At 46.8% G+C, this 115,343-nt stretch carries 115 protein-coding genes and 3 pseudogenes (2 of these 118 running past the window's edge); 85 read left to right on the top strand and 33 right to left on the bottom strand.

What is annotated here, in order from left to right:
• The 5 genes from rho to R5H20_RS21430 form a co-directional block, all read left to right on the top strand.
• A protein-coding gene (rho, locus tag R5H20_RS21450; RefSeq protein WP_006639436.1) for a transcription termination factor Rho crosses the window boundary here: on the top strand, positions 1–38 show its final stretch. 1,246 nt of this gene lie to the left of the window's left edge; only the last 38 of its 1,284 coding nucleotides appear in the window; its start codon lies off the left edge, out of view; its stop codon occupies positions 36–38.
• A 125-nt stretch (positions 39–163) separates the two neighbouring features.
• Positions 164–364, top strand: coding sequence for a 50S ribosomal protein L31 (gene rpmE / locus R5H20_RS21445; RefSeq protein WP_006639435.1), 201 nt, complete (start codon positions 164–166; stop codon positions 362–364).
• 81 nt (positions 365–445) lie between these two features.
• On the top strand, positions 446–1,030 hold the full coding sequence (locus R5H20_RS21440) for a thymidine kinase (RefSeq protein WP_006639434.1): 585 nt from the start codon (positions 446–448) through the stop codon (positions 1,028–1,030).
• Between the two features lie 355 nt (positions 1,031–1,385).
• Positions 1,386–3,089, top strand: a complete 1,704-nt coding sequence (malS, locus tag R5H20_RS21435) for an oxaloacetate-decarboxylating malate dehydrogenase (RefSeq protein WP_006639433.1) — start codon at positions 1,386–1,388, stop codon at positions 3,087–3,089.
• Between the two features lie 215 nt (positions 3,090–3,304).
• On the top strand, positions 3,305–4,264 hold the full coding sequence (locus tag R5H20_RS21430) for an AEC family transporter (protein WP_006639432.1): 960 nt from the start codon (positions 3,305–3,307) through the stop codon (positions 4,262–4,264).
• A gap of 48 nt (positions 4,265–4,312) precedes the next feature.
• Here R5H20_RS21430 and racA read toward each other — a convergent pair whose 3' ends face one another.
• Positions 4,313–4,864: a chromosome-anchoring protein RacA gene (gene racA / locus R5H20_RS21425; RefSeq protein ID WP_006639431.1), complete on the bottom strand. Its 552-nt coding sequence runs from the start codon at positions 4,862–4,864 to the stop codon at positions 4,313–4,315.
• A gap of 141 nt (positions 4,865–5,005) precedes the next feature.
• A complete protein-coding gene (locus tag R5H20_RS21420) occupies positions 5,006–5,389 on the bottom strand; it encodes an SMU1112c/YaeR family gloxylase I-like metalloprotein (RefSeq protein ID WP_006639430.1) in 384 nt (127 codons plus the stop codon).
• 134 nt (positions 5,390–5,523) lie between these two features.
• Between R5H20_RS21420 and prfA the strand changes: the two genes are divergently transcribed.
• Both prfA and prmC read left to right on the top strand, forming a co-directional pair.
• Complete coding sequence (gene prfA, locus R5H20_RS21415) at positions 5,524–6,594, top strand: peptide chain release factor 1 (protein ID WP_006639429.1); 1,071 nt, start codon at positions 5,524–5,526, stop codon at positions 6,592–6,594.
• Between the two features lie 2 nt (positions 6,595–6,596).
• Positions 6,597–7,463 carry a peptide chain release factor N(5)-glutamine methyltransferase gene (gene prmC, locus R5H20_RS21410; protein WP_006639428.1) on the top strand — a complete coding sequence of 289 codons (867 nt, stop codon included), beginning with the start codon at positions 6,597–6,599 and terminating at the stop codon, positions 7,461–7,463.
• Positions 7,464–7,605: 142 nt separating this feature from the next.
• On the opposite strand, the gene R5H20_RS21405 is transcribed toward prmC, so the two are convergent.
• Positions 7,606–8,595 (bottom strand): LacI family DNA-binding transcriptional regulator, encoded by a 990-nt coding sequence (locus R5H20_RS21405; RefSeq protein ID WP_006639427.1) that lies wholly within the window; start codon positions 8,593–8,595, stop codon positions 7,606–7,608.
• A gap of 106 nt (positions 8,596–8,701) precedes the next feature.
• Between R5H20_RS21405 and R5H20_RS21400 the strand changes: the two genes are divergently transcribed.
• From R5H20_RS21400 to R5H20_RS21265, 28 genes and pseudogenes are all read left to right on the top strand, one after another.
• Entirely contained in the window at positions 8,702–10,015 is a 1,314-nt protein-coding gene (locus R5H20_RS21400) for a DegT/DnrJ/EryC1/StrS family aminotransferase (protein ID WP_006639426.1), read from the top strand.
• Positions 10,002–10,850 carry an HAD-IIB family hydrolase gene (locus R5H20_RS21395; RefSeq protein WP_006639425.1) on the top strand — a complete coding sequence of 283 codons (849 nt, stop codon included), beginning with the start codon at positions 10,002–10,004 and terminating at the stop codon, positions 10,848–10,850. Before R5H20_RS21400 ends, R5H20_RS21395 begins: the two co-directional genes overlap by 14 nt.
• Positions 10,851–10,863: 13 nt before the next feature.
• Positions 10,864–11,910: pseudogene (locus R5H20_RS21390) on the top strand (Gfo/Idh/MocA family protein).
• Between the two features lie 74 nt (positions 11,911–11,984).
• On the top strand, positions 11,985–13,169 hold the full coding sequence (locus tag R5H20_RS21385) for an MFS transporter (protein ID WP_006639424.1): 1,185 nt from the start codon (positions 11,985–11,987) through the stop codon (positions 13,167–13,169).
• A gap of 121 nt (positions 13,170–13,290) precedes the next feature.
• The gene (gene spoIIR, locus R5H20_RS21380; RefSeq protein ID WP_006639423.1) at positions 13,291–13,950 is read left to right on the top strand and encodes a stage II sporulation protein R; all 660 of its coding nucleotides are present in this window, start codon (positions 13,291–13,293) and stop codon (positions 13,948–13,950) included.
• A 350-nt stretch (positions 13,951–14,300) separates the two neighbouring features.
• Positions 14,301–14,744: a GNAT family N-acetyltransferase gene (locus R5H20_RS21375; protein WP_006639422.1), complete on the top strand. Its 444-nt coding sequence runs from the start codon at positions 14,301–14,303 to the stop codon at positions 14,742–14,744.
• Between the two features lie 158 nt (positions 14,745–14,902).
• Positions 14,903–15,946 carry an L-threonylcarbamoyladenylate synthase gene (locus R5H20_RS21370; RefSeq protein WP_006639421.1) on the top strand — a complete coding sequence of 348 codons (1,044 nt, stop codon included), beginning with the start codon at positions 14,903–14,905 and terminating at the stop codon, positions 15,944–15,946.
• Positions 15,947–16,018: 72 nt separating this feature from the next.
• Complete coding sequence (locus tag R5H20_RS21365) at positions 16,019–16,579, top strand: manganese efflux pump MntP (RefSeq protein ID WP_006639420.1); 561 nt, start codon at positions 16,019–16,021, stop codon at positions 16,577–16,579.
• 147 nt (positions 16,580–16,726) lie between these two features.
• A complete protein-coding gene (locus R5H20_RS21360) occupies positions 16,727–17,179 on the top strand; it encodes a low molecular weight protein arginine phosphatase (RefSeq protein ID WP_029419638.1) in 453 nt (150 codons plus the stop codon).
• Between the two features lie 142 nt (positions 17,180–17,321).
• Entirely contained in the window at positions 17,322–17,771 is a 450-nt protein-coding gene (rpiB, locus tag R5H20_RS21355; RefSeq protein WP_006639418.1) for a ribose 5-phosphate isomerase B, read from the top strand.
• Between the two features lie 15 nt (positions 17,772–17,786).
• Positions 17,787–18,329 (top strand): TIGR01440 family protein, encoded by a 543-nt coding sequence (locus R5H20_RS21350; RefSeq protein WP_006639417.1) that lies wholly within the window; start codon positions 17,787–17,789, stop codon positions 18,327–18,329.
• Positions 18,330–18,556: 227 nt separating this feature from the next.
• The gene (glyA, locus tag R5H20_RS21345) at positions 18,557–19,804 is read left to right on the top strand and encodes a serine hydroxymethyltransferase (protein WP_006639416.1); all 1,248 of its coding nucleotides are present in this window, start codon (positions 18,557–18,559) and stop codon (positions 19,802–19,804) included.
• A gap of 155 nt (positions 19,805–19,959) precedes the next feature.
• Positions 19,960–20,589, top strand: a complete 630-nt coding sequence (upp, locus tag R5H20_RS21340) for a uracil phosphoribosyltransferase (protein ID WP_006639415.1) — start codon at positions 19,960–19,962, stop codon at positions 20,587–20,589.
• Positions 20,590–20,988: 399 nt separating this feature from the next.
• Positions 20,989–21,372 (top strand): ATP synthase subunit I, encoded by a 384-nt coding sequence (locus R5H20_RS21335; RefSeq protein WP_006639414.1) that lies wholly within the window; start codon positions 20,989–20,991, stop codon positions 21,370–21,372.
• Between the two features lie 70 nt (positions 21,373–21,442).
• Positions 21,443–22,114, top strand: a complete 672-nt coding sequence (atpB, locus tag R5H20_RS21330; RefSeq protein WP_411859083.1) for a F0F1 ATP synthase subunit A — start codon at positions 21,443–21,445, stop codon at positions 22,112–22,114.
• A 50-nt stretch (positions 22,115–22,164) separates the two neighbouring features.
• On the top strand, positions 22,165–22,377 hold the full coding sequence (atpE, locus tag R5H20_RS21325) for a F0F1 ATP synthase subunit C (protein ID WP_006639412.1): 213 nt from the start codon (positions 22,165–22,167) through the stop codon (positions 22,375–22,377).
• Positions 22,378–22,561: 184 nt separating this feature from the next.
• The gene (gene atpF, locus R5H20_RS21320; protein ID WP_176463737.1) at positions 22,562–23,059 is read left to right on the top strand and encodes a F0F1 ATP synthase subunit B; all 498 of its coding nucleotides are present in this window, start codon (positions 22,562–22,564) and stop codon (positions 23,057–23,059) included.
• A complete protein-coding gene (locus tag R5H20_RS21315) occupies positions 23,056–23,610 on the top strand; it encodes a F0F1 ATP synthase subunit delta (protein WP_006639410.1) in 555 nt (184 codons plus the stop codon). Before atpF ends, R5H20_RS21315 begins: the two co-directional genes overlap by 4 nt.
• A 7-nt stretch (positions 23,611–23,617) precedes the next feature.
• On the top strand, positions 23,618–25,126 hold the full coding sequence (gene atpA / locus R5H20_RS21310) for a F0F1 ATP synthase subunit alpha (RefSeq protein ID WP_006639409.1): 1,509 nt from the start codon (positions 23,618–23,620) through the stop codon (positions 25,124–25,126).
• Positions 25,127–25,214: 88 nt separating this feature from the next.
• The gene (atpG, locus tag R5H20_RS21305; RefSeq protein WP_006639408.1) at positions 25,215–26,069 is read left to right on the top strand and encodes an ATP synthase F1 subunit gamma; all 855 of its coding nucleotides are present in this window, start codon (positions 25,215–25,217) and stop codon (positions 26,067–26,069) included.
• Between the two features lie 25 nt (positions 26,070–26,094).
• Entirely contained in the window at positions 26,095–27,516 is a 1,422-nt protein-coding gene (gene atpD, locus R5H20_RS21300) for a F0F1 ATP synthase subunit beta (RefSeq protein WP_006639407.1), read from the top strand.
• Between the two features lie 23 nt (positions 27,517–27,539).
• Positions 27,540–27,935: a F0F1 ATP synthase subunit epsilon gene (locus tag R5H20_RS21295; protein WP_006639406.1), complete on the top strand. Its 396-nt coding sequence runs from the start codon at positions 27,540–27,542 to the stop codon at positions 27,933–27,935.
• 398 nt (positions 27,936–28,333) lie between these two features.
• A complete protein-coding gene (locus R5H20_RS21290; RefSeq protein WP_006639405.1) occupies positions 28,334–28,567 on the top strand; it encodes a DUF1146 family protein in 234 nt (77 codons plus the stop codon).
• A 146-nt stretch (positions 28,568–28,713) separates the two neighbouring features.
• A complete protein-coding gene (locus R5H20_RS21285; RefSeq protein WP_006639404.1) occupies positions 28,714–29,454 on the top strand; it encodes a YwmB family TATA-box binding protein in 741 nt (246 codons plus the stop codon).
• Between the two features lie 32 nt (positions 29,455–29,486).
• Positions 29,487–30,794 carry a UDP-N-acetylglucosamine 1-carboxyvinyltransferase gene (murA, locus tag R5H20_RS21280; protein ID WP_006639403.1) on the top strand — a complete coding sequence of 436 codons (1,308 nt, stop codon included), beginning with the start codon at positions 29,487–29,489 and terminating at the stop codon, positions 30,792–30,794.
• 207 nt (positions 30,795–31,001) lie between these two features.
• A complete protein-coding gene (spoIID, locus tag R5H20_RS21275) occupies positions 31,002–32,018 on the top strand; it encodes a stage II sporulation protein D (RefSeq protein ID WP_029419635.1) in 1,017 nt (338 codons plus the stop codon).
• Between the two features lie 290 nt (positions 32,019–32,308).
• Complete coding sequence (locus R5H20_RS21270) at positions 32,309–33,001, top strand: VWA domain-containing protein (RefSeq protein WP_006639401.1); 693 nt, start codon at positions 32,309–32,311, stop codon at positions 32,999–33,001.
• A 354-nt stretch (positions 33,002–33,355) separates the two neighbouring features.
• A complete protein-coding gene (locus tag R5H20_RS21265) occupies positions 33,356–34,033 on the top strand; it encodes a VWA domain-containing protein (protein WP_006639400.1) in 678 nt (225 codons plus the stop codon).
• A gap of 56 nt (positions 34,034–34,089) precedes the next feature.
• Here R5H20_RS21265 and R5H20_RS21260 read toward each other — a convergent pair whose 3' ends face one another.
• Entirely contained in the window at positions 34,090–36,441 is a 2,352-nt protein-coding gene (locus R5H20_RS21260) for an FdhF/YdeP family oxidoreductase (protein ID WP_006639399.1), read from the bottom strand.
• Between the two features lie 44 nt (positions 36,442–36,485).
• Positions 36,486–37,748, bottom strand: coding sequence for an L-lactate MFS transporter (locus R5H20_RS21255; RefSeq protein ID WP_006639398.1), 1,263 nt, complete (start codon positions 37,746–37,748; stop codon positions 36,486–36,488).
• 201 nt (positions 37,749–37,949) lie between these two features.
• Here R5H20_RS21255 and fdhD point away from each other — a divergent pair, with 201 nt between their 5' ends.
• From fdhD to R5H20_RS21235, 4 genes are all read left to right on the top strand, one after another.
• Complete coding sequence (gene fdhD / locus R5H20_RS21250) at positions 37,950–38,741, top strand: formate dehydrogenase accessory sulfurtransferase FdhD (RefSeq protein ID WP_006639397.1); 792 nt, start codon at positions 37,950–37,952, stop codon at positions 38,739–38,741.
• Between the two features lie 14 nt (positions 38,742–38,755).
• Positions 38,756–39,781, top strand: coding sequence for a GTP 3',8-cyclase MoaA (gene moaA, locus R5H20_RS21245; RefSeq protein WP_006639396.1), 1,026 nt, complete (start codon positions 38,756–38,758; stop codon positions 39,779–39,781).
• Between the two features lie 54 nt (positions 39,782–39,835).
• The gene (locus R5H20_RS21240) at positions 39,836–40,036 is read left to right on the top strand and encodes a hypothetical protein (RefSeq protein ID WP_006639395.1); all 201 of its coding nucleotides are present in this window, start codon (positions 39,836–39,838) and stop codon (positions 40,034–40,036) included.
• Positions 40,037–40,379: 343 nt separating this feature from the next.
• Complete coding sequence (locus tag R5H20_RS21235; RefSeq protein WP_006639394.1) at positions 40,380–40,859, top strand: hypothetical protein; 480 nt, start codon at positions 40,380–40,382, stop codon at positions 40,857–40,859.
• 51 nt (positions 40,860–40,910) lie between these two features.
• Here R5H20_RS21235 and R5H20_RS21230 read toward each other — a convergent pair whose 3' ends face one another.
• Positions 40,911–41,291, bottom strand: a complete 381-nt coding sequence (locus R5H20_RS21230) for a GRAM domain-containing protein (RefSeq protein ID WP_006639393.1) — start codon at positions 41,289–41,291, stop codon at positions 40,911–40,913.
• Positions 41,292–41,461: 170 nt separating this feature from the next.
• Between R5H20_RS21230 and R5H20_RS21225 the strand changes: the two genes are divergently transcribed.
• Positions 41,462–41,869: an Rrf2 family transcriptional regulator gene (locus R5H20_RS21225; RefSeq protein ID WP_006639392.1), complete on the top strand. Its 408-nt coding sequence runs from the start codon at positions 41,462–41,464 to the stop codon at positions 41,867–41,869.
• A gap of 69 nt (positions 41,870–41,938) precedes the next feature.
• On the top strand, positions 41,939–42,580 hold the full coding sequence (locus R5H20_RS21220; RefSeq protein ID WP_006639391.1) for an NAD(P)-dependent oxidoreductase: 642 nt from the start codon (positions 41,939–41,941) through the stop codon (positions 42,578–42,580).
• A gap of 53 nt (positions 42,581–42,633) precedes the next feature.
• Here the strand turns inward: R5H20_RS21220 and R5H20_RS21215 are convergent, their stop codons facing one another.
• A complete protein-coding gene (locus R5H20_RS21215) occupies positions 42,634–43,020 on the bottom strand; it encodes a DUF5362 family protein (protein WP_006639390.1) in 387 nt (128 codons plus the stop codon).
• A 290-nt stretch (positions 43,021–43,310) separates the two neighbouring features.
• Here R5H20_RS21215 and R5H20_RS21210 point away from each other — a divergent pair, with 290 nt between their 5' ends.
• From R5H20_RS21210 to R5H20_RS21155, 12 genes are all read left to right on the top strand, one after another.
• Complete coding sequence (locus tag R5H20_RS21210; RefSeq protein WP_006639389.1) at positions 43,311–44,906, top strand: bacillibactin transport transcriptional regulator Btr; 1,596 nt, start codon at positions 43,311–43,313, stop codon at positions 44,904–44,906.
• A 90-nt stretch (positions 44,907–44,996) separates the two neighbouring features.
• Positions 44,997–45,953, top strand: a complete 957-nt coding sequence (locus tag R5H20_RS21205; protein ID WP_006639388.1) for an iron-hydroxamate ABC transporter substrate-binding protein — start codon at positions 44,997–44,999, stop codon at positions 45,951–45,953.
• 19 nt (positions 45,954–45,972) lie between these two features.
• Positions 45,973–46,977 carry a FecCD family ABC transporter permease gene (locus R5H20_RS21200; protein ID WP_006639387.1) on the top strand — a complete coding sequence of 335 codons (1,005 nt, stop codon included), beginning with the start codon at positions 45,973–45,975 and terminating at the stop codon, positions 46,975–46,977.
• Positions 46,970–47,992: a FecCD family ABC transporter permease gene (locus R5H20_RS21195; protein ID WP_006639386.1), complete on the top strand. Its 1,023-nt coding sequence runs from the start codon at positions 46,970–46,972 to the stop codon at positions 47,990–47,992. The genes R5H20_RS21200 and R5H20_RS21195 overlap by 8 nt, the downstream gene beginning before the upstream one ends.
• Positions 47,993–48,031: 39 nt before the next feature.
• Positions 48,032–48,883: an alpha/beta hydrolase gene (locus tag R5H20_RS21190; RefSeq protein WP_006639385.1), complete on the top strand. Its 852-nt coding sequence runs from the start codon at positions 48,032–48,034 to the stop codon at positions 48,881–48,883.
• 214 nt (positions 48,884–49,097) lie between these two features.
• Complete coding sequence (locus R5H20_RS21185) at positions 49,098–49,868, top strand: 2,3-dihydro-2,3-dihydroxybenzoate dehydrogenase (protein WP_006639384.1); 771 nt, start codon at positions 49,098–49,100, stop codon at positions 49,866–49,868.
• 23 nt (positions 49,869–49,891) lie between these two features.
• Positions 49,892–51,097, top strand: coding sequence for an isochorismate synthase DhbC (gene dhbC, locus R5H20_RS21180; protein ID WP_006639383.1), 1,206 nt, complete (start codon positions 49,892–49,894; stop codon positions 51,095–51,097).
• A gap of 27 nt (positions 51,098–51,124) precedes the next feature.
• Complete coding sequence (locus R5H20_RS21175) at positions 51,125–52,756, top strand: (2,3-dihydroxybenzoyl)adenylate synthase (RefSeq protein ID WP_006639382.1); 1,632 nt, start codon at positions 51,125–51,127, stop codon at positions 52,754–52,756.
• 32 nt (positions 52,757–52,788) lie between these two features.
• Positions 52,789–53,724, top strand: coding sequence for an isochorismatase family protein (locus tag R5H20_RS21170; protein ID WP_006639381.1), 936 nt, complete (start codon positions 52,789–52,791; stop codon positions 53,722–53,724).
• A gap of 14 nt (positions 53,725–53,738) precedes the next feature.
• Positions 53,739–60,902, top strand: coding sequence for an amino acid adenylation domain-containing protein (locus R5H20_RS21165; protein WP_006639380.1), 7,164 nt, complete (start codon positions 53,739–53,741; stop codon positions 60,900–60,902).
• A 30-nt stretch (positions 60,903–60,932) separates the two neighbouring features.
• Entirely contained in the window at positions 60,933–61,157 is a 225-nt protein-coding gene (locus tag R5H20_RS21160; protein ID WP_006639379.1) for an MbtH family protein, read from the top strand.
• Positions 61,154–62,596, top strand: coding sequence for an MDR family MFS transporter (locus tag R5H20_RS21155; protein ID WP_081605404.1), 1,443 nt, complete (start codon positions 61,154–61,156; stop codon positions 62,594–62,596). The genes R5H20_RS21160 and R5H20_RS21155 overlap by 4 nt, the downstream gene beginning before the upstream one ends.
• A gap of 66 nt (positions 62,597–62,662) precedes the next feature.
• On the opposite strand, the gene cls is transcribed toward R5H20_RS21155, so the two are convergent.
• The gene (cls, locus tag R5H20_RS21150; protein WP_029419622.1) at positions 62,663–64,111 is read right to left on the bottom strand and encodes a cardiolipin synthase; all 1,449 of its coding nucleotides are present in this window, start codon (positions 64,109–64,111) and stop codon (positions 62,663–62,665) included.
• A gap of 250 nt (positions 64,112–64,361) precedes the next feature.
• On the opposite strand from cls, the gene R5H20_RS21145 reads away from it, so the two are divergent.
• Positions 64,362–64,805, top strand: coding sequence for a YwnF family protein (locus R5H20_RS21145; protein ID WP_006639376.1), 444 nt, complete (start codon positions 64,362–64,364; stop codon positions 64,803–64,805).
• A gap of 35 nt (positions 64,806–64,840) precedes the next feature.
• Here R5H20_RS21145 and R5H20_RS21140 read toward each other — a convergent pair whose 3' ends face one another.
• On the bottom strand, positions 64,841–65,347 hold the full coding sequence (locus tag R5H20_RS21140) for a GNAT family N-acetyltransferase (protein ID WP_029419621.1): 507 nt from the start codon (positions 65,345–65,347) through the stop codon (positions 64,841–64,843).
• Positions 65,348–65,549: 202 nt separating this feature from the next.
• Between R5H20_RS21140 and R5H20_RS21135 the strand changes: the two genes are divergently transcribed.
• From R5H20_RS21135 to R5H20_RS21125, 3 genes are all read left to right on the top strand, one after another.
• Complete coding sequence (locus R5H20_RS21135; RefSeq protein ID WP_006639374.1) at positions 65,550–66,422, top strand: stage II sporulation protein SpoIIQ; 873 nt, start codon at positions 65,550–65,552, stop codon at positions 66,420–66,422.
• 132 nt (positions 66,423–66,554) lie between these two features.
• On the top strand, positions 66,555–67,163 hold the full coding sequence (locus R5H20_RS21130) for a sigma-70 family RNA polymerase sigma factor (protein ID WP_006639373.1): 609 nt from the start codon (positions 66,555–66,557) through the stop codon (positions 67,161–67,163).
• A gap of 13 nt (positions 67,164–67,176) precedes the next feature.
• Positions 67,177–67,749 (top strand): ATP-dependent Clp protease proteolytic subunit, encoded by a 573-nt coding sequence (locus tag R5H20_RS21125; protein ID WP_006639372.1) that lies wholly within the window; start codon positions 67,177–67,179, stop codon positions 67,747–67,749.
• A 457-nt stretch (positions 67,750–68,206) separates the two neighbouring features.
• On the opposite strand, the pseudogene R5H20_RS21120 reads toward R5H20_RS21125, so the two are convergent.
• The 4 genes and pseudogenes from R5H20_RS21120 to R5H20_RS21105 all read right to left on the bottom strand — a co-directional run bounded on the left by R5H20_RS21120 (position 68,207) and on the right by R5H20_RS21105 (position 71,995).
• Positions 68,207–68,601 (bottom strand): annotated as a pseudogene (locus tag R5H20_RS21120) (hypothetical protein).
• A gap of 358 nt (positions 68,602–68,959) precedes the next feature.
• Complete coding sequence (locus R5H20_RS21115) at positions 68,960–69,310, bottom strand: P-II family nitrogen regulator (RefSeq protein ID WP_006639371.1); 351 nt, start codon at positions 69,308–69,310, stop codon at positions 68,960–68,962.
• An 18-nt stretch (positions 69,311–69,328) separates the two neighbouring features.
• On the bottom strand, positions 69,329–70,540 hold the full coding sequence (locus tag R5H20_RS21110; RefSeq protein WP_006639370.1) for an ammonium transporter: 1,212 nt from the start codon (positions 70,538–70,540) through the stop codon (positions 69,329–69,331).
• Between the two features lie 156 nt (positions 70,541–70,696).
• Complete coding sequence (locus tag R5H20_RS21105; protein WP_006639369.1) at positions 70,697–71,995, bottom strand: hemolysin family protein; 1,299 nt, start codon at positions 71,993–71,995, stop codon at positions 70,697–70,699.
• A gap of 168 nt (positions 71,996–72,163) precedes the next feature.
• Here R5H20_RS21105 and R5H20_RS21100 point away from each other — a divergent pair, with 168 nt between their 5' ends.
• Both R5H20_RS21100 and R5H20_RS21095 read left to right on the top strand, forming a co-directional pair.
• Positions 72,164–73,120 (top strand): magnesium transporter CorA family protein, encoded by a 957-nt coding sequence (locus R5H20_RS21100; protein WP_155011472.1) that lies wholly within the window; start codon positions 72,164–72,166, stop codon positions 73,118–73,120.
• 62 nt (positions 73,121–73,182) lie between these two features.
• On the top strand, positions 73,183–73,593 hold the full coding sequence (locus R5H20_RS21095; RefSeq protein ID WP_006639367.1) for a CBS domain-containing protein: 411 nt from the start codon (positions 73,183–73,185) through the stop codon (positions 73,591–73,593).
• Between the two features lie 120 nt (positions 73,594–73,713).
• Here the strand turns inward: R5H20_RS21095 and R5H20_RS21090 are convergent, their stop codons facing one another.
• The 3 genes from R5H20_RS21090 to R5H20_RS21080 all read right to left on the bottom strand — a co-directional run bounded on the left by R5H20_RS21090 (position 73,714) and on the right by R5H20_RS21080 (position 76,177).
• Positions 73,714–74,661, bottom strand: a complete 948-nt coding sequence (locus tag R5H20_RS21090; protein ID WP_006639366.1) for an SDR family NAD(P)-dependent oxidoreductase — start codon at positions 74,659–74,661, stop codon at positions 73,714–73,716.
• Positions 74,662–74,740: 79 nt separating this feature from the next.
• A complete protein-coding gene (locus tag R5H20_RS21085; RefSeq protein ID WP_006639365.1) occupies positions 74,741–75,256 on the bottom strand; it encodes a TetR/AcrR family transcriptional regulator in 516 nt (171 codons plus the stop codon).
• A 195-nt stretch (positions 75,257–75,451) separates the two neighbouring features.
• The gene (locus R5H20_RS21080) at positions 75,452–76,177 is read right to left on the bottom strand and encodes a YqjF family protein (protein WP_006639364.1); all 726 of its coding nucleotides are present in this window, start codon (positions 76,175–76,177) and stop codon (positions 75,452–75,454) included.
• A 160-nt stretch (positions 76,178–76,337) separates the two neighbouring features.
• On the opposite strand from R5H20_RS21080, the gene R5H20_RS21075 reads away from it, so the two are divergent.
• Both R5H20_RS21075 and R5H20_RS21070 read left to right on the top strand, forming a co-directional pair.
• Positions 76,338–77,165, top strand: a complete 828-nt coding sequence (locus R5H20_RS21075) for a manganese catalase (RefSeq protein ID WP_006639363.1) — start codon at positions 76,338–76,340, stop codon at positions 77,163–77,165.
• A 162-nt stretch (positions 77,166–77,327) separates the two neighbouring features.
• Positions 77,328–78,257 (top strand): manganese-dependent inorganic pyrophosphatase, encoded by a 930-nt coding sequence (locus R5H20_RS21070; protein ID WP_006639362.1) that lies wholly within the window; start codon positions 77,328–77,330, stop codon positions 78,255–78,257.
• 53 nt (positions 78,258–78,310) lie between these two features.
• Here the strand turns inward: R5H20_RS21070 and R5H20_RS21065 are convergent, their stop codons facing one another.
• The 3 genes from R5H20_RS21065 to R5H20_RS21055 all read right to left on the bottom strand — a co-directional run bounded on the left by R5H20_RS21065 (position 78,311) and on the right by R5H20_RS21055 (position 80,645).
• The gene (locus R5H20_RS21065) at positions 78,311–78,883 is read right to left on the bottom strand and encodes an undecaprenyl-diphosphatase (RefSeq protein ID WP_006639361.1); all 573 of its coding nucleotides are present in this window, start codon (positions 78,881–78,883) and stop codon (positions 78,311–78,313) included.
• 136 nt (positions 78,884–79,019) lie between these two features.
• The gene (locus R5H20_RS21060; RefSeq protein WP_006639360.1) at positions 79,020–80,213 is read right to left on the bottom strand and encodes an MFS transporter; all 1,194 of its coding nucleotides are present in this window, start codon (positions 80,211–80,213) and stop codon (positions 79,020–79,022) included.
• A 3-nt stretch (positions 80,214–80,216) separates the two neighbouring features.
• Positions 80,217–80,645, bottom strand: coding sequence for a MarR family winged helix-turn-helix transcriptional regulator (locus R5H20_RS21055; protein ID WP_006639359.1), 429 nt, complete (start codon positions 80,643–80,645; stop codon positions 80,217–80,219).
• Positions 80,646–80,982: 337 nt separating this feature from the next.
• Here R5H20_RS21055 and spoIIID point away from each other — a divergent pair, with 337 nt between their 5' ends.
• The 6 genes from spoIIID to mscL all read left to right on the top strand — a co-directional run bounded on the left by spoIIID (position 80,983) and on the right by mscL (position 85,517).
• A complete protein-coding gene (gene spoIIID / locus R5H20_RS21050; RefSeq protein WP_006639358.1) occupies positions 80,983–81,258 on the top strand; it encodes a sporulation transcriptional regulator SpoIIID in 276 nt (91 codons plus the stop codon).
• A gap of 197 nt (positions 81,259–81,455) precedes the next feature.
• Positions 81,456–82,457 carry a cell shape-determining protein Mbl gene (gene mbl / locus R5H20_RS21045; RefSeq protein ID WP_006639357.1) on the top strand — a complete coding sequence of 334 codons (1,002 nt, stop codon included), beginning with the start codon at positions 81,456–81,458 and terminating at the stop codon, positions 82,455–82,457.
• 203 nt (positions 82,458–82,660) lie between these two features.
• A complete protein-coding gene (locus tag R5H20_RS21040; protein ID WP_006639356.1) occupies positions 82,661–83,500 on the top strand; it encodes a flagellar hook-basal body protein in 840 nt (279 codons plus the stop codon).
• A gap of 61 nt (positions 83,501–83,561) precedes the next feature.
• Positions 83,562–84,386, top strand: coding sequence for a flagellar hook-basal body protein (locus R5H20_RS21035; protein ID WP_006639355.1), 825 nt, complete (start codon positions 83,562–83,564; stop codon positions 84,384–84,386).
• Between the two features lie 233 nt (positions 84,387–84,619).
• A complete protein-coding gene (gene fabZ, locus R5H20_RS21030) occupies positions 84,620–85,054 on the top strand; it encodes a 3-hydroxyacyl-ACP dehydratase FabZ (protein WP_006639354.1) in 435 nt (144 codons plus the stop codon).
• Positions 85,055–85,127: 73 nt separating this feature from the next.
• Positions 85,128–85,517, top strand: coding sequence for a large conductance mechanosensitive channel protein MscL (gene mscL, locus R5H20_RS21025; RefSeq protein ID WP_006639353.1), 390 nt, complete (start codon positions 85,128–85,130; stop codon positions 85,515–85,517).
• Between the two features lie 41 nt (positions 85,518–85,558).
• Here the strand turns inward: mscL and R5H20_RS21020 are convergent, their stop codons facing one another.
• On the bottom strand, positions 85,559–85,972 hold the full coding sequence (locus R5H20_RS21020) for a YwpF-like family protein (RefSeq protein WP_006639352.1): 414 nt from the start codon (positions 85,970–85,972) through the stop codon (positions 85,559–85,561).
• A 271-nt stretch (positions 85,973–86,243) separates the two neighbouring features.
• Here R5H20_RS21020 and ssb point away from each other — a divergent pair, with 271 nt between their 5' ends.
• From ssb to R5H20_RS20970, 10 genes are all read left to right on the top strand, one after another.
• Positions 86,244–86,585 carry a single-stranded DNA-binding protein gene (ssb, locus tag R5H20_RS21015; protein WP_006639351.1) on the top strand — a complete coding sequence of 114 codons (342 nt, stop codon included), beginning with the start codon at positions 86,244–86,246 and terminating at the stop codon, positions 86,583–86,585.
• A 221-nt stretch (positions 86,586–86,806) separates the two neighbouring features.
• Positions 86,807–87,769 carry a sugar-binding transcriptional regulator gene (locus R5H20_RS21010; RefSeq protein ID WP_029419610.1) on the top strand — a complete coding sequence of 321 codons (963 nt, stop codon included), beginning with the start codon at positions 86,807–86,809 and terminating at the stop codon, positions 87,767–87,769.
• On the top strand, positions 87,766–88,209 hold the full coding sequence (locus R5H20_RS21005; protein WP_006639349.1) for a transcriptional regulator GutM: 444 nt from the start codon (positions 87,766–87,768) through the stop codon (positions 88,207–88,209). The genes R5H20_RS21010 and R5H20_RS21005 overlap by 4 nt, the downstream gene beginning before the upstream one ends.
• The gene (locus tag R5H20_RS21000; protein ID WP_006639348.1) at positions 88,206–88,754 is read left to right on the top strand and encodes a PTS glucitol/sorbitol transporter subunit IIC; all 549 of its coding nucleotides are present in this window, start codon (positions 88,206–88,208) and stop codon (positions 88,752–88,754) included. The genes R5H20_RS21005 and R5H20_RS21000 overlap by 4 nt, the downstream gene beginning before the upstream one ends.
• A 16-nt stretch (positions 88,755–88,770) precedes the next feature.
• The gene (locus tag R5H20_RS20995) at positions 88,771–89,778 is read left to right on the top strand and encodes a PTS glucitol/sorbitol transporter subunit IIB (RefSeq protein WP_006639347.1); all 1,008 of its coding nucleotides are present in this window, start codon (positions 88,771–88,773) and stop codon (positions 89,776–89,778) included.
• Between the two features lie 23 nt (positions 89,779–89,801).
• A complete protein-coding gene (locus R5H20_RS20990; protein ID WP_006639346.1) occupies positions 89,802–90,167 on the top strand; it encodes a PTS glucitol/sorbitol transporter subunit IIA in 366 nt (121 codons plus the stop codon).
• Between the two features lie 17 nt (positions 90,168–90,184).
• Positions 90,185–90,970 carry a sorbitol-6-phosphate dehydrogenase gene (gene srlD / locus R5H20_RS20985; RefSeq protein WP_006639345.1) on the top strand — a complete coding sequence of 262 codons (786 nt, stop codon included), beginning with the start codon at positions 90,185–90,187 and terminating at the stop codon, positions 90,968–90,970.
• Between the two features lie 18 nt (positions 90,971–90,988).
• Entirely contained in the window at positions 90,989–91,606 is a 618-nt protein-coding gene (locus tag R5H20_RS20980; protein WP_006639344.1) for a transaldolase family protein, read from the top strand.
• Positions 91,607–91,806: 200 nt separating this feature from the next.
• Positions 91,807–92,577 carry a transcriptional regulator GlcR gene (locus tag R5H20_RS20975; RefSeq protein WP_006639343.1) on the top strand — a complete coding sequence of 257 codons (771 nt, stop codon included), beginning with the start codon at positions 91,807–91,809 and terminating at the stop codon, positions 92,575–92,577.
• 15 nt (positions 92,578–92,592) lie between these two features.
• Positions 92,593–93,477, top strand: coding sequence for a Cof-type HAD-IIB family hydrolase (locus R5H20_RS20970; protein ID WP_006639342.1), 885 nt, complete (start codon positions 92,593–92,595; stop codon positions 93,475–93,477).
• 196 nt (positions 93,478–93,673) lie between these two features.
• Here the strand turns inward: R5H20_RS20970 and ureC are convergent, their stop codons facing one another.
• From ureC to R5H20_RS20945, 5 genes are all read right to left on the bottom strand, one after another.
• Positions 93,674–95,383: an urease subunit alpha gene (gene ureC / locus R5H20_RS20965; protein WP_006639341.1), complete on the bottom strand. Its 1,710-nt coding sequence runs from the start codon at positions 95,381–95,383 to the stop codon at positions 93,674–93,676.
• Positions 95,380–95,754 (bottom strand): urease subunit beta, encoded by a 375-nt coding sequence (gene ureB, locus R5H20_RS20960; RefSeq protein WP_006639340.1) that lies wholly within the window; start codon positions 95,752–95,754, stop codon positions 95,380–95,382. Before ureB ends, ureC begins: the two co-directional genes overlap by 4 nt.
• Complete coding sequence (gene ureA, locus R5H20_RS20955) at positions 95,751–96,068, bottom strand: urease subunit gamma (RefSeq protein WP_006639339.1); 318 nt, start codon at positions 96,066–96,068, stop codon at positions 95,751–95,753. Before ureA ends, ureB begins: the two co-directional genes overlap by 4 nt.
• Positions 96,069–96,370: 302 nt before the next feature.
• Positions 96,371–99,136: a DEAD/DEAH box helicase gene (locus tag R5H20_RS20950; RefSeq protein WP_006639338.1), complete on the bottom strand. Its 2,766-nt coding sequence runs from the start codon at positions 99,134–99,136 to the stop codon at positions 96,371–96,373.
• Entirely contained in the window at positions 99,123–100,721 is a 1,599-nt protein-coding gene (locus tag R5H20_RS20945) for an SWIM zinc finger family protein (RefSeq protein WP_006639337.1), read from the bottom strand. The genes R5H20_RS20950 and R5H20_RS20945 overlap by 14 nt, the downstream gene beginning before the upstream one ends.
• A gap of 218 nt (positions 100,722–100,939) precedes the next feature.
• Between R5H20_RS20945 and R5H20_RS20940 the strand changes: the two genes are divergently transcribed.
• The 4 genes from R5H20_RS20940 (at position 100,940) to R5H20_RS20925 (ending at position 104,178) form a co-directional block, all read left to right on the top strand.
• The gene (locus tag R5H20_RS20940; RefSeq protein WP_006639336.1) at positions 100,940–101,083 is read left to right on the top strand and encodes a YwzD family small protein; all 144 of its coding nucleotides are present in this window, start codon (positions 100,940–100,942) and stop codon (positions 101,081–101,083) included.
• A gap of 222 nt (positions 101,084–101,305) precedes the next feature.
• The gene (locus tag R5H20_RS20935) at positions 101,306–102,031 is read left to right on the top strand and encodes a YveK family protein (RefSeq protein WP_006639335.1); all 726 of its coding nucleotides are present in this window, start codon (positions 101,306–101,308) and stop codon (positions 102,029–102,031) included.
• 24 nt (positions 102,032–102,055) lie between these two features.
• The gene (locus R5H20_RS20930) at positions 102,056–102,808 is read left to right on the top strand and encodes a tyrosine-protein phosphatase (RefSeq protein WP_006639334.1); all 753 of its coding nucleotides are present in this window, start codon (positions 102,056–102,058) and stop codon (positions 102,806–102,808) included.
• 53 nt (positions 102,809–102,861) lie between these two features.
• Positions 102,862–104,178: a UDP-glucose dehydrogenase family protein gene (locus R5H20_RS20925; protein WP_006639333.1), complete on the top strand. Its 1,317-nt coding sequence runs from the start codon at positions 102,862–102,864 to the stop codon at positions 104,176–104,178.
• Between the two features lie 7 nt (positions 104,179–104,185).
• Here R5H20_RS20925 and R5H20_RS20920 read toward each other — a convergent pair whose 3' ends face one another.
• The 3 genes from R5H20_RS20920 to R5H20_RS20910 are packed head-to-tail and all read right to left on the bottom strand — an operon-like array spanning position 104,186 to position 105,791.
• Positions 104,186–104,722, bottom strand: coding sequence for a chromate efflux transporter ChrA (locus R5H20_RS20920; RefSeq protein WP_006639332.1), 537 nt, complete (start codon positions 104,720–104,722; stop codon positions 104,186–104,188).
• Positions 104,719–105,300: a chromate efflux transporter ChrB gene (locus tag R5H20_RS20915; protein WP_006639331.1), complete on the bottom strand. Its 582-nt coding sequence runs from the start codon at positions 105,298–105,300 to the stop codon at positions 104,719–104,721. Before R5H20_RS20915 ends, R5H20_RS20920 begins: the two co-directional genes overlap by 4 nt.
• 14 nt (positions 105,301–105,314) lie before the next feature.
• The gene (locus tag R5H20_RS20910) at positions 105,315–105,791 is read right to left on the bottom strand and encodes a chromate efflux transcriptional regulator ChrS (protein ID WP_006639330.1); all 477 of its coding nucleotides are present in this window, start codon (positions 105,789–105,791) and stop codon (positions 105,315–105,317) included.
• 330 nt (positions 105,792–106,121) lie between these two features.
• On the opposite strand from R5H20_RS20910, the gene R5H20_RS20905 reads away from it, so the two are divergent.
• On the top strand, positions 106,122–106,721 hold the full coding sequence (locus R5H20_RS20905) for a nitroreductase family protein (RefSeq protein ID WP_006639329.1): 600 nt from the start codon (positions 106,122–106,124) through the stop codon (positions 106,719–106,721).
• A 56-nt stretch (positions 106,722–106,777) separates the two neighbouring features.
• On the opposite strand, the gene alsR is transcribed toward R5H20_RS20905, so the two are convergent.
• Positions 106,778–107,662: an acetoin biosynthesis transcriptional regulator AlsR gene (gene alsR, locus R5H20_RS20900; protein WP_006639328.1), complete on the bottom strand. Its 885-nt coding sequence runs from the start codon at positions 107,660–107,662 to the stop codon at positions 106,778–106,780.
• 161 nt (positions 107,663–107,823) lie between these two features.
• Here alsR and alsS point away from each other — a divergent pair, with 161 nt between their 5' ends.
• Together alsS and budA are read left to right on the top strand one after the other, a co-directional pair.
• Positions 107,824–109,542, top strand: a complete 1,719-nt coding sequence (gene alsS / locus R5H20_RS20895) for an acetolactate synthase AlsS (protein WP_006639327.1) — start codon at positions 107,824–107,826, stop codon at positions 109,540–109,542.
• Between the two features lie 52 nt (positions 109,543–109,594).
• Positions 109,595–110,356 (top strand): acetolactate decarboxylase, encoded by a 762-nt coding sequence (budA, locus tag R5H20_RS20890; protein ID WP_006639326.1) that lies wholly within the window; start codon positions 109,595–109,597, stop codon positions 110,354–110,356.
• 39 nt (positions 110,357–110,395) lie between these two features.
• Here the strand turns inward: budA and R5H20_RS20885 are convergent, their stop codons facing one another.
• On the bottom strand, positions 110,396–111,163 hold the full coding sequence (locus R5H20_RS20885; protein ID WP_006639325.1) for a class I SAM-dependent methyltransferase: 768 nt from the start codon (positions 111,161–111,163) through the stop codon (positions 110,396–110,398).
• A gap of 113 nt (positions 111,164–111,276) precedes the next feature.
• Between R5H20_RS20885 and R5H20_RS20880 the strand changes: the two genes are divergently transcribed.
• Positions 111,277–112,191: a LysR family transcriptional regulator gene (locus R5H20_RS20880; RefSeq protein WP_006639324.1), complete on the top strand. Its 915-nt coding sequence runs from the start codon at positions 111,277–111,279 to the stop codon at positions 112,189–112,191.
• A gap of 86 nt (positions 112,192–112,277) precedes the next feature.
• Here the strand turns inward: R5H20_RS20880 and rbsB are convergent, their stop codons facing one another.
• The 3 genes and pseudogenes from rbsB to R5H20_RS20865 form a co-directional block, all read right to left on the bottom strand.
• Entirely contained in the window at positions 112,278–113,201 is a 924-nt protein-coding gene (gene rbsB / locus R5H20_RS20875; protein WP_006639323.1) for a ribose ABC transporter substrate-binding protein RbsB, read from the bottom strand.
• Between the two features lie 16 nt (positions 113,202–113,217).
• Positions 113,218–114,185: pseudogene (gene rbsC, locus R5H20_RS20870) on the bottom strand (ribose ABC transporter permease RbsC).
• 1 nt (position 114,186) lies between these two features.
• A protein-coding gene (locus R5H20_RS20865) for a sugar ABC transporter ATP-binding protein (protein WP_006639322.1) crosses the window boundary here: on the bottom strand, positions 114,187–115,343 show its 3' portion. The gene runs 325 nt beyond the window's last position; 1,157 of the gene's 1,482 nt are visible here — the last part of the coding sequence; the start codon falls outside the window, past its right edge — the gene reads right to left on this strand; the stop codon is at positions 114,187–114,189.

Below are 115,343 nucleotides of genomic sequence, written 5' to 3'. Positions count from 1 at the left end.
AATGGAAGCAATCTAATATGTCGGCGGCCAGACGCTAGTAGAAACTTTAGTTTGCAAAACGTCCAGATCGCTGTTATAATTCTATCATGTGCGTTCCGGAGATTTTGTCCGGAATAATAACTCTGTTTCCGAATGGGATTCAGGGCGGAAGGAGATGACAGAAATGAAAGCAGGAATTCATCCTAATTTCAAAAGAGCAACTGTGAAATGCGCTTGTGGAAACGAATTTGAAACAGGTTCAGTAAAAGAAGAGGTACGCGTTGAGATTTGTTCTGAATGCCATCCGTTCTACACTGGCCGTCAGAAATTCGCTTCTGCCGATGGTCGTGTTGATCGCTTTAACAAAAAATACGGTCTTAAGTAATAATAGATATTATCAACAGGCAGGAATGTTTTCTTGCCTGTTTTTTACGTGCCATAAATCGCTGGAGAGGGGTTAAAGACAATGTACATCATGAAGCAAAGCGGCTGGCTTGAACTCATATGCGGAAGCATGTTTTCAGGTAAATCGGAAGAGCTGATCCGCCGGGTCAAAAGAGCGACATTTGCAAAGCAGGAAGTGAAAGTGTTTAAGCCTGCGATCGATAATCGCTACAGCGACGATTCCATTGTGTCTCATAATGGGACAGCCATTGTATGCCACTCGATTACGTCTCCAAAAGAAATATTTGAACACATCAGTGAAAAAACGGATGTGATCGGCGTTGATGAAGTGCAATTTTTTGATGAAACGATTATCGATACTTTAACCGCTCTGGCAGATCAAGGTTACCGCGTCATTGCCGCCGGACTTGATCAAGACTTTCGCGGAGAGCCCTTCGGTGTAGTACCGGATTTGATGGCATTGGCGGAAACGGTGACCAAACTGCAAGCGGTATGTTCTGTCTGCGGTTCCCCCGCAAGCAGGACCCAGCGGCTGATCAATGGAAAACCGGCCTCATACCATGATCCGGTCATTTTGGTGGGCGCATCTGAAGCGTACGAACCGCGCTGCCGCCACCACCATGAAGTGCCGGGAAAGCCGGAATAAAGGTAAAGGAACATTGATTGTCCGTCATATGTTTGATAAAAAAATATCGTGGAAAAACACTTGGTAATAACAAGTGTTTTTTTTATTGAATTCTTTTTGTGTGAATAATTGTAATTAAAAAACTTATTTAAGGATACGAAAAAATTATCTAATTTTCATCGCTTGAATTATGACAAAAGCAGGCATAAAATGACTTACTGTAGTCAGAAAAAATGTAAATAGGTTTTAGGTATTGTTCAGATTATTGTCAAAAACGCGCGTTCAAAATTGACAAATCCAAATGTGTGACAAATGCCTCACTAGCTCATTGTAATTATTTCACCTTATTAACATTTTAAGAAAGAAGGTAATTAGTGTGAATAACATGAAAAAAACGAAGGAAGGATATTTAGAGACTTCTTTAAGAGGAAAAGACGTATTATCGATTCCTGCGTTAAATAAAGGGGTGGCCTTTACTCTTGAAGAGAGAAGAGATCTCGGTCTTGAAGGTCTGCTGCCGCCAACAGTACTTAGTCTTGATCAACAGGCAGAACGTGCATATGAACAGTTTTCAGCACAGCCTGACCGCCTTCGCCAAAACGTATACTTAAACGATCTTCAAAACCGGAATGAAGTGCTTTTTTATAAATTATTACAAAATCACCTTCGTGAAATGCTGCCGGTTGTTTATACACCGACTGTCGGGGAAGCGATTCAGGAATACAGCCATGAATATCGCAGACCGCATGGCGTCTACTTATCTATCGATGATATTGCCGGAATTGACACAGCGTTTAAAAATCTTAAAGCTTCAGCTGATGACATTGATTTAATCGTTGCCACTGACTCTGAAAGCATTCTCGGAATCGGCGACTGGGGTGTCGGAGGCATCAATATTGCGATTGGTAAGCTTGCTGTTTACACGGCCGCGGCGGGAATTGATCCGAACCGCGTGATTCCGGTTGTGCTTGATGTCGGAACGAATAATGAAAAGCTTCTCAACGATCCATTGTACATCGGAAACCGTCATCCACGTGTACAAGGCGAACGTTATGATGAATTCATCGACGCTTATGTGAATACAGCATTGAAATATTTCCCTAATGCGCTTCTGCACTGGGAGGATTTCGGAAATAAAAACGCCCGCAATATTATGGGTAAATATAATGATAAAATTGCGACATTTAATGATGATATCCAAGGAACAGGAGCGATTACGCTGGCGGCCATTTTAGCGGCTGTTAAAAGAACTGGAACATCATTAAAAGAGCACCGCGTTGTCATCTTCGGACCGGGATCTGCCGGCATCGGAATTGCTGATCAAATCCGTGACACGATGGTTCTTGAAGGACTGTCTGCCGAAGAAGCCAATCAGGCGTTCTGGACAGTCGATTACAGAGGACTGTTAATCGAGGGTATGGATGATATCCGCGACTTCCAAGAGCCGTACTTGCGCACGACAGACGAAGTGAAAGATTGGAAACGCAATGATAAAGGCGAAATTTCGTTCGAAGAAGTTGTTCGCCAAGTGAAGCCAACCATTTTAATTGGTACATCTGGTGTGGCGGGAGCCTTCACAGAGGAAATTGTAAAAGAAATGGCGGCACACACAGAGCGTCCGGTTATTTTGCCGATGTCAAACCCTACACCGCTTGCTGAAGCTGTTCCGGAAGATCTGTTCAAATGGACTGACGGAAAAGCATTGATCGCAACAGGCAGCCCGTTTGAACCAGTCACTTACAACGGTGTGTCGCATGAAATTGGACAATCAAACAATGCTTTTGTTTTCCCTGGACTGGGGCTTGGAACGATCGTTGCAAAAGCGAAAGTGATCACCAATGGAATGTTTGCGGCATCCGCAAATGCAGTTGCAAAAATGGTTGATAATGAGAAACCTGGTGCGGGACTGCTTCCGAAAATTGATGATCTTCAAGATGTGTCCATTCAAGTTGCAATAGATGTGGTAAAAGCAGCTATGAAAGACGGAGTGGCCCGGGTTCAGCCGGACGATATTGAACAAGCAGTGCGCGATGCAATGTGGCGTCCTGAGTATAAAACGATTGTCGCAAAACGTGACTAATATTTTCCGCTAAGGAAAGGATAAAAATATGTTTCGCGGCTGAAAGCTTGGACGTCCTGTCCAAGCGCCGCGATCAAGATCTGTAACTTCAGGATCGGCGGATATTCTGCTGTCACGATATCCTGTAAAAGAGGGATCGGCGGTCCGAATGCTGTCCGGCCGCCGTTAATTACCAAGTCCTGATCCAATGGGACAACATAGAGGAGGAAACAGCTTTGAGCTTTTTAAATATTTTAATCCTCCTTGCGCCAATATTTTTTGTTATTGCGCTGGGATGGTTTGCCGGTCATTTTGGAAGTTATGATGCGAAATCAGCAAAAGGGGTAAGTACGCTCGTTACGAAATATGCGCTTCCCGCTCACTTTGTTTCAAGCATCTTGTCTACGCCGAAAGATAAATTTTATAGCCAAATTCCGTTGATGATTTCACTGATTGTCGGAATCGTCGGTTTTTACGTCATTATATTACTTATTTTGAGATTTTTATTTAAATACGATTTAACGGATGCGTCAATGTTTTCGTTAAACTCTGCCCAGCCGACATTTGCTTTTATGGGAATTCCGGTTTTGGGAAGCTTGTTCGGGATGCAGGAAGTCGCGATTCCGATCGCGATTACAGGAATCGTCGTCAATGCGATGCTCGATCCTTTGGCAATTATTGTAGGTACTGTAGGACGTTCATCTAAAAAACAAGATGAAAACAACAATGAGAGCATTTGGAAAGTGACAGGAAAATCCATTTTGCACGGTTTGTCTGAGCCGTTGGCTTTTGCACCGCTCGCAAGTATCATTCTTGTGCTATTAGGTCTGCAAATTCCTGAATTGCCGCAGAAAATGCTCGATATGCTCGGAGACACAACATCTGGTATCGCTCTGTTCGCAGTCGGTGTAACAGTCGGTATCCGCAATATCAAATTCAGTGTGCCTGCGTTGAGCATCGCCTTGTTAAAGGTTGCTGCACAGCCTGCGTTAATGTTTGTGATCGCCATGATTTTCGGCTTATCTTCTGCCGACATGACAAAAGCAGTGCTTCTTGTCGCATTCCCTGGTTCTGCCGTGGCTGCGATGATCGCTACAAACTTTGAAAGCCAGGAAGCTGAAACAGCGTCTGCATTTGTGATCAGTGCGGTGCTGTCCATTATTTCGCTGCCGATCTTAATCGCAATTACCGCATAAGAAAAAAGCTTGCAAGTCTGGTTTGGGACTTGCAAGCTTTTTTTGCGCTTAAAAGGAAAAGATCGATTTGAATCTTCTTTTCGGTTTTTCTTCTCTTCGGGGAGGCAGTTCTTTTTCGATGCTGCTGCTTTCCAATTCGCGAATTTTTTGTTCGAGTGTTTTGATTTGCTGCCTCTCTTCTTCGAGTTCGCGTCGTTGCTGAAGAAGCTGATAAGAGACGACATCATCCGCTTTTTGCTCAAGCTTCCTTTCCAGTTCTGCGATTTTTTTCTGAAGCAATTCCCGTTCAAACTGTTCATGCTGCAAAAAGCGCTGCAGCTTTTCTTCAAAGATGTCGCTGAGGTGTTCAGGCTCTTTCGGCTGAACGCTGTCATTCTTGTTGATCAAGAAGGATGTTGTTGGCCGCTTGACGATGACATCCTGCATCGGCGTTCCGTTTTTCAGCTGTTCTTTTACATCCTCTAAAACGGCAATATCATCATTCGAAAAGAAATAATGGCCAAGCTCATTCCGTGAGGCTGGCAAATTCAGCTGTTTGACCCAGCGCTGAATCGTTTTTGTTGAAACACCGAGTTTATTTGCCGCATCCGTAGTATTCATGGTCATTCCTCCTTTTTAACCTGTGGCTTTTTCATCTAACAGGGGTATTCGACCTGAATGGGAAGCTTCCTTCCCGTTAGACAAAAGAAGAAGGGATTCGGCAAAGAAATCGGTTTTTCTCAAGGATTGCCGCGGAATGTGCTAGGCTTCATACAATTCCAGAGGCAGGCCGTCGGGATCGGAGAAAAACGTGAACCGTTTTCCGGTACCGGGATCTGTGCGGATCGGTTCAGCCGAAATGCCTTTTTGGCCCAGCTCGCTGACGGTTTGGTCAAGATCGTCCACTGCAAAAGCCAAATGGCGGAGCCCGGCTGCTTCAGGGCGTGTTACACGTTCGGGCGGGTTTGGAAATGAGAACAGTTCAATGATATACCGGCCGTTCAACGCGAGATCGAGTTTGTACGAATCCCGGTCTTCTCTATAGGTCTCAGCGATGATCTCAAGGCCAAGCTTGTCGACATAAAATGCTTTGGAAGTTTCATAATCCGAGCATATGATGGCGGTATGGTGTATCGATTTCAGCATGTGATAAGCTCCTTTTTTCTTAAAGTATAACAAAGCGGAGGGGGAGGAGCCTATCTTTTGCCAGGTTGTTTTGACTGGGAAGAGTCCCTATACTATAATTAGAATGTTACGCACAGCAAACAGAGGTGAAGAGCGTGTTAGACCGTTTAAAATCGATAGAAGATCGTTATGAAAAATTAAATGAACTGTTAAGCGATCCGGAGGTCGTAAACGATCCGAAGAAGCTTAGAGAATATTCAAAAGAGCAATCCGATCTGCAGGAAACAGTTGAGGTATATAGACGTTATCGCAGCGCATCAGAACAGCTGAATGATGCGAAAGCGATGCTTGAGGAAAAGCTTGATCCGGAAATGCGCGATATGGTAAAAGAGGAGATCTCAGAGCTTCAGGAAGAAATCGAAACTTTGACAGACCAGCTGAAGGTCTTGCTTATTCCGAAAGACCCGAACGATGACAAAAACGTCATCATGGAAATCCGCGGTGCGGCCGGCGGTGAGGAAGCGGCATTATTTGCCGGAAACCTTTACCGGATGTACACCCGTTATGCTGAGCTGCAAGGCTGGAAAACCGAAGTCATGGAAGCCAATACGACCGGAACAGGCGGCTATAAAGAGATTATCTTTATGATCAATGGTAACGGAGCATACTCAAGACTGAAATACGAGAACGGCGCTCACCGGGTGCAGCGTGTACCTGAAACAGAATCAGGAGGCCGCATCCATACGTCAACGGCAACGGTTGCCTGTCTGCCGGAAGCGGAGGAAGTCGAAGTTGAAATCCACGAGAAAGATATTCGCGTCGATACCTTCGCCTCAAGCGGCCCGGGAGGACAAAGCGTAAACACGACGATGTCCGCCGTCCGCCTCACACACTTGCCGACGGGTGTTGTCGTTTCGTGCCAGGACGAGAAATCGCAGATTAAAAACAAGGAAAAAGCGATGAAGGTTTTGCGCGCGCGGATATATGACAAGTTTCAGCAGGAAGCCCAGGCCGAATATGATCAGAACCGGAAATCGGCAGTCGGTACGGGAGACCGTTCAGAGCGCATCCGTACGTATAACTTTCCGCAAAACCGCGTCACAGACCACAGGATCGGCCTTACGATCCAAAAGCTCGACCAAATTCTTGAAGGCAAGCTTGATGAAGTGATTGACGCCCTGATTGTAGAGGATCAGGCAAGCAAGCTTCAGCAGGCGGAGAGCTAAACATGAAAACAATTTTCGAAGCCCTCAGGTGGGCTTCTTCTTATTTGACGGAAGCGGGAAGAGACCGAAATGCCGCGGAAATTTTGTTGACAGATCAGCTGAACATCGACCGCAGCAAATTGTTGGCAAGCTTCCATGATGTCATATCAGAGTCTGATTTTTTGGGGTTCAAAAAATCTGTCGAGCTTCATCATCAAGGAGTGCCTGTTCAACATATCACCGGAAAAGAGTTCTTTTACGGACGGGAATTTTCGGTAAATGAACACGTTCTGATTCCGCGTCCTGAAACAGAGGAAGTCGTTGAAGCGGTCCTTTCCGAAGCGGAAAGGGTTTTTCCCGGAACGGATCGTCTGAAAGCCGTCGATGTCGGTACAGGGAGCGGGGCGATTGCGGTGACCCTTGCGCTTGAGAGCCCGCGTTTTGCCGTCACAGCGACGGATATTTCGGAACAAGCTTTAAGGACGGCAAGACACAATGCTGACCGGCTTGGAGCGAAAGTGGATTTCATCGGCGGCGATTTGCTTGAGCCGCTTATCACGCAACAGAAGAAAGCTGATGTCATTGTTTCGAATCCGCCTTATATATCTGAGGAAGACATGAAGACGCTGTCAGATGTCGTCCGCCTTCATGAACCCGCCGGGGCTTTGACGGACGGTGCTGACGGATTGCAGTTTTATAAGCGTTTCATGAAAGAAATTCCTTTTGTCATCTCAGATCAGGCACTGGTGGTGTTTGAAATCGGCTGGACTCAGGGGAATGCCGTCAAAGACATGTTTCACCGGTTTTTTCCTGATGCGGATGTGCGGGTAAAGAAGGATCTTAATGGAAAAGACCGCATCGTCTGCGCGGTAATTGAACAACATAGTTAAAAAAACCGCCGGAATTCCCGGCGGTCTTTTTTGTTTGAAAATAGGAAACCCGGCCTTGACCGTTCAGGCGGCTTGTTTTACTATTTTTTTACAAAATTTTTATCTGAATAAAATAAAAAATAGTTCAAGATTAATATATAGCCTAAACAGATTGTCTTATTTTTAATGTAGGGGACAGTGTGGCGACATCCCTCTGTAAGCCGCTTTTCCCATTCAGAAGGTTTACCATTGCACATACGGCTTTTTGAGCCAGCTCTTCAACAGGTATATCGATTGTCGTGATTTCCGGATCGGTCACCTCACAGATCGATTGATTGTCATATCCAAGCACTGCAAGCTGCTCTGGCACTTCATATTGATAATATCGGGCCCTTTTAATAATTCCTGCGGCCACTTGGTCGTTTCCCGTAAAAATGGCGGTCGGCTTTTCGGACATGCTGTGGATCTGGTCCATAATGCGGAAGCCGTCATGAATGGTAAATGCGTGGCTGAACATCCACTTCTCCTGGAAATGTAAACCTGCATCAGACAATGCTTTCATAAACCCTTCTTTTCTCATAATCTGGGCCTTGCTGTGTATCGTATCACAGCAAAAGGCCATTAAATGATGCCCTTTTTGAATAAAAAGCTCCGTTCCTTTATAGCCGGCTTCGAATTCGTCATAGCAAATCACCGGCACGTCCGCTTCGGCGTGGAATTCATTCGCCAAGACCACGGGACCGTATTTGAGGTATTTTTTAATGTTTTCCCATTCATTTTCAAGGCTGCATAACATGACGCCGTCGACTTCTTTCCTCTTGAGGAGCTCCAGCACTTTCAGTTCATTCTGCTTTTGATAAAACGTCTGAAACACAATGACTTTGTATTGGTGTTTCAGCGCTTCAGCGGACATATGCTTCATGAGCTGCGCGAAGAATGGGTGATCCGCGTGAGGGACAGACACCGCGAGAAACATCGTTTTGTTGGATCTGAGCTTTCGTGCAGACGTGTTCGGGATGTAGTCCAATTTTTCGATGACTTCCAAAACCCGCTTCCTTTTTTCTTCAGATACATAGGGATGATCGTTCAGTACTCTTGAAACAGTTGTTTTTGACACATTACTTAATTTTGCAATTTCGTCAATCGTAGGCATAAAGTCACTTCCTGAAAAAAAGAGTTGTTATGGTATCGATTCCATCATTTAAGATATGTCATGAAATATGACAATTTCCCAAAATAATAAAAATGGGGTGAAATTGATGAAAACCGCAAGCGAAAACATGACTTGCACAAGCAAACAGCTATTTGCCCTTCTGAATGATTTGAAGGAAGGGAAGCTCGCTGGTGAATGCCGTATAGACGACACACTGGCCAATCAAAAATTAAAAGAGACATTGCAGCAGGACCAATTCGACATGACCGCCAATTTGCTGAACAGAATGGATTCCCCGCCCTCCAGAGTTGATTTTATGCCGCTTCATCGCCTGATCACAGAAGAAGAAGTAGAAGACGTGATTCATGCGGTGAAAGACGTGCTGCCGACCGGGCAATTTACAAGCGGTTCTTATGTTGGCGTATTTGAAGCTGAAATAGCCGCTCTTTTGAGAAAAAAGCATGTCATGGCTTCCTCCAGCGGAACCGATGCCATGATTGTCGCACTGAAGGCTGCGGGTGTTGGACAAGGTGATGAAGTCATTATGCCCGCAAACAGTTTTGCTGCAACGGAAAATGCCGTGCTTGCAGCTGGAGGCACTCCGGTTTTCTGCGATATTGACCCTGTTACATTTTGCATGGACCCTTCTGAAATTGAAGCATGTGTCACTTTGAAAACGAAATGCATTTTGCCTGTACACCTTTATGGAAAGCTGCCAGACATGGAAGCCATCGCAAAAATCGCTGATAAATACGGCATACCGATTATTGAAGACGCCTGCCAGTCGATCGGCGTTTCCGATCTGGGAAAAAACAGCCTTTGCTCCATATTAAGCTTCAATCCGTATAAAAATCTCGGCACATGCGGAAAAGCCGGCGCAATTGTGACGGACGATCCATCATTTGCATCCGCATGCATGGAATATATGTATCACGGCTTTGAACTGAATCAAAAAAATAAAAAGGCGGCTGATTACGGCTTTAACGCTAAGATTGATAATCTGCAAGCCGCTATTGGACTGGCAAGGATGAAATATCTTTCATTAAATAATCTGAAACGCTTATATTTAGCAGATCGTTATATTGCGCATTTGCAGCAGTATGAAGACAGAGGTCTGATCAAACTGCCTCAAATGACCGATGATCATGTATGGCATTTGTTTACAATAAAAATAATAAACGGAAATCGAGACCAAGTCAAAGATATGATGCTTAAATTTCATAATGTCCAAACAGATATTTACTACCCGATTTTATCCCATCATCAACACACACCACTTGTAAAAGCCAATTATCAGCACACATCGCTGCCGGTCACTGAATCAGTGCATAAACAAATGCTTCAGCTTCCTCTCTATCCGGGACTCACCGTAGAAGAACAAGACAAAGTAATGGAGGCCTTAATTGATGTCGTATCATGAAACACTTTCTTTTCACACCTTACAGCAAGTAAACAAGCCGAAGTACGCCGTATTTTGCGATTTTGATGAGACATATTTCGCCCACAGCATCACCGATGAATCGAGAAAAGCGCTCATGGACCTTGAAACATTTATTCATTCGCACCATCTTGATCACAAGATTTTGCTCGGCTGGGTGACCGGGAGCAGCCTGTCATCCGTTCTTGCAAAAATGAAGCGGGGAGGCTTTCGATATCTTCCGCATTTTGTTGCCAGTGATCTTGGCACTGACATCACCTATTTCTCCGAAGAAGGCCAAGTCTCTGATAAAGATTGGGAAGCCCGATTGCAAGAATCAAATTTCTCGCGTGAGCTTGTCGAAGAAATCAAGCAGACTCTCTCTAAAAAATATGAGATTGCGCTTGTGCCTCAGACTCAGCATGGTTTTTCCCGCTATAAAATCAACTATTACTATACATCGTCGGATGAGAGCACGGACAAGAGAGCGCTTGAAGCCATCAGGCGGCTGGCAGCAGAGCATGAAATAGGAGTAAATATCAATCGCTGCAATCCTTTGGCAGGCGATCCGGAAAACAGCTATGATGTGGACTTTATCCCTTTGCGGACGGGCAAACCGTACATTGTGGATTTTATATTGGATAAATTCACGATAGAGAGGGAGAATTCATTTGCTTTCGGCGACAGCGGAAACGATGTGGATATGCTTAAAAAAACCGGACATGGTTATCTGGTTGGAAATGCGACAGCAGAAGCCAAGTCGCTCCATTCCCGGATTACAGAAGGCAGCTATACGGCTGGAATTTTAGAAGTGCTAAAAGCCCATATCAAACGATAAGGAGTGTCCTTAGATGAAAATCGGAATTATTGGAGCCGGAGGAATTGCAAAAGCTCATGCGAAAGCTCTCTCAACAGTCAAAGGTGCCGAGCTTTCCGGGTTTTATGATATCAACTCGCTTGCCTCGCGTAAATGTGCGTTTGAATACGGAGGAACTGCATTTAATAGTATGCAGGAGCTGCTGAATCAGTCGACGGCAGTCATCGTTTCATCGCCGAACTTTTGCCATAAAGAACATGTGCTTGAAGCGATGGCCGCAGGTAAGTATGTATTGTGTGAAAAACCGATGGCTGTCTCAATGGAAGAAGCGGAGGAGATGAAAAACAGGGCGTCTCAATCTGCTTATATTCCGATCATGGGCTTCAATTACCGCCATCTCACATTTGTTCAGCGCCTAAAAGATATGATATCCGGCAATGAACTTGGAGATATTTTGTCGATCAATGTCCATTTTAAGAAAAACAGCGCCTTGAGAAGAAAAAAATATACTTGGCGCGATCATTCGAAAAGCAACAAAACGAGCGGGGCATTAGGAGATTTGGGTGTGCATTTAATCGATCTCATTCTCTATTTGTTCGACAGCCCGTTTAAACTGGACAGTTTAAAAGTCAAAATGATGACGGTCGTCAAAGAAAAAGAACAAAAACAGGTATATGTTGATGACCATTCTGAAGTATAGGGCCAGCTTGAAAATCATGTGTTTGTAAATATGATTACGTCAAAATGCACAAAAACGGATGAGTGCGGCTTTAGCATCGAGGTCAATGGCCAAAACGGCGTATTTTACTATCATTCACGGCAGAAAAATCAGTTTTTGCTGAGGACCGGATTGTCGGAGCAGATGATAACAATGCCGGATACGTGGCTGACAGACCCTGAAAATGAATTTTACGGATGGGCCGATTCCTTCAGAGTTCAGCTGATCCAATGGATGAACGGGATTCGGGATCGCAATTTCGCATCTCTTGCCACTTTTGAAGATGGATACAAGACGCAGTTCTATTTAAATGAATTTTTCAATAAAGGTCAGCAGCTGTCCCTTTCAAAACAAGCAAACTAGCATTGTGAAAAACCCTTGCCGGCCGTGCCGAAAGCCGCAAGGGTTTTATGGTCTGCAACGAAGGAGTGAGTCTAATGAAAAAAATATTTCTATTCGGCTGTTCGTTTTATTTTCTTGTAGGGGTTATCCATATCCTGCTGGGGAGCCTGTCGCCGTATATCATTCAAGAATATCATCGGGATCTTCATGATTTATCCTTCCTGATCTTTTTTCAATTCACCGGTTTTTTAATCGGTGTTCTGCTTGCGCCGATATTTGTCAGACGCACCTCTCATACGGCTGTATTGACGTTTGGCCTTCTTCTTATTCTCGTTACGCTTTTAGGCGTTTTCCTTTTTGATATGTTCATCTTTTTTGTCATCATGGGGTTTTTGCTCGGCTTTGGCGCGGGTACTTTAGAAACGACGATGGGAGCGTATGTGATTGCGCAAGATAAAAATGCGAAAGGGATGAATATTTTAGAGGTTTTTTTCGGGTTGGGCGCTCTGCTGTTTCCTTTTCTTATTTATATCCTTACGGAACGATATGCCTGGCATTTCCCCTTGTATGCTTTATTTATCTTCGTTTTTGTGCTTGCGTGTATGTGGGCGGTTTATTTGCGCAGAAAAACCCCCGACACTGCTTCCGGTCAAATGGCTTATCAGGAAAAACCGACAGTGTCAGCCATATTTGAAACCGGAAGGAAGGAAAAAAACATTTTCCTCTTTCTCATCTTCGCTTTTGTATATGCGGGTATCGAGACCAATTTCGCAAACTTTCTGCCGGCGCTGATGCTGGAAAAAGGAGCAGAGGAAATCAGCGTGATCAGCGTCTCGTTTTTTTGGACGGGAATGGTGTGCGGACGCTTATTGACAAGTATTTTTGGCGGACGCTTAACTTCTGTTGCCTTTCTGATCTTCAGTGCCGGAGCCTTGGCTGCTTTGCTTTTGATTCTGGCGTGGTTTCCGGTTCACCAAACACAGCTGCTCCTCGTATTTTTCATCGGGCTTTCGGCAGCCGGAATTTTTCCGTGCGCCGTCACTCTGGCCTCGTTGGCCGGAAAGCCTTTTACAGAGGAAATCACCAGTCTCTTCATTTCATCCGCGAGTCTTGGAGGAGCGCTTCTTTCATTTTTGATCGGCTGGGCGATTGATGCAAGCGCAGCCGCTGTCTTCCCGTTTCTGCTCTTCGGCGGATTAGGGGGCTTGCTGCTGGTGATCAGCGCGGTGATTTTTTTATCCGGCCTGCAAAAAAACAAGCAGAGCCATTTGGATATGTAGATCTTTTAGGGAGAGATTACAAGCTTAGTAGGATTTTTTTTCAGCATCCGTTTAAACCGTTCCATCTTTGACCATAATGTTGCTAGAAAAGGTTGAAGAACGGAGAGGAACGGTGGGGAAAATGAAGAAATCAAACATTGCCTGCATGTATATTTTTCTTTTATTAATAGGAGCGCTTGCAAATCTCACGACGGAAGAGACGGCCCAATCATCAGGCGGGAAGCCTGCCGTGATTCCTGATGAAGCGATTCGGCTGCGGATTTTGGCAAACAGCGACAGCGGGAGCGACCAAAGCATCAAACGCAAAATCAGGGATGAGGTCAATAAACAAATTACGAAATGGGTGGAAAACCTGACCTCGGTTGAGGAAGCGAGGCAAATCATCAGGTCGAAGCTGCCCGAAATCAAAGAGGTTGCCAAGGATGCCATGAAACGCGAAAATGTCCGGCAATCCGTGTCCGTCCGTTTTGATCGAGTTTCATTTCCAACAAAGCTATACGGCAATATGGTGTATCCGGCCGGAGAATATGAGGCTGTTTTAATTACATTAGGCAAGGGAGAGGGAGCCAACTGGTGGTGCGTCCTGTTTCCGCCGCTTTGCTTTCTTGATTTTTCCAATGGGGAAGCCGTAAAGTCGCCTGAAGACGAACAAACCGCTGCCGGGGAAAACCGCCAGGAAGAAAAAACAGCCGCAGCGGATGAAGCGGGATCTGGCAAAGATAAAGAAGACAAAGAAGTGAAATTTTTTCTTGTCGAATGGATTACCGGGCTTTTTTCTTAAAGGGACCGCCTTGCTTTCGTGCAGGGCGGTTTTTTACTGTTTGAATCTATTATTTTTGATGATGGTTATTCACGCTTCTGAATATGATATAATTTTCCAAAACGGTGCAGGGGAAATACTGCTTTTCGGACATACACCTTTTGCTCCTTTCTGATGCGCCAATTACATTGCGCGGCAGAAGAGAAACTGTCTTATCACCAGTACAGAGTTTATTTGCATACTCATTCAAAGCGTTAGTTCCTGCTAATCAAAATTGAAAAATGAATAGCCGGCTTTCTTCCAAATCAAAAGGTATATTTTACTGTCGCCCTCATAGATTGGATAGAGAAGTTAAAAAACGGGGTGAAAAGATGTTCTACCAATTGAGGTTAGCGGAAACAAAAGATAAGGATGCGATTGAAGCCTTTTTAAAAGAGGCGGGGACAAGCCATAAAGGAATTGAAGTGAATCACGGCCAATTTATTATGATGGAAGATTCTCAGAAAAAAATCGTCGCCTGCCTCGGGATGGAGGAGTTCGAAAAGAAAAAAGGGCTTTTGCGGTCGCTTGTCGTTTCTGATAAGCTGAGCCAGGGCCATATTGTCTCTCTGTTTCAAAGCATGCAAGTATTGTGTGAAAAGAGGGAGATTCATACATTGTATGTAATCGCAAACAAGCGGACATCCATGGACTTTCTAGAAGTGCTTGGCTTCAAACAATTGGAAAATGTGCCCAATGAACTATATGAATCCGAACATGTCTCAGAATCACTGAAAACAAAAGGAGCCGTTTTGATGGTGAAAACATCTGCATAATCTCTGATTTATACACAGAGATATCCACGGTTTCATAAGCGTTATCCACAAAATGTGGACAACGCTTGTTTTCTTTTCCCTCATCTTTTATACTTTCAACAGGATTTACATGAATAATTAAGGTTTTTTAGTGTTTTGTTAAGGGAGATCTGATATGAATGAATACAACATTATGGACTGTGGATTCAACAGGTGATTTGTCCACAAACTATCCACAAATTACACAAGCGGCACAGCTGCTTCAGCATAATGAAACGGTCGCCTTTCCGACGGAAACCGTTTACGGCCTAGGTGCAAACGCAAAAAGTACGGATGCCGTTGCTAAAATATATGAAGCAAAAGGGCGGCCCAGCGACAATCCCCTGATTGTCCACATCGCCGACACCGAACAGCTGAAGGAATTTGCAAAGATTGATTCAGCTCAGGCCGAAACGCTGATGGAACAGTTTTGGCCGGGTCCGCTGACGCTTGTTCTGCCCTGCAAGGAAGGTGTGTTATCCACAAGGGTGACCGCCGGGCTTGACACGGTGGCTGTCAGAATGCCTGATCATCCAGTCGCACTCGAACTGATTAAAAGAGCCGGCGTTCCTGTAGCGGCTCCGAGCGCAAACATATCCGGCAAACCGAGCCCGACAAAAGCCGAGCATGTCGTTCATGATTTAAACGGACGGATTGCCGGGATCGTCGACGGCGGTCCTACAGGTGTAGGCGTGGAATCGACGGTTGTTTCCTGCACTGGCGGCATTCCGGTTATATTAAGGCCGGGCGGCGTTACAAAAGAGCAGCTCGAACAAGCGGTTGGCCCCGTTATGATTGACCAGGGGATTACAGATGAGAAGAAAGCGCCAATATCCCCTGGAATGAAATATACCCATTACGCGCCGGAAGCCCCGCTTGCCATTGTAAAGGGAAGCAGTGAAGACATCCAGCGGCTGATTGAGCAGTATCAAAAAGATGGCATGAAGGTCGGCGTTCTCACCACAGAAGAACGGGCAGGCGCATATCAGGCGGATGCCGTCCGCATTTGCGGCACAAGAGACCGCCTGGAAACCGTTGCTGCCGGGTTGTATGACGCTCTCCGCAGCTTTGATGGCGAAGATCTCGGCTTTATTTTTGCCGAATCTTTCCCTGAGGAAGGCGTGGGCCGCGCGATTATGAACAGGCTGCTGAAAGCGGCCGGACACCGCGTCATCGAAGCGTAGCCGGGGGGATTGTTCTATCTTCCTTTGGACGTGCATAAGCTAGAAAAGCTGGCGTGTCCAAGGGGGAATCTCATGAGTGTTGACGTGTTGATAGGTGAAATCCTGACGCTGAGTATCATGGCATTCGCACTCGGCATGGATGCTTTTTCAGTTGGTCTTGGAATGGGAATGGCCAAGCTGAGAAACAGCCAAATGCTTCAAATCGGGGTCATTATCGGATTGTTCCATGTCATCATGCCGCTATTCGGAATGATGGCGGGACAGTTTCTCTCCGGTGCGCTTGGCGCGCTTGCAGGCTATATTGGGGGAGCGCTTCTCTTGGTGCTCGGCATTCAAATGATTGCCGCATCTTTCAATAAAGACGGGGAGCAGATCATCTCTCCTGACGGCTTCGGCCTCTTCATATTTGCCGTCGGCGTCAGCCTTGACAGCTTTTCCGTCGGGCTCAGCCTCGGCCTCTACGGAACGAGACCGTTTTTGACGATTTGTTTATTTGGTCTGTTCAGCATGGTGTTGACATGGGCGGGTCTTTTTCTCGGAAGAAAAGTCCAGGCATGGCTTGGCGCATACAGCGAAGCGCTCGGCGGTGCGATTCTGCTCAGTTTCGGATTAAAGCTTTTACTGCCCATTTAAGCAGAAAATGCGAAAAAAAACCTTCGCTGTTCCATAACATAATGAAAAGCTAAAAAGAGGGGGGAAGCCCCCTCTTTTTGATTTTTGAAGCGGAATTGATTCATTTTCGGCCAAATCCATTATAATAAGAGAAAGGAGTGAACGCAGTTGAACATACTATTTGTCTGTACTGGAAATACGTGCCGAAGCCCGATGGCTGAAGCGCTTTTTAAGTCTGCGGCTTCCAGGAAGAAGCTGGACGTCTCCGTAAAATCCGCCGGATTGTTTGCTCCAGAAAACGGAAAGGCTTCATTATATGCGGTCGAGGCGCTGTTTGAAAAAAACATTGCGCTTAATCATTCATCAGCTCCGCTTTCCAAGGAAAAGATCGAGTGGGCCGACCTTGTTCTGACGATGACAGAACAGCACAAGTTTTTAGCGAGACAGGAGTATCCGGACGACCAGGAAAAAATCTATACGTTAAAAGAGTATGTCATGGGTGGAAACGGAGACATCGCCGATCCGTTCGGCGGCTCTCTCAGCGCTTATCAAAAAACAAGGGATGAGCTTGAGCATTTATTGAAAGAGCTGGCCGAAAAGCTGTCTGAGACAATGCAGTGAAAGTTCAAAGCCGGGTGCGTTTGCAAAACAAACAGCAGAGGGTAAAATAAGACATATGTCAGAGACGTGCAAAACAATAAGCGCCCGGCGGCTAGCCTTGTTTCACATTTTGGCGACACATAAAATGAGGAGGAATTATCCCATGAAAGTAATCATTGCTTCAGATCACGGCGGAATCAATATCAGAAAAGAAATTGTATCATTGATGGAAGAGTTGAACATCGAATACGAAGATTTGGGCTGTGAATGCGGTTCAGGGTCTGTGGATTACCCGGATTATGCTTTCCCGGTCGCTCAAAAAGTGGCAGACGGAGAAGCGGACAGAGGGATTTTAATTTGCGGCACAGGGATCGGAATGAGCATTTCCGCGAATAAAGTAAAAGGCATCCGCTGTGCCCTTGTTCATGATGTATTCAGCGCCAAAATGACAAGAGAGCATAATGACACGAATGTTCTGGCGATGGGTGAACGCGTGATCGGACCGGGGCTGGCCAGGGAAATCGCAAAGGTTTGGCTTACGACTGAATTCACCGCGGGGCGTCATGCCGTCCGGATCGGAAAAATTGCCGAATATGAAGACAAGCATATATAAAGGGTGTCATCAGCCATGAAAAATCTCGAACAAACGTGGACTTCTATATTGGAGGAATTTCATACAGAAGCGGGTTTGCGGGCCGGCCAGGTCATTGTCATCGGATGTAGCACAAGCGAAGTCGCCGGGGAGCATATTGGGACTTCCGGAAGCGAAGATATCGCCGCTGCGATATACAGCGGTCTTGAGACGCTTCAGCAAAAGACGGGCGCCGCTCTCGCGTTCCAATGCTGCGAACATTTAAACAGGGCTTTGGTTGTTGAGAAAGAAACCGCCGAGGCTTGGCGTCTGCCGATTGTCTTCGCCGTTCCTGTTCCAAAGGCCGGGGGTTCGATGGCGGCGTACGCGTACAAAAAAATGAAGGAACCGGTGCTTGTTGAACAAATAGCGGCCGATGCGGGGATCGATATCGGCGACACATTTATCGGGATGCATTTAAAGCCTGTGGCCGTTCCGGTCCGCGTCTCTGAAAACAAACTTGGAGAGGCGCATGTAACGCTTGCGCGGACAAGGCCGAAACTGATCGGCGGGGTTCGAGCCGTTTATGAAACGGAATAGCGAAAAGCCGGATGGGGGAATGGTAACATCCGGCTTTTTTCTTTTTTAAAATAATATTGTGATGAATGAATTATCGAACTATAATATTATTATAATCTTTTAATATTCGGATTTTGGGATGATAAAAAACGATTTTTAAAAATAATCTTTTACATTTGCATGAAAAACCGTGTACAATGAGATGGTATGATTAACGAAATGGAAACAGATAGGAGAGGATCTCGCTGATGAAACATTTACCTGCGCAAGATGAACAAGTATTTAGCGCCATTCAAGATGAGCGGAAACGTCAACAGTCGAAGATTGAGCTGATTGCTTCCGAAAACTTTGTAAGTGAAGCGGTTATGGAAGCTCAAGGCTCCGTCTTAACAAATAAATATGCAGAAGGTTATCCCGGCAAGCGTTACTACGGCGGATGCGAACATGTAGATGTCGCGGAAGACATTGCAAGGGACCGCGCGAAGAAAATTTTCGGCGCAGAGCATGTGAACGTTCAGCCTCATTCAGGCGCACAAGCAAACATGGCCGTATACTTCACCATTTTGGAGCATGGCGACACGGTTCTGGGAATGAACCTTGCCCACGGCGGACATTTAACACATGGAAGCCCTGTTAACTTCAGCGGTGTCCAATACAACTTCGTAGAATACGGCGTTGATAAAGAAACGCAATATATTGACTACGAAGATGTCCGCGAAAAAGCGCTCAAACATAAGCCTAAGCTTATTGTTGCCGGAGCGAGTGCATATCCCCGCACAATCGATTTCAAAAAATTCCGTGAAATCGCCGATGAAATCGGGGCTTATGTGATGGTCGACATGGCGCATATCGCCGGACTCGTGGCTGCAGGTCTTCACCCGAATCCTGTTCCTTATGCTGACTTTGTGACGACGACGACTCACAAAACACTGCGCGGTCCGCGCGGCGGTATGATCCTTTGCCGCGAAGAGTTTGCAAAGCAAATTGATAAAGCGATTTTCCCCGGCATTCAAGGCGGACCATTAATGCATGTGATCGCGGCAAAAGCTGTTTCCTTCGGCGAAGCCTTGCAAGACGATTTCAAAACATATGCACAAAACGTCATCAACAACGCCAAGCGCTTGGCAGAGACATTGACGAAAGAAGGCATTCAGCTGGTGTCCGGCGGAACAGACAACCATCTTGTGCTGGTTGACCTGCGTTCTCTCGGAATTACGGGCAAACTCGCTGAAAATGTGCTTGATGAAGTCGGTATCACCGTAAATAAAAACGCGATTCCATATGATCCGGAAAAGCCTTTTGTGACAAGCGGAATCCGCGTCGGTACAGCGGCGGTTACAAGCCGGGGCTTTGACTTGGAAGCGATCGAAGAAGTGGGAGCGATTATCGCGCTTGCACTGAAAAACCATGAGGACAAAGAAAAGCTTGAAGAAGCAAAAAAACGCGTAATCGCATTGACAGACAAATTTCCTTTATATACAGGATTGGATTATTAAATGAATCATGCCGCCCCTTTATAGTGGGCGGCTTTTTGTCATAAATTTGTAGTTCGATTTTTGTTGAAACCTGCTGTTTTTTTATGTAGAATCAATAGAAGTGTGAAAAAATGACCGTTTTTTCGGAACACAACATAAAGGAGCTGAAAACGGATATGGGAAAGGTATATGTGTTTGATCATCCCCTTATACAGCATAAGCTTACATACATTCGCGATGTAAAGACCGGAACGAAAGAGTTCAGGGAGCTTGTCGATGAGGTTGCAACGCTGATGGCCTTTGAAATTACGCGCGATCTCCCTCTTAAGGAAGTCGATGTTGAAACACCTGTTCAAAAGGCCAAATCAAGTGTGATCGCCGGCAAAAAACTTGGTGTCGTTCCGATTCTCAGAGCGGGGCTTGGAATGGTAGACGGCATTTTGAAGCTGATCCCGGCGGCAAAAGTCGGCCATGTGGGGCTTTACCGCGACCCTGAAACCCTGAAGCCTGTCGAGTATTATGTCAAGCTGCCGTCTGATGTGGAAGAGCGCGAATTCATCGTTGTCGACCCGATGCTTGCAACCGGCGGCTCAGCGGTCGAAGCGCTGAACAGTCTGAAAAAGCGCGGCGCGAAAAACATTCGATTCATGTGCCTGATCGCCGCACCTGAAGGCGTGGATGAGGTTCAGAAGCATCATCCCGACGTCGATATTTACATCGCCGCACTGGATGAAAAATTAAATGAAAAAGGCTATATCGTTCCAGGTTTGGGTGATGCCGGAGACCGGATGTTCGGAACAAAATAATGAAAGAAAATCCTTAAAAAGGGTTTTCTTTTTTTGTGGTTTATTCCATAATTAAACATGTGTGTGTTGTAAATAAGGCGAAATTGTGAACATTTTGTGAGAAGCTTCCTGATTATGAATAGTTTTTTAACTTTAAACAGATTGACACCTCAGAGGGGCTATTGTATGCTAAAATAGGCTATTATGATAAGGTTTTCATAGCGGTTATCATAATGACCAGTCCTCTGTTAAAATCCTTTGAAAACCCCATATTGGCAGGCGACAGACTGAACACCACCTGGAATTTTCAGGGTGTGTGAAGTCTTGAACAGAACCCTTTGTTCTGTAAAATGGTCAACCGCCTAGTTTACCGTAATCGTAAGATAGATTTTAAAAAATATTTCATCAGGAGCGTATTTGATGACCGATGCGAGTCTTTCATTCCGTAGGCAACAAAAATATATTTTATATATTTTGGCAGTCTGCGTGTTAGGCTATGGGTTTTTGCCCTATCAGGCGATTTTTTTAGGCCTGATTACAGGCACTGTTTTCAGTTATTTAAATCTCTGGCTGCTGACAAAAAGAATGCAGGCCTTTGATAAAGCAGTGGCTAAAGGGAAAACGATCCGTTCTCTCGGGACTGCCTCCAGAATGTGCAATGCCATCTTAGCGGCGGCCCTTGCTTTTAAATATCCTGAGTATATTCATTTGGCAGGCGTCATTGTGGGGTTGATGACGATATATCCTGTCATTATGATAGATTCCTTTATCCAGCTAAAACGTTCATCAATGGAAGAGAGGTGAAAACCCTTTGAATCACGAAACAAGAATTGTTAATTTTTTAGGCCTTAACTTTGATTTAGCAAGCATTCTAATGATCACTGTGACATGTATCATCGTCTTTTTGATCGCTGTGCTGACCACAAGAACTCTTGCGATCCGCCCGACAAAAGCACAGAATTTCATGGAGTGGATTGTCGATTTTGTTCGCAATATTATCGGCAGCACAATGGATCTTAAAATCGGCAGAGACTTTCTCGCACTTGGCGTTACGCTCTTGATGTACATATTTGTTGCAAATATGCTCGGCCTGCCGTTTTCTATCACAGTCGGCCACGAATTATGGTGGAAATCGCCGACAGCCGATCCGGCGGTTACATTAACCCTTGCCGTGATGGTTATGGCACTGACTCATTATTATGGTGTGAAAAGAAAAGGGTTAAAGGATTACGCCTTGGATTTCGTCAGACCGATTCCATATCTGGTGCCGCTGAAAATTATAGAAGAATTCGCGAACACATTAACATTGGGATTGCGTCTCTACGGTAATATTTTTGCCGGCGAAATTCTGCTCGGCCTGCTTGCCGGCATGGCAACCAATTTCTATTCCCAAAACATTTTCTTGGGATTTGTGGGAACCATAGGCGCGGTTGTGCCGATGATCGCATGGCAGGCATTCAGTTTATTCGTAGGTACAATCCAGGCCTTCATTTTCACGATGTTAACAATGGTTTACATGTCTCACAAAGTTAGTCATGAACATTAATAAAAAAAGACATATCCGAAAAGGATAACATTTAAAGGAGGAACTTTTTCATGAGTTTAATAGCAGCTGCAATCGCAATTGGATTAGGTGCACTTGGTGCAGGTATTGGTAACGGATTGATCGTATCCCGTACGGTGGAAGGCATCGCCCGCCAGCCTGAAGCTGGTAAAGAATTAAGAACGCTTATGTTCATCGGGGTTGCATTGGTTGAGGCCCTTCCGATTATCGCGGTCGTTATTGCATTCCTAGCATTCTTCCGCTAAAACCCTATATAACACTAGTAAATGGCGAAGATCACTGCAAGAGGCCTTCGCCATTGCTTTATGGTTGCTTGAACTGTCCGACCCGCAGGAGCCCGCTTTGATGAAGAGGGGATGTTCTGACGGTTTCGAGAGATAATCTGCAAGAAGGGAGTTGCCGAATTCGATGTCTTTTATACCACATGTTATGGGAGCAGGAGTTGGGCTTAACGCCGGAACGATGTTGTTCCAGCTTGTTGCCATGTTGATTTTATTAGCGCTCTTGAAGAAATACGCTTTAGGACCGCTATTAAATATAATGAAAGAACGTGAAGATCACATCACAGGCGAAATCACGTCTGCCGAGAAAAAGCATGAAGAAGCGAGAAAGCTGATTGAAGAGCAGCAGGTGCTTTTGAAGGAAGCACGCGAAGAATCCCACTCGCTCATTGAAAATGCGAAAAAACTGGGAGAGCAGCAAAAAGAAGAAATCATCAAGGCTGCACGCCAGGAAGCAGAGCGCATGAAAGAATCTGCGAGAAGCGAAATTATAAAGGAAAGAGACCAGGCTGTCAGCGCATTGCGTGAACAAGTGGCTTCACTTTCTGTCATGATTGCTTCGAAAGTGATTGAAAAAGAGCTGGACGAACAAGCCCAGGAAAAATTAATCCAAGATTACCTTAAAGAAGTAGGAGAAAGCCGATGAGTCAATCAGCCGTCTCCAAACGCTATGCAGCCGCTCTTTTCGAAATCGCGCTTGAGTCCAAGCTGGTCAACGAAATAGAAGAAGAGCTGACCGTAATCAAACAGCTGTTTGCCGAGCATAAAAAACTGAATGCCGTGCTCAGTCATCCAAAAGTGCCGTCGGAAAAGAAAAAGCAGATCATCAAGGATTCGTTCGGATCTGCCTCAACCGCAGTCTTGCACACGCTGTATCTTTTGATTGACCGCAGCCGCATATCGATTGTGCCAGAGCTTGCTGACGAATATGTCAAAATGGCGAACAGGCACCGTCAGACAGAAGATGCGATTGTATATTCTGTGAAACCGCTCAGTGAAACAGAGATTTTTTCTTTTTCCAAAGTGTTTGCAAAAAAAGCCGGTGCTGCTTCATTACGCGTGAGAAACGAAGTGGATCCGGGTCTGATAGGCGGAGTGAAAATCCGCATTGGAAACCGCATCTATGACGGCAGTGTAAGCGGAAAGCTTGCCCGCATAGAGCGTCAATTAGCAGGTGAAAATCGAAAGAAGGGGTGAAACCTAAGTGAGCATCAAAGCTGAAGAAATTAGCACTCTTATCAAACAGCAAATTGAAAACTATCAGTCTGAAATAGAAGTTCACGACGTAGGTACGGTTATTCAGGTTGGTGACGGTATCGCGCGCGTACACGGCCTTGATAACTGTATGGCTGGTGAGCTTGTCGAATTTTCAAACGGTGTTCTGGGCCTTGCCCAAAACCTTGAAGAATCAAACGTAGGTATCGTTATTTTAGGACCTTACAAAGAAATCCGCGAAGGCGATGAAGTGAAAAGAACGGGCCGGATTATGGAAGTTCCGGTCGGTGAAGAGCTGCTTGGACGCGTTGTCAATCCGCTCGGCCAGCCGGTAGACGGACTCGGTCCGATTTTAACAAGCAAAACCCGTCCGATCGAAAGTCCTGCGCCAGGGGTTATGGATCGTAAATCCGTCCATGAGCCGCTTCAAACAGGAATTAAGCCAATCGATGCCCTCATTCCGATCGGCCGCGGTCAGCGTGAGCTGATTATCGGAGACCGTCAAACGGGAAAAACATCGATTGCAATCGATACGATTTTGAATCAAAAAGATCAGGACATGATTTGTATCTATGTAGCGATCGGTCAGAAAGAATCGACAGTCCGCGGCGTTGTTGAAACGCTTCGTAAATACGGTGCTCTAGATTACACGATCGTTGTGACGGCTTCGGCTTCACAGCCTGCTCCTTTACTGTATCTTGCGCCATACGCAGGGGTTACAATGGGAGAAGAATTCATGTATAACGGCAAGCACGTTTTGGTTGTGTATGATGACCTTTCAAAACAGGCTACCGCATACCGTGAACTGTCCTTGCTTCTTCGCCGTCCTCCGGGCCGTGAAGCATTCCCTGGAGATGTATTCTATCTTCACTCCCGTTTGCTTGAGCGCGCCGCAAAACTGAGCGATGCGAAAGGCGGAGGTTCTTTAACGGCGCTGCCATTCGTTGAAACGCAAGCCGGTGATATTTCCGCGTACATTCCGACAAACGTAATCTCGATTACAGATGGACAAATCTTCCTGCAGTCTGATTTGTTCTTCTCAGGTGTACGCCCGGCAGTCAACCCGGGACTTTCAGTATCCCGTGTAGGGGGATCTGCGCAGATCAAAGCGATGAAGAAAGTTTCCGGTACGCTTCGGCTTGACTTGGCATCATATCGTGAGCTTGAAGCATTCGCACAGTTTGGATCGGATTTGGATCAGGCGACACAGGCGAAGCTGAACCGCGGGGCCCGTACAGTTGAAGTGCTTAAACAGGATCTTCACAAACCGCTCCGGGTTGAAAAACAGGTGGCGATTCTTTATGCCCTGACAAGAGGCTTCCTTGATGATATTCCTGTTGAGGACATCAGACGCTTTGAAGAAGAGCTATTTATGTACCTTGACCAAAATCATAAAGACCTGCTCGATTCCATCGCGCAGACAGGAAACCTTCCTGCAGACGAGGACATGAAGGCTGCAATCGAAGGCTTTAAACGCACGTTCGCGCCAAGCAACTAAACAATAAAAAGTGAGAAAAAGGCTATCTTTTTCTCTCTTTTTCACGTCAATGCGAAGGAATTTGAAAACAAAAAGGTGGTGAAACCTTTTGGCCTCATTACGGGATATTAAATCCAGAATTGCTTCAAATAAAAAAATGAGTCAAATTACGAAAGCCCAGGAAATGGTTTCTGCTTCAAAGCTGAACAGGGCTGAAAACAAAGCGAAATCATTTGTTCCTTATATGGAAAAAATGCAGGAAGTCGTTGCCGATATAGCGATCGGATACACAGGCGGACACCCGATGATGTCAAGCCGCCCAGTGAAGCGGACCGGATACCTTGTCATCACAGCTGACCGCGGCTTGGCGGGGGCGTTTAACGCAAACGTGCTCCGCAAGGCGTATCAAAGGATTCAGGAACGCCATCAATCCAAAGATGAGTATGCGGTCATCGCGGTCGGAAGAATGGGGCGCGATTTCTTTAAAAAGCGCGGAATTCCTGTCATTTCTGAAATGACGGGGATCAGGGACGAAGTGACGTTTTCAGAAATCAAAGATTTGGCGAACAGCACGGTGCAAATGTATATTGACGAAACCTTTGATGAACTGTATCTGTTCTACAACCATTTTGTCAGCGCGATTTCCCAGGAGGTAACGGAGAAAAAGCTGCTGCCTTTGACAGATATTGCGCCTAACAAGAAAAAGACGTCATTTGAGTTTGAACCGGATGAAGAAGAGATTCTGGAAGTGCTCCTTCCCCAGTATGCGGAAAGTTTGATTTTTGGCGCGCTTCTTGACAGCAAAGCGAGCGAACATGCTGCGAGAATGACGGCGATGAGAAATGCGACAGACAATGCAAAAGAGATTATCGCCGACCTTGAACTGTCATACAACCGTGCCCGTCAGGCATCGATCACGCAGGAAATTACGGAAATTGTCGGCGGTGCAGCTGCCTTAGAATAGAAAAAGTTTGTCAGGAGGGATAGAGATGAAAAAAGGACGCGTTAGCCAGGTATTGGGACCGGTCGTTGATGTTCGTTTTGAAGACGGTCACTTACCTGAAATTTATAATGCGATTAAAATTTCACACAAAGCGCAAAACGAAAACGAAGTAGACGTTGAACTGACGCTTGAAGTAGCGCTGCATCTTGGCGATGATACAGTTCGTGCGATTGCGATGGCATCTACGGACGGCGTAACGCGCGGAATGGAAGCCGTCGATCTGGGAGAGCCGATCGCCGTTCCTGTAGGAAGCGCGACGCTTGGACGCGTATTCAACGTACTTGGAGAGAAGATCGATCTGGATGAGCCGCTCGCGGCTGATACTCCGAAAGACCCGATCCACAGAGAGGCTCCAAAGTTTGACCAGCTGTCAACAGAGGTCGAAATTTTAGAGACGGGAATCAAAGTCGTTGACTTGCTTGCTCCATATATTAAAGGCGGAAAGATCGGTCTGTTTGGGGGAGCTGGAGTTGGTAAAACCGTTTTGATTCAGGAGCTTATCAACAACATCGCCCAAGAGCACGGCGGTATTTCCGTTTTTGCGGGCGTTGGAGAGCGTACGCGTGAAGGTAACGACCTTTACTATGAAATGAAAGATTCCGGTGTTATCGGTAAAACGGCAATGGTTTTCGGCCAGATGAACGAGCCGCCTGGCGCGCGGATGCGTGTTGCACTGACAGGACTCACTATGGCTGAGCATTTCCGTGATAAAGAAGGCCAGGACGTATTGTTCTTTATCGATAATATCTTCCGGTTCACACAAGCCGGATCTGAGGTATCAGCCCTCCTTGGCCGCATGCCTTCAGCGGTTGGTTATCAGCCGACGCTTGCGACCGAAATGGGTCAGCTTCAGGAACGGATCACATCAACGAATGTCGGATCTGTTACGTCGATTCAGGCGATCTACGTCCCTGCGGATGACTACACTGACCCGGCGCCGGCTACGACGTTTGCTCACTTGGATGCGACGACGAACCTTGAGCGTAAGCTGTCGGAAATGGGGATTTATCCTGCGGTTGACCCGCTGGCTTCGACTTCCCGGGCGCTTGCTCCTGAAATTGTCGGAGAGGAACATTATAATGTCGCCCGTCAAGTTCAGCAGATTCTGCAGCGCTATAAAGAGCTTCAGGATATCATTGCGATGCTCGGAATGGATGAGCTTTCTGACGAGGATAAGCTTGTCGTTAGCCGTGCGCGCCGCGTACAATTCTTCTTATCGCAGAACTTCCACGTAGCTGAACAGTTTACAGGACAAAAGGGTTCTTACGTGCCTGTTAAAGAAACGGTAAGAGGCTTTAAAGAAATCCTTGAAGGCAAGTATGACCACCTGCCTGAGGATGCTTTCCGTCTTGTCGGCCGCATTGAAGAAGTAGTCGAAAAAGCGAAAGAAATGGGTGTAGAAGTCTAAACTGGTCCTAGGAGGGTAAAAGCATGAAGACCTTAAAAGTCAATATCGTTACTCCCGACGGCCCAGTATACGATGCGGATATAGAAATGGTAAGCGTTCGAGCAGAGAGCGGTGAGCTGGGGATTTTGCCCGGTCATATTCCGACGGTTGCTCCGCTAAAAATTGCTGCAGTCCGTCTGAAAAAAGACGGTCAAACTGAGCTGGTTGCCGTCAGCGGGGGAATAGTGGAAGTGCGCCCTGACCATGTCACCATTCTGGCACAGACGGCTGAAACATCTGAAGAAATTGATAAAGAACGCGCTTTGGCCGCAAAACGGCGAGCAGAGGAGCGTTTGCAAAAACAATCTCCAGATATTGACATCGTTCGGGCAGAACTTGCTTTAAAACGCGCGATTAACCGACTGGAAATTGCGAAATAAAGAAAATGATCCTTCCCATTTTCGATGGGAAGGATTTTTTATATTTGCGATTCCACAAGCAAGTGAAATGTTAAAAAAAGTTCACAAATTGTTCACCTTTTTTATTTGAATCTATCTATAATCAAAATAGTAAGCTATTTTCTCTTCCATTTCTGGAGAGCAATTCTGCTTTTCGCCTTATCTTAACAATCTCAGAAACATTCCGCAGCAACTCTTCAAGAACAGGGTGCCACCCCGTTTATGGAAAAAAGTTCTTAGCGTATTTGTATTAACACCAAACATTGAAACTGCTAAAATTATTTAAAAAGATCAACGTTTATCCTTATTCTGCATCAGAAGAGAAACCAGGTGTGCCGGCAGGGTCAGGCCGGATATAACGTAAGGAGGCGTCATCGAAAATGGAAGAGATCGGACAACAGGCTGCTGTCAGTATTTTGGTTCATCTTTTTTTTATTGCACTGACGTGGTGGGCTCTTCTGGCGGTCAACATTGACCCGCTTATCAGAAAAGGAAAAATCCTTCAGGCGAGACTATTGATGATTTTCATCACGATCGCCATCGGCTCCACGGTCAGCAACTTTTTCCTGGATTATCTTTATTACTCCAAACAGCTTCAAAATTTGTTTTCCTGATTAAGTTCATCCTTTTTCGGGAATTGAAAAATGTGGGATGAAACCGCGGTCAGGCTTTCCGCAAACTTGCGGTACTGACCTTGTTTTTCCACGTATGCTTTTCCTGCGATCCGTCAAAAATGGAAAGTAGGAGAGGATGGTGCGTGATGAAGAAAAAACAAACGGTTAATGCCCTCATTTTTATTGTGATGTTATTTTTGGCAATTCATGTATTTAAAACGCTTGATGCTGCAGGCAACACACCGATGCAACAGCTGGCCGAAGGTTTGACCCGCCATGATGTCGAGCTTGAAGAGTGGACGCTGCATACAAAGAAACAGTTTTCGCTTTCTGAAAGTGAATTTTTTGAAAAAATGAAACATTTAAAGAGCCAATATCGACAGTATGAGTGGGCTTTCTCACGGAAAGATGGTACAGTAAAAGCAACAGGAATCTATGCTGACCAAAAAAATCAAATCAGCAAAAAAATCCATTTGGTAGCTACCCTCACAAAACAGAGACCAGTATCGTATTTATTATATGAGCAAAAAGGCGCGGGACCACGGGAAAACTGGAATCATACATATAAGCAGTTTGAACGGGATGCATTCGACATAATGCGAGAAAAGACCGCAGTTTTTACTTGTCTAAAGGGCCATCTAAATGGTAAGATGGATGTTGTTTTGCAAAAAAAAGCGAACGACCTAGTGAAGGAATTTCACGCTAGGTCCGTTGAGAATGTAATGGAACCAAATTTCGTTTCTGTTTCTGCCTTTACTAACGAGTGGAAAGAATCCATTAAAACAGAAAAACATCAAATGAATTTGCAAGTCTCGCTTAGAAACGCGGGAATGGGCGAAAAACTTACCGTTACGGTTGGAACACCAATCGTCACGACTGAATATTAATATAGAGAAATTGGGACGCGGAGGGGAATACCTTGGAAAAAATCATCGTCCGCGGCGGTCGAAAGTTAAACGGCACAGTCAAAGTTGAAGGAGCAAAAAATGCCGTTTTACCTGTTATCGCTGCATCTTTATTAGCCAGTGAAGAAAAAAGCGTAATATGTGATGTGCCTACGCTCTCCGATGTATATACGATTAACGAAGTGTTACGTCATTTAGGCGCAAATGTCCATTTTGAGAATAATACAGTAACGGTTGATGCATCTCGCACTTTGTCAACTGAGGCTCCGTTTGAATATGTTCGAAAAATGCGTGCATCTGTATTGGTGATAGGCCCGCTTCTTGCTCGCACAGGCCACTCGAGAGTGGCATTGCCTGGAGGATGCGCGATCGGATCAAGACCGATTGACCAGCATTTAAAAGGCTTTGAAGCAATGGGCGCTAAGATTAAAGTCGGAAACGGCTTTATCGAAGCAACTGTAGAAGGCCGCCTTCAAGGGGCGAAAATTTATCTTGATTTCCCTAGTGTCGGAGCGACTGAAAACCTGATCATGGCTGCCGCTTTAGCCGAGGGTACGACGACTCTTGAAAACGTCGCGAAAGAGCCTGAAATCGTTGATTTGGCTAACTACATTAATGCAATGGGCGGAAAAATCCGAGGCGCCGGTACAGGCACCATTAAAATTGAAGGTGTTAAAACGCTCCATGGCGCTAAGCATACCATCATCCCTGACCGGATCGAAGCGGGAACTTTCATGGTGGCCGCAGCGATCACTCAAGGGAATGTTCTTGTGCAGGGGGCTGTTCCTGAGCATTTAACATCTTTAATTGCGAAAATGGAAGAAATGGGCGTTCAAATTATAGAAGAAGCTGACGGTCTTCGCATTATCGGTCCTGCTGAATTAAAGCCGATCGATTTGAAAACAATGCCTCATCCAGGTTTCCCGACTGATATGCAGTCACAGATGATGGCTCTTTTAATGCGCGCAAACGGCACCAGCATGATTACGGAAACCGTGTTCGAAAACCGCTTTATGCATGCCGAAGAATTCCGCCGGATGAACGGGGATATTAAAATTGAAGGACGTTCTGTCATCATTAACGGCCCTGTACAGCTTCAAGGCGCAGAAGTAGCCGCAACTGACCTGCGTGCAGGTGCTGCTCTTGTTCTGGCTGGTCTTGTTGCTGACGGCCATACACGTGTTACAGAATTAAAGCACTTAGACCGCGGGTATGTTAACTTCCATCAAAAACTCGCGGGTCTTGGCGCCGATATTGAGCGCGTAAATGATGAAGAGGTTCATCTTGAAAATAAAGAAGTTGTGACAGATTTAAATGCTTAAACCCACATGAATCAGTATGCCGGCCAGGCATACTGATTTTTTATTTTCAATATTGTTCAAGCATTCTATATCAGTATGTCTCGTATATCTATCATTATGCACCGGCATTACGATTTCAATACGTGCCGAAAGCCAAAAAGTACAGGCATATTAGCTTGTCCCCGCCCATAAAATGAGAGAGACAAAACAGAAATGGGGGCCGCTAATTTGAAACAGCTATTTATTGTACTAGCAGGAATATGCATGCTGATTTTACTCGTACCAACACTGCTTGTTCTTCCTTTTCACGGGGATACCGGGATGCCAAAAACAAACAAACACACTGAACAAAAGGAGGAAAAAGAGCCGGTGACATTAAAAAAGTCTCCCGTTTCGATTCCGGTCTACAGAACGGCTGACCGAAAAGTAGAAGACATTCCCCTTGAAGAGTATGTCATCGGGGTTGTCGCCTCTGAAATGCCGGCTGATTTTGAAATGGAAGCTTTAAAGGCACAAGCCCTTGCAGCACGCACTTACATCGTGAGACAAATGGTATCTGATCAGGCCGTACAGTCGCCCAAAGGGTCGCTTGTCGATGATACGCAAATGTTCCAGGTGTATAAAAGCAATTCAGAGCTTCGCCGAATTTGGAAGGATGATTATGATTGGAAAATAAAGAAGGTGACACAGGCTGTAGCCGGTACTCAGGGAAAAATTTTAACCTATGATCATAAGCCGATTGATGCTTCGTTCTTTTCTACGAGCAACGGCTATACGGAAAATGCAGGAGCTTACTGGACGAGTGATATTCCATATCTTAAAAGCGTAAAAAGCGCATGGGACAAAAAGTCGCCCAAATTTTTAAATCACAAAACATTTACAGTTGCTGAATTTGAGAAAAAGCTCGGTGTAACGCTTGATGACTCAAACAATATCGGGAAGATAACCGGGCGAACACCCGGAAAGCGCGTGGCAGCGGCTGTCATCAACGGAAAGAAGCTTGATGGAAGGGATATTCGCGAAAAACTCGGGCTGAAATCGGCGGATTTTGATTGGAAGCGCAAAGGCAATCAAATCATCATAACGACGAGGGGTTACGGCCACGGCGTGGGAATGAGTCAATATGGGGCCCATTATATGGCGCAAGACGGAAAAAAGGCAGAGGACATCGTCAAATATTATTACAAAGGAACGGCCATTTCCAAAGCCGATCAATTTTTAAATAAATATATGGCGAAAAAATAAACATGATACGGTATGTCAAATGTGTCATTGCCAGGATCCTCATCCACCCAAAAGTATTATACAAAAATTACAAAAATAATGTGTCAGAGGACTTGCCTTATAGCGTCCAAAGACCGTTAATTGACTGAACACCGGCAGCGGACCGGGTGTTAATGACCAATTAAAGCGCTTGATTTATGCGAAAGTAAATAACGGTGAAAAGGAGGCATGTCCTATTTATTTCTCCCTGGTGTTCTTCTACGATAATGATGTATCGAACGACTCTTAAAAATGAAAGGAGAACAGGGAGAATGAAGAAGACACTCACAGCGGGTATTCTGGCGGCCTTAGTTTTAAGTTTGGGATCGCCTGCATTTGCGGCGGAAAAAAAGCAGGAGGCAACTGTACCGGCAGATGCGCCTAACGTTGCGATTATGCTTGACGCGAGCGGAAGCATGGCCAGAAAAATCGACGGGGTATCAAAATACGAACTTGCCAAAAAAGAAGCTTTCAACTTTGGCTCAGAGCTTGAGAATACAAACGTACTCATGCGTGTTTTCGGTTCAGAGGGTAACAATAAAAATTCCGGAAAGATTCAATCTTGTAATGCCATTAGAGGCGTCTACGGATTCCAAACATATGATGAACAAAGCTTCAGAAATTCATTGAATGGAATCAAACCGACAGGCTGGACACCGATTGCAAACGCTCTTCAAGATGCAAAAAACGCATTTGATCAGCTTGACAACAATGGGAAAAATGTTGTTTATCTGCTTACAGATGGAGAGGAAACGTGCGGCGGAAATCCTGTCAAAGTAGCGACAGAATTGCGCAAATCCGACCGTGAAACAGTCGTCAATGTCATTGGCTTTGATTTCGGCGAAGGATATCATGGTCAGCTGACAAGCATCGCAAAAGCTGGCGGCGGTGAGTACTTCCAAGCTAAAACCCAAAAAGACATTAAACGAATCTTTACTCAAGAAGCAGCCAAGCTTACAAAGTAACAATGAAAGAGGCCGAGGAAAGTCCCCGGCCTTTTTGTTTGCCGGAAGATATGTTTCAGTTTACAAATATTAAGTTCTTGTGTCAGAGCATTCAGTCGCACTGTATCCTTTGGCGGGGTTATTGTCCGTGCCTTCACCATTATTGGGAAGATTATGACCTTTTAGCATACTTTTTTGATAGGACTTAAGTGAAAATGCCGCTTATGAAGAGCAATGCTCATGAAAAATAGGCGATTTTAAAAAGGAGATACGGCCTATTTATTTCCGGCAGGCCTTCTTTTACGATGTTTGTGGACTTGTTCTATAACGAACAATCCGATCATCATAACAAACACGGAAAGGAATGTGAGAAGGATGAAAAAGGGTTTTGCATTATTGTCCACGTTCACGATGCTTTTGTCTTTGGCGCCGGCAGCTTTTGCGGCTGAAGACGCCGGCAAAGAAGATGTCAATGTTGCGGTTGTGCTGGATGCAAGCGGAAGCATGGCGCAAAAAATCGATGGGGAAAAGAAATTCGACATTGCCAAAGAGTCAGTTAACGATTTTGCTGACCTGCTTTCAAGTAATGCAAATGTCATGCTGAATGTGTTCGGACATAAAGGAAACAATAAATTATCAGGAAAAGCGGAATCATGCGGTACAACGGAAACGGTTTATGATCTGCAGCCGTTCTCTACAGGCGCATTTCAAGCTTCTTTGAGCGGAATCAAGCCTACAGGCTGGTCTCCGATTGCCAAATCACTTTACGATGTGAAAGATCAACTGTCTGATAAGGACGGCAAAAATTACGTCTATATCGTGACTGACGGTGAGGAAACGTGCGGGGGAGACCCTGTTCAGGCAGCGAAAGACCTTCGCCAATCCAACATTAAAACGATCATCAATATCGTTGGTTTAGACGTGAAAACGACTAAAGAAAAAGCCAAACTTCAAAAAGTGGCGAAAGCCGGAGGCGGCCAACTGATTGAGGCTGATACACCATCAGAATTTAAAGAAGTATGGAAAGAAGAAGGCGTAAAACTGTCTAAGTAAATCCATGCGGAAGAGGGGCGGCATTTGAAGCCGTCCCGTTTTCATGCGTCCATTGTTTACTCCGTTGTCATCTCGAGTTCTTCAATCCGTTTTTCAACGTAGCGCTGATCTTTTCTGGAGTGAAACGTCTCCGCCTTTTCGATGATGGCCTCTGTGTTGTATTCGGGAATTTTTGCATGGCTTTCATACACGCCTTGAGGGATCAGCACATTTCCCTCAGGCCAATAGACCGCGGCATTTCCCCGTTTCACATCTGCATATTTGGCGCGCCCCTGAAACGTTCCAAACCGGTTGAACAAAACGATCGCTTCTCCATTTTTAATATAAAGCTCTTCAGCATCTTTCCGGTTGATCATGATATCATAGCGTTCCGCGTTATTAAACGGATCCTTATCGCTGTAAATCATGGAGTTGAACTGTTTTCCGCGCCTTGTCGTTACAAGGAAGCGCCCTTCCGTCCGTCTGTTTTCGGGAAGATCGGCAGGAATCAGGTTTCCGCGGCCGTCTGCCGTCGGAAAAACGCCGCCTTCGCAAAGCCAGGCCCCTCCCCATTGAAAGACATCTCCACGGTTTTTTAGATGCTGAATGCCGTCATAGTTCCGGTTGGCTTCGGCGATTTCTTTGCGGATCTCCGCCGCGCTTGAAAAATGGATTCGTTCTTTGTCTTCCGGCCGGACGCGTTTGGCGAGATCGACATATATATCCCACTCCGGGCGGGCTTCTCCGATCCGCGGCCCTTTAATTTCAGGACTGAAGTAGACCATCCGCTCTGTGCTCGTCGAAGTGCCGCCGCCGGGCTGTTCATACCTCGTCATCGCCGGCAGGACAATGACTTCTTCTTTTGCATCGAGAAGTGTTGATGTGTTGAACATAATATCCTGGTGAACCCTGAGTTCGACTTCGGACAGCGCCTTCTCGATAAAAGCAGGATTCGGCATCGTTTCGAGAAAGTTGCCGCCGCTTGTGTAAAATGCTTTGACTTTTTTCGGATGGCCATCGGGAAGGAGCATGTTTTCAATGGTCTGGCCGATTGTATCCCCCTGCCATCTCGGAATCTCAAAGCCCCAAATCTTCTCGATCCGCGCCGCATGTTCCTCATCAAAATCACCGCCGGGCAATGCGAAGGGGTCCGCTCCCATTTCTCCTGAGCCCTGAACGCCACTGTGGCCCCTGATCGGCATGACACCGCAATGTTTTCTTCCGATAAAGCCCTGAAGGAGGGCGAGATTGGCAACCTGTGAAATATTGTCGGTCGCAAAACGGTGCTGTGTAAGCCCCATGCTCCAGACAAAAACGCCGGTTTTCGCGTTTGCCAGCAATAAAGCGAATTCTTTCATGCTCTCTTTTGATAAACCGGAGGACGCCTCAAGCGCCTCCCATGTCTGTTTTGAAATATGCCGCTTCAGCTCAGTGAAGCCGTTTGTGTTTGCTTCAATAAAGGATCGGTCCAGCGCCGAACCGGGCGTCTGCTCCTCCATGTCAAACCAGTGCTTTATCACCCCGTTCATAAATGCGATGTCCCCGCCGATATTGACCTGATACACATCATCAACGATCTTTGTGCCGAATAGGGCGCTATCTGGTATTGAGGGAATCCAGTAGTTTTCCATGGCGGGCTCTCGATAAGGATTGATCATGATGATTTTTGTTCCCGCTTTTTTTGCGGCATACATATATTTGGTGGATACAGGCTGATTATTGGCGGCGACAGACCCCCAGAACACGAGGACGTCCGTGCCGATCCAATCTTGGTAACTGCAGCTGGAAGCGCCGATTCCAAGAGACCTTTTTAAAGCTGTTTTGCTTGGCGAATGGCAGATCCGGGATGCATTGTCGATGTTGTTTGTGCCGAGAAACCGGGCCGCCTTAGCGGCAGTATAATACACTTCATTCGTAATACCGCGGGCGGTCAAATAAAAGGCGAGCTGTCTTTTATCGATCGATTTGATTTTTTTCGCAATCCGATTAAGCGCTTCATCCCACGATATTCTCGTAAATGAGGCTTCTCCTTTTCTTCGTGATAATGGATAAGGGATGCGGCCCAATGTTCGAAGTTCGCTGCTGTCAAGGCGCCTTAGTTTTTGAATGTCGGCAAACAGCCATTGATCTTCAATCGCCGGCATTGTGTTTAATCGCAGAACATTCAGCCGGGTCGTGCATAAATGAGGGCCTGTCAGCGTCTGATCGCGCAAGCCTGAGACGCCGAGGGCACAGCCGTCGCAAACGCCTTGGGTTAAAATTCTGTAGGCGTACGGAAGGCTGTCTTTATTATCCCAGGCGGCCTTCAGCGTATCTCTGATATGCTTTGGTTTTACCTTGCCGAGGCCCATCGGCGCCAGGGAGGCCCAGAGCTTCGGCGCCGGTTTTTTGTCTAATTTAATCGGTCCTCCATGCTTTGTTTTTCCCATTTTCTCCACTCCTTTTCAGCAGAAAAAATATTGCCTTCCGGTTTTCATCCTTTTATTGAATGGGACAAGAGAATGTCCGCTTTTTTTCTCAATTGCTTCATATCGGCCCTCTTGAAACCCGATAGGAGCAGGCCGATTCCGAACAGTCCGGCGAAAACCGTCAGACTCTGACCGTAGCCTCCTGTCACATCACGAATCCATGAAGAAAACATCGGTCCGGCGAGTCCGGCCGCTGCCCAGGCGGTTAATATGTAGCCGTGGATCGCACCGAGCTCCCTTGTTCCGAACAAATCGCCGATATAGGCCGGGATTGTGGCAAATCCTCCTCCATAACATGTATAGATCAGCGCCATAAAAATAGAAAACATAATGTGATCTCTCATAAACGGCAAAAGCGGAAAAGCGATGAGCTGTACGGCAAAAAAGATGGTATACGTATTCGGGCGCCCGATATAATCTGATACCGAAGCCCAGCCGATGCGTCCGAAGCCGTTAAATGCGCCTAAAACGCCGACAAGAACGGCTGCGCCGGCGGCTGACATCCCTGCGCTTTCCTGCGCAAGCGGGGAAGCAATCGAGATGATCGCGATTCCGCATGTGACATTGATAAAGAGCATCAGCCACAGGTAGTAAAATCGTTTTGTTTTCACCGCCTCATTTGCCGTCAGCTGGGATAAATCAGAGTTCTGCATTCTTCGGGTTTTTTCAGGAGAAAGTCTTTTTGGCTGCCAGCCTTTTTCGGGCGGAGACAAATAAAGGGAAGAGCACATCATGATCAAAAAATAGCAGATGCCGAGGATAAAGAAGGTATTGGCGATGCCGGCGGCGTTGATGAGCAACTGCATAACCGGACCGCTGATCAAGGCTGCAAAACCAAATCCCATAATGGCAAGCCCCGTGGCCAGGCCGCGGCGGTCGGGAAACCATTTGACGAGCGAGGAAACAGGCGTGATATAGCCGACACCAAGACCGATGCCGCCAAAAACACCGTAAAACAAATAAAGCAATGGAAGCGAGCCGAGCTGGACCGCAGCTCCCGAAAACGTCACACCGACTCCAAAAAAACAAGCGGCAAGCATTCCGGCTTTTCTCGGTCCATGTTTTTCTACGAAATGCCCCAAAAAAGCGGCTGACAATCCAAGACATAAAATCGCGATGCTGAACGTCAGGCTGATTTGGCTCAGGCTCCAGCCGAATTTGTCGGCAAGCGGATTTGTAAAGACGCTCCATGCGTATACCGAACCGATTGACAAATGAATGCCGACGGCACATAAAGCAATAAGCCATCTGTTTTTCGCTTTTTTCATGTTTCATCCTCCTAAGGAAGTGAAAGACCGCTGCAAGAGGGGGACGGAGGGAATTGGTGCGGATAATAATGATAGCGCTTTCAAAAATAGTATCATATTTTCCGGCTATCAACAAGATTGAATTCCCAAATTTAGCCGTCTGCAGGTTGTGAAATATGATGATATACGAGTATAGTAATAGGAGAAAGGGGCGGGGTACCAATGAACAAAAACATCACAACAAGCCGCAATATTTTCCGTTATGATAATGGAGAGCTGACACAGCAAGTGGATCAAATGGCGACAGAATACCCCCTGACTGTGATGGTAAATGGCGAGGAATTTGTCACACTTGTTTGTTCGCCGGACAGCCTGGAAGAACTTGTGATTGGATTTCTTGCTTCTGAAGGGGTTATCCGATTTAAAAAAGAGATTAAAAGGTTTACAATAGATGAAAGTCTTGGTTTCGCATATATTGATCTTGTCAGCCCAAACAAGCTGCGGCTTCAAGATTACACGAAACGCGTCATCGGTTCCTGCTGCGGCAAAGGCCGGCATTTTTATTTCCGGCAGGATGTCAAAACGGCAAAAACGGCGCTTCATACCGTGAAGATTAAGCCGGAGAACTGTTTGGCGCTCATGCAGGATATGCAGAAAAACAGCAAGCTTTTTCAGCATACGGGCGGCGTCCACAATGCCGCTCTATGCAGCGCCGAAAAAGTGCTGGTGACGCGGTCTGATATCGGGAGGCACAACGCGCTGGATAAATTGTACGGATATTGTTTATTACATCAGATTCCGGTTCATGACAAATTGATCGTATTCAGCGGCAGAATTTCTTCTGAAGTCCTGCTGAAGGCTGCGAAAATCGGCGTATCCGCGGTCATTTCCAAATCGGCTCCGACCGAGCTCGCCATTCAAATGGCGGAGGAACTGAATATCATGACGATCGGGTTTGCAAGAAACCGGTCATTCAACGTATACACCCACCACGAGCGAATACAGCTATCTTAAGGAGGCCAACGCGCATGACCGCACAGAACGAACATATATTGGATCAAAAAGGCCGGCCGCTTCGGGATTTGCGAATCTCGGTCACCGACCGCTGCAATTTAAGGTGCACATATTGCATGCCTGCCGAAATTTTTGGACCGGATTATCCATTTTTGCCAAAGGGAGAGCTTCTTTCTTTTGAAGAGCTTGAACGTTTGGCGAGTCTTTTTGTCACGGTGTTCGGTGTTGAAAAAATCCGTCTCACGGGCGGAGAGCCGCTGATGAGAAAAGATATGCCCGAATTGGTCGGCAAACTGGCCCGGATTCCGGGGCTCCGCGACATCGCAATGACGACAAACGGCGTGCTCTTGCCGGTTTACGCGGAAAAATTGAAAAAAGCCGGCTTAAAACGAGTTACCGTCAGTCTGGATTCGCTTGATGACGACCGCTTTAAAGCGATAAACGGAAGAGGGATCTCCGTCCATAAGGTGCTTGGCGGAATCGAAGCGGCCCAGCAGGCCGGACTCGGCATCAAAATCAATATGGTCGTCCAAAAAGGGGTTAATGAAAAAGACATTTTGCCAATGGCCCGTTATTTTAAAGAAAGAGGCCATATTTTGCGGTTTATCGAGTTTATGGATGTCGGCAACACAAATGAATGGAAGCGGAATGCCGTTGTCACTAAGGCTGACATCATCAGCCATCTCAACAAGCACATGCCGATTGAACCGATCGATCCGAATTATAAGGGGGAAGTGGCAAAAAGGTACCGCTACCGTGATGGTTCGGGAGAGGTCGGCTTTATTTCTTCCGTATCCGATGCTTTTTGCGGAACCTGCAACAGAGCGAGGCTGTCTGCAAAAGGAGAGCTCTTCACATGTCTTTTCGCTTCAAGCGGATTTGATCTCAGATCGCTGGTCAGAAGCTGCCAGTCTGATGAAGAACTCGTTCAGGCGATCAGCACGGTGTGGAGAAACCGGTCTGACCAGTATTCGCTTGACAGGGCGCTGTCAAAAGCGGCGCCGAGGAAAAAGGTTGAAATGTCTTATATCGGCGGATAGATCATGTTCCGATATGAAAGAGGCCCAAACAATAGGTTGGGGAAACCATTCTCGGTGGGAAAGACAAAGCAGGCCTCCACATTTTGTCAAAAAAAAGGCGGCTATTACATTCGGATGCTTGTCAGGAATCCGGGCAAACCGGCCTATCACGATCATAGGATTGACATGATAACAGGAGACGTCATTGATATTCGCATTCTCCTGGGCGCCGGTTTACAGCACCATAACGAAACGTATTCTGGCAGTCATGAATAAATTTGCAATCAGCAGTTACATCGGAGTTACGGGAGCTAAAAGGCGACAAAAAGAAATCGGTCAATAAAATGGGGCAAAGCTGTTTGAAGTCCTATTCCCTTTCTGGCAATATGGACACTCGTATGCTTGCCGGTGCCGGGGATTTGAATGCCGATATTGCCACATTGACGATAAGAAATATATCAGGAATATCTCAAGTTGATTTGTCTTCCCGGAAGTAAACAGAGTTTGCTTCCTTTTTTCATTTGGAAGCGGCGGCAGCTGACACATTCATATGTTTTAAAAGGAGCGCAGGAGGAAATGTCTTTTAAAACATTCCAAGTGAAGCAGAAAGGGTGATTGGATGTTCGGGCTCGAGGATATCACAAAATTTTTTTGGTCTTTTTTGCTCGTCTTCCCCGCAGTATCTATCCTCCATGTCTTGGGCCACAGCTTTATGGCGCTCGTTTTCGGGGGCAAAGCTTCCCTTGAGATCGGCATGGGCAAAAGACTGGTGAAAATAGGGCCCGTTCAGATCAGGAGCATTTATTTTATGGATTCGTTTTGCAATTATGGAGAATTAAAATATGACAACCGGGTTTCAAACGCGCTGATTTATGCGGGGGGATCCATCTTTAATTTAGCATCCATTTTTATCGTGAATACGCTGATAGTGAAAGACATATTGTCGGAAAACATTTTTTTATACCAGTTCGTTTATTTTTCGACCTATTATGTGTTTTTTGCGCTTATTCCGGTGCGTTATTCCGATAATCACCTTTCTGACGGGATGGCAATCTACAAGGTGCTGAGGTACGGGGAAAAGTATAAAATCAACAATTGAACATCCGGGATTCATTCATTCTCGCCGTTTGCAGGGGAGCGGGTTATCCGCTCATCCGGACGCAGGCGGCGCCCCGTCTCTGAATTGCTGTACGGCTTCGGTAAATGCATCCAAAGAATCACATCCCGCATCATAACGAAATGCTTCCTGTTCCCCGTTGTTCATCACTATGATATGCTCGCCCCCAAAAAACCGCCCTTTCCCAATGCGGAAAGATGAAATGGCGGGATAAGGCATGTCGAGATAGAATGGTGCTCCGAAAAGAGAAGAATAAAAGAGCAGCCGTTTTCCGGTTGCGGCAAGCAGGCCTCTATACGGTGAATAGTTTACTGATATTTTTGCATTATAGGTGCAGGAAATGGCCGCTTTCACCTCTTCATCCGGTTCGAGCCGGCTTTCAATGGCCGCTTTTCCCTCAGCGATGTCCTTCATCAAACACACTCCTTTCAACATATGGTACGAGCCCGAACGAAAAAAGTTTCGCGAACCTCCGGATCTTTTCGTGAAATAAAGTTCCCGGTCCGGTGAAAAATAAAGTATAGTAAAAGAGTTGACAAAAAGACGTCCTGTAACTAAAATAATTACAACGGTGGTGAAAGCATATGGTAAACAGCCGTCTTGCTGTTGCGATTCATATTCTATCTCTAATCGCGTCAAATCCGCGGGAGCAAGTGTCTTCAGACATAATTGCAGGAAGCGTCAATACGAATCCGGTTGTGATCAGACGCATGATCAGCATGCTGAAAAAAGCGGGCATCCTGACGTCGCGGCCCGGTGTCGCCGGTGCAAGTCTGAAAAGGGATCCTGCAGACATTTCTCTGCTGGATATTTATCGGGCAGTTCAAAGTCAGGAAGAGCTATTTGCAATCCATGAAAAGCCGAATCCGGACTGTCCGGTTGGAAAACGGATTCAATCCACGCTGGATGAAACCTTTCACAGCGTACAGAAGGCAATGGAAAATGAATTGGCCAGCAAATCGCTTAAAGACATATTATCTCATCTCTTTTAAACAAGAGATGATTTTTCACCGCCAACATGTAACTTTATTTGTTACAAAACGAAAATGGAGGTTATGAACATGAAAATCGGAATTATCGGAGCCAGCGGCAAAGCAGGCAGACTGATTGTAAAGGAAGCGGCAGAAAGGGGGCACGAAGTAACGGCGATTGTCAGAAATGCATCCAAAGTCTCCGGCAGCGGTGCGGCCGTTATTGAAAAAGACGTATTCGAGCTTCAGCCTGAGGATGTAAAAGGGCTTGATGTCGTGGTCAACGCGTTTGGCGCGGCGCCGGGACAGGAGCATCTTCATGTTGAAGCGGGAAGAAAGCTGATCGAGTTGTTCCAGCAGGTTCCGGAAACAAGATTAATTGTTGTCGGAGGGGCGGGAAGCCTTTATGTTGATGAGGAAAAAACAGCTCAGCTGTACAACACGCCTGATTTCCCTAAAGAGTACTTGCCGACGGCAAAAAATCAGGGGCAGAACTTGGAGGATCTGAAAAAATCAAGCGGTTTGACATGGACGTTCATCAGCCCGGCGGCGTTTTTCAATCCTGAAGGAAAACGTACGGGAGCCTATAAAAAAGGACAAGAAAACGTGATCGTCAATGCGGCGGGAGAAAGCTATATCAGCTATGCAGATTACGCCATTGCGGTTGTGGACGAAGCTGAGAGTGGCGAGCATATCAATGAACGGTTTACGGTTGTGGGCGAAGCTCAATAAACGTCAAAAGGCCTTTTACGGGGAAGCTTCCCGAAAAAGGCCTTTTTGACACCCTATTCGTAGTAATAATGAGTTTCGCTTAAACCGGCTGCCATCCCAATGAAAAAGAAAATCATAAAGAGAATGATTCCCAATAGGACAAGCACAACATTCGCCACCAAATAATACACTTGCCATTTTATAAATTTCGCGTAGTTTTCCATTAGAAGTTCGTGCGGTTCTTCTGCTAGTTCTTTATTCATCTGTGCAGCCGCGCTGGCTGATTTTAATAAATAAATGCCTGAAAAAATCAAAAGTACTCCAGGCACGGCTCCTATCAAAAATACCGGCAGTCCGCAGAGCGCAGTGAAGGCCCCCGTAATGATAGTAAAAATTGCGGCTATTTTCCCCCATTTTGAAACGGTATTGAGAGAATTCCTCAGCCTTTCAGTCATCATCATATATGTCACGCCTTCCAGAAGGTAATATAAATTCCTATTTATTTATACACTACAATAGAGTATTTTTGAATAAAAATGATATATTTTAAGAATTGGAAGCGTTTTTTAGAGGGAATCGTGCAAGGTTGCGGGTTTCCGGTGTGTTATAGTAGTCGGTAGACATACGTTTATATGAATACACCCCGTTCGCTGGTAGTTTTGGTTTTTGCGCCCTGCCGATTGTACCATGCAAGGGTGTGTTTTTGTATGAATCTGACATTCGTTGTTTTTTTAGAAAGGCGGTTTTTTCTATGAAATCCTCTTACTTTTATCGTCTCTTGCAAATTGATCATATAAAAAAAACCGGGGACCTTCCAAATGAACAGCAGCTTGCCGATTCGTTCGTCTTTATTTTTCATATGAAGGGGGAGGGAAGGGTCGAGATTAAAGCGGAAAGCAGACCGCTGCAAAAAGAAACGCTCTATATTTGCCCTCCTTATGAAACATTCGGGATTACGGCCTCCTGTTATGAAATCAGCGTGTATCTCGTCCGGATGCACGCGTATGTATACGAAGAAGGCCGGCAAACGCTTGAACCTGACACAAACCCCGGCCTCTTCTCCGACCTTCAGATGATGAACGTCCATTCCGTCGGGAATCTGGCCGCACGTCTTCAGGAGCTTTCGTCATTATGGCCGGCTTCCTCCGCGCTTCAGGAAATGAAATGCCAGATTGAACTGCAGCAGCTTCTGTACGAGATCTGCTCGGCAAAGCTGTTTCATCCGGAGGATACCTCATCAGCCATTGCCAGAACGAAAGCATATATTGAGGACCATTCGGATGCTCACATCACGCTTGATCAGCTTGCACACATGGCCGGAATCAGTGCCAAGCATTATAGCGAAACCTTCAAAAAACTGTATGGACAAAGCGTAACAGAGTTCATAACCGAAACACGGATGACAAAAGCGAAGCAGCTGATGGCCAAGGCCAGCTACAAGCTGAGGGAAATCGCCAGCCAAACAGGCTATCAGGATGAATTTTATTTCAGCCGGACATTTAAAAAGCATACCGGTTTGTCGCCGACCGTTTACATGAGGAAAAGGCGCAGAAAGCTTGCCGTCTACGGCCAAAACACGCTTGGGCAGCTTATTCCGCTGCACTTGATTCCATATGCGGCTTCGCTGCATCCGAAATGGACGTCCTATTACTACAAACAGTATGCCGCTGATATCCCGGTTCACCTCAGCGCCTACCGCTTTGATGAGCCATGGGAAGAAAATCTGCGCATCTTGTCCCAATCTGCTCCTGAACTGATTATCAGCATGGACAGCATTTCGCAAAAAGAACGGGAGCGTTTAAATGGGATCGCAGATGTCGTCTATCTGCCTTCACAGGAAGACTGGAGGACGCATTTCATGCTGACCGCCTCCCATGTGGAAGAAGAAGCGGAAGCCCGCAAATGGCTCACGTCCTATAAGCGGCAGACGGAGTCGGCAAAAAAAGCGCTTCAGCCGGTCTGCGGACAGTACAGTTTTTTGTTTTTGCGCCTGCATAAGCACGAATTTTATCTCGCCCATAATCGCTCTGTCCGGGATGTTTTCTTTGGAGACTTAGGTTTTGAGTCTGCCGTTTCTTTGAATGAACCGACAGATCAGGCGGTTTCATTGGAAAGCATCGCGGCTTATCAGCCGGATTGCATCATGATTTTCATTTACAAAGAACCCGAAACGATCGCATTTTATCAAGAGCTTCAGCAAACGGCCGCCTGGCAGGATCTAAAGGCCGTGCGTGAACAGCGGGTTTATCAAATCCAGTCAGATCCTTGGCGTGAATACACCGCCTGCAGCCATGAACGGACCATTCGGCAGACCGTTCAGCTCCTGTCCGGAAAAAATCCATTTTAATTGCCGGATATTGTCCATGGTGTTATCAAAGAGGCTTACCTATAATTTTAATTGATAATTATTATCAATTAAATCAGGGGGTTACAATAGATGAAAAAAGTCTCTATATGTCTATTTATTCTGCTTCTGGCTTTAACAGCAGCAGGATGCGGAAACCAAAAAGAAGCGGCTGGCAACACTGCCAAAAGCGGAAGCAGCTCAGCAGAGAAGAGTATTGAATATCTCGGCCATACATACAAGGTAAAAGCCCCGGCTGAAAAGATCGTCATTACCGGAAGCGTTGAATCAATGGAAGACGCAAAGCTTCTTGATGTTCATCCTGTCGGTGCGATTTCCTTTTCCGGAAAATTCCCGGAATTATTCAAGAGCATCACCGATAAAGCAACAGCTGTTGGCGAAAAAACACAGCCGAATTTGGAAAAAATCCTTCAGCTTAAGCCTGACGTCATTTTAGCATCAACAAAGTTTCCTGAAAAAACGGTGAAAAAGCTTGATAACATCGCGCCTACGATTCCTGTGTCCCACGTCTCTTCCCACTGGAAAGACAACTTGAATCTGCTGGCTGAACTGACGGGAAAAGAAGATCAAGCAAAGAAAATCATTTCAGACTATGAAACAGATCTGAAAGAAGCAAAAGCCAAATTTGAAAAAACCGCAAAAGATACAAAAGCGCTGGTCATCAGAATCAGACAGGGAAATGTGTTCATTTATCCTAAAGACGTATTTTTCAATTCAACGTTATACGGTGAGCTGGGTTACACCGCACCAAATGAAGTGAAAGCGGCTAAAACCCAGGAGCTGATTTCATTGGAGAAATTGAGTGAAATGAATCCGGACTACATGTTTGTCCAATTCTCCGACGATGAGAATGCAGATAAGCCGAATGCGTTGAAAGATCTAGAGAAAAATCCGATTTGGAAAAGCATCTCGGCGGTTCAAAAAGATCATGTATTCGTCAATGCTGTCGATCCGCTTGCACAGGGAGGAACAGCATGGAGCAAAGTACAATTCTTGAAAGCGGCGACGGAAAAATTGACACAAGACTAAACAGAAAAGGTATTTCTTTATGCACTCAAAGCGAATGACACGTATCATTATAATCACTGCTCCGTTTGCCGTTGTATTGTCCGTTTTTCTCTCCGTCTGCATCGGAGCAAAGCAGCTTGATTGGGAGACTGTGTATACGGCGCTTCTGCATTTTGACCCGGAAAACACAGACCACCAGATTATCTGGCATTCCCGGCTACCGCGCGCGGCTGGCGCCCTCTTGATCGGAGCGGCGCTCGCCGCTTCGGGGGCGCTTATGCAAGGAATTACCCGCAACTATTTGGCTTCACCGTCGATTATGGGAGTTTCTGATGGTTCGGCATTTATCATTACGCTTTTGATGGTATTGATTCCGCATTCATCGGCTCTTGAGATGATGGGGTATTCGTTTCTCGGATCCGCTGTCGGTGTAGGGCTTGTTTTCGGCCTTGCATCGGTGATTCCAAACGGCTTTATGCCCGTTCAGCTCGCGATCATCGGCACGGTTACAAGCATGCTGCTCAGCAGCCTGTCAGCGGCGATGTCGGTCTATTTTCAAATTTCCCAGGATCTCAGCTTTTGGTACAGCGCGAGACTGCACCAATTGAACCCGGATCTTCTGACATACGCGGTCCCTTTTTTCATGCTCGGGATAATCCTTGCTATTTCTCTCAGCAAAAAAGTGACCGCTTTATCATTGGGGGAAGATATTTCTGAAAGTCTCGGACAGAAGAAGAAAGCCGTCAAGTTCCTGGCGATGGCGGCGGTGGTCTTGCTTACGGGCAGTTCCGTCGCCTTGGCGGGTAAAATCGCCTTCGTCGGGCTGGTCGTTCCGCACATCACCCGTTTTCTCGTCGGGGCGGACTACAGCCGGCTGATTCCCTGTTCCTGCATCATCGGCGGCGTTTTTCTGACATTGGCTGATCTTGCAAGCCGGCTGATCAATTATCCGTTTGAGACACCGATTGAAGTCGTCACCTCCATCATCGGCGTTCCTTTCTTTCTCTACTTGATTAAAAGAAAAGGAGGGGAACAGCATGCCTAAAAAACTAGCAGTCATCTACACCGTGTTGATTGTCCTGATTCTTGCGGTGTGTTATGCCAGCATCACGATGGGGGCGTTCTCGATTGATGATCCTTCGGAACTGTTTTCCACCCTTTTTCAAATCAATCCGAATGAGCAGTACAGCATTCTCCTGTTTGATTTAAGGCTCCCAAGGATCGTAACCGCCGGGCTGGTCGGTCTTGGGCTTGGAATTGCCGGCGCCGTGATTCAGGCGGTGACAAGAAACGGACTGGCTGATCCGGGAATATTGGGAATTAACGCGGGAGCCGGAGCCGCAATCGTCGGCTATATGCTGATATTTCAAGGGCAGACGGAAACAGCGAATCTCCTGGCAGCGATGGGGATGCCCTTTTTCGGCCTGATCGGAGGGCTTTTGGCAGCCGCGTTCATTTTTATGTTTGCCTGGCACGGGGGAAACCTTGATTCCGGCAGGATCATTCTTGTGGGGATCGCTATTAATTCGGGCTTCAGTGCCGTGTCTTTGTATTTGTCATTGAAAATGAATCCGAACGATTATGAAATGGCGATGGTCTGGAAAAACGGGAGCATCGGCTCGGCCAACTGGGCGTATATTCAAGCCGCCCTGCCGTGGTTTTTGCTGCTGATTCCGTTTCTTCTCGCCAAGAGCCGTCTTCTTGATACCATTCGTTTTCACGAAGATACCGTGAAGAGCCTCGGGGTCTCTTCCAATCTTGAAAAAGCGGTGCTGCTCATCGCCTGTGTCGGAATTATCAGCGCCTGTGTATCGATATCCGGGAGCATGAGTTTTGTGGGCTTGATCGCTCCGCATATTTCTCGAAGACTCGCAGGAGTGCTGCATCGCTATTCATTGCCGCTCAGCGGTTTAATCGGGATGTTTCTTGTGCTGTGCGCCGATTTTGCCGGGAAATTGCTGTTTCAGCCGTCAGAGGTTCCCGCGGGAATCCTCCTTGCCATTTTCGGTGTGCCTTATTTCTTGTACTTGCTTTTCAAACAAAAAAAGGCGGTTCAGTAGCCGGCCTGTTTTAACAATCAAAGAAGAGGGGGAAGGCGGATGGTTGATAAACAACATAGTGGGGCAGCCAACGCCGCTGACTGTCCCCCGGTCGCCATACCGGGGACTGAACAGCGACTCATGCAGTCGCCTTTTGGGGAACGAAAATACCGGATTTTCATTGCCAATCCGCTTGGAGAGCCGCCTCCATCGGGATTTCCGGTGATCTATCTGCTTGATGCCAACTCGGTGTTCGGCACGATGGTCGAGGCCATGCGGATGCAGTCGCGCCGTCCGGAGAAGACGGGAGTAGTTCCTGCCGTCATCGTCGGCATCGGCTATGAGACGGACGCTCCGTTTGACCCGGGGCGGTACTACGATTTTACATTGCCGGTGCCACCGGCTGAACTGCCTGAACGGCCCGATGGGAGGGACTGGCCCGAATCCGGCGGTGCGGAGGCTTTTCTGACATTCATTGAAGAAAGGCTAAAGCCCGAGATCGAACGTGATTTTAAGATAGACAAGAATAGGCAGGCGATTTTCGGACACTCCCTTGGCGGGCTTTTTGTCCTCCAGGTCCTGTTTACAAAGCCTGCTTTATTTCGGACATACATCGCCGGCAGCCCGTCGATTCATTGGAATCAGTCATTTTTTGATCAAGAGCGTGACTTTGTATCACGTTTGCAGGAGGCTGGTGTTAAGGTTGATGTATTGCTTGGAGCTGGAGAACTGGAGAAAAGCCATAAAAGCCGCATGAACGATCGTGCGGAACAACTGGCTGAGCGCTTATCGGCTCTGGAAAGCTGCGGAGTGCGCACGGAGTTCAATGAATTTAAGGGAGAGGGCCATATATCGGTTTTGCCGGTCTTAATCAGCAGGGCGCTGCGTTTTGCGCTAAGTCCTGATAGATGAGAAGCGGGGGATTTTCCGCCCCTGCTTTTATAAAAAAATAATCAAATTGATCAATATACCTGAAAAAGCTGCGGACAATGACAGAAAACGATTTGACCGCTAGCATTTATTGGTATATTATATTTTTTAGTGATAATGATAATCATTATCAATTAGGCTGTTTTGAACTAATCGAGATTCGGTCCAAAGTCCCGAGGAAAGGAAATGATCACAGATGAAAGGCAAGGTTGCTTTAGTGACAGGGGCTTCGCAAGGAATTGGCGAAGCGGTGGCAAGGGCGCTTGCGGAAAGCGGTGCGTCAGTTGCCGCAATCGATCAAAATGAGGAAGGGCTTCATTCGCTCGTCGAAGATGTGAAAAAACAAGGCCTGCAAGCCGGGGCTTTTGCCGCAGATGTCGGTGACAGCGCATCAGTTGACAAGACCGTTGACCGGATTGAACGCGAAGTCGGTCCGATAGATATGCTGGTCAATGTAGCCGGAGTTCTTAGAACCGGTTTGATCACATCATTCAGTGATGCAGATTGGGAGAAGACGTTCAGCGTCAATGCTACAGGAGTTTTTAACGTATCTCGTTCAGTTGCCGGACGTATGATCACACGCAAGGAAGGCGCCATCGTGACCGTAGGCTCCAATGCCGCCGCGGTTCCCCGGATGCAGATGGCTGCTTATGCCGCTTCAAAGGCGGCGGCATTGATGTTTACGAAATGCCTTGGTCTCGAGCTGGCCCAGTATAATATTCGCTGCAATATTGTATCGCCCGGATCGACGGATACGCCTATGCAGCGGTCAATGTGGTCAGACCAGAACGGGGCTCAAGCTGCCATTGCCGGATCATTGGAAACATTCAAAACTGGAATTCCGCTCGGCCGTTTGGCATTGCCGGCGGATATCGCAGAAGCAGTTCTATTTTTGCTGTCCGAGCGTGCCCGCCATATTACGATGCATGACCTTCGCGTTGATGGCGGCGCTACCTTGGGAGTCTGATTGATATAAAGGAGGTTTTGGAAATGATTGATCATCAAATGGTTTCAGAAGCGTTGGCAGAGCAGCTTCTGCATGAGTATCGGACAGGTGCTTCGTTCTTCTTTTCTTCACCGGAGCGGACCATCCTTGCCAAAGGCGTTTTTGCCGCCGTCCCTGAAGAAGACGGCAGCGGGCTGGAACATCTGTCGCAGCGTGCGGCAGCCGTCCTCAGAGATGCCGAGCAGTCTGGACGGAAGAGGCCCATCATTGTCGGAGCAGTGCCTTTTGACAATGCAAAGCCTGCACAGCTTACCGTGCCGGATGAAGTTTGGTGTGCCGGCCCGCTGGTATTTGAACAGAGCGTCCAAAAACATTCACAGCAGGGAATGGCCTATGACATTCAACCGGTTCCTGAACCGGAGGCGTATATACGGGGAGTCGAACGGGGATTAGCAGGTATAGCAGCAGGTGACTATAGCAAAATTGTCCTTTCGCGCTCACTGCGTTTGACATCACCTGAGAAAATCGATATCGGCCGTCTGCTTCAAAACCTTGCACAGCACAATACGAACGGCTACACCTTTGCGGTCGATTTGCCAGAGCGGGCTAAAGAAGAGTCGCATTCAGCCAGGACATTGATTGGAGCAAGTCCGGAGCTGCTTGTTTCAAGAACCGGATTTCGCGTTTCTGCAAATCCGCTGGCAGGGTCCAGGCCGCGGAGCGATGATCCTGTTGAAGATCAGCGGCGGGCGGATGAATTGCTTGCTTCTGCAAAAGACCGTCATGAACATGCAGTCGTCGTTCAAGCCGTAGCCGCAGCTCTCAAGCCCTTCTGCCGGAAATTGAATGTGCCGGCTGAACCTTCGCTGATCAGTACGGAGACGATGTGGCACCTCTCTACAGAAATCAATGGGGAGCTGACAGATTTGTCGATATCGTCCTTAGAGCTCGCAGCGGCGCTGCATCCGACGCCGGCTGTCTGCGGAACCCCGACAGATAAGGCGAGGGCTGCTATTAAAGAGATTGAGCCGTTTGATCGCGGTTTCTTTACAGGAATGGTGGGCTGGTGTGATTCCGTGGGGGATGGGGAGTGGGTCGTCACGATCCGCTGCGCTGAGGCGGAAGATCACGCTCTCCGACTGTTCGCCGGTGCCGGTATCGTGGCCGGTTCAAGGCCGGAAGATGAATTGGCCGAGACGTCGGCCAAGTTTCGGACCATGCTTCTTGCTATGGGACTGAACAATGAATAATACAATGAAATGCTGGAGGGATACATCATGCTGACAGGATGCCCAACATGGCCGGAAGAGTTTGCTGAGAAATATCGAAAGGAGGGGTGCTGGCGAGGCGAGACATTCGGAGAAATGCTGAGAGAACGGGCTGTCAGGCACGGCAGCAGAACCGCAGTTATATGCGGAGACGCTCATGTAAGCTATAAGGAACTGGATATGAGAACCGATCGTCTTGCGGCAGGCTTCTTAAAGATGGGCATAAAAAAGGAAGACCGCGTCATCGTGCAGCTGCCGAATATCACCGAGTTTTTTGAAGTTTGTTTTGCATTGTTCCGCATCGGTGCGCTGCCTGTATTTGCGCTCCCTTCTCATCGGCAAAGCGAGATCGCTTATTTTTGCGAATTTACCGAAGCGGCTGCATACATCATTCCAGATACTCATTCAGGCTTTGATTACCGCCGGCTGGCGAGACAAGTCCGCAGCAAGCTTCCCGCATTGGGGCATGTTATTGTCGCCGGAGATCCGGAAGAATTTCAGGCGCTCAGCGACTTGTATATAGATGCCGATCCCGGCCGTCATCCAAATGTGAAACCGGATGATATCGCTTTTCTGCAATTATCCGGAGGAAGCACGGGACTGTCTAAGCTGATACCGAGAACCCATGATGACTATATTTACAGTCTGAGAGTCAGCGCAGACATTTGCCGGCTTGATCATGACAGCGTGTATCTCGCTGCTCTTCCGATGGCCCATAATTATCCGCTTAGCTCCCCGGGAGTGCTCGGCACGCTGTATGCGGGTGGAAGAGTCGTTCTCGCACAAGGGCCAAGCCCTGACGAAACATTTCCTCTTATCGAAAAGGAGAAGGTCACAATTGCCGCAGTCGTGCCGCCGCTCGCTTTAATTTGGCTTGAAGCCGCGTCATCGCGCTGCGACGATCTCTCCAGCCTGCAGGTGTTTCAAGTCGGCGGGGCCAAATTCAGCGCCGAAGCCGCCAGACGCGTCAAGACACTACTCAACTGCACATTGCAGCAGGTGTATGGTATGGCGGAAGGGCTGGTCAGTTATACAAGGCTTGATGATCCCGAAGACATCATCATCAATACTCAAGGCAGACCGATGTCGCCGTTAGATGAGATTCGCATCGTCGATAAAAGCGGCCGCGAAGTCGAACCGGGACAGACCGGTGAGCTGCTGACCCGCGGGCCTTATACGATTCGCGGCTATTACAAAGCTGAAGAACATAATGCTAAAGCATTTACTCCAGACGGCTTTTACCGAACGGGGGATCTGGTGAAAGTGAACTCATCAGGTTACCTGATCGTTGAGGGCCGGGCAAAGGATCAGATCAACAGAGGCGGGGAGAAAGTCGCCGCAGAAGAGGTGGAAAACCACCTTCTTGCTCATCCCGCTGTACATGATGCAGCCGTTGTGTCAATGCCGGATGAGTTTCTTGGGGAAAGGTCATGCGCATATATCATCCCGCGTGACAATCCGCCTGCCGCCGCGGAACTTCAACAGTTTTTGCGGGATCGGGGGCTTGCAGCATATAAAATTCCCGACCGGGTGGAGTTTACAGATTCATTTCCACAGACAGGCGTTGGGAAAGTAAGCAAAAAAGCGCTGCGAAAAGCGATTGCCGAAAAAATGTCGGCATCCCTCAAAGCGAAACAATAAAACATGAAAAAGAATGAAAGGACGTGATGTTGATGGCCATTCCTGCCATCCTGCCGTACCAGATGCCGCAAGCATCTGATCTCCCTAAAAACAAGGTGTCCTGGAAGCCGCATCCGAGACGCGCCGCCCTGCTGATTCACGACATGCAGCAGTATTTTATCAATGCATACACGTTAGGCGAGTCTCCAATGACCGAGGTATTGGCAAATATCAAAATGCTGAAGGAGCAGTGCGCAGAGCTTGGCATACCGGTCATCTACACGGCTCAGCCCGGCGGACAGACGCCTGAAGAACGAGGGCTTCTCCAGGACTTTTGGGGTTCAGGTATCGGTCCTGATCCAGATCAGGAGAAAATCGTGGAAGAGCTCAAACCGAATGAAGGCGACACCGTTCTGACGAAATGGAGATACAATGCCTTTAGAAAAACCAATCTCTTAGGCCTGCTTCAGGAGCAAGGGCGGGATCAGCTGATCATCACTGGGGTTTACGCACATATCGGCTGCCTCATGACAGCATGTGATGCGTTTATGCAAGATATTGAGACGTTTTTCGTAGCAGATGCGGTAGCGGATTTCTCTTTAAATCATCATAAAATGGCGATCTCTTATGCAGCCGTCCGTTGCGCAGTTACTGTCACAGCCCAAAATCTCCTCAACGAATTGGAAAGCGGGCGGGATTCAGCAAATGATGAAGATGTGAAAGCAGACGGCCGGCCGTTATCAAAACAGGCCATGTGCGAACAAATCGCCACGCTTCTTTTTGAGTCGCCAGACAATATCAGCGACAGTGAAAATTTGATTTATCGAGGGCTTGATTCAGTCAGAATGATGAGCCTTATCGAGCGCTGGCACCGGATCGGAGCTGAGGTGACGTTTGTAGAGCTTGCAGAAGAACCGACGATTGACAACTGGTGGAGATTGTTGTCTTCATCTAAAGAAACAACCTTGCCAAATTCAGACTATCAATGAAGGAGGTTGCCATAATGCCTGAATGTCAAGATCATCGCAGGCCATTAACCGGAGCACAGGCCGGCATTTGGTATGCACAGCAGCTTGATCCGCAAAATCCGATCTATAATACCGCTGAATATGTTGAAATCAGCGGTCCGATTGATCATCATCTTTTTGAGAAAGCGCTCTGCCGCGTCATTGAAGAAGCGGATGCATTGCATGCCCGTTTCGGAGAAGATGAGGATGGGCCGTGGCAGGTCATCGATCGTTCAACAGATTTTCCATTTCATTTCATCGATGTCAGTTCCGAGACAGACCCGAGGAAAGCGGCTGAAGCATGGATGAGAGCCGATCTTGCCCGGCCGATCAACTTGAGCAGCGGTCCGCTTTTTACAGAAGCACTTTTTAAAGCGGCGCCAGAGCTTTATTTCTGGTATCACCGGGCACACCATATCGCAACTGACGGTTTCAGTTTTACACTGATTGCCGAGAGGCTTTCAAAATTGTATACCGCGCTCGTACGAGGCATGTCGGTTGATGATCAAAGATCCTTTGGTTCTCTTGATTCGATTCTCAAGGAAGATGAGGAGTATCGTTCATCAGATCAATATCAAAAGGACCGCCAATTTTGGCTTGACCGCTTCGGTGATGAACCTGAGGTGGTCAGTCTTGCCGACAGGGCGCCGAGAACTTCCTCCAGCTTTCTTCGCCGTTCTGCACATCTTCCCGCGGAACATGCCGATCGTCTCCCGTCTGCGGCAAGCTTGACTGGGGCAAGCTGGCATGAAGCAGTGATCGCGGCAGCGGCCATTTATGTTCACCGTCTTACAGGCGCAAGCGATGTCGTCCTCGGATTGCCGATGATGTGCCGTTTAGGCTCAGCTTCGCTGAATATTCCCGGCATGGTTATGAATCTTCTGCCGCTTCGCCTGTCCATGCGGCCTGAGATGGGTGCGGCCAAGCTTATGAAGCAGATCTCAGAGGAAATCATGAAAATTCGCAGGCACCAGCATTATCGCCATGAAGAGCTGCGCCGCGATCTGAAGCTGCTTGGCGAAAACCAGCGGCTATTCGGTCCGCAGATTAATCTGATGCCGTTTTCCGACAGTTTGAACTTTGCCGGTCATCTCGGCGTTGTTCACAATCTTACGACAGGACCTGTAGACGACCTATCAATCAACATTTACGGGAGGCCCGGGGGAAACGGCTTAAAGGTAAATATAGATGCCAATCCTGCCGTATACAAGGACAGTGAACTCGAAAAACATCTGCAACGTTTTCTGATTCTTCTAAAAAAAATATCCGGTATTCAACAAGATGTGCCGATTGGAAAAATAGAGTTTCTGCTTCCTGAAGAACGCCATCAGTTGCTTATCAAATGGAATGAAACTGATCATTCACTTCCCGAGACCACTCTTCCTGAATTATTTCAGATGCAGGCGGAAGAAAATCCAAACTCGCCGGCTTTAGTGTTTAAGGGAGATGTTCTCAGCTATGCCGAACTGAATGAACGGGCGAACCGGCTGGCCCATTTGCTGATTGAAAGAGGAGCCGGACCGGAGCGGTTTGTTGCTTTGGCTCTGCCGCGGTCCGCAGAAATGGTAATCAGTATGCTTGCCGTCCTCAAGGCCGGAGCGGCTTATTTGCCTATCGATCCAGAATATCCGGCTGACCGGATCGATTATATGCTCGGCGATGCACAGCCGATGCTCGTCATCACGAGCAAGGAGGCCGCGGCTCGTATTTCCGATCATGCAAATGTAGCAAGAATGGTCATTGATGAACAAGACACCATCACTGAAATCTGTCACTACTCTTCTGATAACCCGGTTGATGCGGATCACAATGGAAAACGGTCGCCTCTTCAGCCTGCCTATATGATTTATACGTCCGGGTCTACCGGCAGACCTAAGGGAGTCGTTGTATCAGCTGAAAGCTTATGCAATTTTCTTTTATCAATGCAGGAGACTTTTTCTCTTCAGCGCCATGACAGGCTTTTGGCGGTTACCACGGTTGCTTTTGATATATCGGCGCTGGAGATTTACTTGCCGCTTCTCAGCGGTGCCTCCTTCATCATCGCTGAGAAGGAGATTGTTCAAGATCCTCCGGCGCTGGCGAACATGATTGATGAGCAAAACATTACGATAATGCAGGCAACACCGACTCTGTGGCATGCATTGGCGACAAGCGTTCCGGAAAAGCTTCGCGGACTCAGAGTGCTTGTCGGAGGCGAGGCCCTTCCAAGCAGCCTTGCCCGGCGATTGCAAAAACTGGACTGTCAGCTGACAAACCTTTATGGGCCGACTGAAACAACGATCTGGTCAACCTCTGCCGCGCTGGAAAACGATCAGCAAGAAGCGCCTTCAATCGGCCGTCCGATTTGGAACACACAAGTATATGTGTTGGATGCAGGCCTGCAGCCTGTTCCTCCGGGAGTGGCCGGAGAGCTTTATATCGCCGGTGCGGGGGTGGCGCGCGGCTATTTAGGCCGGCCCGGTCTGACGGCTGAGCGTTTTATCGCCAATCCTTACGGACCGCCGGGTACCCGGATGTATCGGACGGGCGATCTCGTACGGTGGCGTTCGGATGGCTCTCTTGAATATATCGGACGGGCGGATCACCAAATTAAGATCCGCGGTTTCCGCATCGAGATGGGGGAAATTGACACGGTGCTTTCCGGCCATCCTGATATTCATCAGACTGCCGCTGTCGTTCGCGAAGACCATCCGGGGGATCCCCGCTTGGCCGCCTATATCGTTCCGGCTCCGGAAGCAAGTCCTGATCCGGCTGAGCTCCGCCGCTATGTCAGTGAAACGCTACCTGATTATATGGTGCCGTCTGCATTTGTCATTCTGCAAGAGCTTCCGCTTACGCCAAATGGAAAACTTGATCGCAAAGCGCTGCCGGCTCCCGTGATAAGCGGACAAGCAGCCGGACGCGAGCCGAGGACACCGCAGGAGGAAATTTTGTGTGATCTGTTTGCTGAGGTTCTGGGGATATCGCGCGTCAGCATTGATGACAGCTTCTTCGATCTTGGCGGACATTCGCTTCTGGCCGGACGGCTCGTCAGCCGTATTCGCGAAGTATTGGGAGCGGAACTCGGAATCGGCCGTTTATTTGACGAACCGACTGCCGCCGGACTTGCCAAACAGCTTGACAAGGCGGAAAGCGTCCGTCCAGAGCTGCAGAAGCTTGAGCGGCGGGAAGAAATTCCTCTTTCCTTTGCCCAGCGGCGTTTATGGTTTTTATACTGTTTGGAAGGCCCGAGTCCTACCTACAATATTCCGGTTGTTGTCAATTTGAGCGGCCGTCTGAATCGCGATGCGCTTGAAAAGGCTCTTGGCGATGTTGCTGAACGGCATGAACCGTTGAGAACGATTTTCCCCGAAAGGCAGGGGACATCATGCCAGCTTATATTGGATCCGGACAAGGCCCGTCCTAAGCTGCTCGTCTCCCATGTCAGCGAAAATCAGATTGAGAGAGTGCTTGCTGAAGCTGTAAGGTACAGCTTTAACCTGGCTGAAGAGCCTCAGTTTCGCGCTCAGCTTTTCGTGCTTGGGCAGGACAAATATGTCCTACTGCTGCTTCTTCACCATATGATCGGTGATGGATGGTCTCTGACGCCGTTGACCCGTGATTTGGAAGCCGCCTACAATGCCCGCTGTCAGGATGCTGCTCCGGAGTGGCAGCCGCTGCCCGTACAGTATGCCGACTATGCCTTCTGGCAGAAAAGTCTGCTTGGCAGTGAGAGTGATCCGGATAGCCTGATTGCAAGGCAGCTGACATTCTGGACAAAGACGCTTGAAAGTCTGCCCGATCAGCTTGAGCTTCCAACCGATTTCCCGCGGCCTGCTGAATCAAGCTATCAAGGTGACACGATTCAGCTCGAGCTTGAGCAGGAGCTGCACAGCCGTCTGCTCAGCTTGGCGAGAAGCAGCGGAGTCAGTCTGTTTATGATTTTGCAGTCGGGTCTAGCCGCATTGCTTACAAGAATGGGAGCCGGAACCGACATTCCAATCGGCAGCCCAATCGCGGGAAGAAGCGCCGATTCATTAGGCGGGCTTATCGGAATGTTCATCAATACGCTTGTGCTGCGGACTGACACATCAGGTGATCCCAGCTTTCGCGAGCTTCTCGGCAGGGTCAGAAACGTAAATCTCAATGCCTATGAACATCAGGATCTTCCTTTTGAGCGTCTTGTTGAAGTTCTCAACCCTGCCCGGTCCCGTGCCAGACATCCGCTCTTTCAAATTATGCTGGCATTCCAAAATACGCCTGAACCGGCGCTTGAGCTTCCAGGTCTCGAATCCAATCTTGAAATCCGGAACGTCGGCGCCGCCAAGTTTGATTTGACGATTGAACTTCGCGAACAGCGGAATCCGGACGGAACACCGGCAGGCATTGCGGGATTCCTCGAATACAGTACAGACTTATTTAAGCGTGATACGGCTGAAGCGCTGGCGGTGCGGCTATTGAAGCTGCTTGAGTCCGCTGCAGCCGATCCTGATCAGCCGATCGGGCGGCTGGAAATCCTTTTGCCTGAAGAACGCCAAATGATGCTGTCTGAATGGAATAAAGCCTCATTGAAAGTGCCTGAGGCAAGTTTGCCGGTATTGTTTGAAAAACAGGCCGCCGAAATTCCTGAAACCATCGCCGTCATATTTGAGGATGACACTCTGACATACAGCGAACTCAACAAGCGTGCGAACCGGCTGGCCCGGCTGCTCATTGCCAAAGGGCTCGGTCCTGAACAATTCGCAGCCTTGGCGCTGCCAAGATCATTGGATATGGTTGTCGGCCTGCTGGCTGTACTTAAAGCGGGCGCGGCATATGTTCCGCTTGATCCGGATTATCCGGCTGACAGAATCGCTTTTATGCTGAAAGATGCCCGGCCTGCCTGCGTAATCACAAATTCAGAGGTTGACTCGCGCATTTCTGACGCAGGAGCTGTTCCGCGGATTGTGCTCGATGATTCCCGGATAAAAGCAGAGCTCAAACAGTATGCTGATGCGAATCCGAGCGATGCAGACCGGCTAGAGCCGCTCTCGCCCCTTCATCCGGCGTATGTCATTTATACATCCGGATCGACCGGTACACCAAAAGGAGTGGTGATTCCGCATCAGAATGTTGTCCGTCTGTTTGGAGCGACAGAGCAATGGTTCCATTTTAGTGCAGCTGATGTCTGGACGATGTTTCATTCTTACGCCTTTGACTTTTCAGTTTGGGAAATTTGGGGCCCGCTGCTGCATGGTGGCCGGCTTGTTGTGGTTCCGCATGCCATCAGCCGTTCGCCTGCCGACTTTCTGCGCTTGCTCGTAAATGAAGGCGTGACGGTTCTCAACCAGACCCCATCGGCATTTTATCAACTGATGCAGGCGGATCGCGACAATCCTGAAATTGGAAAACTTCTCTCCTTGCGCTTTGTCATTTTCGGCGGGGAGGCGCTTGAACTGAGCAGGCTGGAAGACTGGTATCAGCGTCATCCCGACTATTTCCCGAGATTGATCAATATGTACGGCATAACGGAGACGACGGTGCACGTCAGCTACATTTCCCTTGATCAGAAGATCGCGGCTTTAAAAGCCAACAGTTTGATTGGCTGCGGGATACCCGACCTTGGCGTTTATGTGCTTGATTCATGTCTTGAGCCGGTTCCGCCGGGAGTGGCCGGAGAGCTTTATGTATCCGGAAGCGGCCTTGCCCGGGGATATTTGGGAAGACCTGATTTGACGGCCGAGAGGTTTGTTGCTGATCCGTATGGTCCGCCCGGAACGCGGATGTATCGTACGGGTGATCTGGCCCGCTGGCGCCCGGATGGAACTCTTGATTATATGGGGCGGGCTGACCAGCAAATTAAAATCCGCGGCTTCCGAATAGAGTTGGGCGAGATTGAATCTGTGCTTGTACAGCATGATGAAGTGGATCAGGCCGCTGTTGTTGTGCGGGAAGACCAGCCTGGGGATAAGCGTCTGATCGCCTATATTGTTCCTGCATCAGAGGAAGGGCCGGAGCCGGCTGAGCTGCGACGGCACGGCTCAAGGACTCTGCCTGATTACATGGTTCCGGCGGCTTTTGTGAAAATTGACGTTTTGCCATTGACACCGAATGGCAAGCTTGACCGCAAAGCGCTGCCTGAACCCGATTTTACAGCGGCTGTTAAGGGAAGGGGTCCGCGCACGCCGCAAGAAGAGATATTGTGCGACCTGTTTTCAGAAATTTTGAACGTGCCGCGGGTCGGGATTGATGATGGATTCTTCGAGCTTGGCGGACATTCACTGCTTGCTGTCCAGCTGATGAGCCGCATCCGTGAAGCGCTCGGAGCTGAGATCGGCATCGGCGACTTGCTGGAAGCGCCGACTGTCAGCGGCCTTGCTGAACGCCTTGAGGTCGGCGGCAGCCGGAGCGCGCTGGATGTGCTGCTTCCGCTGAGGGCGGGCGGTGCTGAACTGCCTCTGTTTTGTGTACATCCTGCAGGAGGACTGAGCTGGTGCTACGCCGGTTTGATGACGTCTCTCGGCAAAGAGTATCCGATTTACGGCCTTCAGGCACGGGGCATCGCGAAGCGGGAAACATTACCGGAGACATTGGATGAGATGGCTGCTGATTATATCCGCCATATCCGAAGCATTCAGCCGGCCGGACCTTACCGTCTTCTCGGCTGGTCTCTCGGAGGCAATGTTGTTCATGCAATCGCAACCCAGCTGCAGGAACAAGGCGAAGACATTTCCCTTCTCGTCATGCTTGATGCTTACCCGAATCATTTCCTTCCGATTCAGGATGCTCCTGATGAGCAGGAAGCGCTTATTGCCCTCTTGGCTTTAGGCGGATATGATCCGGATAGTCTTGACGGGGAGCCGCTTGAGCTGTCAAACGCGATTGAAATCTTGCGGCGCGACGGCAGTGCGCTGGCCAGCCTCGATGAATCAGCGATAATGAACCTAAAGGAGACCTATGTTAATTCAGTGCGTATTTTAAGCGCTTATAAACCTAAAACTTATCACGGAAATCTCCTGTTCTTCAGATCAACCGTCATTCCGGAATGGTTTGATCCGATTGAGCCGGAATCATGGCTTCCTTATTTGAATGGGGAAATCGAGCAGCACGATATTGACTGCCGGCACAAGGATCTGTGCCAGCCGGAGCCGCTTGCCGAAATTGGCCGCATCCTCGCAGAAAAATTAGCTGTTTTAAAGTAGGGCTTTTAAAGAAAGAAGGGGGAGAGAATGATGACGAATCCTTTTGAAAATGAAGACGGCACATATGTTGTCCTGATGAATAGCGAAGGCCAGTATTCGCTCTGGCCGGCTTTTATTGATGTGCCGTCCGGCTGGGCCGCTGTCTTTGGTGAAGCAAATCGAAGCGATTGTGTTGAATATATTAGCTCAAATTGGAGCGATCTTCGTCCGAACAGCCTGAAGCCAGCACTCGGGGTTCACGGCGGTGAAGACTGAATATGAGGCCGTTCAAGCAAAGGACGGTTGTCAGTGTCGTATATGTCACAGCGATGTTTATGGCGGCGATGGACGCGAGCGTCGTCAACATGGCGCTGCCGACAATCATAAAGGAGTTTCAGACGTCCCCGTCGGCCGCCGGCATCGTCAATATCGGATACTTGGTCAGTCTCGCCGTATGCCTGCCGATTGCCGGATGGCTTGGCGACCGCTGGGGTACAAAGCGGATCTTTCTGATAGCGCTCGGGATGTTTACAGCTGCATCTGCATTGTGCGGACTAGCCGGAGATCTCAATGGATTAAATCTGTTCCGCGTCATCCAGGGTGCCGGCGGGGGACTGATTACGCCGGTGGGAATGGCGATTTTGTTCAGGACGTTTCCTCCGCATGAACGGCCAAAAATTTCACGTGTTCTTGTTCTTCCGGTTGCCGTGGCTCCCGCGCTCGGGCCGATCATCAGCGGATTTCTTACCGATCAGTTGTCATGGCGCTGGATTTTCTACATTAATATTCCGATTGGATTGATCATTCTGCTGTTCGGTCTGTTCTTCCTTGATGAGGATATTCAATCAGGAGCAGGGGCATTTGATCTGCCCGGCTTTCTTCTCTCAGCACCGGGAGTGGCGCTGGCGGTTTTTGCGCTCAATCAGGGACCGGTGAACGGATTCGGTTCGCCAGGTGTACTTGCAGCCGGAATCGGCGGACTTGTTCTTTTGACCATCCTCGTTTTTGTCGAGCTTCATGTCAAAGATCCGCTGCTTAATCTGCGTTTGCTGGCCGATCGGGTTTTCGGAACGATGAGCTTCATATCGCTGTTCTCTGCAGCCGGATTGCTGGGCATGCTGTACGTATTTCCGCTGATGTACCAGGAAGTGCTGAATCACTCAGCTCTCGATACAGCCCTGATTACGTTTCCGGAAGCATTGGGGCTGATGCTTGCTTCTCAGCTGATGCCCCGCCTTTTTGCAAAACTTGGTCCGCGCCGGCTGATCTCCGCCGTATTGTTGTGTGGGGCTGTGATGTTTGCTCTGCTTAGCTTGACAGGACCCGGGGCAAACCCATGGTTTCTGAGAGGGCTGCTATTTTTGGCGGGTTTTTTCTTGGGACAGGCGGTCGGCGCGGTTCAGATCGCTTCTTTTGCCAACATCTCTTCAGCTTCAATGGGGCGGGCAACGACCTTGTTTCATGTACAGAATCGGCTCGGTTCTGCTTTAGGCGTCGCTGTCATGTCCTGCCTTCTCGCGGTCATGAGTCAACATACGGAAGACCTGCAGCCGGATCTTAGCGCTTACCGGATAGCTTTGCTCGGTGCGGCGGGATTCCTTGCGGCTGCTTTATGTTTCGCGCTTCGTATCCGTGATGCTGATGCTGCTCCCGGCATGGGTACGCATTCCCGATCAGAAACACGGAAGGCACGAGCGGAGGGGAGCGGGCGATAGAAAAATCCCCCTGGGAGGTACCAGGGGGATTCAATTTGCCGATAAACAGGCCGCGAATTCGCTCCGCTATAAAATCGGGGACAGGAGAATCGAAATCGATTCCTTGAACCGGACGCTTCTGCTTCGGTTTTGATATTCTTCATAGGTCAATTCTTTCGATACCTTCAGATCTTTTTCAAATGACAGGACAAGGCTTTTTGCAATTTCCTCATCATATAAAAAGGCATTGACTTCAAAATTCAGCTTGAAGCTGCGCATATCGATATTCGCCGTTCCGACTGAAGCGATTTCCTCATCTACAACAATTGTTTTCGCATGAATAAAGCCGTTATCATAAATGAACACAGAGGCGCCGGCTTTGAGAAGCTCGCCGATATAAGAAAGAGTCGCCCAATAGACGAAAGGATGGTCAGGCTTGTTCGGAATCATAATTCTGACGTCAACGCCGGACAGGCAGGCGATTCTGAGAGCGTCAAGGAGGCTTGCGTCAGGGATGAAATACGGCGTTTGAATCAGAATGGACCGCTTGGCAGTCGAAATCATTTTAATATAGCCGTTTTTGATCTGCTCCCATTCCGAATCGGGACCGCTTGTGACAATCTGCATGCCGATGTTTCCGTGAGATCCACACTCAGGGAAATGGTTGGACTTGTATGTAATGTCATGGTGATGAGAGGCCTGATTCCAGTCAAGGATAAAACGCGTTTGAATGGAGTGGACGGCGGTTCCCTTGATTCTAAGGTGCGTATCCCGCCAATAGCCGAACGCGGGATTCAAACCGAGGTACTCGTCTCCGACATTAAATCCTCCTACATATCCGATGATCCCGTCGATGATGACAAGCTTGCGGTGATTTCGATAGTTCATGCGCAGGTTGATAAACTTAAATCGGGAAGGAAAAAAGACTTCAACATATCCTCCGGCCTTTTTCAGTTCTTTAAAAAAGGTTTTCCGCAAACTTCGTGAACCCAATTCATCATAAAGTACACGGACTTCCACGCCTTCTTTCGCTTTTTTGATAAGCGCGTCCCGCAGCTTCTTACCGATTTCATCGCCTTTATAAATGTAATATTGCAAATGAATATGATCCTTGGCGTTTTCGATGTCACGGAGAAGCCGGTCGAACTTCTGGCGTCCGTCCGTCAACAGCTCAACGGCATTATCTTCTGTAAACACGGCATGGTTATTAATAATGTGCATATAAATTAAATCTTTGCTGTCTGCCGTCGCTTTATTTCGGAATTGGAATTCGCGGTCTTTCAATTTGGCGAGCTGCTGCTCCAATATTTTCTCAATCCCGATCTTTTTCTGATCCTCCCAGTGAAAGAGGTGTTTTCGTTTTAAACTATGTCCGAACAACAGATAAAGAATAAAACCTAAAAGCGGGATAAAAAAGAGAACCAGGAGCCAAGCCCAGGAGGCGCTTGCATCGCGGCGTTCCCTAAAGATCACAACGATAGCCAAAAGGGTGTTTAAAACCAATGCAAAACCGAGAAATATCGATGTGATACTAATGTTTTTAATAATATCCATGTTGAACCTCGCAAGACGGATTTGTTTTGATACATTCCATTTATATCAGTTACTTATCATTCAAGCAACTATGTCATGTTATACGAGAAAAAAGCAGGAAGGTTCCTTTAAAAGAAAGATTTAAGGCAAAAAACTGTAAAACATATTAGAACTAAGTTACGATATAAATATAAAAAACGCGATTTCATGTTGGAAACAGGATCTCTTTTATTGAAAGCAGGAGGGATTTTTTATGGATCTTGATACATTTAACCAAATGCCCGCCTTTATGAGAAGGGAGATGGAAAACCTGAAACAGGTAGCTGCCCCGATCTTAAAGAAAAGAATGATCTTTCTATTTATAGCGGTTCCGGTGCTGCTTGTCTCATTGGTTTACCTATCATCTTTCTGGGGACATATGTCTTTCGGTATGGACACGTTCATCAAAATGGGCATCGCCGCTTTAGGCGCCGCCTTTGGAATGGCCCTGTTCAGGGAGTCATCCTACCAAAAGCGCAATGTTCAGCAAAAGGTGTTTCAGTATATTCTCGATCGGATGCAAAAAAGCGAAGTCCTGTCTGAAGAGCGGAAAAACCGCTATGTCAGGGCGGTGAAAGAACAGCCGTTTACCGTCATGAGCAATTTCATGGAGTTTTTGCATGAAGAAGAAAACAGAAGGCAGCGCCTGGCTGAATAACAATGAAAAGAGCTGACGGACAGCTCTTTTTTTCGTCAGAATGTTTCGCCTTCTTTTAATTCTTTCCCCAGTATTTTCAGATCATAGCGATGTCCGTCCATCTCGGCAATCCCCGGAAAATGCCCCCATTCAGAAAAACCGAATTTTTGAAAAAGCCTGATGCTCGGTTCATTATGTGCGAAAATAAACGCCATCAATGAACGGATTCCTAGGCCGGACGCCGCGTTGAGCGCTTTTTTTAAAACGGCCGAGCCCGCACCTTTTCCGCGATGCGCTTTATGAAGATAGATGCTGACCTCCGCGGTTTTGGCATATGCGGGTCTGCCGTAAAATGATTCGAAACTGATCCAGCCGATGCATTCCTGCGCTTCATTCTCCACGATGTAAAGCGGCCTTGATTCAGTATGATGCAAAAACCAGTCCAGCTTGTCTTCTGCTGTTACAGGTTCTGTATCAGCCGTGACCATCCGTGAAGAAATGGTGGAATTATAGATATCGACGACTGTCTGCAGATCGTCTTGTTTGGCGATGCGCAATTTCATGATCTTATTCTGTCCTTTCCTGTTCGATTTTATCGGTGCAAAAAAAAGCTGCTGCCGTTGTTTTTTCGGCAATCATGCATGCTTTATTCCGCTTTTTTACATATTTGTGGGCTAGTCTGCAAAAACTAATGAGAAAAAAAGTTTTTTGCAAATGTATATATTTTCTGAAAAGTGTTCAGAATGTTGCTGAGGTGATGAAAGAATGAAAGAGGAAGAAAAGAATCGTACTTCCAAAATCACAAAGCTGCAAAAGTTTTTCCGCAGACGCTGGGTATTTCCCGCCATCTATCTGATCAGTGCGGTCGTTGTTTTAACTGCTGTTCTTTGGTATCAATCAGCATCTAATCACGATGTGAAAGACAAGCTTGCACAAGATGGCAAGAAATCAGCCTATGATAACCGTGATGACGCGGTAGAAGTAGGCAAACCAGTCGAAAATGTTGCAATGCCGGTTGTTGATTCAGAGAATGTTTCCGTCGTGAAAAAATTCTTTGAAACAAACGCATCTAAAGAAGAGAAAGAAGCAGCACTTGTAAACTATGATAACACGTATAGCATGAGCAAAGGTATCGACTTGGCAGAGAAAGACGGAAAAACATTCGATGTTTCCGCATCTCTCAGCGGTACGGTGATCAAGGCTGCAAAAGACCCTGTGTTAGGCTATGTTGTTGAAATCGAGCATGAAGACGGTTTATCAACCGTGTATCAATCTCTGTCTGAAGTGAGCGTCAAACAAGGCGACAAAATCGAGCAAAACCAAGTCATCGGCAAAGCAGGCAAAAACCTTTACAATGAAGAAAGCGGAAATCACGTGCATTTTGAAATCCGCAAAGACGGAGTGGCTTTGAATCCGTTGAACTTCATGGACAAGCCGGTGTCAACCATTGAAAAAGCAATGGAAAAACAGGCTTCTGAACAAGCAAAAGAACCTGCTCCGCCTTCTGATGTGGAAAAACCGAAAACAGAAGACAAACAAGACGGCACTGGTACTAACGGTAAAACAAAAACGGAAGATTCTTCTGATGATTCCGGCGCTCAGGACAAGGGCCAGACCAAAGATTCAAAACAGCCGTAACACATACTGTTTACGCCTATCATTTAAGATAGGCGTTTTTTTGTTACAATTTTTTTAAATACCCGTATCCATTCAGGGGGGAAATCCGTTTATTAAAGTAAGAGGCCTCTTTTAAGGAGTGTGAATTCATTCATGAATGAATTAAAGCAGAAAGCGTTGATGAAATACTGCATGATGATCACCGGTGATAAATGGGACGCAGAGGATTTGGCTCAGGATACAATCCTGAAATTAATGGAAATCAAACAAGCAGACGCCTCGCCCGCTTATCAAAAAACGGTTGCGAAGCATAAATGGATTGACCAGCTTCGAAAAAGAAAACGCGAATGTTTTCTTTCGGAATGGCATCAGGAGAGGGAGCAGTCAGAAAGCATGAAAGCGGCGGATGAATTTGAGCATGTGGTCAAAAAACTGGCGGGTGCGCTGACACCGAAGCAGCTGACGATCTTTTTGCTCAAGGATGTGTTTGCTTATCAGCTGCACGAAATCGCTGAGATGCTCGACAAACCGGAATCATCCGTCAAATCGCTGTTATTCAGGTCGCGCCAGCGCATCAAAACCCTTTCCCGGGATTTTCTCCAACAGGAGGCGGCCGGGGAGAGTGACCCGGACCATGGCAGGCTGCTGATTGATGCGATTTTATTTCATAATCCGGATTACCTGCTTGAATATGCGAGACAGACGTGGCTTTCCAATGCTTCGCAGCCGTCCTGCATAAGCATGATGAGGTGTGCTGCCTAAGGAGGCAAAAGGCATGAACACCATTCCGTATGTCATAGAAAAAACAGCGGCGGGAGAAAGGTCTTACGACATTTTTTCAAGGCTCTTGAAAGACCGCATCATTATGATCGGCTCGGAATTTACGGACGATCTGGCCAATCGGGTTACCGCCCAATTGCTGTTTTTGTCAGCGGAGGATGACGAAAAGGATATTTCGATTTATATCAACAGCCCCGGCGGTTCTACGTCAGCCGGATATGCGATTTTAGATACGATGGAATATGTGAAACCGGATATCCGCACGATCTGCGTCGGGATGGCGGCGTCAATGGGGGCGATCCTTCTTGCGGGCGGAACAAAAGGAAAACGGTATGCTCTCAAAAACAGCGAAATCATGATCCATCAGCCGCTCGGCGGCGTCAAAGGCCAGGCGACAGACATGGAGATTTCCGCGAGGCGGATCATCAAGCTAAAGGAAAAAATACAGCACTTTTTCCATGAACGGACGGGGCAGCCGCTTGAAAAACTAAAAATAGACATGGAACGCGACTATTTTATGGATGCCGGGGAAGCGAAGACATACGGCATCGTTGATGACATTTTGTGAAAAATACTCTATAGACTAAAAGCCTTATGTATTCAAAAGGTTTTGAGGCTGACCTCAATGGTAGCTGTATATTATTGAAATCCCCCTAATTTGTTTAAACCGTGGGCATTCATTATTAAACAAAAAGGGGGATTTCGTGATTGTTGTAGCGGCCATGGCTTTTGTAAAGGATTAAAGATTGGTATTCGATTAGCCAACAGTTCATGGCTCCATGCGTTTTTTTGATGGTATGCTAATCGTATTCACATCAATCAAAATCTAAGAGATTTACAGCTTTATTAGCATTCTGGGGAGAAGATAACTGCTGAACGATTTCTATCCGCTAAGAAAACTAAAAAAATGAAAGAGGAAGAAAGATAAAAAGTCCCGGGATTTTGTAATAAAATGTTTTTTTGAAAATTTCAGATGAAATCAAAAGCTGAGCCTTTATGATTTTAATCTGTTCATACCATTAATTTTAATGTTGAACAGTAATATAATGTTGCAGCTTTCCATGCCAATCTTTATATCCCCAGCTCTGTGCTGCAATCCCATCATACTTGCCTGCCGGAATATTTTTTGTTGAAAAGACTGCCCTGAAATTGCGTGTACTCATCTTATGATCTGCTTCTATCATTTTCACTGGGGCTGTTCGGCCTTTTTATACAGCAATACTGTATAACCAATGTCATTATCCTCACGCAAGGTGCCTGTTACGACAATAGAAATAGCGTGCTTTGAATATGTATTAGCATCTGTTTTAAATTTAATTGCTCCTTTTGAATGCATAGCAAATGCTTCTGAACTGCCAGTGAAGCATACAACTAGCAAAAGAGCAGCTGTAAATAGTGAGATTGCAATTTTTTTCTGCATTATTAATTTATTTTCTGGGGTTATATTGTAAAAATAATGATTTCTGGAGAATTTTAATTATAGACATGTTGCAAAGTAATTAAAATTTAAGTTCGAAGGGCTATGGAAGAACATTTTGCTCTGGAATCGTGCTGTTCAATATCATCTTAGTAAGCGAATACCCGGTCAACATAATCGCAAGGCGCGAGGAAACACTTGGAAATGATTTTTATAGAGTATAAAGGAAGAAGCTGCTCAACCTTTTTTCGAAATATGTTCCAATAAAATTATCCTCAATCCCTAATCATTCAAGTTGTTATGTTTGCCACTCTAAACAAAAAACAGCTCCCCGCATTTCTGCGCCGGGAGCTTCAATTATTTATAAAGCGTCAGGGCCTTCTTCGCCCGTACGGATGTTGATGGTGTTTTGAATTTCGTAAATAAAGATTTTGCCGTCTCCGGGTTCTCCGGTTTTGAGCACTTTTTGGGCCGTCTCAGCCACCTTTTCCACAGGGACCTTGCTGACGACGATTTCAACTTTTAAGCGCTCATATACATTGCTTTCCCGCTTTACCCCGCGGTAAAGCTCTGTATGTCCTTTTTGCAGGCCGCATCCGTGTACATTGTAAAATGTAATGGATGTGACACCGATTTTCGCCAGCTCGGTTTTCAGCTTTTCAAAGTTTGTAGGACGCGTTACAATTTCAACCTTATACATTTGACCGCTCATTCCCTCACTCCCTGACCATTAATCTTGATACGCTTTTTCGCCGTGCATCGTAAGGTCGAGCCCGAGAGACTCTTCCTCTTCGGTTGCACGGAGCTTAAAGAAGATGCTGACTACCTTTATAATAGCGTAAGTGACCACCGCGACAAACAAATATGTTGCACAAATGGCAATCAGCTGTTTCCCAAGCAGGCTGATGTCTCCATAGAAAAGGCCGTCGGCTCCGTTGGAATTAACAGATGTTGTGGCAAGCAGGCCTGTCGCAATGCCTCCCCATGTACCACCGATGCCGTGAAGACCGAAGGCATCAAGCGCGTCATCATAGCCGAATGTCTTCTTGAGGGAGAACACGCCCCAAAAGCAGACGGCGCCTCCGATAAATCCGATCAAAATCGAAGCGAACGGAGTGACGAAGCCTGCGGCGGGTGTAATGGCTACAAGCCCGGCGATGGCTCCGGAGACCGCTCCGAGCATTGTCGGCTTTTTATTGATCAGCCATTCGACCAACAGCCAGCCGACCACTCCGGCAGCAGCGGCCGTATTGGTGTTGATAAAAGCGGTCATCGCCACTTCATCAAGCGTCAGGGCGCTTCCGACGTTAAACCCGAACCATCCGAACCAGATCAGCGCTGCACCCAGCAATGTCAAAAGCAGATTGTGGGGAGCCGTGTTGCTGATGTTTTTCCGTTTGCCGAGAACAACTGCAACAACAAGACCGGCCACACCTGATGAAATATGGACGACGTTTCCTCCCGCGAAATCAAGAGCCCCGAGCTCGGCAAGCCAGCCGCCGCCCCATACCCAGTGGGCGACGGGAGAGTAGACAAGCACGACCCACAAGACTGAAAACAGAATGAATGCCGGAAAACGCATGCGTTCAGCAAAGCTTCCTGAAATAATCGCAGTCGTCAGTACTGCGAACGTCAATTGGAACATCATATAAAGTGTATGCGGAATCGTCTCTGTATAATCGGAATTCGGCTCAAATCCCACTCCGTGCAGCCCGGCCCAGTCCAAGCCTCCGATCAGGGGATTCCCCGGTGCAAAAGCAAGAGAATACCCGAACAGAATCCATATGACTGATACGATTGCGATTGATGACACGCTGTGCATCACTGTGCTCAGTACGTTTTTGCTTCTGACCAATCCCCCGTAAAATAAAGCGATGCCCGGCGTCATCAGCCACACGAGCAGAGCGCAAAAGAACATAAATACTGTATCCCCCATCTGCATGTCACATTCCTCCGTCGTAAAAATGATGTTTTTCTTTCAGTATAGTGATAAAAGTACGATATCACGATGAACATGTAAGGTTTCCTAACATGGTTTTTTGGGAGAAAAGCAGCAGGAGGGGGGTAGGGGCGGCCGAAATCAGCGCCGCAAGCCGGATTAATCGGCTTTTGTTACTTCGATCAACATGATCCGGTGGCTGTCCATTTCTTTCACCTTAAAATTGTAGCCGTCACATTGTATTTCGGTTCCCGGCCTGCTGTCGACATTTTGGGTCAGAAACCAGCCGCCGATCGTATCGATTTCCTCCTCTGACAAATGAATTCCAAGCAGATCGTTGACATCGCTGACAAGCACTTTGGCGTTCAGAAGATAATGGTCTTCATCCAGTTTCCGTATATCGGGAATTTCCTCATCATCAAATTCATCGCGAATATCGCCGACGATTTCCTCGACAATGTCTTCAACTGTCACCAGGCCGGAGGTTCCCCCGTACTCATCGACGAGGATCGCCATATGGGTCCGTTCTTTCTGCATTTTGACGAACAGCTGGTATACGGGAATGGTTTCGATCACACGAATGACGGGGTGGATAAATGATGCAAACTGTTTTGTTTCAAAGGAAGCATCGCCCGCAAGCTCAGCGAGCAGCAATTCTTTCACATTGATCATCCCGATGATGTGGTCCTTGTCTTCCTGCATCACCGGAAAACGGGTATGCTTCGTTTTTTTAATGAGCTGTTTCGCTTTTTCGATGCCGTCATCAAGGGATAAGGCGGTCATTTCATTGCGAGGAACCATGATTTCCTTCGCCATTCGTTCATCGAATTTGAAAATATTGTTCACATATTTTAATTCGTTTTGATTGATCTCTCCGCTTTGATAGCTCTCAGACAAAAGGGTTCTCAGCTCTTCTTCCGTATAGGCCAATTCCTGTCCCGATGCCGGCTTCAGTCCGAATAGACCCGTGATGATGCGGGCTGAATGATTGAGCAGCCATATAAAAGGAAACATGATTCTGTAAAACCAGATCATCGGCTGTGCAAAAAGCAGTGTAATGTTCTCCGATTTCTGGATGGCGAAGGTTTTAGGCGCCAATTCGCCGATGACTACGTTCAAATAGGTGACGATCAAAAACGCGGCCAAAAATGTCATGATATGTGTCACCGGTTCATCCAGCCCGAATTTTGCAAAAAAGGGGTGAAGCAGACTTTGCATCGTCGGTTCACCGAGCCAGCCAAGACCAAGCGCTGTCACCGTTATCCCAAGCTGACAGGCCGATAAATATTCATCAAGATGCGAGGTGACTTCCTTTGCAGCCAGCGCGCCCCTTTTTTTCTCTACGATCAATTGGTCGATTTTTGTTCTTCTTACTTTTACGATGGCGAATTCAACCGCTACGAAAAAACCCGTCAGCGCAATTAAAATCGCCACTGCGGTCAGTTTTAGGAAATCCAATGCCCGGCCTTCCGAAAAAAGAAGGCGCACACCTCCTTTTCTTAATCGGTATCATATTGGCTTCATACCACCTGCATATGCCGCGCAAACATCAGGTTTATTTATCAGAACCGCGGGCAAAGAACAATAAGGCGGTATGAACAGGATGAACAGGAGGCTTTGAGAATAATGAAGATTTTTTATGGAAAGGGCTGGAATTGGCATCGGCTTGGCCCTCAGGAAAAAACAAAAGCGCTTGAGCTGATTCAAACCCATCATTGGCCGGAATGCCAAAAATGGTTTCTGGGCGTTCCTTCAGAGAACATAAATTGTCTTGAGATCAATGTCGCATCCAATGAATGCGAGGCGCTGTACGGCTCCCTTATTTATCAGCAGGATGCAGAAGAAGAACATAATCGTTCCGTTTTCCACTTTTATTTAACGAAAGACTGTCTTTTTACAATGAACTTCGATCTTTCTGTTTTTGAAGGTGTTCATCCAAAACAGGTGGAGCATCAGCTCAACAGGTGCAAAGATGCGCCTGAAGCGTTTTTGGTGCTGGTGGGAGAGCTGGTCAATGCCTATTTCGTCGAACTTGAGCAATTTGAAAACAACCTTCGAACATTAAAATGGAAATTTTATCATGATAATAATAAAAGCATCATTGAGGCCATTCACAAACTCCGGCATGAGCTGCTGATCATGAAAAGCCTTGTCATGACGATGAAAAAACTGGCGATGGCTGTTAAAGAAGCATTTGTATCGAAACATTTTGATGGGATCGAGCAGTGCCGGACGCTTTATAAAATCGATAGAGTCATAACGCTTATCAAAGATTATGCCAATGATATCAATTATCTGCTCCATTCCGAGGAAGTGGTGACATCGCACAGGGGAAATGAAATTTTTAAAGCCTTGACCATTTTCACGACGTTATTTACGCCTGTGACCGCTTTCGGCGCGCTTTGGGGAATGAACTTTAAGTATATGCCTGAGCTGTCTTTCAAATACGGCTATTTGTATTCGCTAGTCCTGATCGGCTTTTCGACGGTGATGGTGTATCTGTATTTGAAAAAGAAAGGCTGGACGGGTGATTTATTGAAAGATAAAAAGAAATATATGAAAAGAAAGAGCTCTTTTAAATAGGTTTAGAGGCCGGTTTTTTCGGAAAAGCACATACTAAACCAATGATAAAGGAGGAATCCCGCATGAAACTGAGAGACTTGATGACCAAAAATGCCGAGTGCTGCGAGCCTTCAGCAGCGATTACAGAAATTGCAGGCAAAATGCGCGATCAAAATGTCGGCTCCATCCCTGTTTGTGAGAATGAAACATTGGTAGGAATCGTATCGGACCGCGATATTGTCGTCAGATGTGTGGCGGAAAATGCCATTGATGTCGCCGCCCGGGATATCATGAGCACCGAATTGGTGACGGGCGATCCCGGTATGTCGGCTGAAGAAGCCGGCGATCTGATGGCCAATCATCAAATTCGCAGGCTGCCGGTTGTGGAAAATGAACGTTTAGTCGGAATTGTTGCTTTGGGGGATCTTTCCGTAACGAATGCTGCAGATCAAAAAGCCGGAGAGGCGTTAAGCGAAATTTCAAAACCGGCCTAGGCTGAAAGGAAGAGCGTTTTTGCTCTTCCTTTTTTGGAATTGCCGGCCGATTTAATTTTTGTTAGTGATTAATCAATAACAAATTATCAATTTTAAGGAGAGCATCATCCTCTGCTTGTTCTATTTTTTCATGAGGAAGTGTAATGTTTCCTTTAACCCTTGTTGATAAGATGTGGCGGGAATCTTTCCTATTCGTTTTTCATATTTTTCTCCGCTTAGAACAAATGCTTCTTCTGTAAGATACATGATTTCCACTACTTCCTTCATAATCGGATCAAACAACCCGCTTATACGAATGGCGGTTTTATTTAATGGAATCACTAATTTTGAATGTCCGGTAATGTCGCGTACAATTTTTATGATGTCTTTTCCTGAAATTAAGCCGGCGCCGGGAATGTTCCAATTTTCTCCGTAAGAATCGTCTTTGTTTGCAATTTCCACAATCATCTTAGCGGCGTCTGGTAAGTAAACATATTCGCGAGGCGTTTTTAGATTTCCAATAAAAACAGACACTTTATTTGCTGCCATTCCGGTTAATGTAGGGTGTAAATAAGAGTTTTGCGAAGTTTTTCCGTAATAATCCGGCAGCCTGACAATTAAAGGTTTTGCATATGTCCATCTCTTATTAAAGATTAAATTTTCAAAATCTACCCTGATCCTTCCCTTTTTTGTATGAGGTTGTTTCGGATGATTTTCATCTCCCTTAGCTACTTGGCGACCGTAAACATATATTCCGTCTACAATCACTATTTTCTTACCTAAAATATTTGCCGCCTTCATTACACTCTCTCCAAGAAGAAGGAGTTTCTCTGCCATTTCATGATATTGAACATTGGCACATTGGAATATGACATCTGCATCTTTTGCTGCTTCTACGATGGTCTTGTAATCAAAGACGTCACCTAGCTTATAAGTTAATAGCGCTGTAGAGTGATGTTCTTTCATTAATTGTTTCAATTTCTTTTCGGAACGTCCGAAGGCGATTACCTGTTTATTTCTGGATAGTAATTCTGACACAATTGCCTGACCCGTGCCCCCCGTTGCTCCTAAAACGATTGCTTTTTCCATTTTATTTTCCTCCTTATTGTTGTAGTTATTGATTGATCAATAACTAACGCGGGAATAAAAACCGAAATAAATCGGTTATCTACTTTGTTTCATTATGGATCATCTCTGGTAAATCTAAAAAATAAGAAATGTTGCAAAGTATTCCCCTAGCTAAGAAGGTTGTTACTTCCTCCTCTGCATTCGGGACATTCGCTGATTGGAATCTTTCCAAAGTATAGCTTCTAATACGGGATAAACCCGCTTTTGTACAATTTCTTATTGATTCTTCTGTCACTGAAAGTCCTATTACCTGCAAGGCGATTTCATGAGGATGTGATACAGACAGCTCTTCATATGCCTCGATCATTTTTGCAACGATTTGCTCGGGACGGGCTTCTACATTTTTAAATGTTTGGAGTATCCTGTCAAAAGCTCTGTCTAGAGCTGCAGCAAACAATTCTTCTTTCGTTTTGAAAAATTTAAATATATAGGGCTGAGAAATGCCGGCTTTTTCTGCAATTAATGCTGTAGTGGTATTATAATATCCTTTTTCTGAAAACACCTCTAATCCAGCTTCAAGAATCTCTTCCCTTCGATTCTCCTTTCTCTGCTTCATGATGTGCCACCTCCTTATATTTGTTATTGATTGATCAATTACTAAGATGATAGCATACTTCCATTTCACATTCAAGCAGGGAATCTGAAATGGAAATGTGTTGGGATGTTGCAGTCTTTTGTTGAGCGTATATTTCACAATAGACAGAGCCATATCTTTTCATCATTTCCTTTGGCGCTAGTTCCGGTCATTCGATCACCGGGCCTGTTGCAGCGGCCAAAATAAGACGTGCTGTTTTTTGGCGTAATGAAGAAGAGGGGCGGTATCCGGCAGAGAGAGACCGCTTGCTGCGGCTGCCTGGTTTTGGTGGAAATCTGCTTCCGCCTGTTGCAGCGGCCATTGGGAATGATGGATGTCTTCATAGTACACCCGGCCGTTGTGTACGGTATACAACCGATATCTTTCCGTCAGCCAATGGTCGAGTGTTCCTTTCTGTGCGGTGAAGGGGTCTGACAGCGGTCTATAGCGTGCACGGAAATCCGCGTCTGAACCATATCTTCTGCTGGTGAACTGCACGTGGTTTTCTTCTCTGGAAAAGTCCATGTCGGCATGAAAATACGGCAAATGGAAAAAAGTCCTGGCGCTTAAAACGGCTAAACGTGAAGCGGCGTCAAGACTGAAAAAATAAATTCCCGGTATGCCCCGGTATGTGACATATGTTCGGACATTCAGTTCCGGAAATCTGCTGATAAAAGGCAGAGGCGGCAAAAAACGCGGCCGAAGATTCGTCAGCAGAAAAGGAAGGATGCTGATCCAGGCTTTCCCGCTACATGTCTCCAGTTCCAGAGCCGCCGGAATGATGCCGCGAAGGGATTGAGGTTCAACCGCCCAATGGGCGAACAATACATCGTTCCACGTTTGGGTCATCATCCAGGGGCCTTTTGGAAGCGGAAACGGCCGGTGAGACGTGTTCATTATCATGGGAGATGTCCTCCTTAAGACTGGCTCTTTTTGGTTTATTATATTTAAAATGTTCAAATGTAAACAATCGAAGCAGCACATTGCAGCATATTCAGCTGTTTTGCCTTCTCCTCTCGCGGGTAGATAAAAACAGTTACAAAAAAGCGGAGGAGTGATTGGCTTGTTCAAACATTCGAAAGTGCTTCAATATCCGGCAAAGCCTGAAAGACCTGATCCGCTGTTCGCCAAGAAAATGCAGGAGATTCTCGGCGGGCAGTACGGGGAGATTTCTGTGGCGGTGCAATACTTGTTCCAGGGCTGGAACACGAGAGGGAACGAAACATACAAAGATCTGCTTATGGATACGGCAGCTGAAGAAATCGGCCATGTGGAAATGATCGCGACGATGATTGCGCGACTGTTGGAAGATGCTCCTGTCTATGAACAGGAAAAAGCGGCTGAAGACCCTGTGATCGGTTCCATCATGGGAGGGATGAACCCGCACCATGCGATCGTTTCCGGACTTGGCGCAATGCCGGAAAACAGCACCGGTGTTCCGTGGAATGCGGGATATATCGCAGCCAGCGGGAATCTCCTCGCCGACATGCGCGCAAACGTCAATGCGGAATCACAAGGCAGGCTGCAGGTGGCCAGACTTTATGAAATGACGGATGATAAAGGCGTAAAGGACATGCTCGGCTTCCTTTTGGCGAGGGATACGATGCATCAAAACCAGTGGATCGCGGCCATCAAGGATTTGGAAGAGAAAGAGGGCGTCATCGTCCCGAGCACCGTTCCGAAAGAGTACGAAAAGGAAGAGTTTTCCCATACGTTATACAACTTTTCAGAAGGGGAGGAAAGCGCCCGGCTGGATTGGCTGAAAGAAGTTGCGCCTGACGGGGCGGCGTTCAACTATGAGAACGGCCCGGTCGCATATGGAGAAAAACCGGTCTTAAAGCCGGCTCCAAAACAAAGCCACAATACGCTTCCTGATGTTCAGAGAACATGACTATGCAGATCAATCTGTAAGCCAGATGAAAAAGAGCTGAAGGGCTCTTTTTTTTTTCATACATACAAATTTCTTCATAAATATTATAAAATAAGTGACAGGTTTGCAGATTTTTTTATTGTCAGGTAAGCTTACTATAAAAAACAAGTAAGGAGTCAGATCATGAGTAAAGTACTTATTTTTGGCCACAAAAACCCGGATACGGATACGATTTGTTCAGCGATTGCATATGCAGAATTGAAAAATAAGCTCGGCATGGAAGCAGAGCCCGTCCGCTTAGGCGAAATCAACGGCGAAACCCAGTATGCGCTTGACCAATTTAAAGCAGAGGTTCCCCGCCTTGTTGAGACAGTTGCCAATGAAACGGACAGCGTCATCTTGGTTGACCATAATGAGCGCCAGCAGAGCGTCGATGATTTGGATCAAGTGCGCGTGCTTGAAGTCATTGACCACCACCGGATCGCCAATTTCGAAACAAGCGATCCATTGTACTATCGCGCAGAGCCTGTGGGATGCACGGCGACGATTTTAAACAAGCTTTATAAAGAAAACGGGGTCGACATTAAAAAAGAAACCGCCGGATTGATGCTGTCAGCGATCATCTCGGATTCCCTTCTATTTAAGTCGCCGACTTGCACGGAAGAAGATGTAAAGGCTGCGAAAGAACTGGCTGAAATCGCAGGGGTTGACGCCGAAAGCTACGGTTTGGACATGCTGAAAGCAGGCGCCGATCTAAGTGCAAAAACGATTCCTCAGCTTCTTTCGCTTGATGCCAAAGAATTTACAATGGGCAGCCGTAAAGTCGAGATTGCCCAGGTGAATACAGTCGACACGAACGATGTCCTTTCCCGCAAAGAGGAAGTGGATGCCGAACTTTCAAAAGTCGTTGCTGAAAAAGGCTTGGATTTATTTGTATTTGTCGTCACAGACATTTTAACGAACGATTCGGTCGTCGTAGCATCAGGACAGGCTGCAAAAGCGGTCGAACAAGCGTTTAACGTCACATTGGCAGACAACACAGCGACATTAAAAGGCGTAGTTTCCCGTAAAAAACAAATTGTGCCGCCATTAACAGAAGCATTAAAAGGGTAATGAAAAAACCCGAACACCGGATGCCAGCCATCCTCTGTTCGGGTTTTTGCTTTTTATCTGAATATCTTTCTTTTCAACTGCTGCAAGATCGAATCGTAGAGGGAAATGATCCAGTTGAAAATAGGAGTCAAGTATTTGGAAAATCTAAGTACAATGAGTGACACCAAAACAGAAACAAGGATGCTTCCCAGCACATCAACAGGGTAATGGTGTCCGACCCAGATGCGGGAGAATCCCGTCAACAATCCAAAGGCGATCATCAAGCTTCCGAGCCTGCGGTGGCAGAGCCAGAATGCGATGGAAATAGCCAGAGCCCCCGTTGTATGGTCGCTTGGGAATGAGGCATCAGCGGCATGGTGAATCAATACATCGACATGGTGGGCGACGAAAGGACGCGGCTCGTAGTAAATCAAGGTAATCAGATAATTGGCCGCCAAGCCCAAAATGCCTGTGAAGCCTGCCTGAAGAACGCTTTTTTTGTAGGAAGAGCCGCCGAACAGCCAGATCGCGAGCAGCATCAGCGCATACAGGTAAATCGCTTTTTCCGTTACGAAAATCATGAAGCTGTCAAGAATATTGCTGTGGTGTGATAGACTGTGGATTGCGTTAAATAATTCGTAGTTCACAAAATCACCTTTCAGTATTTTAATAGAATCTTATTTTATCAGACAGTTAGGGGACGTTATGACGTTCAAAAAGGTTTCAATTGAAGTCAAACAAAAAAGCCGGGCACATGTTTTGCCCGGCAAGATGATGAAGCGGTTAATCCGCTATTGATATATTTTGTTCTTCTTTTAAGAGGGCAGATTTTTGGCTCCACGTATACAGGAAAAGGTTGATGAGAACAAAAATTCCCGTGAACAAATAAATATTGGAAAAGCCGGTTTGTGAGACGACCAGCCCGAATACAAAGGATCCGACTGCGATCCCTGAATCGAAAAGGGTAAAATAAGTGGCTGTCGCATAGCCGCTGCGGTGCTTGGGCGAAGCCTGGATCGCAAGCGTCTGCAGGCAGGGGGTAATGGAACCATAGCCCATGCCGATGACAGCTCCTGAAAGTAAAAGCATCCCGCTGCTGTTCGTAAAGGCAAGCAAGCAAAGCCCGATGCTGAAAATGATAATAGACGGATAAATGACGACCCCGGGGCCGACCTTGTCGTATAGTTTTCCGGTGAACGGCCGTGTCACCATCATGGCTACCGCGAAAACGATAAAGAAATAGCTGCTTGTTTCAATCAGGCCGAGAGACTTTGCATACACCGAAATAAACGAAATGACGCTGGAATAGCAAAAAGAAACAAACAATCCGACCGTGGCGATCCGCAGTGCGCCTTTTTCAAACATGTTGGAAAAAGACAATTTGAATACGGCGGAAGTCCTGTCATTCCCCTTCGGAATTCGAACCAGCGCGGTACAGAGGATTCCGATGGTCACGACTCCTGAAAACAAAGCGAACAGTGCGGTAAAACTGATGTTATTAAGCAGATTCAAAGCGATAAACGGCCCGATGACAACAGCCAGGTTCATAGACATGGCAAAATAGCCGAGTCCTTCGCCACGGCGCGCCGCGGGAATCAAATCTGCTGCGATTGCGCTCGTTACCGTCGTGATGATGCTGAACCAAATCCCCTGGAAAAAGCGAAGTCCCAATAATACGTAAATATCTTGAATGACGATGTAAAGGAAAGACGACAACGTAAATAAGATCACGCTCAAAAGCGCCATTCTTTTTTTCCCGAACCGTTCGATAACCGCGCCGGAAAACGGCCTTGCGAAGATAGCAGAAAGCATGAACCCGCTGATCAAAAGCCCTCCCTGGGATTCGGAGCCTCCCAGCTCCTGCATCGTATAGACGGGTAAAACTGTTAAAAAGGCATAGAAATATACAAAAATAAACAAATTAATCAAAACAACCATGATAAAATCTCTCGTCCAAATAGGCTCGGATTGTTTCATAGGCTACATCTCCTTCTCGTTGTCTGTAAGCAGCTGTTGTAATAATCGGTGGAACATTTTTTTATCTTTCTCATCGAAACTTGATAGCACTTCCTCTTCGAATTCTTTCATTTTCAACTGAATGTCATCATATTTCAGCACGGCTGCATCCGTCATTTTGACGACTTTTTCCCTCTTGTCTTCGCCTTGTATTCTTTGCACCCACCCGTTTTTCTCAAGGCGGTTGATCGTCCGCGTCACAGTTGGAGCCTCAACATGCAAATACGTCCAAATGTCTTTTTGAGTCATCGGGCCGTACGTGTGAAGGCAGTACAGGATTGACCATTGGGCGCCAAAAAGTCCGAAGGCTTCAAGCTGTTCATTCGTTTTTTTGGAAAGCTTCCGCGCGCTTTGGTTCATGAGGTGAATGAGTGTCCGATTGATGTGTTCCATAAAAAAGCCCCTTCTTAAATATTTACCTAGGTAAATAATAAACTTTATTCATTTTACTGGATGTCCTACACCCTGTAAAGCAGAAAATTTTGAAGCCCGAAATAAAAATGCCTGATAAACCCCTTGTCCTCCCTGAGTTTTTAGCATAATCCCATTTCAATGCTAATACACTGATACAAACCTAACAAAGAGAGTGTTTGAGGTGAGGGATCGTGGGAGTATTTCAAAATTCTACTTGGAAAAGCATAAAACGAAGAAGCTGTATAAATAGTGATTTCTTTCAGTATACGGATCTCATTTCACACTTCTCACATCCATTTTAGGGAGGTCGAGTGGTGTGCACGATTACATCAAAGAGCGAACAATCAAGATAGGGAAGTACATCGTGGAGACGAAAAAAACGGTTCGTGTGATCGCGAAGGAGTTTGGTGTTTCCAAAAGTACCGTACACAAGGATTTGACAGAACGGCTGCCTGAAATTAACCCTGATTTAGCCAATGAAGTAAAAGAAATTCTTGATTATCATAAATCGATCAGACATTTGCGAGGCGGGGAAGCGACAAAACTAAAATATAAGAAAGAGGAAATTCTTGAAAGGGAGCCTGTTCAATAGGGAAGAATGGATCAGTAATAAACGCCGATTTTCGTCATTTCCCGATATCCTCCATCTGTTTGTCGATAAAAAGCCACAAAAAAATTGTGAAGAACTTTCACAAGTACGCTTTTTTTTCTAATTTTTATGATAAAATATATAATTAGGGCAGAATGTGGACATTGCTGTGAAACAGATTTCGAGGAGGATATAGATAGATGTTTGCAAGGGATATTGGAATTGACCTTGGTACAGCGAACGTGCTGATCCATGTGAAAGGAAAAGGGATTGTCTTAAACGAGCCTTCAGTTGTCGCTCTCGATAAAAACACTGGGAAAGTGCTTGCTGTCGGGGAAGAAGCAAGGAGAATGGTAGGACGTACACCTGGGAATATTGTTGCGATACGTCCATTAAAAGACGGCGTTATTGCAGACTTTGAAGTAACAGAAGCCATGCTGAAGCATTTCATTAACAAATTGAATGTGAAAGGTTTATTTTCAAAACCGCGCATGCTCATTTGCTGCCCTACAAATATTACATCTGTAGAGCAGAAAGCCATTAAAGAAGCTGCTGAAAAAAGCGGCGGAAAGCATGTATATCTTGAGGAAGAGCCTAAGGTAGCCGCAATCGGCGCAGGAATGGACATTTTTCAGCCTAGCGGAAACATGGTAGTGGATATCGGCGGTGGAACGACGGATATCGCAGTCATCTCTATGGGCGATATTGTCACCGCCTCTTCTATTAAAATGGCTGGGGACAAGTTTGATCTGGAAATTCTGAATTACATCAAACGTGAGTACAAGCTGTTAATAGGTGAACGGACAGCAGAAGACATCAAGATCAAAGTCGCAACTGTTTTCCCAGACGCACGTCATGAGGAAATCTCCATTCGCGGACGTGACATGGTCACAGGGTTGCCGAGAACGATTACGGTAACGAGCAAAGAGGTGGAAGAAGCGCTTCGCGAATCGGTGTCCGTTATCGTACAGGCTGCCAAACAAGTGCTTGAAAGAACGCCGCCTGAGCTTTCAGCCGACATCATCGACAGAGGCGTGATCATCACTGGAGGCGGCGCGCTGCTGAACGGCCTCGACCAGCTTCTTGCAGAAGAGCTGAAGGTGCCTGTGCTTGTTGCCGAAAATCCAATGGATTGTGTCGCTGTCGGAACCGGCGTCATGCTGGATAACATGGACAAGCTTCCGAAACGCAAATTAAGCTGATTATAAAACCTCATTCTTTTCAGGATGAGGTTTTTTTATTGGAAAAGCTTAAAAGCAGCCGCCAAACAGCCGATACAAAGAGTGGTATCCTTGAATGTTATTATAGAACAAATGTTCCTGGTTTGCAAATGAAGATCATTACAAGCCTAAAACCGAAAGAGAACCCGCTTTATAGAAGGTATTACCATATATGAGGTGAAACGATGTTAAAAGGACTTTATACAGCAGCGTCAGCAATGATCACCCAGCAGCGTCGCACGGAAATGCTGACGAATAATATTGCAAATGCAAATACACCGGGATATAAAGAAGATCAAGGTTCAATCCGCTCGTTTCCCGAAATGCTCCTGAGCCGGATTGAGTCCGATTCTTTTCAGACAGGCAGCGGTTCCCGCTCATTTTCGAAGCAAACCCCGATCGGCTCTTTAAATACGGGAGTTTACATGCAGGAGCTCAAGCCCCTTTTTTCGCAAGGCGATCTGCAGAGCACGAATGAGCCGACAGATATTGCGATCAGTGAAAAAGAGGTTCCCGTTAATGAACAGACCAAGGATAAGGCGGCGCTGTTCTATGCTGTCAGACTGGGGAGCGGAGATATCCGCTACTCAAGAAGCAGCCGTTTTTCATTAAATGAAAACAATGAACTGACAATCAACGGAAATGTCGTTCTTTCGACAGCCGGCCGGCCGATTGCCGTGGAAAGCGGGAACTTTAAAGTGGAAGAGGATGGAACCGTGACAGAAAACGGCAGGAACCTCGGAGCAATCGACGTTCGCATCGCGCTTGATACAAGGAATTTGGCAAGGGAAGGAAACGACCTGTACCGGACTGAAAATGGACAGGAGCTGCCGAGCGCAGCCGCGAATCCCGCCGTCAATTATTCGCTCAAACAGGGGATGTCAGAGCGCTCAAATGTTGATGTGACGAGAGACTACACGGAAATGACGACTGCCTACCGCTCGTTCGAAGCCAATCAAAAAGTTCTTCAGGCTTATGATAAAAGCATGGACAAAGCGGCGAACGAAATTGGAAAAATTGTATAAATAAGCTTCGGCACTTTCCGGCGAAGATCGCAATCAACGTAAATGGAGGATGTTGGAAGACATGCTAAGATCCATGATAACAGCTTCAAACACGATGAATGAACTGCAAAAACAGATGAATAATATCAGCCATAACCTTGCCAATCTTGACACGGCGGGATATAAAGCGAAAAATACAAGCTTTTCAGAGCTCGTAAGGCAGCAGATTGAACAAGTAAACGAGAAGAACAATGAAGTGGCCCAAAGCAGAAAGACGCCGCCCGGCATCCGGCTCGGCGTCGGCGCCGTCATGACCGAAAAGCTGACACACAGCCAGGGAAGCGTAAAGGAGACCGGCCGGAAGCTGGATATCGCCTTGACCTCCCCTTACCAATACTTCCAGGTCGATGTCGATGGCGAAGTTCAATATACGAGAGACGGAACATTTGAATTGACTCCTGCGGCAGGAAACGCCAATCAGCTGCAGCTGGCCACGAAGGATGGCCACCCCGTCCTTGATGAGAACGGAAATGCAATCCGTTTTGACAGGCGCTATCAAAATTTCCAAGTCGATAAAAACGGAACCATTACCGTTTCATCAGGCCAAGGCGGAGCGTCTTTGAGGTTTAATTTAGGCATCGTCCGGGCTGTAAAGCCGCAGGCTCTGATAGAGGAAGGCAGCAACCTCTTTTCTGTTGACGATAACTTAAGAGCAACGGCTCTCATCAATTTAACAGGAGCCGGAAGGCAGGATATCTCCATGAAGCAGGGCTTCCTTGAAGCGTCAAACGTTGACGTGTCAAAGGAAATGACAGACCTTATCGCTTCACAGCGGTCTTACCAGATGAATTCGCGGGCGGTTACGATGGGGGATCAAATGATGGGGCTGATCAATTCGGTGCGCTAGCACAATAAAAAAGGAGCTGAACCCAATCAGCATTGGGGAATCAGCTCCTTTTTTACTGCGGACATTCAGGCCTAAAAAGGATGGACTGAATCGTTCCGGTGTATGGACAGCCGGGGAATTCGCTTAACTATTGTTGAAAAAGATGACGTTTCATAATATACTTCCAGATGTACAGAATTAGGCACCGAATGATTGTTCTTTACATATTTTCCAAAAAAGGAGATGCCAAGTCAATGCTTGATGCCCAACAAATCAAAGAAATTATTCCCCACCGTTACCCCTTTTTGCTCATTGACCGAGTGACGGAGGTAGAAGAAGGCAAGCGGGCTGCGGGTTATAAAAATGTTACAGTAAATGAAGAATTTTTTAACGGCCATTTTCCAAACTACCCGGTCATGCCGGGTGTGTTAATTGTGGAAGCACTGGCGCAAATCGGAGCGGTGGCCCTGTTGATGAAAGAAGAAAACCGCGGAAGACTCGCGTTTTTTGCAGGAATTGACAGCTGTCGCTTCAAAAGGCAGGTCAAGCCGGGAGACCAATTGCATCTTGAGCTTGAAGTCATCCGTTTCCGCGGCTCAATCGGCAAAGGAAAAGGAGTCGCCAAAGTAGACGGTGAAATCGTTTGTGAAGCCGAGCTGATGTTTTCGCTCGGAGAAAAACAGGAATAATCGGAACAGATGGGTTTTGCATGAACCCATTTGTTTTTTTATGATGTATGAATCACGGAAAGGGGACCCTTGTATGTGGAAAGATTTTAAAAACTTTGCGATTCAGGGAAATGTAATCGATCTCGCCATCGGGGTGATCATTGGCGGCGCTTTTGGAAAAATCGTGACCTCGCTCGTCAATGACATTATTCTGCCCGTCTTTGGCCTTTTGCTCGGGGGACTGGATTTTTCAGCACTCTCTTTCACATTCGGCGATGCCGTCATCAAGTACGGGATGTTCATTCAGACGATCGTAAACTTCTTCATCATTTCATTTTCGATTTTTATTTTTATCCGGTATCTGTCCAAGCTGAAGAAAAAGAAAGACATTCTGGAGGAGGAAGAAGAAGCCGGTCCCGATCCTCAGGAAGAACTCCTCAGAGAAATCCGCGACTTGCTAAAGGAGCGTACGAAACATTCTTAACAGTAAACAAAAAGGCTGCCGCTTTTATAGGACAGCCTTTTTTATATATTTTGCTTAAATGCTTCAAGAAGCCGATCTCCGGTATACCCTTCTTTTATCAATCCCTCTAAAATCTTGTCGGAATCCCTTCCGAACTTGGACCTCACCATTTTGCCGTCCAGTAAAACCGAGACATGCTCTCCGAGAACCGTGATGTTTTTGACCTTTGCCAGCAGCTGTGCGGGCCGGTTGCTTTTTTTGGTAATCGTAACGTATGTTTTGACTTCTTTGCCTTCCTGCAAAAGGTATTCAAAAAAATATCGATACTCCTTAGAGACAAGCCCTTCGACCATCCAGTGGTTTTCTCCGTCTTCCTTGTTGATGATCAGGCCGTCGATCAGAGGGAACTCCTCAAGCCGTTTTGCCGTGTCATCCTGACGGACGATTTTCAAATCAATAAGCCTAAAGGTTTTCATTGCTATCACCCCACAAGCTTTCATAGTTGTATAACCATTATAGCATATTCAGTCTGAGAGCTCGTAAACGTGTATGTTTTATATACCAGCACTTTTTTGAAAAATACATATTTCCAAATCAAAAAGAAAAGATGTTTATTATTAATGGTAATAAAAGCAATAAAATATAATGGAAACTGAATTTCTCAGGAACAATTTCCTTTTATCCATATTTTGCTTGCAGGGATTTCTCTTGTAAACTGGGGATACCGCTGATGAAGGGAGGGACGGAATGTTTAATCAGATCATGCTGGTCGGGCGTTTAACGAAGGACCCGGAGCTGCGGTATACATCTGACGGTGTCCCTGTTGCAAATATTACTTTGGCTGTCAGCAGGCATTTCAAAAATGCCGCAGGCAAAATTGAAACGGACTTTGTCAATTGCACATTGTGGCGAAAAACGGCTGAAAATACGGCTGACTATTGCAGCAAAGGCTCTATTGTCGGCTTGAACGGCAGAATTCAAACACGCCATTATGTGAATTCAGAAGGGAAACGCATCTTTCTAACAGAAGTCGTCGCCCGCTCCGCTCATTTTTTGGGCGGAAAAACCCGCGAAACCGCAGAGATCTAGACCATGAACGATTTTCCTCTCAAACTCCTTTCCTATAGAAAATCAATGAATTCTCCCTATTTCTCCTCTCTTGTACCCGGTTTTTAGAACCGGTTTTTTTATTTCGTCAAAAAAAAGACAAATTTAAATTGACTCAAGAATGTCCTGTATGTATAATGTAAGCGAATACAAAACAAATGACCATTACTTGCACAAATGTGCAAAGTGTAAAGGGTGATCGTATGGAGATGAAAGATGACAAGCGTCTTTTAATCAAAATTTGCAAAATGTACTATGAAGAAGATTTGACACAAAGCCAGATCGCCAAGGCGACGGGAATTTACAGGACAACCGTTGGCCGCATGCTGAAAAAGGCGCGGGAAGAAGGCATCGTCAAAATTACGATCGATGACAATGTCGGAGCCCATTACGATTTAGAGCGCGAGCTTGAACAGCTTCTCGGCCTTAAAGAAGTGTTTATCTGCGAGACAAAACCGGGGCAGACAGCCGAGGAAAAGAAGAAAAGCGTAGGCAAAGCAGGAGCCGATATGTTAAAGCGCGTCATTAAAGACGGTGATACGGTCGGATTTGCGTGGGGGACGACGATGGCGGGCATGATCGGAGAATTCCACGGAGTCAGGAAACGCAGCGCTTCTTTCGTTCCGCTTGTCGGAGGCCCGGGCACAATGGACACAAAATACCACGTGAACAGCATCGTCTACAGCATTGCCAGTGATTTTGGCGGCACGCCGTATTTTATCGATGCCGCAGCGGTCGTAGAGAAAAAAGAAACAAAGGACGAAATTGTAAAGTCCCATTACTTCAAAAAAATAGAAGGACTCTGGAACGGTCTTACGGTCGCAGCCGTCGGAATCGGAGCGCCGGTTAGTTCATCCAATATGATCTGGACCGGTTTTTACGGAGATGAGGATATGGAGCGTTTAAAAGAAAAACATGCAGTCGGCGATATCTGTTCCCGTTTTTTTGACCGTTCCGGAAAATTAATAGACACCGAGATTAATGACAGAACCATTGCCATAGACATCAATCGGCTGAAAGATTTGGAATATTCAATCGGCCTGGCCGAATCGCGTGAAAAGGTTCCATCCATTATCGGAGCAGCCAAAGGCCGCTACATTAATGTTTTGGTGACGACTGCCGAAACAGCCAGAGAAATCGCCGCGGAGGTGAAGAACAAAACATGATCATTTATTTTATCATTGCTCTTGGCATAGCCTGGCTTCTCCAAAGCGTATTGGGCTTTTGGCAAATCAGGCATTTCAATCGAACATTCGCGGAATACAGGCGGATGGGAAGAGTGGCGGTCGGAAGGCGGACCGGGCTGTTCAGAGCCGGGACGGTCGTTTTGTTTGTCATTGATAAACGGAATAAAATCATTCAGGCCTCCAAAATGCAAGGGGTTACGGTTTTTTCAAGAATCAGGCCTTTAAAGGGCTTTGAAGGAAAGTATCTGCCGAAAATCGGGCAGTCCGACCTTGCCTCTCACGACCGCCTGACGAGGCTGGCAATTCAGGATGCGTTAAGAACATTCAGCATCATCACTAAAGGAGGTGATGTTCCGCCAAAGAAATCGCTGTTTCAAAAGCTGTTTAATCTTCAGATGAAAAAAAGAGGTGAAATATGAAAAACGTAACATGGTTTGCAGAAAAATTTATGGATTTATTCAGACATGGCGGCGAAGTTTTTGTCAGCATGCTTACAGACATCGTTCCTTTATTGATAATGCTGCTTGTCGCCATGAATGCAATGATACGGCTGATTGGAGAAAAGCGGGTTGAAACGCTTGCGAAAAAATCGGGAAAAAACCCTTTGACGCGGTATTTGGTGCTACCCGCCGCCGGAACTTTTATGCTTGCAAACCCAATGACGCTGTCGCTCGGAAAGTTCCTTCCGGAAAAATACAAACCGAGCTATTATGCCGCAGCTTCTTATTCCTGCCATACCCACAACGGGCTCTTCCCCCATGTGAATCCCGGCGAGCTGTTTGTTTTTCTCGGGATTGCCGCAGGCATTACGACATTGGGGCATGAAACGACAGAGCTGGCTCTCCGCTACTTTTTGGTCGGGATTGTGACCAACTTTTTAAGAGGCTGGGTGACGGATTTCACAACGGCTTATGTAGCGAAACAGCAGGGTGTTTCATTAAAGGATTCGATCGAACTTAAATAAGAAAGGCGGTTGACAGATGAGTTCCTATCGTTCGGTTATAGTGTCAAAAGGGCCGGGAGGATTTGGCGGACCGCTGGTGATCACCCCTGATGAACAAAAAAATAAAATCGTATATGTCACAGGGGGAAACAAGCCGGAGTTTGCCGACTATTTGGCGGAGCTTGCGGGATGTACGCTCGTCGACGGTTTTAAGACGACGGTTCCCGAAAAGGAAATGGCCGCTGTCATTATTGATTGCGGGGGGACGCTCAGATGCGGTCTATATCCGCAAAAACGGATACCGACCATCAATGTGATGGCAACTGGAAAAAGCGGGCCGCTCGCTGCCCATATTACAGAAGATATTTATGTTTCAGGGGTAAAAAAAGAGAATATCAAACTGCATAAGGCTAAAGAAGAGCCGGAACAGTCCAATATTCTAAAAGATAATCAAATAGAACATAAACAAAACCATTATAGCACAGACAAAAAAATTAGTGAACAGCAGGCGCCAAAAGGCGTCATGGCGAAAGTCGGAATGGCGATGGGGTCGGTTGTCAGCATTTTTTATCAGGCCGGCCGGGAAGCGATTGAAACCGTTATCAAAACGATACTTCCATTCATGGCATTTGTCGCTTTATTGATCGGCATCATCAAAGAGTCGGGAATTGGGGATATTTTTGCGAAATTTCTGTCTCCTTTTGCAGGTTCCCTTCCAGGATTGCTGTTAATCGCGTTTGTTTGTTCGTTTCCGCTGCTTTCTCCGTTCCTCGGCCCCGGCGCGGTTATCGCCCAGGTGGTCGGGTCATTGATCGGCGTAGAGATCGGAAAAGGCAACATTCCGCCGAATCTCGCGCTGCCCGCATTATTTGCGATCAACTCACAGGCGGCTGCAGACTTTGTTCCTGTCGGCCTCGGGCTTGCTGAAGCAGAGGTGGAAACCGTCGAAGTCGGAGTCCCATCCGTGCTGTATTCGCGATTTTTAACGGGAGCGCCTACGGTTTTCATTGCTTGGCTGGCGAGCTTTGGATTGTATGACAGCTGAGATTGTTTGAGGAGGGAGAAACCATGTCTATGATTTATAAAACGAAAATCAATAAAATCGGAGCATTAGCATCCGCTTTCTCAGATGAAAAAATGCTGATTTTATTCGGCGAAGGAGCGCCAGAAGAATTAAAAGATTATTGCTTATCGATTGATATACAGCCCGTTGAAGAAGATGTCATGAAAGGCGATGAGCTTCTGCTTGGCGGGGAATCTTATAAAGTGACCGCCGTTGGGGAAGCCGTGGCGCAGAACCTGGCCAACCTTGGACATATTACGCTCAAATTTGACGGGGCGAGTACTGCGGAACTGCCCGGCACGTTATATCTTGAACAGAAAGAATTGCCTAAGGTTTTGGCTGGAGATTGGATTCAAATTAAAAGAAGCTGATAAGGAGCGAGTGCGATATGGAAATGAATGAAGGGAAAACGGCGTTAATCTGCGGAGGAGGACAAAGCCTCGGTGAAGCGCTGTCCTACCGGATGGCAGAAGCGGGATACGACGTTGCCGTCGCGGACATCAATGGAGAAAACGCCAAAAAAACCGCGGATCAGGCAGCCGAGAAATACGGTAAAAAATCGCTGGCGATTGAAGCGGATTTTACAAAAGAAAATGATGTCAAACGAATGATTGAGAACGTGTCTGCTGCATTTGGCAAAATCGATGTCATGGTATACAGCGCGGGAATCGCGAAAAGCAATAAAATCATCGACTTTCAGCTGAAAGATTGGGAGAAGACCATCGATGTCAACCTGACCGGATATTTTCTTTGCGCAAAAGAAACGGCAAAAGTCATGATCGAGCAGGGCTCAGGATCTATTATTCAAATCAACTCAAAATCCGGAAAAGTCGGCAGCAAACATAATACGGCATATTCGGCCTCAAAATTCGGCGGTGTCGGCTTAACCCAAAGTCTTGCGCTCGATCTTGCCGAACATAATATTCGCGTGAACAGCATTATGCCGGGGAACTTATTGAAATCCCCGATGTTCCAAAGCTTAATACCGCAATATGCGAAAAAGCTGGGTATTCCCGAAAGCGAAGTGGAGCGCGTGTATACGGAAAAAGTTCCGCTGAAGCGCGGCTGTACGTACGATGATATCGCCAACGCCGTATTATTTTATGCATCAGATCAAGCTTCTTATATGACAGGCCAATCCATAAATGTGACCGGAGGACAGGTCATGCATTAAACGCGGGGAGTGACGGAAATGAAAATGCTTGTGGATTCAGCAAATATATCAGAGATTGAAAGCTTGTTAGATTCGCTGCCCATTGACGGCGTTACGACCAATCCCGCACTGATAGCCGGGGAAAAGCGGCCATTTAAGCAGCAGATCAAAGAGATTCGCCGCCTTCTTCCCGATCATCTGCCCCTTCATGCCCAAATCATTGGCAAAGACTGTGCGGGCATGATGGAGCAGGCAAAGGATCTGCACGATTGGCTCGATGGAAACGTCTGGATCAAAATCCCCGTCACAAAAGAAGGATTGCGTGCGATTCAACAGCTTTCTAAAGAAAATTTCCGCATAACCGGAACGGCTGTCTATACGGCTGCACAGGCCGTCCTTGCAGCAAAGGCGGGTGCAGGGTATGTTGCGCCATATGTCAACCGGATTGACAATGAATTCGGCGATGGAGCAGGGACAGTCAAAACGATTGTCGGCTTGTTCAGCATGTACGGATTTCATTGCAAAGTGCTTGCGGCAAGCTTTAAACATAAGGGGCAAATTCTCTCCGTGATGGAAGCGGGGAGCCATGAAGCGACGATCAGTCCGGCGCTTTTCGGGAAACTGGCCTCAATATCCCGCTATAGACCGGGATATTGAGGCGTTTCGCAAAGCCTGGCGGTCTGAATATGGAACGTTTTCTCTTTAACAAAGGGACTGGATGCTGGAGATGTACATATGCTCTAGCATTCAGTCCTTTTTTGCTTAATTTTACTTATTTCGTCTTGATATCATTATGAATTTAACTTATAATTACTTAACAACAACGAATTTCACTTAAGAGAAGAAGGAATGATGAAGTGTATCAGGAGGAACGGTTAATTTCCATCATCGACTATGTAAAGGAGCATAAACGAATTTCCGTTGAGCAGATTTGCTCTTTATTCCAAGTCTCAAGAGATACGGCAAGACGTGATCTCGTCAAGCTGAAAGAGCGTGGCGCGATCATCCGGACGAGGGGCGGCGCCATCTTGCCGACCATTCATGATGAGATTAAAGACTACTCCGGAAGACTGGAAATCGTTTCTGAAGAAAAGAACATGATCGGCAAAGCGGCTGCTTCATTAATCAGGGAAGGCGACCATATCATTTTCGACGCGTCCACGACAGTTCAAGCCTGTGCAGAGCATTTGCCGGATATCAGTTGTACGATCATAACCAACTCGATTAACCAGGCGGAGGTTCTTTCTTCAAGGAGGGGGGCGGATATCCATCTTCTCGGCGGAAAGCTTCAGAAGGAGCACAGATTTTTATATGGCGCTTCCGTAATTGAAAAGCTGTCAGGCTACCATGTCGATAAAGCTTTCATCGGGGTTGTCGGAGTTTCTGATAAGGGGCTGACAATTGCCCATGAAGAGGATGGAATGGTCAAGAGGAAAATGATATCCCAAGCGAAACAAGTGATCGCGCTTGCGGATCACTCCAAAATTGGAAGGACGGATTTTTTCCGGTATGCCGGGCTAAGCGACATTGATCTTCTCATTACCGACAGGCTGCCGGTAACAGAATTCCAGAGGCTGCTCGATCAGCACGGTGTGGAGCTGCTTGTGGCAGAACAAGAAGGGACATAAGGGGGAAATCAGCTGATGAGAATGATTGCCGTGGATTTGGATGGGACTTTATTAAACAGTGCAAGCAAAGTGGCAAGGGAGAGCATCGAAGCGATAAAGGAAGCGCAGAAAAACGGAATTGAAGTGGTCATTGCCACAGGGAGGGCGTCTTTTGACGTGCAAACGATTTTTCAGGAGACAGGCATCAAAACATGGATCATCAGCGCCAATGGAGCGGTGATTCACGACCCTGAAGGGCGCCTTTGCCATGCCGTTCCGATTGAGCGGAAAAAGGCGGAAGGAATTCTTCGCTGGCTTGAAGAAGAGAATTACTACTATGAAGTGTTCAGCGATGATGCGATCTTTACTCCGCAAAATGGAAGAGAGCTGCTCGATATCGAATTGGACCGTCTGAGAAGCGCAAATCCCGATGCCGATTTATCAAAGCTTGAACTGGCCGCCGAGCAGCAGCTCAGCCAAAACGGCTACGCGTACATCAACTCTTATCGGGAGCTGTTTGAACGCGATCAAAACCTCAATGTATACAACGTTTTAGGCTTTTCCTTTCATAAAGAAAAGCTTGAAAAAGGCTGGAAACGCTTTGAAAAGGAAAAGGGCCTAACGCTCGTCACTTCGGCCGAACACAATTTTGAGCTTGAGCATATTCAGGCGTCCAAAGGGCTCGCATTAGAAAAACTGGCGCATAAGCTCGGCATTCCGCTGGATGAGACGGCTGCCGTCGGAGACAGCCTCAACGATTATTCCATGCTGAAAGCAGCCGGGAGGAGCTTTGCGATGGGGAACGCCCGCGAGGATATTAAAGAGATGGCCGACGAAGTGGCGCTGACAAATGATGAAAACGGTGTGGCTCATATCCTGCGGCACCTCATCGATCAGAAAAAAGGTTTAAAATCGATTTAATTCGCATACCCTTTAATATCGGCGTGATGCCGGTGCAGAGCTGGCAGCGTAACGATAGGGGCAGCGATTTAATACTTGCCCTTCTTTGATTCAGCATCTCCGACATCTCATCATAAGATGTTGGGGATGCTTCCTTTGACATTGAAGGGCCAAACAGAAGATGAACATCACCTGTGTTCATCTTCTTTAGCGTTTATCAGAATAAGAAATATCTTTGGCCGAGCGGGACGGAACTGACCGGCTGGCACGACAGTTCTTCTCCGTCGGCGTATACTTGGTATGATGCAGGATCGATTTCAATTTTTGGAAGCGCTCTGTTCCATTTCATATCCATTTTACTGAGCCGCCGAATGCCGCGGACAGGGGAAATCATTTTCTCTAGCCCCAATGTATTATGGACACCGCGGTCAATGCTTGCCTGAGACATAAATGTAATGGAAGTCGAGCGGTTCGCTTTACCGTAAGAAGCATACATCCGCCGCATCAATACAGGCTCCGGCGTAGGGATGGAGGCATTCGGATCACCCATTTGCGCCCTTGCGATCATTCCGCCTTTTAATACGAGCTCCGGTTTGACGCCGAAAAACATCGGGTCCCAGAGGACAAGGTCGGCTAATTTACCTTTCTCGACTGACCCGACTTCATGGCTGATGCCATGAGTGATAGCGGGATTGACGGTATATTTTGCGATATAGCGCTTTGCGCGCACATTGTCATTTCCATTTTCTCCAACTAAAGCGCCGCGCTGTTTTTTCATTTTATCCGCCGTCTGCCAAGTACGGATGATCACTTCGCCAATTCGGCCCATTGCCTGTGAGTCAGAGGATGTCATGCTGATTGCGCCGATATCGTGCAGAATGTCTTCCGCAGCAATCGTGGCCGCCCGGATTCTCGAGTGGCTGAAGGCGACATCTTCAGGAACATTGGCATCCAAATGGTGGCAAACCATCATCATATCCAAATGTTCATCGATTGTGTTGACGGTATACGGAATTGTCGGAGTTGTAGATGAAGGCAGGATATTCGCATAAGAAGCAAGCTTCATAATGTCGGGCGCATGCCCTCCGCCGGCCCCTTCGATGTGGTAGGTATGAATGACGCGGTCGCCTATCGCTTCAAGCGTGTTTTCAAGGAATCCGGCTTCATTGATCGTATCAGTATGAATCGTTGCTTGAATATCCGCTTCCTCCGCGACATCCATGCAAGTTTTGATGGCTCTCGGCGTCGTTCCCCAGTCTTCGTGAAGCTTAAGTCCGATCGCTCCAGCTTCCACCTGCTCAATCAACGGCGCTGGATCTGAAGCGTTTCCTTTAGCCGTAAAACCGACATTGACCGGAAATTCTTCACCGGCTTCGAGCATTCTTGCTATATACCAGGCTCCTGATGTACATGTTGTCGCTTTGCTGCCGGTTGCAGGGCCTGTCCCGCCGCCGATTAATGTCGTCACTCCAGAAGACAGGGCGACCTCCATTTGCTGCGGGCAAATAAAATGAACATGGGTGTCAACTCCGCCGGCTGTCAAAATTTTTCCTTCACCGGAGATGACTTCTGTTCCGGCTCCTACGATCATATGCGGATCAACTTGATCCATGATGTCCGGATTTCCGCTTTTTCCGATTCCAACGATTCGGCCGTCTTTAATGCCGACATCGGCTTTCACGATCCCCGTATAATCAAGCACGACAACGTTTGTGATCACAAGATCAAGCGCGCCGTCTTTACCGGTGATTCGGCCATTTTGTCCCATACCATCGCGAATCGTTTTTCCTCCGCCAAAAATCATTTCTTCCCCGTAAACAGTGAAATCTTTTTCGACTTCAATCCAAAGATCGGTATCCCCGAGCCTGATTTTATCACCTGTTGTCGGTCCGAACAGCTCAGCATATTGTGTTCTCGTCAGTTTCACCGCTTAACCCCCTCTATCCATCCGGCGCTTTTTAGACGGTTCAACGCCTGTTCTTTTCCTCTTTCATCAAGAAATGTTTCAGTCATGCCGTTTAATCCCCTGACTGTCCGCCGTCCGACGAGTTCTACAAGCTGAACGGTTTTTTCTTCCCCCGGCTCAAACCGGACTGAAGTTCCGGACGGAATATTCAGCCGCATCCCCAAGCTAGCTTCCCTGTCAAAAGCCAAAGCCCGGTTGGCTTCTGCAAAATGAAAATGGGAGCCTATTTGAATAGAGCGTGTCCCTGTATTTTTCACTTTTATCTCTTTTGTTGCCCGTCCCTCGTTTATTGAAATCATGCCATCAGCAATTTGATAAGCCCCAGGTTTCATGTTGTCGCCTCCCGTGCAATCGGCTGATGAATGGTGACAAGTTTGACGCCGTCAGGAAAAGTCGCTTCAACCTGGATGCTTTCCAGCATTTCAGGAACTCCTTCCATCAGGTCGTCTGCCGTCAGGACATGCCGGCCTGCTTCCATCAGTTCAGCCACACTTTTTCCTTCGCGTGCGCCTTCCATAATAAAACAGGTCAAGTAAGCTGCTGCCTCTGGATAATTCAGCAGCACACCCCGTTCCTTTCTTTGTTTTGCCAGCTCCCCCGCGGCAAAAATTAAAAGCTTTTCTTGTTCAACCGGTGTCAATTTCATCCTTTCTCCTCCTTTTTTGCTTGATATAAAAAGAAATGAACAAGGTTTCCCGGTATCACCTCCTTAAATCGAAATGCCAAAGTTTTAAGTTAAGGAAGTTAATAATTTCATGATAATTATATAATTAATGATAAAATTCTTCAAAAAATATTTAAAATATTAAAAAAATTGTCAATATTGAAAAGGGAAACGTGTAAAGGCTCAGCTGAAAAATGATAAAACATGCAGTATTGAAACGAGGTGGAGACCCACGACTTTAGAAAAAATAAAAAACAGCCGCCTGAACGGCGGCTGCTTTGACATCATCCCGAAATAGCGGCTGTGCTTAATGTAAACAGCTCTTCAAGTTCTTCTTCAGAAAGCTCGGTAATCCAGTTCTCGCTTTGAATGATCTGGTCATTGAGCGATTGCTTTGATTCGAGCATTTGATCGATTTTTTCTTCAATTGTTCCGGTGGTAATGAGCTTGTGGACATGCACAAACCGTTTTTGGCCGATCCGGTAGGCGCGGTCTGTCGCCTGGTTTTCGACAGCCGGATTCCACCATCTGTCATAATGGATGACATGATTGGCGGCTGTCAGGTTTAAACCCGTTCCACCCGCTTTTAAGGATAGGATCAGAATCGGAAATTCTTTGTTTTGAAATTGCTCCACGATTTTGTCCCTTTCCAGTTTCGGTAAGCTTCCATTCAAAAACTTGACAGGTTCGTCAAATGACGTTTCAAGCAGCCGCTTCATCATTTCACCCATTCCAATATACTGGGTGAAAATCAGACAGCTTTCCTGCCGGCTGCGAATCGTTTGCATCAGCTCAAGCAGTTTTTCCAGCTTAACGGATCTGCCGTTCAGAAGCTCTGTTTCAAACTCTTTTAAGTAGAGGGCCGGATGGTCGCAGATTTGCTTTAATTTGCCGAGCATGCTGAGTATCAATGCTTTTCTCTGCATTCCGGCGAGAGTTGTCATGTGTTCAAATGTATCCTTTACAAGCTGCTCATATAAGGATGCCTGTTCTGCCGAAAGCGGGATGAATTCTTTTTCCTCCTGTTTTTCGGGAAGATTGAGGGCGACTTCCTGATCCTGTTTCGTTCGTCTCAGCAAAAACGGCTTAATCAGCTGTTGAAGCTGTTCAATCCGCTTTTCATCACGGTCTTTTTCAATCGGCAGGACAAAGCGCTTATGAAAGCTGCCCAGGCTTCCGAAATAGCCTTTATTCATAAAATCATAAATCGACCACAGCTCTGTGAGCCGGTTTTCCATCGGCGTTCCGCTGAGCGCGATATGGTGAAGGCCTTTCAGCTTTCTGATAGAGCGGGACTGCTTTGTATGCGCGTTTTTAATATTTTGCGCTTCATCAAGGCAGATGCAGTTCCACATTACACTTGTCAGATCGTCAAAATCGGAATGCGCGAGGCCGTAGGAGGTTAACACAATGTCCGCATCTTTGTACTCTTTCTGAAATGCTTCTCCTCTCGGCCGTTTTGGACCGTAATGGAGCGCCGCCGATACACCGGGGGCGAATGCCTGAAGCTCGCGCTGCCAGTTCCCAAGCACCGAAGTCGGTGCAATGATCAGGGATGGCGTTTTTTGTCCTTTTTCTTTTAAATAGGCGAAATACGCGATCATCTGGATGGTTTTCCCGAGCCCCATATCATCTGCGAGGCAGGCGCCAAATCCGCATTTTCGGAGGAAGAGGAGCCAGTTCAGTCCGTCTTCCTGATAGGCTCTGAGCGTGCCCTTAAAGTATTTGCTGACTGGGTATGATGGGAGCTCATGTCTGTCGTTCAGCTTTCGGATCATGTTTTTCAGCTGGTATGACAATTCAAACTGCACTTCGCTGAAAGCGGAGGTATCGAGCAGGTCGTCTTCTTTATGCTCTCCGCTTCGGTCTGTCAGCTCCCGCGCGAGGATGTCTGACATGTGAAGCCCTTCAGTTTCGGCGCGTTCCATCAGCTTTTTCATTTGTTTAATAAAATTCGGATCGATTTTGATCCATTGTCCGCGGATATTAACGAGCCGCCTTTTATTTGCGACAAGCTGATGAAACTCTTCTTCTGTCAGTTCGATTCCATTTGTCGCAAACCGCCAGTTGAAATCCATCAGAGCGTTCATTCCGACGAAAGATTCGCCCCTTGGTGCTGAAGAAACTTTCGCTTTCAGCAGCATGTTGCTGTCTTTAACAATCTGCCACCAGGATGGCAGCAGGATTTCGATCCCCATGCTGACGAGTGTTTCGCTTGCTTCAGACAGGAAGATCCAGGCTTCTTCTTCTGACAGCAGGGTCGTGCCCGACTCGATCGTCAGCCATGGAACGATTTGGCGGAACCGGTCCTGTTCGCGGGCGAGTTTATCGGCGTACGCGCGCCACGATGCTTTTAATCCTTTCAAACCGTCGAAAAACTGGATTTCCCCGCTTTTTTTATCGCGTAAAAACAATTCAATTTTCCAATCATCACCGTCAAAGTCGGGCTCGTTTAACCTGAGGCCGACGGTAAACGGCACTGGATTCTCGAGCCAGCCGATCGTTTCAAGAAAATCATCTTCATCGAGAAAATGTCCTTTAAATGAAGTAATGGCCGGAGAATGTTCAACGATCGCCTCCCATTTTGCCCTCAGTGCATCGTTGTAATCGATATAGTCATCGACTGCACTGGAAAACCACTCCGCCGTAAAGCCTTCCAAAAGGCCTTCTTTGTCCTTCCAGCACAGCTTTCCTTGCTTCCATGCATCATAATCGGGCAGGAAATCTTGATCCGCAATAAACTCATAAATCGTTGAAGCTGTTTTCATCAACGGTTCTGTTTCCTCAGTCAGCAAAATGTCGCTAAAAGAATTAAACGAGTTTTTGCCAAGAAATTCGACAGCCATCCAGGGAGACAAAAGCACGGCCGGTTTTTCCAATCCTGCATCCTCAAGAAAAGTGCCGTAAAAGGATGATTCGTGCCATTGGAAAAGATGCCTTTCCATTTGGCTCCGCGTCAGCGGCTGATCATCCGTGTCATAGCAGGATAAAATGAATGTATAGTCTTCCGATTGTTCGACGTGTATCACGATTTCTTTAAGACTCGCCATCGATCAACTTTCCTTTCTTTAGCTCCTCCTGGAACGCACGCAGCCTTTTGTGGCGGGCCGTAAGCTGTTCCATGTACCGCTTCCAGACATCTTGTTTTTTCAGCTTTCTATAGAAAGTGCGCAGCTTTTTTAAGTAGCTGACGGCTTCATTGTATGCGCTGCGGTTCCGCTGTTCAATCAGCTCCGAAATTTCTCTGTGATAAGAAGGGAGCAGCGCTTCGGGCGCCTCTGCGGCGATGTCCTTCAAGGCATTCTGCCCGATCTCGGCGATTGTAAAGCCGACAAGGCTGTGGATCTCCATCCATTCTATAAATCGCTTCCGGCTATAAAGAAAATGGCTGTATTCCGTAAAGGTGTACGGCAGGCATTTTTTGCAATACCTTTCATATAAATGCTCATCATTTGCGTTTTTACTGTAATCGCCGAGAAACAGGAAGAATTCGCTCAATACATCCCGGATGTCCCGGTACGGTTTATCAAGCTTGCAGAAGCCTTCCACAAGAGGTTCAAGGTGCTCATACCATTTTTTAAGGCGTTTCCAATCCTTTTTCGCCGTCATGATCCCGAGCCATTGAAACATATAGGGCAGAATGTCGGGAGAAAAAGTGTCGGCTTGTTCAAACATCACGTCGTCGTTTTTTAACAGGAATTCGAGGTGGAGCCGGCCGAATTGAATTTCCGGGGAGCCGTTCAATTGCTGTAAAACATCAAGCTCCTCCTTGAGCCATTTCGGACGGGCGAGAAGAGCGCTCCAAATCTCTCCGAATACCCGGAGTCTTTCATATTGAAATATGTCTTCTTTGAGCAGCAGCTCACGAACGACGCCGGGCGTTTTTTCTAAAAATGGATCAAGCGCAAATGACAGCGCATAGGTTTTCAGCTCATCTATTGAACCGTAAATCGTATCCATCAGCTGTTCGACATAGGGATTCAGTGAATAAAAGTCTTTTTCCGGATCGATGCGCCCTTTTTCAATCAGTGTGTGCATGGCAAGCCATGTCGCAAGAGCGGCATGGATCTGGTAGATTTTTTTCAGCTCAGGTTCGGTTGGCGTCCGTTTTTTTAGGGCTGAATAATATCCATAATAAAGATATTGCATCGTTTGCTGGCCTTTAGGCGTCTGCTGTTCCCAAAGGCTGAATTCCGACTTGAAAAAGCGGACCCAGCCTTCAAGCGTCTGCACACCTTCATCGGGTTTGCGCCGAAGCTGATTGACCAGCAACTGCCGATCAAGGGATTGCCGCTGTTCTTTCCAATATTCCGTAAATGTTCCCAATCGTTCATATTGTGCATATAAATATAAGTAAACGGCAAGGACGTGGCGGCAGATTTTTTTCGACGGGCACGAACAGCTGCTTTTTGTGACAGCGGACAGATCAATGGTGACTTTCACCGGTACAACGTCCTGGACATAAGCGGAGGCTGTCTGCCCGTCAAGCGCTTTTACCCGATAGACTGAATCCTGTCTGTATAATATAAGAGCTTTTTTCATCAGCTGAATATTTTCATCATTGCACGGCAGCACATGCTTAAACTGCTCAGCCGCCTCCATTACAACCGTTTTTGAGATCATTTCCTGAAGCATGTCTATCGCTCCTAACCGAATCACTTTTAAAAAGTTTCCAATCTCTCTATTATAGCTCAATTGATTCGTGCAAAAAAGATTTTCTCGGGAAAAGGACATAAAAACGGACAGCTGTCGAATAATGTATTAGACTATGGCAAATCGTTAATGAACATCATATAATCTGAAATATAACGCAAAAAAATTATGAATTCTTTGGAAGCTGAAAGGAAAAGGATATGGATGATAAGGAATTGAATCAGGAAGAATTTTTGAAAATTCTTATGCATGCTTACGACATTGGCGAAAAGTCGCATGATATTACGACAAAAGAATTGCTTGAAGATCTGATAATTCATATTAAAAATGGTTATACAACGTAAAAAAGCTGCGAACTCGTTTTGCGGCTTTTTTTCGTTCAGCAAAAAAAGCCCTGTTCCTGCAAAAATCGATAGTTACTACCATATAAAGACCCCGTTTTCCCGGAATCTCCCGCTATTTGTCATGATTCATTTCTTCCCGTTGTGTAATAAATATGTATAATTAAGGTAACGATGGAAATTTGCTGAAAATTTAAATAAATACTTCGCCTAAGGGGGGCTCTTATGCGAGACAAGCTCGGCTTTAAAGATATGTTCTTCGTTTTGAAAAAAAGATGCGCTCTCATCATTCTAATTACGATGACGGCAGCTGCATCAACCGCCGCCGTTAATTATTTTTTGCTCACACCGGTTTACCAGGCATCTGTCCAAATCCTCATCAATGGCCGCCAAACCTCAAACTTTACCGACATTCAGACCAATCTTGAACTCATCAACACTTATAATGTGATCATGAAAAGCCCAGTTATTTTAAATAAAGTGAAGGATGATCTCAACCTTCAGGAAACGACGGAAGAACTAAAGAAAAAAATTACCGTTGCCAGCGAAAATGAGTCGCAGATTGTCAGTATTTCCGCGACGGACAAGGATTATTCAAAAGCCGCCGCAATCGCAAATACAGTCGCCTCCGTTTTTCAGAGAGACATCCAAGACATTATGAACGATAAAGCTGAAATCAGCATTGTGGCAAAAGCCGTGCCATATGATTCTCCTGCGCCGGTCAGTCCCAACAAAATGTTTAACATGGCTGTCTTCACGATGTTTGGACTGCTGCTCGGAGCGGGTCTCGCCTTTCTTCTTGAGCTTTTAAACAGCACGGTCAAAAACGAGGAAGACATTGAAAATGGGCTGGAGCTTCCCATCCTGGGGAATGTTTTATACACGAAACCAAAAAAAGGACAAGCCGTCAGGCTGGTGAACGGGGTCATCGGGAAGGATCAGTCGTTTTAAGCGAACAATATGGGAGGTCCGGTTATGATCGATATTCACTGTCACATTCTTGCCGCGCTTGATGACGGAGCAAGGTGTATGAATGACAGCATCGAAATGGCTAAAAAAGCGGTTTCCCAAGGAGTCCACACGATTATCGCCACCCCGCATCACAGAGCCGGCATATGCGAGCATGAAAAAGAGGAGATACTTGCCGGCGTATCGGCGTTGACGGCCAGACTCAAGCAGGAAAACATTCCGCTGAACATTCTGCCAGGTCAGGAAATCCGCTTATACGGCGAATTAAAAGATGACCTTGTGCGGGGAAGGCTCCTCAGCCTCTCCAATACGAAATATGTCCTGATCGAGCTTCCTTACCACCATGTTCCCCGCTATGCGGAAAAGCTGCTGTTCGATATTCAGTTGAATGGGTTTATTCCGGTGATTGCACATCCCGAGCGAAATATGGAAATCATGGAAAATCCCAATCTTTTATACCGGCTTGTCAAAAATGGGGCATATGTCCAGGTCACATGTTCAAGTCTTGCCGGGAGGTTTGGGAGAAATATCAAAAAGCTGGCCCGCCGCTTCATCGAAGCCGATCTCGTCCACTTTTTCGCCTCAGATGCGCACAATCTGACCACCCGTTCCTTCCTTTTTGATGAATTGGAAAACGAATACGGCCCTGATCTTTTGAGTATGTTTATAGAAAATGCCGGGCTTCTCTTAAAAAACCGGGATATACCTAAAAAACCCCCGCTTCCGCTCAAAAGGAAAAAGCTGTTGGGCCTGCTGTAAAAAAGCCAGGATGCTCCGCAAGCCGGCATTTATTCAGTCAGAGGAGGAGCAGCATGAAGATTTCCATTGTTGGCACCGGGTATGTCGGTCTTGTGACGGGCGTCTGTCTGTCGGAAATCGGCCATCATGTCACATGCATTGATATTGATCAAAAAAAGATCGCTATGTTGAAAAAAGGGGTGTCGCCGATTTATGAGCCCGGACTCGAAGACATGGTCCGGAGCAACCTTGACCGTCGCAGGCTGGCGTTTGACACCAGTTTTGAAACAGGCATTTCAGGGGCTGATATCATATTTATCGCTGTTGGTACACCGCAAAAGGAAAACGGCTGGTCAGACCTCCGGTATATTGAACATGCGGCGGAAATGATCGGACGCCATGTGAAGCGCGATTGTCTTGTCGTGACGAAAAGCACTGTTCCGGTCGGCACAAGTGAACGGATTTTGAAGCTCATCGAACATCATCTAACACATCCCATTCACATATCGGCTGCGTCCAATCCCGAATTTTTACGGGAGGGTTCAGCCATTTATGATACGTTTCACGGCGACAGGATCGTAATCGGAGCCGAAGATGAACAAACGGCTGACACGCTTGAACAGGTCTTTGCGCCATTTGGCATTCCTATTATGAAAACCGATATCAGAAGCGCAGAGATGATCAAATACGCATCAAATGCATTTCTGGCCACGAAAATCAGTTTTATAAATGAAATCTCAAATATTTGCGAGAAAGTCGGTGCGGATATTGAGTCTGTCGCATACGGAATGGGGCAGGATAAAAGAATCGGCCATCAGTTTTTAAGAGCCGGCATCGGCTACGGCGGCTCATGCTTTCCAAAAGATACGAACGCACTCGTCCAAATTGCCGGCCATGTAGAGCATGATTTCGAATTGCTGAAATCAGTGATTAAAGTAAATAATAAGCAGCAGACCCTGTTGGTCGAAAAAGCGGAAAGCCGGCTCGGCGGTTTACAAAACAAGGTGATTTCTCTGCTCGGCCTGTCTTTTAAGCCGGATACCGATGATATGAGGGAAGCCCCGTCAATCGTCATTGCCGAAACATTGGCCGGCAAGGGTGCGAAGATTAAAGCGTTCGACCCTGTTGCGACCGAACATGCAAAACAGGTATTAAATAAAAATGTGCAATATGCGCAGACGATTGAAGATGCTGTAAAGGATGCTGACGCGGTGATGATTTTAACAGATTGGGAAGACATTAAAGCTTTCCCTTTGGCAGCCTACAGAAAGCTGATGAATGACCCGGTCGTGTTTGACGGGAGGAACTGCCATGAATTGCAGGAAGCTGTTGAAGCAGGTATTGAATACCATTCCATCGGAAGGCGGCAGATTGTTCCCGTCCCGATGTAGCGCCGCTTTAGAGCAGGGGGATGACAATGCCGCCGTATGCGAACGCTGCGGCGATGATAACCGCCGGGTGGATGCGGAATTTTGTCAATCCCACCAATGCTACCAACGCGATGGCCGATGTTTGTATAAATCCAATGGAATGAACTGCATCACCGCCGATTTCCCATGTCAAGAGCAGCATCATAACGGCGATTACGGGCTGGACGGCCAGTGTCATTCCTTTTATGGCCTGCGACTTGCGGAAACGTCTGATCAACTTGAGCAATAAAATGAGCACGACGGCAGAAGGCAGTGTGGTCGCAATGAGAGCGACGACCGCACCGGGCCACCCAAACACACTATATCCGACATATGAGGCGATTTTTGTGGCGATCGGTCCAGGCAAAGCGTTCGCAAGCGCCAGCATGTTGGAAAATTCATCTTTTGAAAGCCAGTGAAAATGGTGAACAACTTCTTCAAAATTAAGGGGAATCGACGCCGGACCGCCGCCGTAGCCCAGCAGATTTGCGATGAAAAAAGCCCAAAACAAATAAAGCAGGATCATGAAGACACCCCTTTATCCTTTTCCTGTGCAACCTTTCTTTTCAACTTAAAGTGGAATGCTCCATAAGCTAAAAAAATCATGACAACGATTCCTGGATGAATGGAAAACACCTGAAGCCCCAAAAATGCAAGAATGAAACAAAGAATGCCGGTTACAACACCGAATCCTTTCAGCGTTTTTTGACCGAATTCATATGCCATGATACCGAGCATCACGGCAATGACCGGGGTGACAGCGCCGATCATGCCGTTGACGACGCTCGAATGGCTAAGCACATTGACGGCGGCAAACAACGCGGCCATCGCTGTACAGGTCGGCAGGATATGTGCCGCTGTCGCGACGATGGCCCCCGGGGTGCCTTTGACTCTATGCCCCAAATACGCCGACATCTTTGTGGCGATCGGGCCTGGAAGCGCATTGGCGATAGCCAGGATCTCACCGAATTCATCATCATCGATCCATTTGAATGTTGTGACGGCCTCGTGGCGGATCAGCGGTATAACGGAAGGTCCGCCGCCAAATCCCAATATTCCGGTCCTCACCATCGCTATGATCAATTCCCGAAAAGGATGCTTCATACCGGTTCCCCCTTTTACAGCTTCATGCCCATGCGGCTTTTATAGCGTTTGATCAGCATCTGACAATCCACGCTGACGACGCCTTTCAACGGATACAGGCGTTTGGTCAGAAATTGCTCCATTTCATGGTCATTTGCAAAGATTCCATGCATATGCAGCTTGCTTGGGCCTGTCATATGATAAAGGCTTGTCACAGCAGGTTCATTTTCAAGTGCTGCGGCGACAGCCTCTAAATATTGGGGCTCGACTTCAACATTGAAGAAGACCGATACATGAATTCCCACTTTTGCGGGATTGATAACGGCAGTAAACTTTTCGATGATGCCTTCTTCAATCAGATTGTTGATTCTTGTTTGAACGGCAACCCTGGACAGACCTACGCGTTTTCCAAGATCCGTATAAGAAATTCTCCCCTCCTCATGTAATATGGAAAGAATTTTTTTATCGGTTTCATCAAGTACTAAATTCGGCATATGGTAATCAAGGCTCATAGACGCACCTTCCTTTTATGTTTGGTATATGTTTTCATCGTGCCGTGGCAATTCTAAACTGCAATGTGTTTTCTGTTTTCAAAAACGTTTTGTCAATTGTATCATATATTAAATTTCGATAAGAAGGATTATAGTGTTTTTATTCATCTTTACGAAAAAGTGTAAAGTGTCTTCTTCCGTGGAGGTAGATCATGAGGTTCCCGCCCGCTGTACGTCAAAAGAAAACACGTAGCGAAGAGGTGTATGAGACAAATCTTTTGACGCGCTTTGAAACATGGACTATAATTATCTCGAAATCGAGATAATTTTTTAAAATTGGAGGCGGAAAAATTGGCAAAAGATTTTTATACAGCCATTAAAGAAAGACGTTCTATTTATGGAATCTCTAAAGATGTAAAGGTCTCGGATGAAAGGATTCAAGAAATCGTCGAGTTTGCCGTCAATCACACCCCATCATCATTCAACTCGCAAAGCTCAAGAGCCGTTGTTCTGCTTGGCGACCAGCATGATAAGTTTTGGAATATCACAACTGAAACATTGAGAAAGATCGTTCCTGCTGATCAATTTGCAAGCACTCAGGAAAAAATGAACGCTTTCGGAAACGGCTATGGTACGGTTCTGTTTTTTGAAGATCAGCATGTCATCGAAGGACTTCAAGAACAATTTGCATTATATAAAGACAATTTCCCGATCTGGTCTGAGCAGTCTTCAGGCATGCTTCAGCTTGTTGTGTGGACCGCTTTGGAGAGCGAAGGGCTGGGTGCGACATTGCAGCACTATAACCCGCTTGTTGATGAGGATGTCAAAAAAGAATGGAACATCCCTGAACATTGGAAGCTCATCGCCCAAATGCCGTTCGGCCATCCGGTATCAGAGCCGGGAGAAAAAGATTTCGCACCGATTTCTGAACGCGTGAAAATCCATAAATAAACAAAGAAAATCCCCAATGAACGAGCATTGGGGATTTTTATTCATATTCTATCAGTCTATGATGTCGAAACCTGGTTCGAAACTTCTATAAAATGCTGCAGCGCCGGATTGCGGTTGTCCTTTCTGTGGGCGGTCACCCACTCAGCCTTAAGCCGAAGATCTTCGACTTCCCTGTAGACCACGTCAAGGTTGAATAAACGTTTGGCCGCGGCCGGCACCACGGCGACTCCCATTCCAGCCGATACCAGGCCAATCACCATTTGATATTCGGTAGCTTCCTGGGCGATGTTGGGAATGAAGCCGGCTTTTTCGCACAAAAAATTGAAATCAGTGTATAGAGAGGGCCATGCTTCTTTGTCGATCGCGATGAGCGACTCGTCTTCAAGATCCTGCAGATGAACCCTGGATGTTTTTGTGAGCGGGTGATGTTTAGGAAGCGCGAGTACGCAATGGCTTTTCTTCACTGTGTATGTCTTCAATTCATCGTTTCCTAACGGGGGATGCAATACGCCGATGTCGATGTGTCCGTTGAATAAGGCTTCGACTTGATTTGGAGTAGAAAGCTCCCGCAAATCAATGCTGACTGAAGGGAACTGTTTTCGGTATTCCCTGATGATAGGAGGCATGATTTCATATGTTGCCGAGCCGACAAATCCGATCACGAGTCTGCCGAGCTCTCCTCTGGCGGTTCTCTGGGCCATGTCGACCGCCTGATCAATCTGTGACAGGCCTTCTTTTATTTGTTTTAAAAAAACGCTGCCTGCGGTTGTCAGTTTGACGGCCCTTTTTGACCTCTTCAGCAAGGTTACGCCAATTTCACTCTCTAGCTGCTTAATTTGCTGGCTGAGCGGAGGCTGAGTCATGTTCAGCCGAAGAGCTGCTTTTCCGAAATGCAGCTCTTCGGCTACAACCATAAAATAACGAAGGTGGCGCAGCTCCATAAATTCACTCATTCCTTTCTGAATGCGATTTCAGTCGTTTTACATATTAATTGTAAGACAAAGAAGTATTGGAAAACAATTTCCACAAGATGTATATTTAATAATACAATAATTTTATTAAAAATTCATTGTAAACGAATGAAAGTGAAGGAGTGAGGGCTTTGAATAATGTAGCCGCTAAAAATGAAACTCTTACTGTAAGAGGAGCAGAGCTTGTGGTGGATAGTCTCATTCAGCAAGGTGTCACTCATGTTTTCGGTATTCCGGGAGCAAAAATCGATGCGGTGTTTGACGTATTGAAAGACAAGGGGCCTGAATTGATCGTTTGCCGTCACGAGCAGAATGCAGCATTTATGGCGGCGGCAGTCGGACGATTGACTGGAAAGCCCGGTGTGTGCCTGGTGACTTCAGGTCCGGGAGCTTCTAATTTAGCTACCGGTCTTGTGACAGCCAATACAGAAGGAGATCCGGTTGTTGCTCTTGCTGGTGCTGTAAAGAGAGCGGATCGTCTCAAAAAAACCCACCAATCAATGGATAATGCGGCATTGTTTCAGCCGATTACAAAATACAGCGCAGAAGTAGAAGATTCTAATAATATTCCTGAAGCCGTAACCAATGCGTTCAGAGCGGCATCTGCTGGACAGGCAGGCGCTGCCTTTCTCAGCTTTCCGCAGGATGTAACGGCAGGACCGGCAACCGCCAAACCGGTGGGAACCATGCCGACGCCGAAAATGGGGCCGGCTCCGGATGAACAAATCAGTGCGGCAATCGCTAAAATTCACAATGCGAACCTTCCAGTCGTGCTTGTCGGTATGAAAGGCGGAAGACCGGAAGCGGCAGAAGCGGTCCGCCGTTTGCTGAGAAAGGTGAAGCTTCCGTTTGTCGAAACATATCAGGCTGCGGGAACGCTCTCTCATGACTTAGAAGACCAATACTTTGGCCGAATCGGATTATTCCGCAACCAGCCGGGGGATATTTTATTGGAAAAAGCGGATGTCGTCTTGACGATCGGCTATGATCCGATTGAATATGATCCGGTATTTTGGAATGGAAAAGGTGAGCGGAGCATTATCCATCTTGATGAAATTCAAGCGGATATCGATCATGATTATCAGCCTGACATCGAATTGATCGGAGATATTGCCGCGACTTTGGATCATATTGAACATGATTCGCTCCCTGTAACAATCGACAAATCGCTCGTGCCTGTGCTTCACCAGCTAAGCAAAGCGCTGGAGGAACAAAGCCGGCCGCCTAAAGAGAAAAAATCAGATCTTGTACATCCGCTGGATATCATTCAGGAGCTGCGCAGTTTGGTGAGCGATGATATAACAGTCACTTGTGACATCGGCTCCCATGCCATTTGGATGTCCAGATATTTCCGCTGCTACCGTCCGCTTGGACTGCTGATTTCAAACGGTATGCAGACGCTTGGCGTCGCTTTGCCTTGGGCGATTGCCGCATCCCTTGTAAACCCTGGCAAAAAAGTCGTATCTGTTTCAGGTGACGGCGGCTTCTTGTTCTCTGCAATGGAATTGGAAACAGCGGTCAGATTAAAAGCTCCGATTGTCCACCTAGTATGGAATGACAGCACATACGATATGGTCGCCTTCCAGCAGGAAATGAAATACAACCGGACGTCCGGAGTCGACTTTGGCAATATAGATATTGTAAAATACGCTGAAAGCTTCGGAGCGAAAGGCTTGAGGGTCAATTCGCCTGATGAGCTGGCAGATGTGCTCAAGCAGGGTCTTGATGCAGAGGGGCCTGTTCTCATTGATATTCCGGTCGATTACAGCGACAACGTTCATTTGGCAGACCAGCGTTTTCCTAAAGCGTTTGAGGAGCAATTAAAAAAAGTAACCTCTAATCAATCTTGATCACAGCGCGTCCAGTCATCATAAATCTAATCAAGGGAGTGAAAAGAGGAAAATGAAAAGTATAAGCAAGCAACAAGTGGTTCAATCTGTCGATAAAAATCTCGACCAGGTCTATCAGGTCTCAACGATGGTTTCGTTGTTGGACGGTATTTATGACGGGGATTTTTGCATGTCGGAGATAAAGGAGCACGGCGACTTCGGGATCGGTACGTTTAATCAGCTTGACGGGGAGCTGATCGGATTTGACGGTGAGTTTTACCGCCTCCGTTCCGATGGAAAAGCCTATCCTGTTCAGGGAAGCGACTGCTCTCCCTTCTGCTCTTTGACGTTCTTCCGTCCGGACATCTATCATGAAATCAAACAGCGGATGACGCTTGAAGAATTTGAGGAAGAAATGAAGCGGGTTATGCCGAGTGAAAACCTGTTTTATGCGATCCGTATGGACGGAGTCTTTAAAAAAGTAAAAACAAGAACGGTCGAATTGCAGGAAAAACCGTACGTGCCGATGGTTGAAGCGGTGAAATCCCAGCCGATCTTTGATTTCAACGACATCAAAGGAACGATCGTCGGTTTTTGGACGCCGCAATATGCCCACGGCATCGCCGTATCCGGTTTCCATCTTCACTTTATTGATGAAGAACGCAATGCCGGCGGACATGTTTTTGATTATGAAATTGAAGAATGCAAGGTTCAGATTTCGCAAAAACTCAACATGAACCTCAGATTGCCAAATACGAAGGATTTCTTTAAAGCGGATTTAAGCAGCCACGATCTTGTGGCGGGCATTGAAGCGACAGAAGGAAATCCGGAATGAGAAAAAGCCCTCTTTTAGCAGAGGGCTTTTTTTGTACGGTCAGCGTTTTCTCCCTACAATCAAGATGCCTTTCAGTTTGAAAGAAACAGGCTCGCCTTTATCGTTCTGCACGATTTCAAATTCATCCCGGCAAGCCGGGGACGATCCGGTCAAATGGGCGATAATGTCCGGCCTTTTTTCTTCCGGGACGGCTCCGCGGCGAATCCAGTTTTCAAAATCGATAGGGATGTTCCACTTTTGCTTTTCGATATAGTCCAGTCCGTTTTCTTCAAACCATTCGTTCCATTCCGCAAGCGAGTATTCCCGTACATGTGACGGGTCTCTCATTTGATTGAGCTGATTGATAAACTGATCAAGGGCCTTGTCTTCAGGAGCGTAGTGATCGACAAGGATAAAGCTTCCGCCTGATTTTAGAACGCGGGCGATTTCCGCAACGGCCCGGCGGATGTCAGGGAAATGGTGGGCCGCAAAACGGCATGTAACGATATCAAAAGAAGCATCGGGAAAATCGAGCTTTTCCGCATCTCCCTGAAGAAATGACACACGGAAGGCGTTTTTTTCTTTTGCGAAAAGAGCGGCGGTCTGCACCATTTCTTCGGTAATATCAACCCCTGTGCAATGCTTGACAAAGGGTGAAAAAGCAATCGCCGTATGTCCCGCTCCAGAGCCGACATCAAGCAGAACTTCATCTCCTTGCAGAGAGACGCTGTTGACCATGAATTCAAGATCCTTTCCCGCCGAAAACAAAGGTTCATCACGATAGCGGTCAGGATTTTTCGCAAATTGCTTCTGAGCGCTTGTTTTCATACATATCTTCCTCCTCTTATGGTTATGGATTTATCGTAACGAAATCGACATCTATAAGTCTAAGATATAAAATATATGAAAACGATAGTCTGAAACTATGGAGGTGCGGGGACATGGACATGAGGCTTTTTGAATATACAGCAGAAATAGAGAAAAAAGGCAGTTTTACGAAAGCGGCTGACAGCCTTCATATCGCCCAGCCATCGCTGAGCCAGCAAATAAAAAAACTGGAGAATGAGCTCGGCTTTCCGCTGTTTTATCGGAAAAAGGGAGCCGTGTCTCCGACTCCCCAAGGGAAACGGTTCATTCAAAGAGCCAGGGACATATTGCATGCAAGAGATGACCTGCTGCGTGAAATGCACGATCAGCATCAGGAAATGGGGACAGAATTATCAATCGGCATACCCGCAGTAACGGGAGGTCATCTACTGCCGCCGCTGCTGACATCGTTTTTGGAGAAGCATCCGAACGTGCATGTCCAGCTGATAGAGGAATCGCCGGCGGTGTTAGAGCAAATGACGGAAAACGGGGAAATCGATTTGTCCATTTTGCCGCTGCCTATCGACAATGAACAGCTGGCCACTGTTCCAATATTGACAGAGCCGCTTTTTCTGGCTATTCCGTTTGAAAAGCAAAGCTGGATGACGGAACAAATGCAAACGTTCATTTATTCCGTTCGAAAAGAACCGGGAAGAACGGCTGTTCCATTAAAGGCGGCCGAAAATGTGCCTTTTATTTTATTAAAAGAAGGATACGGATTCCGCAGAACAGTGCTTGATCTATGTGCAAAAGCGGAATTTAAGCCACAGGTCACATTCAAAACGAGCAGCATTGAAACCGCACAGTCCCTTGTTGAATACGGAATGGGCGTCACGATTGTGCCGCAGATGGTGATGAGGGAAACATCTGCAAGGCTTGTCTATGTTCCTTTGGAAGCCGGGCCAACCCGGACGATTGTGTTTACTTATTCGGAAAACTGTTATGTCAGCCGCGCTGCCAAAGCTTTTATGGAGGCAGCGAAAAAATAGCATAAAAAAGACCTCTTTCGATTAAGAGGTCTGATGCTCCGCCCTTTGCCTTCAAGAAATTTTCGGCCGAGCGGGGCGGGGGGATTTTACTTCTTATTGTCTTTCCTTTCGAGCTTCAACGGAGCCGGTATGGATGGATCGACTTTTTTGCCGCTCAAAATATTTTGTGCAGCCTCAACGGCCAGCTTTCCGATTAATTCAGGCTGCTGGGCGATCGTTGCCGCCATCTCTCCTGCTTTCACCGCTTTGACCGCATCTTCATTTCCGTCAAAGCCGACGACAAGGATGTCTTTCCCGGAGCTTCTGATCGCTTCAATCGCACCGAGCGCCATTTCGTCATTATGGGCAAATACGGCTTGGATATCAGGGTTCCCCTGCAGCAGGTTTTCCATGACATTTAACCCCTTTGTGCGATCGAAGTCGGCCGTTTGCTTTGCGATGACATCGAGCTGCTGATCGGCAGTTTTGTGAAAGCCTGAACCGCGTTCCCGTGTCGCCGAAGCCCCTGGTACGCCTTCCAGCTCTGCGACTTTTGCGCCTTTTCCGAGCTGTTCAACGATGTAATCTGCTGCCATTTGACCGCCCTTTACATTATCTGAAGCAACAAGGGTTTCAACTTTCCCTTTTTCGGCTGATCTGTCAAGGGTTACGACCGGAATACCGAGCGAGTTGGCGGATTGGACCGCCGTAGAGATCGCCGCTGAGTCCGCCGGATTGATCAATAGAGCATCAACGCCTTGCTGCAGAAGATCTTCCACGTCATTTGTCTGTTTGGCAGAATCATCTTGTGCATCAACGACGATCACTTCAATTCCCCGTTTTTTTGCTTCTTTGATGACACCGTTTTTTAATGATACGAAAAACGGGTTTTTCAAGGTTGAGACGGATAGACCGATTTTGATCTCTTTTCCTTTGTCTTTCTTCGGCTTCGCCCACTCAGGCGGCTCCAATGAACAGGCTGACAGGAAGAGCAGCGCCAGCGCTGTGATAACCGTTAGCATTTTTTTCATGAATCATTGCCCTCCTTTATGCGGATTTTTTGCGGTCCAGCAGAACTGCAATCAAGATGACGATTCCTTTAACGACCATTTGGAAAAAGGATGATACACCGAGCAGGTTCAAACCGTTGTTCAATGTACCGATAATCAGGACGCCGATCAGCGTTCCGGCAATTCTTCCTTTTCCTCCGGCAAGGCTGGTTCCGCCTAAAACAACCGCGGCGATGGCGTCAAGCTCATAGGAAGTCCCCGCGGTCGGCTGGGCTGAATTGAGGCGGGACGTCAAAATAGCTCCCGCCAAAGCAGATAAAAGGCCGGCAAGAGAATAGATCATGATTTTGATCCTTGTCACCTTGACGCCTGAAATGACCGCCGCTTTTTCATTGCCGCCGATCGCATAAGTGCGGCGGCCGAACGGCGTTTTATGAAGCAGCGCCCAAAGCACGATAAAGGCAGCCGCCATAATGACGGCGGGGACGGGGATGCCTAAAAAATAGCCGCGGCCAAACAGCTGAAAACCAAAATGATTGCCGAGCCCTGTAATCGGATTTCCGTCTGTATAAACCATTGTCAGCCCGCGGAAAATCGTCATGGTCGCCAGCGTTGCGATAAACGGGGCCATTTTTCCCTTTGTAATGAGGAGCCCGTTTACCATGCCGAGCAGTGCCCCGATCAGGCAGCCGATGATGACCGCGAGTATAGGATCGATCCCGCCGACGATCATTCCCGCCACTAAAGCGCTTGAAAGAGCGAGAATCGCTCCGACTGAAAGGTCGATGCCCCCGGTCAGAATGACAAACGTATACCGAACGCAATCAGCGCATTAATGGCGACCTGTCTTAACAGGTTTAAAATATTTAATGGTTCTAAAAAGCCCGGATTTAACAGCGATACGATGACAACGAGTATGATGAGGCCGAGAAAAGGGCCGAGCTTTTGCAAAATCGAGTCGAGATTGAGGCTTTTTCCAACATCGTTGGCCGGTTGAGTTTTCATATTACAGCCCTCCTGTAGCAAGTGTCATAATTCGTTCTTGTGTGGCATCATGCCCCGATAATTCCCCGCTCAGCTTTCCTTCATGGATCACAAGCACGCGGTCGCTCATTCCGAGAATCTCGGGAAGCTCTGAGGAGACCATCAGGATTGCGACGCCGCGGTCTGTCAGCTCATTCATCAGCTGGTAAATTTCCCTTTTTGCACCCACATCAACGCCACGCGTCGGCTCATCCAAAATCAGCACTTTTGGTCCGATGCCGATCCATTTGGCGATGACCGCTTTTTGCTGGTTTCCTCCTGAAAGGCTGCGGACGTGCGTTTCAGTCGATGCCGTTTTGATCATCAGCCGCTTGAGCAAAAGGTCAACGAATTCCAGCTCGCTTTTGTGATCGATCCAGCCTCTAGGAGAAAAGCTGGTGAGATTCGGAAGGGCGATATTCTCCCGAATCGAGGCGTCGAGGACGAGCCCTTCGTCCTTCCGGTTTTCAGTAATAAACCCAATGCCTTTTTGCAAAGCATCGCCAGGTTTTTTAATGACCGCTTTTTTGCCGTTGATGAAAATATCTCCCGAGTCGAGCGGATCAAGGCCGAAAATGGCTCTCATGATTTCCGTGCGCCCTGCGCCCATCAGTCCCGATACGCCGACGATTTCCCCGGCCCGTACTTGAAAGCCGACATGTTCAAATACGCCTTTTTTAGACGCGTTTTTGACCTCAAGAACAATTGGGCCGGGCTTTGGATGCCGTTCAGGATAGCGTTCTGTCAGCTCCCGGCCGACCATCTTTTTGACGACTTCATGAAAATCGGTATCAGGGATGTTTGTCGTGTCGATCGTTTTTCCATCGCGCATTACCGTAATCCTGTCGCAGATTTCAAAAATTTCTTCCATGCGGTGGGAAATATAGACGATGGAAACGCCGTTTTTCTTTAATGCGGCAATGACCCTGAACAATTTGTTAATCTCTCTATCCGTTAGAGCCGCTGTCGGCTCATCCATAATTATCACTTTTGCATCGGTCATGAGCGCTTTGGCGATTTCAATCATTTGCTGCTGGCCCACGGAGCAGAGCCCGGCTTCTTTTTCAAGAGAGATGGAGACTGAGAGTTTTTCAAACTGCTCTTTTGCGAGCGCTTTCATTTTTTTAGTATTTAAAAAAC

This window comes from Bacillus sp. KICET-3, assembly GCF_033261025.1.
GTDB lineage: Bacteria > Bacillota > Bacilli > Bacillales > Bacillaceae > Bacillus > Bacillus sonorensis.
This window is presented reverse-complemented; position numbering and strand designations above follow the sequence as displayed.

Excerpts from the sequence above, each read along its gene's own strand:
- rpmE (WP_006639435.1), top strand. The coding sequence starts at position 164 with ATGAAAGCAGGAATTCATCCTAATTTCAAAAGAGCAACTGTGAAATGC.
- R5H20_RS21440 (WP_006639434.1), top strand. The coding sequence starts at position 446 with ATGTACATCATGAAGCAAAGCGGCTGGCTTGAACTCATATGCGGAAGC.
- racA (WP_006639431.1), bottom strand. The coding sequence starts at position 4,864 with ATGAATACTACGGATGCGGCAAATAAACTCGGTGTTTCAACAAAAACG.
- R5H20_RS21420 (WP_006639430.1), bottom strand. The coding sequence starts at position 5,389 with ATGCTGAAATCGATACACCATACCGCCATCATATGCTCGGATTATGAA.
- prmC (WP_006639428.1), top strand. The coding sequence starts at position 6,597 with ATGAAAACAATTTTCGAAGCCCTCAGGTGGGCTTCTTCTTATTTGACG.
- R5H20_RS21405 (WP_006639427.1), bottom strand. The coding sequence starts at position 8,595 with ATGCCTACGATTGACGAAATTGCAAAATTAAGTAATGTGTCAAAAACA.
- R5H20_RS21400 (WP_006639426.1), top strand. The coding sequence starts at position 8,702 with ATGAAAACCGCAAGCGAAAACATGACTTGCACAAGCAAACAGCTATTT.
- R5H20_RS21395 (WP_006639425.1), top strand. The coding sequence starts at position 10,002 with ATGTCGTATCATGAAACACTTTCTTTTCACACCTTACAGCAAGTAAAC.
- R5H20_RS21385 (WP_006639424.1), top strand. The coding sequence starts at position 11,985 with ATGAAAAAAATATTTCTATTCGGCTGTTCGTTTTATTTTCTTGTAGGG.
- spoIIR (WP_006639423.1), top strand. The coding sequence starts at position 13,291 with ATGAAGAAATCAAACATTGCCTGCATGTATATTTTTCTTTTATTAATA.
- R5H20_RS21375 (WP_006639422.1), top strand. The coding sequence starts at position 14,301 with ATGTTCTACCAATTGAGGTTAGCGGAAACAAAAGATAAGGATGCGATT.
- R5H20_RS21370 (WP_006639421.1), top strand. The coding sequence starts at position 14,903 with ATGAATACAACATTATGGACTGTGGATTCAACAGGTGATTTGTCCACA.
- R5H20_RS21365 (WP_006639420.1), top strand. The coding sequence starts at position 16,019 with ATGAGTGTTGACGTGTTGATAGGTGAAATCCTGACGCTGAGTATCATG.
- rpiB (WP_006639418.1), top strand. The coding sequence starts at position 17,322 with ATGAAAGTAATCATTGCTTCAGATCACGGCGGAATCAATATCAGAAAA.
- R5H20_RS21350 (WP_006639417.1), top strand. The coding sequence starts at position 17,787 with ATGAAAAATCTCGAACAAACGTGGACTTCTATATTGGAGGAATTTCAT.
- glyA (WP_006639416.1), top strand. The coding sequence starts at position 18,557 with ATGAAACATTTACCTGCGCAAGATGAACAAGTATTTAGCGCCATTCAA.
- upp (WP_006639415.1), top strand. The coding sequence starts at position 19,960 with ATGGGAAAGGTATATGTGTTTGATCATCCCCTTATACAGCATAAGCTT.
- R5H20_RS21335 (WP_006639414.1), top strand. The coding sequence starts at position 20,989 with ATGACCGATGCGAGTCTTTCATTCCGTAGGCAACAAAAATATATTTTA.
- atpB (WP_411859083.1), top strand. The coding sequence starts at position 21,443 with ATGATCACTGTGACATGTATCATCGTCTTTTTGATCGCTGTGCTGACC.
- atpE (WP_006639412.1), top strand. The coding sequence starts at position 22,165 with ATGAGTTTAATAGCAGCTGCAATCGCAATTGGATTAGGTGCACTTGGT.
- atpF (WP_176463737.1), top strand. The coding sequence starts at position 22,562 with ATGGGAGCAGGAGTTGGGCTTAACGCCGGAACGATGTTGTTCCAGCTT.
- R5H20_RS21315 (WP_006639410.1), top strand. The coding sequence starts at position 23,056 with ATGAGTCAATCAGCCGTCTCCAAACGCTATGCAGCCGCTCTTTTCGAA.
- atpD (WP_006639407.1), top strand. The coding sequence starts at position 26,095 with ATGAAAAAAGGACGCGTTAGCCAGGTATTGGGACCGGTCGTTGATGTT.
- R5H20_RS21295 (WP_006639406.1), top strand. The coding sequence starts at position 27,540 with ATGAAGACCTTAAAAGTCAATATCGTTACTCCCGACGGCCCAGTATAC.
- R5H20_RS21290 (WP_006639405.1), top strand. The coding sequence starts at position 28,334 with ATGGAAGAGATCGGACAACAGGCTGCTGTCAGTATTTTGGTTCATCTT.
- R5H20_RS21285 (WP_006639404.1), top strand. The coding sequence starts at position 28,714 with ATGAAGAAAAAACAAACGGTTAATGCCCTCATTTTTATTGTGATGTTA.
- R5H20_RS21270 (WP_006639401.1), top strand. The coding sequence starts at position 32,309 with ATGAAGAAGACACTCACAGCGGGTATTCTGGCGGCCTTAGTTTTAAGT.
- R5H20_RS21265 (WP_006639400.1), top strand. The coding sequence starts at position 33,356 with ATGAAAAAGGGTTTTGCATTATTGTCCACGTTCACGATGCTTTTGTCT.
- R5H20_RS21260 (WP_006639399.1), bottom strand. The coding sequence starts at position 36,441 with ATGGGAAAAACAAAGCATGGAGGACCGATTAAATTAGACAAAAAACCG.
- R5H20_RS21255 (WP_006639398.1), bottom strand. The coding sequence starts at position 37,748 with ATGAAAAAAGCGAAAAACAGATGGCTTATTGCTTTATGTGCCGTCGGC.
- fdhD (WP_006639397.1), top strand. The coding sequence starts at position 37,950 with ATGAACAAAAACATCACAACAAGCCGCAATATTTTCCGTTATGATAAT.
- moaA (WP_006639396.1), top strand. The coding sequence starts at position 38,756 with ATGACCGCACAGAACGAACATATATTGGATCAAAAAGGCCGGCCGCTT.
- R5H20_RS21235 (WP_006639394.1), top strand. The coding sequence starts at position 40,380 with ATGTTCGGGCTCGAGGATATCACAAAATTTTTTTGGTCTTTTTTGCTC.
- R5H20_RS21230 (WP_006639393.1), bottom strand. The coding sequence starts at position 41,291 with ATGAAGGACATCGCTGAGGGAAAAGCGGCCATTGAAAGCCGGCTCGAA.
- R5H20_RS21225 (WP_006639392.1), top strand. The coding sequence starts at position 41,462 with ATGGTAAACAGCCGTCTTGCTGTTGCGATTCATATTCTATCTCTAATC.
- R5H20_RS21220 (WP_006639391.1), top strand. The coding sequence starts at position 41,939 with ATGAAAATCGGAATTATCGGAGCCAGCGGCAAAGCAGGCAGACTGATT.
- R5H20_RS21215 (WP_006639390.1), bottom strand. The coding sequence starts at position 43,020 with ATGATGATGACTGAAAGGCTGAGGAATTCTCTCAATACCGTTTCAAAA.
- R5H20_RS21210 (WP_006639389.1), top strand. The coding sequence starts at position 43,311 with ATGAAATCCTCTTACTTTTATCGTCTCTTGCAAATTGATCATATAAAA.
- R5H20_RS21205 (WP_006639388.1), top strand. The coding sequence starts at position 44,997 with ATGAAAAAAGTCTCTATATGTCTATTTATTCTGCTTCTGGCTTTAACA.
- R5H20_RS21200 (WP_006639387.1), top strand. The coding sequence starts at position 45,973 with ATGCACTCAAAGCGAATGACACGTATCATTATAATCACTGCTCCGTTT.
- R5H20_RS21195 (WP_006639386.1), top strand. The coding sequence starts at position 46,970 with ATGCCTAAAAAACTAGCAGTCATCTACACCGTGTTGATTGTCCTGATT.
- R5H20_RS21190 (WP_006639385.1), top strand. The coding sequence starts at position 48,032 with ATGGTTGATAAACAACATAGTGGGGCAGCCAACGCCGCTGACTGTCCC.
- R5H20_RS21185 (WP_006639384.1), top strand. The coding sequence starts at position 49,098 with ATGAAAGGCAAGGTTGCTTTAGTGACAGGGGCTTCGCAAGGAATTGGC.
- dhbC (WP_006639383.1), top strand. The coding sequence starts at position 49,892 with ATGATTGATCATCAAATGGTTTCAGAAGCGTTGGCAGAGCAGCTTCTG.
- R5H20_RS21175 (WP_006639382.1), top strand. The coding sequence starts at position 51,125 with ATGCTGACAGGATGCCCAACATGGCCGGAAGAGTTTGCTGAGAAATAT.
- R5H20_RS21170 (WP_006639381.1), top strand. The coding sequence starts at position 52,789 with ATGGCCATTCCTGCCATCCTGCCGTACCAGATGCCGCAAGCATCTGAT.
- R5H20_RS21165 (WP_006639380.1), top strand. The coding sequence starts at position 53,739 with ATGCCTGAATGTCAAGATCATCGCAGGCCATTAACCGGAGCACAGGCC.
- R5H20_RS21160 (WP_006639379.1), top strand. The coding sequence starts at position 60,933 with ATGACGAATCCTTTTGAAAATGAAGACGGCACATATGTTGTCCTGATG.
- R5H20_RS21145 (WP_006639376.1), top strand. The coding sequence starts at position 64,362 with ATGGATCTTGATACATTTAACCAAATGCCCGCCTTTATGAGAAGGGAG.
- R5H20_RS21140 (WP_029419621.1), bottom strand. The coding sequence starts at position 65,347 with ATGAAATTGCGCATCGCCAAACAAGACGATCTGCAGACAGTCGTCGAT.
- R5H20_RS21135 (WP_006639374.1), top strand. The coding sequence starts at position 65,550 with ATGAAAGAGGAAGAAAAGAATCGTACTTCCAAAATCACAAAGCTGCAA.
- R5H20_RS21130 (WP_006639373.1), top strand. The coding sequence starts at position 66,555 with ATGAATGAATTAAAGCAGAAAGCGTTGATGAAATACTGCATGATGATC.
- R5H20_RS21125 (WP_006639372.1), top strand. The coding sequence starts at position 67,177 with ATGAACACCATTCCGTATGTCATAGAAAAAACAGCGGCGGGAGAAAGG.
- R5H20_RS21115 (WP_006639371.1), bottom strand. The coding sequence starts at position 69,310 with ATGAGCGGTCAAATGTATAAGGTTGAAATTGTAACGCGTCCTACAAAC.
- R5H20_RS21110 (WP_006639370.1), bottom strand. The coding sequence starts at position 70,540 with ATGCAGATGGGGGATACAGTATTTATGTTCTTTTGCGCTCTGCTCGTG.
- R5H20_RS21100 (WP_155011472.1), top strand. The coding sequence starts at position 72,164 with ATGAAGATTTTTTATGGAAAGGGCTGGAATTGGCATCGGCTTGGCCCT.
- R5H20_RS21095 (WP_006639367.1), top strand. The coding sequence starts at position 73,183 with ATGAAACTGAGAGACTTGATGACCAAAAATGCCGAGTGCTGCGAGCCT.
- R5H20_RS21090 (WP_006639366.1), bottom strand. The coding sequence starts at position 74,661 with ATGGAAAAAGCAATCGTTTTAGGAGCAACGGGGGGCACGGGTCAGGCA.
- R5H20_RS21085 (WP_006639365.1), bottom strand. The coding sequence starts at position 75,256 with ATGAAGCAGAGAAAGGAGAATCGAAGGGAAGAGATTCTTGAAGCTGGA.
- R5H20_RS21080 (WP_006639364.1), bottom strand. The coding sequence starts at position 76,177 with ATGATAATGAACACGTCTCACCGGCCGTTTCCGCTTCCAAAAGGCCCC.
- R5H20_RS21070 (WP_006639362.1), top strand. The coding sequence starts at position 77,328 with ATGAGTAAAGTACTTATTTTTGGCCACAAAAACCCGGATACGGATACG.
- R5H20_RS21060 (WP_006639360.1), bottom strand. The coding sequence starts at position 80,213 with ATGAAACAATCCGAGCCTATTTGGACGAGAGATTTTATCATGGTTGTT.
- R5H20_RS21055 (WP_006639359.1), bottom strand. The coding sequence starts at position 80,645 with ATGGAACACATCAATCGGACACTCATTCACCTCATGAACCAAAGCGCG.
- mbl (WP_006639357.1), top strand. The coding sequence starts at position 81,456 with ATGTTTGCAAGGGATATTGGAATTGACCTTGGTACAGCGAACGTGCTG.
- R5H20_RS21040 (WP_006639356.1), top strand. The coding sequence starts at position 82,661 with ATGTTAAAAGGACTTTATACAGCAGCGTCAGCAATGATCACCCAGCAG.
- R5H20_RS21035 (WP_006639355.1), top strand. The coding sequence starts at position 83,562 with ATGCTAAGATCCATGATAACAGCTTCAAACACGATGAATGAACTGCAA.
- fabZ (WP_006639354.1), top strand. The coding sequence starts at position 84,620 with ATGCTTGATGCCCAACAAATCAAAGAAATTATTCCCCACCGTTACCCC.
- mscL (WP_006639353.1), top strand. The coding sequence starts at position 85,128 with ATGTGGAAAGATTTTAAAAACTTTGCGATTCAGGGAAATGTAATCGAT.
- R5H20_RS21020 (WP_006639352.1), bottom strand. The coding sequence starts at position 85,972 with ATGAAAACCTTTAGGCTTATTGATTTGAAAATCGTCCGTCAGGATGAC.
- ssb (WP_006639351.1), top strand. The coding sequence starts at position 86,244 with ATGTTTAATCAGATCATGCTGGTCGGGCGTTTAACGAAGGACCCGGAG.
- R5H20_RS21010 (WP_029419610.1), top strand. The coding sequence starts at position 86,807 with ATGGAGATGAAAGATGACAAGCGTCTTTTAATCAAAATTTGCAAAATG.
- R5H20_RS21005 (WP_006639349.1), top strand. The coding sequence starts at position 87,766 with ATGATCATTTATTTTATCATTGCTCTTGGCATAGCCTGGCTTCTCCAA.
- R5H20_RS21000 (WP_006639348.1), top strand. The coding sequence starts at position 88,206 with ATGAAAAACGTAACATGGTTTGCAGAAAAATTTATGGATTTATTCAGA.
- R5H20_RS20995 (WP_006639347.1), top strand. The coding sequence starts at position 88,771 with ATGAGTTCCTATCGTTCGGTTATAGTGTCAAAAGGGCCGGGAGGATTT.
- R5H20_RS20990 (WP_006639346.1), top strand. The coding sequence starts at position 89,802 with ATGTCTATGATTTATAAAACGAAAATCAATAAAATCGGAGCATTAGCA.
- srlD (WP_006639345.1), top strand. The coding sequence starts at position 90,185 with ATGGAAATGAATGAAGGGAAAACGGCGTTAATCTGCGGAGGAGGACAA.
- R5H20_RS20980 (WP_006639344.1), top strand. The coding sequence starts at position 90,989 with ATGAAAATGCTTGTGGATTCAGCAAATATATCAGAGATTGAAAGCTTG.
- R5H20_RS20970 (WP_006639342.1), top strand. The coding sequence starts at position 92,593 with ATGAGAATGATTGCCGTGGATTTGGATGGGACTTTATTAAACAGTGCA.
- ureB (WP_006639340.1), bottom strand. The coding sequence starts at position 95,754 with ATGAAACCTGGGGCTTATCAAATTGCTGATGGCATGATTTCAATAAAC.
- ureA (WP_006639339.1), bottom strand. The coding sequence starts at position 96,068 with ATGAAATTGACACCGGTTGAACAAGAAAAGCTTTTAATTTTTGCCGCG.
- R5H20_RS20950 (WP_006639338.1), bottom strand. The coding sequence starts at position 99,136 with ATGGCGAGTCTTAAAGAAATCGTGATACACGTCGAACAATCGGAAGAC.
- R5H20_RS20945 (WP_006639337.1), bottom strand. The coding sequence starts at position 100,721 with ATGCTTCAGGAAATGATCTCAAAAACGGTTGTAATGGAGGCGGCTGAG.
- R5H20_RS20940 (WP_006639336.1), top strand. The coding sequence starts at position 100,940 with ATGGATGATAAGGAATTGAATCAGGAAGAATTTTTGAAAATTCTTATG.
- R5H20_RS20935 (WP_006639335.1), top strand. The coding sequence starts at position 101,306 with ATGCGAGACAAGCTCGGCTTTAAAGATATGTTCTTCGTTTTGAAAAAA.
- R5H20_RS20930 (WP_006639334.1), top strand. The coding sequence starts at position 102,056 with ATGATCGATATTCACTGTCACATTCTTGCCGCGCTTGATGACGGAGCA.
- R5H20_RS20925 (WP_006639333.1), top strand. The coding sequence starts at position 102,862 with ATGAAGATTTCCATTGTTGGCACCGGGTATGTCGGTCTTGTGACGGGC.
- R5H20_RS20920 (WP_006639332.1), bottom strand. The coding sequence starts at position 104,722 with ATGATCCTGCTTTATTTGTTTTGGGCTTTTTTCATCGCAAATCTGCTG.
- R5H20_RS20915 (WP_006639331.1), bottom strand. The coding sequence starts at position 105,300 with ATGAAGCATCCTTTTCGGGAATTGATCATAGCGATGGTGAGGACCGGA.
- R5H20_RS20910 (WP_006639330.1), bottom strand. The coding sequence starts at position 105,791 with ATGAGCCTTGATTACCATATGCCGAATTTAGTACTTGATGAAACCGAT.
- alsR (WP_006639328.1), bottom strand. The coding sequence starts at position 107,662 with ATGGAGCTGCGCCACCTTCGTTATTTTATGGTTGTAGCCGAAGAGCTG.
- budA (WP_006639326.1), top strand. The coding sequence starts at position 109,595 with ATGAAAAGTATAAGCAAGCAACAAGTGGTTCAATCTGTCGATAAAAAT.
- R5H20_RS20885 (WP_006639325.1), bottom strand. The coding sequence starts at position 111,163 with ATGAAAACAAGCGCTCAGAAGCAATTTGCGAAAAATCCTGACCGCTAT.
- R5H20_RS20880 (WP_006639324.1), top strand. The coding sequence starts at position 111,277 with ATGGACATGAGGCTTTTTGAATATACAGCAGAAATAGAGAAAAAAGGC.
- rbsB (WP_006639323.1), bottom strand. The coding sequence starts at position 113,201 with ATGAAAAAAATGCTAACGGTTATCACAGCGCTGGCGCTGCTCTTCCTG.